The organism is Actinoplanes sp. HUAS TT8, from assembly GCF_051380535.1.
Lineage (GTDB): Bacteria > Actinomycetota > Actinomycetes > Mycobacteriales > Micromonosporaceae > Actinoplanes.
Window position 1 is genome coordinate 117,844 of record NZ_CP195646.1, and the last position, 113,735, is coordinate 231,578.

The following is a 113,735-nucleotide window of genomic DNA, read 5'->3' on the forward strand; positions in this document are numbered from 1 at the left end:
CCGACCCCCTGGAAGTCGCCCGGCTCCTGGGCTACGACGCCGTGTCCGGCAAGCCGCTGTACCTGGCGAACGAATACACCCGGCTGGCCGCTGCCGTACCGCGGGTCGGCGGGAAAACCACCCGCCTGGTCATCCCCACGGTGATCGACGCGCGCGGCGCGGTCCTGACCACCTCCACCCGACTCGACGTCGCCGAGATCACCTACCAGCACCGCTCGCAGCTCGGCCCTACCCACATCTTCGAACCACAGGGTGAAATCCCCGGTGTTCCGCGGCTGCGGTGGTCGCCGATCGAGGGCGCCGAGGACCAGATCGTCGCCATGCTGCGGGCCCAGGGCTTCGCCGACGGCTCCGGTATCGGCGCCGAATCGGTGGAGAACGGACGCTGGTTCCGCGACCAGGCCGCGACGATCGTGCGTGGCCTGCTGCACGCGGCAGCGATCGACGAGCAAGCGACCATGATCGACGTTCTGGCCTGGTCGCAGAATCCGACCAATGCGCGGCCGGAACGGATCCTGCGGCACCACGGCGTGCACTCCTGGGCTGACCGGCTCGCCCGGCACCGCGAAACGACCGGCCGGGCCCGCGACACCATCCAAAGCGTTGTCTCCGGCGCGCTCGACTGCTTCAACGACCCGCGCGTGCTGGCCGCATGCTCGCCGCCGCGCGGCCAGCAGTTCAAGCCGGTCGAATGGCTGCACGCGTCCGGCACCCTTTACCTGGTCGGCACCCGCGATGCCCAGGCTTTGATCGCGCCGTTGATGGCCGCGGTCACCGAGGACGTCCTGTACCAGGCCCGCCGGCTCGCCCTGCACGGTCCCGGCGGACGAATCGAACCAACGCTGTATTTCGTCGGCGACGAAATCAGCAACATCGCCCCGATCCCGTCGCTGCCATCGCTGATGTCCGAAGGCGGCGGCTCGGGCGTCGCCGTCGACGTCTTCACCCAGAACCGGCATCAGCTGCGCGAACGCTGGGGCGACAAAGGCGGGCAAGCCATCGCCGACAGCGCCAACGCCTGGCTGCTGATGGGCGGCTCCACCGACGCCGGCGCCCTCAAAGACGCCCAAGCCGTGGCCGGGCAGGTCCTCGACATCACCTCCGGCGCGTCCTGGGGCAGCGGCCGCGCCTCGGTCAACGAGTCCGCGCGCCGCGAGCATTTGCTGGACCTGGCGGATCTACGCACCCTGCCGGAAGGGCGGGCCATCGCCCTGGTCCGCAACCTGCCGCCGATGGAACTGACGATCCCCGCGTGGTGGGAACGCCCCGACGCCGGCGAACTCAAACAGGGCCGCGAGGCGTTTCGCCGGATGCTCTCCGAAGGACAGCGATGAGCACCTTCGACTTCAAGCTGCCCCCGGACGCGTCACCGGACATGGTCGCCATCGCTGAACTCGGCGCCAGCCTGCAACAACTCACCGACGCCGTCGACGCACTGCACCAACAGCATGTAGAGCTGCGCGACGCGGTCGCCGCCCGCGCCGCCACCAGCGGCGGGCCGCGGAAAGCATCCGCCGACATGCCGTGGCCGCTGCGCTGGCGCGACCTAGACCGCGACGCCGCCGCCCAGGTGTGGGCGTGGCTGATCGACTGGGTCGACTGGCTCGTCGACCGATACGAGATCGCCGAGGAAATCCCCGCCTGCTGGTACCGGCACGGCCCGCTCCTCGAAGAGCTGACCGCTCTCGCTGCTGGCTGGCATACCGCCTACCACGACCAGGCGCGCGGCGACGAACCGCTGATCTGGCACGAACGACTCGCTCGCGCCCGGGAACGGCTGCGCGGCTGGGACGACTTCACCCGTTGCCGCAACGGCGAACACACCGATCACAGCCTCGACCTGCGCTGGCCGCAGGACTGGATGGCCGCCGCCACCGAGGCCGCCAACGCCGACCTCGTCACCCGGGCGCAGGCCACCCCGGCTGGCCGCGCGACGCAGGAGCCGGCATGAGCAGCCAGATTGCGCCGGTCACTTCCGATTCGGACTGGGACCGCCTCAACAACAACTTGCGGCTGATCGGCAGAGACATCAGCAGTCTCCGCCAGAAGGTCGCCGGCACCGAAGAGCTCGACGCTGACACCGACGAGAAGGAGAACCCCGTGCCCGACCCCGACAAAGACCTCGACCAGACCGAAGACCTAGACCAGCAGCGCCTGGAAGAAGACGAACGCCTAGCGCGTCTAGAGCAGGAGATCGACGGCATGCCCGACGGCGACTACGACCCCGAGCCGGATCCCGACGACCCCGAGATGGGGGCCTGATGACCGCGACCACGACTACAGGCCGGGACCAGCCGCCCCGCAATCCCGCGTTGATCAGCCCGGACGATGCCGGTGGCGGCGATGACGGGTACTTCGCTGCGCTTCGCGCTCTGAGAGCCCGGGCGATGCCTGCGACAGCGGAAATGCGCGACGCGCACCTGGCCGCCTCGACCGAGCAACGAGCCGCCGCGATGGCCGGCATCCTCAACACCGTCCTCGCCAGCATGCTCGCGCCCGTGGATCTGCGATGACAGCCGGGCGTCTGCTCGCCCCAGTGCTGGCCGTGATCTCACTCGTCATTCCCGGCTGCGCCCACCAGCCGAGGACGCAACCGAAGCCACCTGCTGTTGTCACGGCGAGTGGCGGCCTGACGATCGACGACGAAGCCGAGCAGGACAACGGCGCCGATCCCGGCGCAGAGCCCAGCGCCGCACCCGCAACCGCAGCGGTCGACGCGGCCGCCCGGTACGTGCAGGTGTGGGCGCGACCTCATCTCGATCACGCCGCCTGGTACGCCCAACTGCAACCTCTGGTCGTCCCGGAATACGCGCCGCTCCTCGCCGACACCGACCCGGCCAACGTGCCCGCCACCGCCGTGACCGGTGCCCCGCGAACGGTGTCGTCGACCACCAGCACCGTGATCGTGGACGTCCCCACCGACGCCAGCGGGATCCGGGTCACGGTCGTCCACCGTGACGGCCGATGGCTGATCGCCACCGTCACCCCGGCCCCGTCCCCGGTGCCGTCATGAAAGTGATCGGCTGGGCGGCGGCGATCGCCAGCGTGCCGCTATTGCTGTGCACCGCGGGGATCCTCGTGGCCGTCAGCGACGCGACCACCGCGGTCAGCTGCTCGTCCCCGGTGGCCGCCGGGCAGGCGAGTATCCGGAACCGCGTCGGTGCGGTCGGGCAGTGGAGCTCGGCCGCGGTCGACAACGCCGCCATCATCGTGGCCGTCGGCCAGCAGAAGAAGGTCCCGGCGCGTGGCTGGGTCATCGCCGTGGCCACCGCGATGACCGAGTCCCGGCTGATCAACTCCAGCAAAGTCACCGACCACGACAGCGTCGGCCTGTTCCAGCAACGCCCCAGCCAAGGCTGGGGAACCCCGCAACAGCTGATCGACCCGGTATACACCGCCGGGAAGTTCTACGCCGCCCTTGTCAAGGTCAAAAGCTGGGAATCGTTGCCGCTCACGGTGGCCGCCCAGAAAGTGCAGCGGTCCGCCTACCCGGACCGATACGCGACATTCGAGAGCGACGCGACCTCAGTGGTCCAGCAGATCGCGTCCGGGAACGGCGTCGTCCTACCTTCGGAGCTTGCCCCGTGTGTGAGTGACTGCCCGCCGACGATGAGCAGCGGCACGCAGGACGTCGGGCAGCGCGAAATCGGCGGTGCCGCGGCCGACTGCTCCAGCACCGTGCTCGGCGCGGCCGAGCCGGCACCCCGCAACCCCGACGGCTCCTGGCCGACGGAGAGCTGCACGATCCGCCCCGACCCGACCACGCACGCCGGCTGCGTCACCCCGCGCCTGCATCACCTCGTCCAGCAAGCCACGATCGCGGGATTCCCGAAGCCGGGCTGCTACCGGTCCAGCAACCACGGCGAACACCCTAAAGGTCGCGCCTGCGACTGGATGATGACCGGCGGCGGCGAAGCCACCGGCGCGCAAAAAGCCCGCGGTGACGCGATGGCGGCGTGGGCGGTTTCCAACGCCGATCGCCTCGGGCTGATGTACGTGATCTGGTTCCGCCGGATCTGGACCCCCGCCAAAGGCTGGCACGCCTACAACAACCCGTGGGGCGGTGACGATCCCAGCGGCTGGCACACCAACCACGTCCACATCTCAGTGCTCTGAGAGGACGGATCTCGCTACTCATGACTACCCGAGACACCCAGAGCATCCCCGACGTTGCCGTGGACGCTGGCCTCAAGCGGGCTACCTGCTCAACCCGCAGGCAGCTCGAGGGGTGGCGTGATCGCGAAGTGTCGATCGATGGCCTCTACGAGAGCACCGCCACGTTCCTCCAACCCGACACCTCGCGCCCACGCGTCAATCGCTGCGAGAAATCCCACCAGATCTCCGTGCACGCTCCTGAGCAGGTCAATCAGAGCAGGGCGTTGCACGAGAACACTTGTCTCCGCCCACCGGCCACGGGTTCGGCCCAGGCCGCCGTCCTGCCACACACGCAACCCATCGTCGGCAAACTCAACCTCGGGCGCCGGGTCGTGACCGAGCCACGGCGACTCACCGTCGACGACCCGCACCCAGTCCCGCCAGTCCTCCAAACCCGCGCAGCACCCCGGTACTACGGCCATCCCTGTCACCGTGTCGGCAAGGCGGAGACCACCAGGCGCTATGAGGCACTCCTCAGCGAGGACGGCATTCACCACCTCGTTACGTCCACCCGGCGGAGCAACATCGCGCGGGCGAACCAGCATCGCCACGAACAGCCCGACCTCCAGATCCGTGCAATCGGCCGCGAGCTCCAGCCACGACCCCGCAGCCATCGGCGCGACGGGCCACGGTGGTCGCGATTCGGCGTCGAAGGTCGGGACTTCCACGACGGCCCGCAACTTGATCACCACAACATTCAAGCTGAGCCACCCGAGAACCACCTCAGGTTTTCGGTGTCAGCAGCGGACATTCATCGGGACCACACCTGCGCTACGAGGTGCATCTTAATGTCAGCTGCGGCAAAACCCGCTGCCAACTGCGGTCCTACAACGCGACCAGCCCCATCGACTTCATGAAAAAAGTTGGCGCACCGCTAGGAGAAAGCGAATGAGCTGCATGAAAAAGCCGCCGTCGCTGTGGGCCATTCTACTCCACACGGCACCCGTCACCCGGGGCTGCCGCTCTGGCGAATTGACTGGGACGGGGCGGGAATCGGGGCCGCCCGGAGCGCGGGGGTCCACGATGCGGCTGAGTGCCGCGATGTCCGACCGGCCCGCACGCTACAGCCGCGTTCTCTCCGGTGAGACAGCTGTCGCGTCACAGCCCCAGCCGGATTTTGTCCCTGCGGGCAGACGCGTCGTCGGACGCCGGCACCGCCGAAGCCGACGCACTCGCCGATAGGACGAATCGTCGGCGAAGCACCCGGGCGGTGTTCGCCTGCCCCGCGCACGGCGGCCGCGGGTAAGCCGACCGCCCTGCGCATACCACCGCACCGACCAACTGCTGCAGACCACATCCATCCAGGACGGAGCTCGACGTGACCACCGATCACGACACCGGCCAGAGCCCGGCAATTGCCGTAGCCGAGGTGGCCACGCTGCGTGGCATCACGGCGATGTGCCGGGCCAGCAACCTGATCAGGCGAGAGCTGGAACGTCTCGTCCTCAGCGAGGCCGAGCTGACCTGGAGCAGCTACGACGTCCTGCACCTGGCGGTTAGCCGCCGCCCCATCGACACCCGAACCGTCGCCGAAGTCTCCTGCCTGACCAAAGGCGCCGTTTCGATCTGCGCCAACGGCCTGGAGAACCGCGGCCTGATCCGCCGCGGACGCCACGTAGAGGACCGCCGCAGGGTCCTGCTGCACCCGACCGCGGAGGGACTGCGCCTTATCGAGGAGGTGCGGCCGCAGCTCAGCACCGCAGCACACCGCCTCCTCCAGCATCCACCCGCCGGGATGAACCCCGACGCCGTCGCCTTGATCCTGCACCTCACCCGGGCCGGAGAAAGCGCCGCGTAGTGGCATCAGCGGCATCCGAGACCACGCTCGCCGAAAGGACCCTTGTGCATTCTCGCCACTTCCGACCCGCTGTACCGCCCTCGAGGCGTCGAGCGGCGATATCTCTGGCCATGCTGACCACGGTGTGTCTGATGCAAGCAGCTTGCCGATCCGAACCCTCCGCCGGCCCCGCCACTCCACTCAACGACAAGGCTACGAGCACGAGCGACGCCCCGATACCGGCAGAGCGCGGATCATATTCCGTCTTTCGGTCCGTGGCTGATCCGTGCGCGCTGTGGGACTACGACCGCATCACGGCGATGCTCGGACCCGACGGAGGATCATTCGCACCGCCGCGGACCCACACCGGAGAGCATGGCACCTGGCTGCTCTGCGAACGTGAGTACGGCGTCCCCGGCGGGGACCTGACGGCCTTCGTCGTGCGCCTCGACCTTGCCGAACCTGACACGATCAGAGCGCAGTTCGACGCGCTGCGACGCGCCCGCGACCGGTCGGCGCCCGCCGTCACCGTCGACGGACTCGGCGCCGGAGCCTACGTGCGCACCGATCGGCAGCTGGGCCAGCAACTGTCCGTCTATGGCGGCAACCTGAACATCGAGATCACCGTCACGCCGATCACAGGCCAGGCACTGCCAGCAGCACAAGTCCGGCCGATCATGATCCAGACGGCGCGGGAGGTGATGGGCGAGCTGCTGATGCCGCGCTGAACGGCGCCGCCGCCGAATTCCTGGCGGCGCGGACCCGGTACTGCTGCATCTTTATGCGCCGCTGGTCCCGGCGGCGATCAGCGGATCGTTATTGCGAATCGGACCAGCCGGAGGACTGGCGCCGCAGGTTCACCGTCGCGTGTGGTGCGCTGGCGCACCACAGTTTCACCCCGTAGCACGAGGTCGATGGTCGGCAGCAACCTCGGCGACTGGTGCTTCCGGATAGGCCGAACACCGGATCCAATAGAGCGGAAGTGATGTCGTCGTGGGTGGGGCCGGCGAACCATTCGAGTTCGATCTGGCCGGGGTTGAACCACAGATCGATACCGGCGACCGGCGGAGCCGTGCGGAAGATTTGATGCCTGCGCAGCAGAGCGGATCCGAGGCGGACGATCCCGGATGGGTGGCGGCCGGTGGCGGCAAGGCGGCGGGAGCTGCCGGTGCCGTACCGGGGGCCGTACGTGATTTCTTGCGAGTGCAGCGTGTCCTGATGGGTTTGCCAGACAGGCGGGCTGGTGTCACCGGCGTCATCGCGGGCCACCGCGAGTGCCTGCTGCCACTGCCGTTCGCGGATGCCGGGCAGACGTACGACTCCGGGTAGACCGAGCCGGGTCAGTTCGACCCCGGCGCCGCTGTGGCTGACACGGAGCCCGAGCACCCCTGTGGGTTGGCCGGTGGTGTCGGGGCTGAGTCGTGGCATGAGATTCGCGGCGACGTCGGGTAGGGCGAGAGGGTGAACGCCGAGTTCGATGGCGTCGGTATGGGGTGTCAGCCAGCTGAGGTTGAAGGGGCCGTCTCCGTGGCGCCAGCCGTGCCCGAGGGTCATGTGGTGGCGACCGAGGCGCAGCAGGACCTCGAACTCAAGGTCGGCCTGATGCGGTGAGGCGTCAGGCAGCGGCCCTGCCCACGGCTGCATGAGCAGGTGCTTGGCGGCGCGGGCGAATCGTTCTCCCGTGTAGTGCTGGCGTTGCCGGGCAAGGGTGTGTAGATGGCCGCGGGGCATGTGGCATGACGTCCTTTCGTTGTCGCTGCCCGGTCAGCGAGAAAGCCGTCATGAGCGTGTCGTGCTGATGCGTCACGGTGCGGTCGAGTCAGGCGTGCGGCCCTTCTGGCCGGCATCAGGCCGCTTCCGGGTGGAGCTGCGCCGGCGTGGCGCTCGATGTCGCCGTCGTGATCATGCCGCAGACCGGTGCACCGTGCCCGTGATTGACGGCGTGGTGGTGTGCAGATCATCCGGGAGTGTGACGATCAGGCCGGGGCGCGGAAGCGTGGGGATGATCCACCTATTCGATGGCCAATTCGGTGTCGGCTGCCGGGGCGGACGCTTCCGGTTCGGTGTCGGGCATGCTCGGTGTCTGAGCTGGCCGCGATTCCGGAGACTGCGCGGCGGCATCGACGGTGTCCGCGACGGCAGTGATGACGCGGTTGAGGTTACGGATGCTGCGCAGCATCTGCTGCTGGGTGTGGTGGGTGGCGGCTGCTTCGATCTGGCGGAGCAGGCTGGCGAGGGGGTGGATGGGCGCGGTGTGCTGGCTCGCTGGGCCGCGATTTTGCGGGTAGGATTGTGGTAGCAACAAGGATGCTTGAGCACCCTGGCTCAGGTGTTCGGGGCCGCGCTCGCCACTTGTAGGTTGTGGTGGAGCGGCCCTGTTGTGTGTCACGGTCAGTTCTCGGCCGGTGTGTGCATCGATGATGGTGGCGGTGTCGATGATCCGGGACCACCATTGCGGGTCGTCGTGGGCGACGGCGCGTTGCAGGGCCCAGGCGGCGGCGTCGGCCATCCACAGCCCGGGTTGTTGCCGGTCGTCACGGTGCAGCATCCGCATGCGAGAACTGATTTGTCGGCTGCGGACCAGTCTCTTGTACGTGTCGATGTCCGGGGTGTCGGCGATAGTGACTTTGCGTCCTTCGCGCTGGGTCTGGGCTTGTTCGTCGGGGCCGGCGCGGGTGTCGGCGATGACGTCGTGGACTTTCTGTTCGTCGAGTTGGTGCAGCATCCGCACGAGCGCCTGTTGCCGTGATTGCTCGCGGTTGCGGGGGCCGATCGGTTGGGCGACGTAGAAGGTCCAGCCGGCGTGCTGGGAGATGGTGTCGAGCATGGCGGTGATCCGCGGGTGAAGGCCGCGCCGGTACAGGTCGGTGGCGTGGAAGCTGTTGTTGCCGGTGGCGTCGCGGGCCGCGGTGATGGTGTCGGGTAGGTCGGCGCCGTCGATGACGACGCCGGCGAAGAGGTAGACGCCGGTGCGGTTGCGGCGTTCGATGATGGTTTCGTCGACGAACGCGAGGCGGTAGTCAGCCATCAGCGCGTCCCCACAGGGTCGCGGGTTGCCGGGTTCGCGGTGTGCCAGTCAGCCATGGTCGAGGTCCAGGTCCGGTGTCTCGGTCTGCGGCAGGTCTGGGTCGGTGGTGTCTACGACGCGGCGCTGCCCGGCGGCGGCTTGGTCGGCGAGCTGGTCTCGGACGGGTGTGGCGTGCCGGTTGGGTCGGGTGGCGTCGACGGCGTGGACGCGGTCGGCGGTCTGCCGGGCGGCGTCGGCGAGGCGCCGGGTGCTGGTGGCCAGGTTGCTGGTGCGGCGCGTCGATTCCGCGGCGGCGGCCAGGCCGGCGTAGCGGATCGGCAGGGCCTGCTGGTACCAGGTGTTCCAGTCGCGGTGGCGTTCCTCAAGGACGGCGACGTCATCGGCGGCCGAATTGACGCGGACCCGGGCGTGGTCGAGACGATCGCGCAGTTCGTCGACCAGGACATGAGCGCGCAGGGAGGCGACCGCTGCGGCGTGCTGTTCGGCGGCGGCGCGGGTCCTTGCTGCCGTCGGTCGCCGCCAGCTCGGAGCCTGTGCTGGTTGCGGGGCGGTGATGGCGGTGGCGTGGTGCTCGGCGGCGGCGAGGGCGATGCGGCTGTCGCGCAGGTGCTGTTCGGCAGCGACGAGGTGGGTGTGGGCGTTGCGGAGCTCACCGCTGACGTACGGCGGTGCGGCGCGGTCGGCGGCGCGTTGCGCTTGCATGAGCGTCCGCAGCTGGGTGTCGGATGCGGCGGTGATCTTCCCGGTGAGGGTGGCGACGCCGAGGACGAGTTGGGCCCTGTGCCAGGCTCCCCACCGCCCGGGATCACGGTCGGAGGGTTCCGGACCGATCGGGTCGTCCCCGCTGATGGCGTAACGGTCGCGGTAGCCGATGACGACGGCGGCGCCGGACAGCCAGTGTCGGCGCCCGGCCTCGTCTTTTGGCAGCGGGCCGAGAGCCCGGCTCCAGGCGGGCTGGTGCTGGGCGGCGTGGTCGGCGAGGGCTTCGATGCGGCGGTCGCATATGGCGGCGACGTCGGCGAGGGCGGCGCCGAGGTCGCCGTCGAGGTCGGGTAGCCGGTCGGTGTAGGTGCCGGCTTGGTGGCCGCTGATGGCTACAGTCGGGTCGGGTTGGATGTCGCGGTAGATGTTGTCGATGCGCCAGGTGAGCACGGCGGCGGTGTCGTGGGCGCTGTGCAGTTCGCGTTCGGAGGCGACCGCGGCGAGGACCTGTTCGGGGTCGTAGCCGGCGGCGGCAAGCCCCTGTAGCCGGGCGGCGAGGGCGGGCATGGCCGGGTCGATGGCCAGGTTCGCGGCGATCGTGTCGCCCGCCACGCGGCGGATGACCGCGATGTAGCGGGGTGTGGCGGCGCGGGCGGTGAGGTCGTCGTAGATCGCACCCCAGCGGCTGAGGGCGTCGACGTCGGCCCAGAGGGTTTGTTCGGTTTCGGTGGCGGAGCGGTCGGTGGTGTCGGTGCGCAGGATGTCGGCGAGCACGGTGATCCCGGCGGTGGGCGGCTGCGGGGGGTGGCTTTCGGGTGGTTCTTCGCTGGTGATGACGGCGATCTGGTTGAGTAGCCGGCCGCGGGTGGCCATGACGTAGAGCCGGGCCCGGTTGGTGGCGGCGTCGACCAGGGCGCGGCCGACGTCGACGGTGCGGCCCTGGGCGGAGTCGACGGTGGCGGCGTAGGCGAGTTGGACGTGCTCGGCGACGTAGGCGGCGGGTAACACGAGGGCGGCCTGGGTGGTGGTGTGCCGGACCTGAAGGGAGCCGTCCTCGCGAACGGTGAGAATCTGCCATTGGTCGCGGTTGGCGACGAACCGGTCGTCGGCGATGAGGTCACGGTTGTTGCGCCGGGTGACGATCAGATCGCCGGTACTGGCGCGGGTGCCGTTGGCGAGCGTGACGGCGCGGCCGTCCTGCACCAGGCCGGCACTGATCAGGATGCGCCGGGCCTGCGCGGCGAGATCGGCAGCCTCGGCCTCGGTCTCGACCATGATCAGGCCGGACCGGCCCTGGATGATATCGGCGGCCCACCCGTCGAGGACCTGCCGAGTGAGGTGCTGGCGGTCGCCGCCGAGGATCCGGCCGCGCCGGTCATATTCGGCGAGCACGGTGGTGTCCGCCTCACGCAGCCGCAGCGACGCCGGACCTTCCCACGATTCGGCGAAGCGCCGGACCTCGGTCAGAGTGGTGGTGTTGCCGAGAGAAGCGAGGTAGCGGAACATGCCGCCCGGGCCAATTGCCGAGATCTGCTCGGGGTCACCGACCAGGATCAGTTTCCCGCCGACCGCGTCGAGCAGCTGGGTGAGTCGCACCAGGTCGAGGGTGGAGGCCTGGGACGCCTCATCGACGATGACCCACTGGCCTGGTGCGAAGGTCCAATCCGCGGGTGTCGTGCCGTCGGGTGGGGTGTGCTGGGCGTGTAGCCACATGGCGATGTTCTCGGTCCGGATGCTGGGCGAGCCGCCTTCGCGGGTGGCTTCGGCAAGCACGTAGGCGGCGTTCTGCGACACGGTCAGGCCGAGCACCGGGATGTTCGCTCGATGGGCTGCGATGCCGACGGCCCGCTGCAGGTAGGTCTTTCCGGTGCCGGCTGGGCCGACGATGCCGGTGACGCGCCGGTCGTCGCCGACGGCGAACAGCAGTGCTTCTCGCTTCTCCGGGCTCAGGTCGAGTTCGCCGGCGACGTCGTCGAGCAGCGCGCGGGCGGCTGGAGTGGCGCCGCGACAGGTGGCGTAGGCGATGAGTTCCTTTTCGGCGGCCAGGACCGGTTGAGTGGACAGTTGCAGGTCGCGGTGGCGGCTGTAGATGCTCTGCCGGTCGCTGCCGCGCACGAGCGTGTCGCCCCACTGCATCAGCGCGGGCGGCGTCAATACGCGAAGCCCGGCGACGTGGGTGCGCACGGCCTGGGCGGCGAGGCGCTGGACGTGCTGCCAGTCGGCGGTGCGCGCGGCGCCGGCAGGCACATGAAGGACACGGCCGATGGCCAGCTCGAGATGGTCGAGGGTGAACACTGCCCGTTCAGCGCTGACCTCGTAGATGGCCCTCTCGATGGCCAGATGAGGAACACGCCGGGCCGCGGCATCGACAACAAGCTGGTGCTGAGCGTCGTCACGGATACCGAGGCGAACAGCGGCCTGATGCAGGGTGTCGAGGTCCAGGCGGCGTCCGGCCGGGTTGCGTTCGGCCTGGCGCAAGACCTGAATCGCAGCCTGATCGATGTGGTCGCTCACCGTGCCGGCGACGATCTGCCGGACCGCGATAGCAGTGTGCAGACCGGCGGTCCGGTCCTCGCGATGCCAGCGAGCCACGGCGTCACGGGTCGATTCGGGGCCCTCCTTGAGCTGGCGGGTGCGCAAGGTGGCGTCCTGAGCGCGGCGCCGCCACCGGCCCGCCCGCAACCGTTCCCGGCCGGCTGCCGGGTTGGTAAGCCGCTCGTCCATCTCGGTTTCGATCGCGGCGCGACGCTTGGAGTAGTGCGCCAGCATGCGCGGGGTGAACCCGATGATCTCGCGGATCGGGGAGCCTTCGCGGGCCGCGAACCGCACGCCCAGCCGGCGGCCGAGTTCGGTTTCGACAGCACGTTCGTAGGCGATACGAGCGGCGATGCTGGCCTGGTAGAAGGCCCGGCTGTCCAGCGACAGCCAGTCCTCGCGGCCGTTGCGGGTGACGCGGACCTTCGAGCTGACGATGATGTGCGAGTGCAGTTGCGGGTCTTTCTCCCGCGACATGCGGTGGTCCCAGACGCTCGCGGCTAGGCCGTCGGTGTCGACCTGCACCAGGCCGTTGGTGCCGAGCCGGGTGAACGCGCCGTGAGCGCGCAGGTGTTCCAGGGTGGCGCGGACCCCTTCATGATGGGCGGCCATCACCTGCTGCTTGACGGTGTCGTCGCCGAACGCCCACAGCAGACTCACGCTTTTCACGGGCGAAACGGTGACGTCGAAACCGGCGACAGGTCGCCGTTCCGGGGCGGTCCAAATGTTGAGCCACACACGGGCGATCTGCTCGTAGGTGGCGTCCGGCAGGAGCTTGGCCCACGCTTTTTCGACGGCGGCTTGGCGGGCGGTGTCGTCCATCGGCTGGTATTGCCGCCACAGCCTGCCGAGTTGTTCGCCGGTGACGGGGTTCTTTCCCTCGGCGAGCAGTCGCTGTAGCTGCTGTTCGGTGACGTCGCCGTGGACGCCAAACAATGCGTTGCTTTGCCCCGCCCACCAGCCGGGTGCTTCGCCGTGGGCCGCAGGGTCGGCGTGGTAGGCGACGACAGAGTGGGGCTGAGCTGGACGGAAGTCGTGCCGGCCGGTGGCTACCTGCCGGGTCAGGTAGGTGATCCCGGCCCCGGGTGCGATGCGGGTAACCGTCAGCATGCGGCCAAGAGTAGGGCGCTGCCCGGCCCTTTTCGACATTTGAATGCCAGGGGGTGTGCTAAAGCGTAGAAGTAGTAGAGGGGTGAGCTCTCGTTTGTGCAGCATGCACATGGTAAGGCGATTGTTAAACGAGCGAGAAATTATTTAGGGCGACTCTTAAACCAATCTAGGTAATGGCAGGAAGGCCGACTATGAAGGTACTTTGAGCAACATGGCTAGCAAGGGAAGTAATGAGGCAGTGCAGGCGCTCCGGCGGCAGCAGAAGGCGGAAGAAACCGCGCTGCTGGCCGTGCTCGGCGCGAGCGGCACGGTGGAACAGGCGCGTCAGCGTCGGACGGCGGAGCTCGCGGCGCTCGACACGGCGGTCAGTGATGCTGAGGCGGGCGAGGACGTGGCGCTGGCCGTGCTGGGCGCGCTGATGCCTGCCGATCGCGCGGGCCGGTTGGCGGGCGTTACTCCGACGCGGATGCAGCAAGCGGTGCGCCGCGCTGCGCCCGACACCGTGACCGGAAGGCTGGAGACGCTGACCGGCGGGACGGTGGCGGCGCGGCGGCGCGGCCGTCCACCCGGGACGGGCACGCCTCGTCAGGCCCGGCGCGGCGGGGGCCGACAGAATGCCGGTTCAGCGACCGATGACGAGCATCACGATCAGCGGGACGACGGCGACAGCCGCCAGGGTGACGCCGAGGATCGCGAGCGTTCCGCCGCATCCGACGACGGAGCGGCCTAGGCGGTCGTTGTTGATGAGCGGCATGGTGCGGGTACCTCCGGTCGGGGTCGGGTCGGCTCCTGCCATTCTGTGGGCGGAGCGTTGATCGTGGCCGATGGGCGCGCTACGGTTAGAGTCTGCCTTCCTCGGCGCTCGCGCCGTTGTCTGGCTGGTGTTGGGCCGACGGACTTGGTCGTGCATCTCCTTCGGGGGATGTTCCCCCTTGTGGGGCCGTCGGCCCTTTCTTATGCGCATTGCTCGGCCGGTCGGGCGGGTGGGATGGGGCGGCCGTGAGCGGTGGGTGCGGCAGCCCGTGGCGGCGTGCTCGATGCGCGCCGACGCGGCCGCCTACCGGGCGCGGCCGGTAAACCGCCGGTACCCGGAGCGCGCTGGGCGCGCTCCGGGGCGGTGAGAATTAGAACGGCGGCTCGAAGTTGTCCCAGTCGATCGGCTCGGGCGCGTAGCCGCTCATGATTCGGACGGCGGCCGGAAGCTCGCACGCGCCTTCGCGCGCGGCGTCGGCGTTAAGCGTGTCGAAGAGATCAGCGGGGACGGTGGCGTACTCGCTGACCATGTCGATGACGGTTTTCGCGTCGGTGACCTCATGGAAGTCGCATCCGAGGTCGTGGTCCGGGGCGTCGTCCTCGCGGTCGTTGGTGGCGAGCCAGACCTGGGCGAAGAACGTGCCGAAGATGGGCAGCCAACCGACGGCGACACAGGATACGGTCTCGTTCACGGGCTTGAGTTCGTGACGGCTCACGTTAAGCCTTCCCTGTTGAGTTGTTCTGTCTGGTGTTCGCCGGGCTTGGTCTTCCCGGCTGCCTTAATCGTACATCATTAAACGACATAGATCTATATGTCGGCGTTTGTTGGTAAATGAATTTAAGGCTTTTCCGCGCGCCCGATGCAACGCATTGCGTTAGCGTTACGCCTGCTCAAGTGCGCGCGGAGGCGGCTGGCCGCTTTTTTGGCCGTGGGGGGCGAGCTTGCTCGCCAGGTTGGGAGCGGCTGGAGCCAAATTCACTGCGGGGGTTTCGATTAAAAGATCATGCGGGTTGTGCATGATGTTTTATGAGCCCGCAGTGGATTTGGTGGAGGCCGTGAGCGACCTACACTCGTAGCGCCAGCCGACGGCCGGAAAAGGGGCTTTGACAGCGCGGCCGTAGGCCGCTCCTTTCTACCGGCCGGCCACGGCCGGCCGGGTTGAGCCCGCGCCGGCCCGCCAGTCCTGCGACAAACAAAGTGCGGAGGACCCGGAGGTCCTCCGCACCCGCGGGTGCTACTGCCGGTTGTAGTCGCGGACGACCAGGAACTCGCGGTAGTCGTCGGCGCTGGTGGTGTTGTAGAACTCCTTCTCACCGACCAGAACGAACTTGCGGGCGGGGCGGGGACGGTTGAGGCCGGTGCTGCGGCGCGTGCGGCGGTCGTTGGCGTCGAGGTGGTCGAACATGGCGCTGCCTCCCTGGCGGTGAACCGGTGCGGCTGCCGCCGGTGTTTGCCGGGCAGCCGCGCTGACGGGCCCAGGTGGGACCGGCGCGGCCTGCCGGTGGTCAAGCCAGCACCTCGGGTCAAAAGATCTGTGGCCGGTGCAGCGAAGCAATCCGGCCAAGATGTTTTGCCGGTTTGACCGCCGCCGGACGGGTCGGTCATCCATGAGGACTGGCATGTGCGTCTGCCTGGCATCGGCGGCCAGTCCGCATCCGTCACCGCCAGGGGCGCCATGGTCGGCCCTCGACGCACGACCGCCGCGGTTACGCGTCGTGGCGCCGGCCGGGTCAACCGTCCCCGCCGCGCCCTACCTCACTGCCGGAGGATCTCGCGCCGGGCGGCACTGCTGCCCGGCGCGAGATGTTCGTGCACTACTCCCGGTGTCCGGTCCTGGAGTGGACTGCCGCTGCTTGTGGTCCACCGGGCGGCTGCCCGAGTTCAGCGGTTCCGGTGGCTCTCGTGACGGGCACCGGTCCACGTGTGGTGGCACGTGGACCGGACACATCCCGGTTACGCGCCGAGGCCGTGCTGGCGGGCGAGTGCCGGACCGAGTTCCACTGCGGCGACAGCGGCGGGCAGGTGACGGTGCTGCCAGCCATGCAGGGCAGTGGACAGGTCGGCGCCGTACTTACGGTGCTGGGTGAGCGCGGCAGCCAGTCCGGCGGCTTGTTCGATGCCGTTGTTCGCGCCGCGGGCGGTGTGCGGACGTACCGGGGCGAGCGCGTCACCGATGAGCACGGCGTGCCCGTCGCCGACGGGCCAGGCCATGCGGGTCGGCGGGTCGATGTCCATGACCGCCGCGCCCATCCGGGTGCCGGTGGCGTGGACAAGGGCGGCCTGCTCCTCGGGCAGGAAGCGCTGGGCGCTGTCGTCGACGGCGGCACGGGCGGTGCCGGTGACGTGCTGCGGCAGGGCGAAGACCCTGCGGGTCGGTGCGGCGCCGAAGAAGTCGGTGTACTGGGCGGCGGTGGCACCGAGGTAGAAGGTCCAGTCGGTGCCACCCGGGATCGGCGCCACGTTGAACTGCATCCCGCTGCGGTCGGGTTCGAAGCGCAGGAAGTCGGCCAGGCCCGACATGATGGTGTCGGTCTGGCCGCGGTGCGCGACGTACCCGGCGTAGTGCAGTTGCCGGTCCGGGTCGAGCAGCCGGCGCCCGGTGGAGGCGCGGCCGTCGGCGAAGACCACCAGGTCGGCGGTCGCGGTGTCGCCGTCGGCGAAGTGCAGCAGCGGCCGGCCGTACGCGGTGTCCAGGCCGGTGAGCCGTTTGCCGGTGTGCAGGACTCCGGAGGGCAGGCGGCGGGTCAGCGCCGGGTGCAGCAGCGACCAGGTGGTGTTGCGGCCGGCGTAGAGGCGACGGTGCTCGGCGCCGGGCCGCCGCTGGTGGACGGCGAACTCCACCACGGCCTCGGAGCTGTAGTGCACGAATTCGTCCTGAGGGATACCGAGCTGGTCAAGGACGTCCAGTGCCGAGTGCTCCAGGCCGATCAGACCGCCGCCCAACGGGGCGCTGGCGGGCACTGCCTCGTAGAGGGCGACGTTGGTGAACCCGGCGTGCAACAGCAGCAGTGCGGTGGTGGGGCCGGTCAAGGATCCGCCGACGACGGCGATCCGCATGCTCGGATGCGGGTGGCCGGTGGGGTGGGTGTTCATAGGCGTGGCCTCCGTGGTGCGAGCCCGGGGCGGCTCGCGCCGGTTGCACCGGCGCTGCCGCGTTGACGAGGCCACGGAGGGATCGGCCCGGCGGGTGGCGGGCAAGCCAGACTCTTGCGGTCAAAAGATCTTGGAAGCGCGGCGCTGCTGCCGTTCGCTGATCACTGGTGCTGCGCTTCCAAGATGTTTTGCCGGGTTTGCCGGTCGCGGCCAGGTCGGTCATCACTGAGGACCGGCGAACGCGGCGGCCCGCAGTGCCGACCGCCGCGTTCGCCATCCGGCTATGCATGCCGAGAGGCCCGGCGCACCCAACTCACCGGCTGAGCAGTCCTATGCGACGTGCGCCTCCGGGGTGGAACGGCCAGGCCCGCTGAGGGAGAGTTCCGCTGAGCAGGGATCCACCAGTCCTGCCTCGGCAGTGCGGCCGGGTGTTTGACCGTCAGCCAGTCCCGGCGGTCCGGCAGCCCACGCACGACCTGCTCTAGCTGATTCGCGGTGTCCGGCAGTCGGCTCCAAGCCGGGATGTCGCCGGTGACGGCCCGATCGGCGTCCCGGATCACCTGGTCGCCGGCCGACACCGGCGACAGGATCAGGCTGCTGTGTCGTCGAGCTGCCTGCCGTAGACGATCGCGTCGGCGGCCGGGAAACGACGCCGAACCTACTGGCGCAGCCTCGCTGGTGACACCAGCTGCCATCGGGCTTCGCGACCGCATACTGAGCGGTGATCACGATGGCGGCGGGGAGGCGTCGCTGGCGCTCACGGTCAGAAGCGTGTGCCCCTCGCGGCGCTGTGGCCGTTCGTAATCGCCGGGGCTCGCCGGGGAGAAGGCGTCCGGGTAGGCGCGCAGCAGCAGGTCGACCACCTGGCCGATGACCTCCGGGGCGTAGTCCAGTTCGGGGCTGCCGAACAGCGCGTCCGCATCGGGGTGGCGGCCGTAGTTGTCGGCGTCGAACCACAGCAGCTCGTTGACAGGGCCGCGGACGGCGTACAACCACAACGTGTCGGTGACGTCCTCGACCACGACCCGGGTTGCGGTCGGGTGCATGGTGCGAAGTAGCCGGAAGGCATCGGTGATGGGCTCGTTCATAGGTGGTCAGCTCCTTGAGGCTGGGTCAGACGTCCAATGGGGTAGGGCAGACGCGACAGGTCGAGCGGTGTGCATCGCCGGGTAACCCGGGCACCGTTGCCGACGACGCAGCGCTGCCCGAGGGCACCCGGCCACGGTCAGGAAGCCGGATGCTCGGGGAGGTGCTGGCGGGGTATGACGAGCTGGCGCAGCAGGGTCGCGGTGAAGCTGCGGTAGCCGTTGTCGATGCCGAGCGCCAGGTCGTTCGCCTGGGCTTGCACGTGCGGGTCGTCGAGCATCGCGAGGATGCGGGCGACGGGAAGTCCCGAGATGACGACCAAGCCGTGGTTGATGGGCAGCCGGCCCGCTGGTAGCCGGATGCCGGTCAGGCGCCGGGCGATGCGCGGGACGAGCACGGCGTCGTGGTTGAGCGGCAGCTTCCCGGTGAATGTCTCGGGTGGTAGCCAGCGCACCGGCCGCCGGCCCCTATTGGGCATGCGGTGCAGGGTTGCGTCGAGGTGCGCCAGGATGGCCGGCGGTGGCGCGGTGGTATCGGTTGCCAGTGCCCACTTGCGTGGAGGGCGCAGTGTGCCTGCGTTGATGTCGGCAGGTTCCGCGACCGGTACGAGGTGTTCGGCGGGCAGGCCACTGTTGGGACCGACGATGAAGATGCCGTCGGGTCCGAGCCAGGGAGCGAGGCGGATCTGCGCGATGTCGCGCAGCGGGACACCGTCGACGGCGGGTGAAGGGGCGAGCCGGAACGGTTCGGCGCCGAGCGGGCGCCCGGACCTGGTGGGGGTGAGGATGAGGCTGACCGGGTGGACCCGGGCCACGGTGCCCTTGCGGCGTGCCTTGGGCCGGTAGAACGTGGAGGCGGCGTCCAGGCGGCGGACGCCGGCGACGCAGTACCGGGTGCCGAGCCGGCGGCGCAGTTCGCTGGAGCCGGAGTTGAGCAGCCATCGGTCCGCGGTGATCAGGCCGATGTGTCCGTCGCGGGTGACCACGTCGGCGGAGCGGTCGAGGTAGGCGTACAGCAGGTCAGCGCGGGCGTGCGCCGCGACGACGGCTTCGTAGTCGATCCGGTACCCGGCGGGCAGGTTCGCCAGGCGCCAGTATGGAGGATTCGCGGCGATAACGTCCCAGATCCCGACGGGGACCGGTGACAGCAGAAAGTCGTGGTCCTCGACGATCTCGTTCGCGGCACGCCGTGCTGCCGGCGAGCCCCAGCCACGCTCGCGCAGGTGAGCGGATACGGCTCTGCGCGCGTCGGCCACTGCTTCGCGGTAGAACTCGTATCCGTGCACGCGCCGGGCGGCTTCCTCGACGTCGTCGACGTCGAGGTCCAGGCGGCGCAGCGCCGCCACGAGAAAGCCGCCGTTGCCGGCGCCGGGGTCGAGTAGCCGGCGGCCTTGTTCGGGCCAGCCGAGTTGGTCGAGCAGCGCTTCGATTTCCGGGACGGCGGTGTAAATACCCGTCGCCTGATGGATCGCGGCGATGTCGATCTGCCGCTGGTCCAGCACATCCAGAGAGAGCTGCTCGGTGGTTGCGCCAGGTCGCATGTGTCGCCTTTCGAAGTCTTTGCAGCGCAAGCCGACGGCCGGAGGAGGCCCTTTCAACACCTGATGAGGGTTGGTGTCGTGTTCAGCTCTCGGCTCGGATGGCCGCGGCGGCGTCGGGGAGTGGAATGGGGGCTCACGTGGGCTGCTGGGCGCGGCGGCGAACAGGGTGATTTGCTCGGCGGCGGGATAGCGGCCGCAACGTCACGCGGGAGCCGTCGCACCAGCGGAGTGGACCAGCGTGGACGCAGAGCGGCGGCGCGCTTCGGCGAAGACGAGGCATCAGCGCGGGCGAACCGGAGCCTGCCCAGCGGGAGCTACCGGTGCGGATCCGGAACGCTTCGATCCGGGCTATGGACCCTGAGCCGCTGTGCCGAGGTGCTGGTCGCGGCCAGGATGGGGGCTGGAGCCGACAGCGAGCCGCGAGCCATCTAGTTAAAATGCTGCCCGGCCGATGTGCATCGGCCGGGCAGCATGTGGTGGCTACCGCAGCAGGGTGGCGGTGGCCTGGTCGGCGGTTTCGGCCTCGACGGTGAAGCCCGCGACGGTTTCGTACTGCAGGGCGGACGCCACGCTGTACTGGTCGACTCGGCGTCCGCGCAGCTGCTCGTCGGTGACGGTGACCGTGACCGTGTACGTGATGACCGGCAGCTCGACCACGTCCAGCTGGTAGGTGTCGACGAGCTCGCGATACAGGCGCATCGGCTCGTCCCAGTCGTAGCCGAGCTCGACGGCCTTGCGGATGGCCATCTTCAGACGGGTCTTCGTCACGAACGGGTCGGTGCCGTCGACGGCGGTGAACCGCTCGTCGGCGGTATCGGCGTTCGTCTCGGCGACGCCGTTGCTGTCACGGGCCAGTCGCTTGAACGACAGCCCCTCGTTGAGGACCTGCAAGGTAACGGACTCGGCGGTGCCGCACCAGCTGTTGTCGATGGCGTGCTGGCGAATCCTGGCGAGGACGTCGGAGAGGTAGACCGATCCCTCCGGAGCGGCGGCCGGCCGCTCGGCGGCGGGGTCCTGACTGTCCGCGGTGGCGCTGGTGATCTCGTCGGTGACGTTGTCCGTCATGGTGTGTGCCTCCGTCAGGCTGTCTCTGATGCGACAGCCCCTGCCGGGATCGAGTGATCCCGGCGCTGGGGTGCCGCGCTGACGGGGCCAGTCAGAGCCCGCCCATGCGCCTGGGGGTGCAAGCAGCCGTTCAGCGGAAGATCTTGGCGGTCGAGCGCAGCGCTGACCTGGTTGCCAAGATGTTCTGCTGGGGGCTTAGCGCCCTCGGCGCGGGTGGGCTGACCTCGGGTCCCTCAGCGAGCGGCTCCAGACGTCGCGGTGCTACTCGCCGGAGCGTGTGCGGCGGGACGAAAGGCACGTGGGCACCCTGCATGACGGCGCTTCCCGGAAAGCAGGAAGCACGCCCGCACCAGGCACAACGACTACTGCTGATGTAATCAGGCAGCACAGATGCCAGGGGTGCCCGCCGCCGTGCTGCTGCTGGCCGATGGCGCCGGGCTGCAGCGGATAGTTGCCAGCTACCGGCTGAGAACGTGAAAACGCTGGAACATTCCGGCGGTCGCGCCCGGCGCGCTGTCGACGTCCATGGCCCACCCACCCCATCGAGACTGAGGCTCAGCTCGATGCGAAACGTCCGTCGGCGACCTGGCAGACAACTCTCCCCGAATGCGTCTGCCACTCGAACAGAGCGCGTGAACCGATGTCATGCAGCTTTGCTCGCCAGAGTTGCCCGGCGGCGGAGCTCGCGCAGCGGTAGCGGATAGCTGACACCCTGACGCTGTTCCTTGAGGATCGCGACGTCACCGAGCTGGGCGCGCAGCTTCTCCTCCTCGGCTTCAGCAGCCGCGAATCGTTCGGGTGCTACCGTGAGCAGGTGCCGCCATTGGCGCTGACCTGCACGAACACACACGCCGAAGCAATTGTTATGGGCAAATCCCTGCTCATACAGGCGCGGCGGCCGTAGACCTTCGGCGCGGGCCCAGTCGAGCATGTCCTGCTTGTTCAGGTACGGCGGTTCGCACATCGGGAACCGCACTGACCACGGCGCCCACCCTCTTTCGATGGCCGGCGTGCGTCGCTGCTCGCTCCAGTCGATACCGACGTACAGCATCGTGGTCGCCGGGTCGGTGTTCGCGGTGAGCCACGCGCGACAGGGCCGCTGCTTCAGCAGCGCCGAGCATGGGGCGATGCGAGAATTTCCGACGAATCGCTGGTCGGCGAAGACCTGCCACGGGGTGCGGCCGTCAGCGACCACGATCGGCTCGACACCGAGCAGCGATCCAGCGTCGGCAACAAACCGCCACAGGTCAGGATCTTCAGCTTTGGTGTCGGCTGCGAGGAGAACAAGGTCATCGGTGCCGTGTTCAGCGGCGACGCGCATCGCTGCGGCCCAGCTACCGATGCCGCCGGAGAACTGCACGACGTGTTTCATCGGCGCGGAGTTCTGGGATGGCGGTCCCGGGCCAGGTTCCTGGTCTCGGTCGTGGGGCCGACGGGTCGCATCGAACCTCGACGTGGTGCTGTAGCCGGCGGTCATGGCGTTGCCCCGGTACGCAGTGCCGCGGCACGGTGCAGGACGTCGCGGTCGGGGACGTTCCAGCCGTCGCCGGAGACGATTCGCTGATGCCCGGCGAGGTCGGTCAGCGTGTACCAGCCGGTTTCCCCGCGTCGTTGCCGTCGCGGGTCGACGGGGCCGTGTTCGGCGAGGTAGGCCGGAACACGGTCGACGGCGAGCTGGTGGAGATGGTTCACCCACCGTGCGGCGGGGCTGTCTTTCCAGCCGGGGTGCTCGCACGACTGGTACCGCAACGACGCTGCGGCGGCCTCGACGACGTCGGGGTCGAGGCGGCCGGGGTAGGGCCGGTACTGGTAGGTGTCGACGTCGCGGTCGCGGAAGCCGTGCGGGGCGGGCCGGCCGCCGTCACGGTCGTGCGGATAGCGGTAGGTGACGCTGGCGAGGTTCTCCTTCCACAGCATCCGGCCGGTCCCATCGGCTTGGTCGGCGGTGATGACGTCCCAGTCGATGGCGGCGGTGAGGAGAAGGTCGAGGTGGTCGCGGTCGACGATCCAGGCGCTCACGTTCGGTTGTCCTTTCTGACAGGTGAGGGTGTGCTGAGGCGAGACGCTGGTGGGACACCCCTGGTCGGGGTGTCCCACCAGCGAGGGGCTCAGTGCAGGCCGAGCATCGGCAGCGCCGGGGCGTGCTCGATGACAGCGAGGGCGACGACGTGCAGGCCGATCAGACCGGAGACGTGGGTGAGGCTTTTCGCGATGTCGTGGGTCAGGTGCTCGCGGATCTTGCGCAGGATGCTCTTGGGTTCGGTGTTGTCGTTCTCGGACATGGGCGTCACCTTTCGATCGATGGATGCGATAGCCGGCGGTGCGAGAAGCGGAGTGAACGGATCGGGCTGGTCGTCGAGTGCGTATCCGGGCCAGCGGGCCGCGTCGAGGCTCATCCCGCTGTAGGCGCTGACGTCGTCGTCGCTCCAGTACCAGGAGCAGGTGTGCAGGTTGTGGCCGGCGCTGGGATCGGCGCCGCAGTCACTGCACGGCCGGGCCGACGTCGGGGTGTGGCATTCGGCGGTGTGCTCGAAATACCAGCCGGTGCAGCAGCCCGGAGGCTCCCGGAAATGAACTGGTGAGGTGGCATGCGCCACAGGCGTTCCTTCGCTCGCGTAGGGAAGGGATGGCCCGGTCCCGGGGTGTGACCGGGACCGGGCCATGCACGGCCCGCGTCAGCGGGAGCGATAAACGGTTTCGAGATTGCCGACGACGTCGGGCCATGCGTCGGAGGCGATCTGCTCGCCTTCGGGGCTGGTGACGAGGTGCCCGTTGCGCTGACCGGCTGCGGAGCTGTTGCCGATGTCGCCGATGTTGACGCTGAGCTCGCGGGCGTACATCTTCAGCCCGAGGACGCCGTTGTTGTCGTAGGGCATCAGAGTGTTGCCGATGACCGTGACCTTGGTTCGCAGGCGCAGCTTGCGGGCCTGCTGGGCGAGGTCGCCCCAGCAGAGGATGTCGATGACAATGCGGCCTGACGTGCGCTTCTTGGTGCCGTCCATCCACTCGCGGTAGTGAGTGATTTCGAACTGGGTGTACTCGCGGCCGTCACTGGTGACGCCGGTCTCGGGACGGCGGGTGATGATGCCTTCGTAGACGATCTGCGCGAACATGGGCGGCTCCTGCCAAGACGAGGTGTGCGAGAGACCGGGCCCGGGGCCGGCGATCGGCCCCGGGCCCGTGCGGGTTAGAAGGAGGGCTCCAGCTCTCGCTCGGCCGGCTCGTCGAGATCCGCGGACCACGGCGTGTTGGCGCCGTCGGCCTCGTCCTCGACGACCTGGATGTCCTCGAACCGGCCGCTGAGGCCCACGGTGGAAGCGGTCACCTGCAGCAGGGCTCCGGGCTCGCCGTTGTCCTTGCGGGTGAATGCCCACGGCTCCAACTCGTCGCGGGCGACGACGAAGACGGTGTTGCCCGTCTTCCATTTGGCGGCGCGCTCGGCGAGCTTGCCCCAGACGGTGACGGTGATCCCCATGGGCGGCGCGTCTTCCCACACACCGTCCTTCTGGATGCGGCGGCCATGTACGACGCGCAGGTGGCAGACGCTGCTTCCGGACTTAGTGACTTGGAGTTCGGGGTCGTAGGCGAGGTTGCCCTCGAACGCGAAGCTGAAATACAAGGCGGTTCCCCTTCAGCGGTGCGATGCGGCCGAGCCCCCGGTTCTCGGATCGGGTGATCCGGGAGCGCCGGGGTGCCGCGCTGACGGGGCCGGTCAAAGCGCGCCCAGTGCCTGGGGGTGTCAAGCCCCCGCCCTGCGGGAGATCTTGGCGGTCGAGCGCAGCGCTGACCGGGTTGCCAAGATGTTCTGCTGGGGGTTTGACGCCCTCGGCGCGGGTGTGCTGACCTGCGGGCCACCTCAGCAGCGGACACCTCCGGACGCCTGCCGGATCGCATGTCGCAGAACGGGCTGAGTCCGTAAACGCACGCTGCAGGTGAGCCCCGGGGTGCCGTCGTAGTAGCCACCGAGGACTCCGCCACGAACCGGTGCTCAAGGTTCGGAGTCCTCACCGCGGGATGTCAAAGACCTGCGACGCCGGCAAACAGCTAAGCGCGTAGGCAAATGTTCTGCACGTAACGGTCTCAACTGAGACTCGCCCGGCAGGATGGACATAGCGACAGAAAAACCTCGTCGTGGGTTCGGATCAAGTTTCCACACCAGACCGAAACCCCCGACGAGGTCACGTTCAGTATGCGCCCCGCGCACGTCTACGCCCGCATGTCCGAGCCGCAACACACCGAACTGATTAGCGCCCTGCACGGCCCCTGGCGCACCGCCACCTGCATGGTCATCGTCGTGCTGTCGGCTGCCGGCTGGTCCGCCCCCGAGATCGCCGACCTCCTGCACTACGACCCGGCCACCGTCCGCCGCTGGATCGCTCGCCACCACGCCGAAGATCTGGCCGGACTCCCCGACCGGCCCCGCAGCGGCCGACCCTGCAAAGGCAGCCCCCGCCTCGGCGACCGCATCCACCGACTCCTCATGATCCCCCGAGCCTGGACCACCGCCAGCCTCTGGCGAACCCTGGGCCGACCGGCGATCAGCCTGTCCACCCTGCGCCGCCGCATCCGCGAACAAGCCCGCTGGTCACGACCCCGCCTGATCGCCAAAAGCGACCCGAACCAGGACCAGACCTGCACCGACATCCGTCAGCGCATCGCCGCCCTGCCCGCCGGATCCGTCGTGCTCGCCGAAGACGAAACCCACCTCGACCTGCTACCCCGCATCCGATCCTGCTGGATGCCCACCGGGATCCGACACCGGATCATGACCCCGGGCACCAACCTGCGCCGCACCCTGCACGGCGCGATCAACCTGGCCACCGGCGCCTTCCACCACCACGTCAGCGTCAAGAACGTCTCCGTGGTCTTCTGCTACTTCCTGCAACAACTACTCGACGCCCACCCCGACGCCCCCGTCATCGCCGTGATCTGCGACAACGGCACCACCCACCACAGCAAAATCACCCAACGCTGGCTGGCCGAACACCCACGCCTGCAAGTCATCGAAGGAGCCAAATACAGCCCGCAGGACAACCCCGTCGAACGGATCTGGGCCACCCTGAAACGCACCATCGCCAACACCGCGCCCGCGACCATGGCCGACCGGGTCCGTCAAGCCCACGCGTTCTTCCAGCACCGCACCGACGCCGACAACCTCACCACCGCCGCACCCTGGACCTCACCCTGGCTCCCCGACGGTTACGGACAACACTTCTCAACAGGCGCTTAGCAGTGGTGACGCCGTGCCGGGAGTTGCCGTCAGGGTGACCGAGCCCGGCGGGGTAGCCGAAGGCGGCCAAGCTCTGGAGCGGCCATCGGCATCCGGCCGTCCGAAGGTGGTGGAGCAGCGTCTCGCACGCGGCACGACGGTGATCAGGACCGGGTCAGAACAGCGGCAGCTGCTCGTAGCCGCCCGCCGACATCGTTCGGGTACGTCTTCTGATGCGTGATGCCGCGCGCCGTAGGTGCGGGTCGCGGCGCAACAGATTGTCGACATGGATGCGGTGGCTGGGCCCGACGTGCGGGTAGCGGACGCCGTTGGTGTCGGGCTGGCGCGGAGCGCGACGTACGTCGGCGTACGGCCAGCGCAGGGCGGTGATCGAGCATCGTGGCTGCTGGTAGCAGATCGGCTGTGCAAGCAGAGTCCGCGCTGTGGGCCAGACGTGCATGCCCACCTGGAGGTCACCCGGAGCGATCTTGGGGGTCATGGCGGGAGCCGTTCGCCCCGGTGGGCCTGGGCGGTCGGGAGCAACTTGGCCAGCGGGTAGGCGGTCAGCGGCTGGCGAAGCGGCATGCGACGGGGCGGCCGTGGTGCAGACCCCGGCACGTGATGTCGCCGAGCTGCCGGGCCGGGTCGGCGGCTTTACTTCGCAGCATGGTTTCCAGCTCGTCGATCCGTGCGCCGTGCAGCTGCTCGTAGGCGCTCTGGTCGCCGGTCAGTTCGGCGGTGGACGGGTGGTCGCCGAAGGCGGTCCGCCACATTCGGAAGTACAAGCCGGCGCCCGCGCCGTGTATCGGCGTTCGCAGACTGACCTGCGACAACAGCAGGCATATCTCGGCGGCGGTCGCCAGGCGCAGGTCCGCACCGACGGCAACCCGTTCCAGCAGCTCACGAGCATGAGCACGGTAGACGAACTCGGTGCCCATGCCTGATCCGATACCGCGAGGCGCTAGGAGCCGGAACGTGTGGAACAGCACGTCAGTGTGGCCGGGGTGGCGGCGGCAGGCGGCGGCGATTTCGTCTTCGGCCCAGTCGACAGGCGCCAGCAGCGAGCCGACTTGCGCCTAAAGCGCGGCGACGAGAACGGCCGGATCAGTCGCAGAGACACGGTGATCGGAGGAGCCAATGGCGGCCATGTGTTACTCCAATGTGGACAGTGAGGGCCGTTTGGTCGCTCCGAGGCGACCAAGCCAGCGACGGCCCTGCAGGATGAGGTGTTGGAGGGGCGACAGGGGCTGCAGCCGTCACTGGCCGGCGTCGTTTCAGCGCCGCCGCGCGCCTTGCTGTGCAGGTGTTCGCCGGGCTCAGATACGGCCAGGAGCAAACATCTGATGGGCCGGGTACACGGCGGCCAGGACCGGCGGCCCGGTCGACGGCAGCACGGTCGCTGCGGACACGTGCGCAGTGGTGTCCCCGGCTGTTACCGGCGTGGACGTGCGCGTCCGGCGCGCCATCCGGAATCGATGGTGCGGCGCGCTTCGACGAGGCTCAGCCCGGTTTGCAGCGCCGCCGCGGTGAGTTCGCGTCGGGTCGCGGCTTCGTCGACCCGGCCTGTCGCGGCGAGTTGTCCCATCCGGAAGGCCGCCAGGTGCAGGGTGTTGTTGCGTTCGCCGCCGGCGATGCGCGTGCCGCCGGAGTACACCGGCGCCGGTGCCTGCCGGATGCGCTGGAGTTCGCCGTCGAGGGCGGCTCGCACGTACCGGTCGAACCGGGTGATCGTCTCGGCGGTGACAGCGACCGGTGCGGCTGGTGCGGCCACGAGAGTGCGCAGCGGTGCCGGGCAGTCGGGCAGCGCCAGGCCGTTCCAGCGTTGCTGGAACGTGTAGGTGGTGCCGCCGGCGTGCACTGATGGTGGGGCGACGGCCATGCCGCCGGTGCCGCGCCAGTCGACGCCGGGCATCAGTCCGACCCGGTTCGGCAGGCCGGTGGAGGCGTACCACAGGTGCCAGCCGTTGCCGGTGCGGATCAGCGGCGCGGCTGGTTTGATGACGCCGAGGGTGTCGAGGACGGCGGCGAGTCCGGCGCTGGTGTCCATGTCGCAGACGTCGAGGGCGGTGCCGGTGGCGAGGCCGACGTTGGCGTCGGGCCACTGCTGCCACCAGCCGCGGATCAGGTCCGGGTTGCGGGAGGCGTCGTGCAGGCCGTGCCGCAGCCGCGGATGCTTACCGGCGGATTCGCAGGTGCCGGAGCGCTGGCAGCTGCAGGTGCCGTCAGCCGTCGGGGTGTGCAGGGGGAGCACGGGAATCCCGGCTTTGGCGTACCACAAGGCCGCTCGCCGCAGGTTCGGATCGGCGGGCTGCGTTCGGGGACGGCTGTGTGCGGGCGCGGTATTGCGGGCGGTCATCGGGGATCACCGGCCCGGGGTCGCTGGATGCATGGCGACGGTGACCGGTCTGGTGTGTGCCTGGCGGTGCGGTAGTGGGCGGGATGCGGAGGCGATGTGTTGATCATGGTTTAGGTGCCTTGCGTCGGGCTCGTGCGAAGTTTTCGGCGCGCTGCAGCGCCATCAGCCGGGCGACGACCTGGTGGGCGTAGTCCATGCCGATGTCACCGGTGATGGCGTCGAAGTCGTGGCCGAGGATCGGGGCGCTGATGCGGCGCATGTGCTGGTAGCCGGGGAGTGTTTCGACGGTGTTGATAAGGATGTGGTTGTCGGAGCGGCGGCGGCCGTACGTGTAGATCCGGGCGTCGATGTCGACCGCGACGACCAGGCGCAGCTCGTCGGTACGCGCGTCGGGGTGCCTGTTGGCCGACCGGGTCTCGGTGGGCTGCTTCATGTACGACTCGCACAGAAACACCCAGGCGATCTGAGGCTGGCGAGGGTCGAGCCCGGCGGTCCTGCGCCATTGCCGCCACCAGCCGGGCCGTGCCGCGGCCTGGCTGCCGAGTGCATACAGAACGGCGGTCGGGCGTCCTTGCCCGGGATGCTCCCAGAACGCGCCAGGCAGGTCGAGTTCCTTGAGCACGAACAGCTGGCTGGTGTGGATCGGGTCCACCGGGGCGTGTGGGGTGGCGCCGATGACAGCGAGCACCGGCTTGTTCTCCCAGCCGTAGGTGTCGTGGTCGGCTTCCCAGGCGGCAAGGGTTCGCAGCAGGGCGTCGGCTTGGGCAGCATCAAGCAGGGTGCGTTCGCCGTGGAGTTCGGTCAGTTCTTGCAAGGCACGGTCGTCGAGACGGTTCTGTTCGTCGGCGTGCAGCGTCCAACCGAGACACCCGCCGTCGCCGCAATGGGGGCAGGGCCCGAATGGCGGGTGGGTGTGTAGGCAGGTTCCGCAGAGGTACGGCAGAGCGGTGACGGGTGTGGTCATGAGTTCTCCTTGGTAGTCGCGGGTGGCGAAGGGCTGCGCGCTGACAGCGGTGCGCAACGTCTTGAGGTGCGGTAGCTGCCGGATCGCGGTGGATTCCGGAGGAGGTCCGGTTACAGGCCGAGGAGTTGTTCGACGGTGGCGCCGGCCGTGGTGTCGCTCAGCGGCATGCCGTTCGCCTGCTCGCCGAACAGCCGGTGGACGAGGTCGCGGGCGGGGCGCCAGTCTTTGTGCCATGACCCGTCGCCGCCGATGGCGAAGGTCGTGGGCATGAGCAGGTGGCAGCGCAGCAGTGTGGCGGTGACGGCCAGGTCGTAGGGCCGCTGGCGGGTGTCGCAGTGGTACCAGTGCCGCCGCCAGGGGCCGGGCGGCGGGAGCTGGAAGCTGTCGCCGCCGGCCGTGCCGGGGCCGTTGAACGCGATGCCGGTGTCGGCCGCGGTCAGCGCGGGGCCGGTGCCGTCGGGCCCGGCCAGCGCGACGCTGTTCGAGATCGCCTGCACGATCCGGGTGATGTCGTGGATGATGCCCGGCCATGCCGCGGCCCAGACGGGGCTGTCCGGCCGGTATCGCCAGCAGTGAGTGTGCTCCACGGTCAATCTGCTCCAGAGGAGAAGTCGGTGAATGCGGTCGGGGTGGGGCGTGATCGCCCGTGGCAGGGAAACAACGGGCGATCACGCCCCGGGGGCAGCCCTGGTCCCTGGGGAATAGAAGGACCGGGCTGGCGGGGGAAGGTCAGTGCGGCGCGGCCGGGCTCGGCGGTTCGGCGCCGATAGCGCGCAGCGCGTCCACGGCGTGGCGCAGGTCGGTCTGTACGCTGCCGAGCGCGGTGCCGGCTTGCTGGAGACGGCCGGTCAGCTGGTCGCGGTGATTGGCCGGGTTGGTGCCGTCGAGGATGGTGATGAACCGCCGTGCAGGCGCGCGTCGATCGTTGTCGCCCAGAAGCCGACCACGGCACGGATGCGGCCGGTGAACAGGATGAGGTTCTGCACGACAGCGATCGCGTGCCCGACGGTCAGGGACGGCGGCAGGGCGCCGACGGCGACGTGCAGGACATCGCCGAGATCGGCGGCGGGTAGATCATGTGGTTCGTCGGGGTACGCGGTGACGCTGCGGGGACGCACGCAGACAAGGTCGTCGAAGTCTTCCAACAGCAGTGACAGTCGTAGCCGGTCGCCGCGATGACGGCAGCGCCAGCAGTCGCACGGTCCGGCCAGAACGTGGGTGCCGTGCCGGGAGGTGATGCTGCCCCGATAGTGCACCGGTTCCATCTCGGTCACCACGAGCAGCGCCTCGGCGGCCAGCCGTGTGACCTGGTCGGCGAGCCGAGCGGTGTGCTGGGCGGCCTGGTCGCAGGCGTCCCGGACGTCGCGCCAACACTGGTCGGCACGGGAACCGTCGGTCGAGGTCTGCAGCGGGCAGATGCCGTCCGTGATCGCGGCGATGGCTGCCCCAACCGATGCGATGGCGGTGGCCGTAGCGTGGATGCCCGCGCTGCGGCCCGCCGCGGTGACGCCGAGCTCGAGATGGCGGTCGGCCCGTAGCCGGTTGAGCAGGTCGATGACGGTGGCGGTGTTCAGCCCGCGCACGAGGTTCCTCCCGTAGATCCTGGGGCGAATGGTCGAGGCCGGCCAGCGAGTCACGGTGAGGTGCGCGCCCTGACGGGATCGGAGAACGGTTTGTCAGGGCGCGCATCGTCACCGGGGTCAGCGGGGCGAGATGTCGAAGGTGCTGGCGTCCGGGGCGCTGGCAGTAACGCCGTCGAACTCGTGGAGAGCGGCTACAGCGGCCGCGAAGATCGGGACGGCCTCACCGCGTGCGTGTCGCTCGTTGGTGGCGCCGAGCTCGACCCGCAGCTCAAGGCCCGCCCGCAGGATGGCTGATCGTCGACCGATCGCGATGACGTCGAGATCTTGCGGGTAGATCTGGTAGACGTGAACGCCGGCAAGCTGGCGTAGCTGCCCCTCAGCCAGCCGCAGTGTTGCGGTCGCCGCCTCGCGAGCGGCGGCCGCACCACGGGCATCGACGGTGAGGTCCACGGTGAGCGTGGTGTCGACCAGGAACGGCCGACCGCGGTGGATGATGTCCACGGTCAGCTGCTGGTTGAGCGCGTCGATGACGTCCTCGAATTCGTCACCCCAGCCGCGGATGCCAGCCTCGGAGCGCAGCCGCTCACCGACGCGGGCGATGTCCGCCTGGTGCAGCCGCAGGCGTTCGTCGGCCAGCTGCTGCAGCTGATCCGCCTCGGCTGTCGCCGCAGCCAACTGGGTATGCAGGCGAGCAAGTTCGTCGTGGGTGGGAGCAGCGGCTCGCCGCCGTAAGAGCTTGATCATGGAGAGGCTCACCTTTCGGGGCTTCACGCGGTGATGGAATGGGGGTCGGCCGGCCGTCACCGCGCGCCCGGGCGGCGGTGCGGTGACGCCTGGGCCGCACAGGTGCTCGGGGCGGTTTTCGGCGCGAGCCAGCGGTCCGCGCCGATGACGGGAAACGCGGGATAGCACGCAGCGTTCGGCGTGGGACGACGAACGGGGTAGGCCCTGCTTGTTGGTGCAGGGTCTACCCCGTGGGCCAGCGCCAGTGGTCAGGCGGCGGCCGCGTACGGCGAGCTGTCCTCCTCTTCGGTGTCGATGACGGTCGGCCGCAGGGGCACGGGATCGGATCCCTCGTTCTGCGGGTCGTCGTCGACACCGTCCGGTGAGGTCGTCTCGACGTCGACGTCGACGTCGACGTCGCTGTCGGTCGGGTCCGCGTCCTGCTCGTCGGAGGTCGCGGCGTCCTGGTCGCTCTCGTCGTCGCTCTCGTCGACGTCCTCGGCTGTGGTGGCCGGCCGCAGGTAGTCATAGAGCTGCTGTTCGGCCTCGGACATCGGGTAGCCGTCGGCGGTGAGCTGGTCCAACCAGGCGACGGCGGGTTCCTTGCTGACCCAGGTCAGGTTCCGGACCAGCGCGTCACCGAGATTGCTCTCCTGCTTGCAGGCGAACTTCGCGATCAGGCTGCGGCGCAGCCGGTCCTCACCCGCGACGGCGATCTCGTCGGTGGTGAGGCCACCGAGTGCGCGGTACAGCTCCTCGAGGTCACCGCCGCGGTACATGCTGTGGCCGTTGTTGGCCGCCCGCAGCGTCGCGGTGGCCAGCTTGCGGCAGGTCTTGGCGGTGCCGTAGGTGCGCTGCACGAACTCGTGCCGCACCTGCTCTGCCGCCCGCAGCCCGTCGAGCATCTCCTCGCGCTGGCGATCCTTCTCCTGCTGCTCGGCGATCTCCTGCGCGCCCATGCCCTCGTGCTCGTCAGCTTCCTGGTGGTAGCCGTACTTGGCCGGGTCCTCGCAGTACACGACGGTGCGGGCCGCACCGCCGATCTTCTCTACGAACGCGTGGAACCCCGGCAGCGTCTTGATCAAATCGACGTCGAGAGCCTGACCGTCGGCGCCGACGAGCCGGTCGGCGGCGATCGCCGTGCTGTCGTAGCCGAACCCCCGCGGCTTCGGGGTGACATCGACGCCGTCGATGAGCAGCTGGGCCTTGGCCAGGTCCCGGCTTCGGCCGTACGTGCGCTTGTCGCGCAGCGCGCTGAGGGTGTGCTTGAAGTCGTACTCGCCCTTGCCGATCTTGTCGAGCAGCCGCTGCTGGTCCTCCGGGGAGTCCTCGAATTCCTCCAGGCCCTGCGCCATGTCGAGCGTCAGCGCGTCCGCGTTGAGGGCACGCTGCGCCCGGGCGGGCAGGGCCAGGGCCTTGACCGCGGTGCTCACCTTCTCCACCGCAATGTTGCGGGCCTGGGCGATGGTCTCCACGTCCCAGTCGAGGCTCAGCAGCATCTGGTAGGCGCCGGCTTCCTCGATGGCCTCGAGGTCCTTGCGATGGGTGTTGGCTTCCAGGATGGTGAGGATCTCGAACGCGGCGCCGGCGTCCGCGACGATGATGGCCGGCACTCCAGCCTGCTCGGCTTCGATCGCCGCGTAGTGGCGGCGCTTGCCGCCGAGAACCTCGAAGACCTCGGTGACCGGCTCGCCGGCCTCGCCACCGTCGACCTCCGTGGTCTCCTCGGCGGGCAGTTCGTCGACCGGCACCGGGCGAGCGACGACGACCAGCGGATCCCGGACACCGAACATACGGATCGAGGCGACCAGGTCCCCGAGGTCGCCGAGGTCCTTACGGGGGTGCAGCGGGCTGTCCCGCAGGTACTCCGGCTTCAGGTAGCCGGCACGAAACGGCGGCAGCTGCACGTCCTCACCGGTGTTGAGCCAGATCGGGCCGGAGACGATTTCCCCGACCACAACCGGCGAGCCCGGCTCGAGGCCGACCGCCGCCTGCAGCGTGCCCTCCGGGACCGTGCCGGCGCCGGGCTGCTCAGCAACCTCGGTGGAGCTCTCCGTAGTGATAGCGACAGTAGTCACGATGGATCTGTCCTCCCAGAAAGAGAAAAGAAAATGGCCAGGGGCGTCCGCCACGGGCTTTGGTGGCCCTGGGCGGTGCTGGCACGATCCGCTCGGGCCGGCCGATCGGCGCAGACCCGCAAGACCCGCCGGGCAGCAACAACGCAGCCCAGCGGGTTCGGTGAACGGTGGGTCTTGCAGGGCCAGACGCGGTCGGCCAGGATCAAGTGCCAGCACAACCCGGGGGCCACCGCCCACGGCGGCGCCCCCAACAATCATGAAGAAATAACAAGAAAAACCCGCAATAACCGCGTCTTAAAAAGGCGCGGCAAAGTCGAAAAAATCGACGAAATGCGCCGTAATCGCGGACTGTTGAAACACGGTAGGCGACCAGGTCAGGACATTGCCTAACGGAAACTAGCGTTGATATTTTCCGCGGCGTCGTCAGCTGCCGCGCCGATCAGTACGCGCGTATCGGTGCCTGGTCGCGTGGTCCGGCGATGCGATGCTCCGGTAGGGCGAGCCGGGCCGGGAGCGTCGGTGATCAGCCATCAGCCGGGCAGCGAGCATCGGTGCCAGCTCGGCGATCGGCCACCGCACCTGCCAGCCGTCGTGGACCGGCCCGACGCCGGTAGCGGCGACTACTTCCCACAGCAGCGCGGTAACCCGGTGCGGCGGGGTGCGGTCCCACACCTGCCGGCAGGCGGGCCGCAGCTGCGAGTGCACGTCGATGCTGGCCAGACCGGTCCAGGACTCGGCGATGTCTTCGGTCCGCAGAGCCTGGTGATCGTCGTTGTCGAGGATCGCCTGCGGACCGGGCAGCGCGCTCAGGGCGTCGATGGCGGCGGCGGGCAGATCGGCGACGAACGCGCCGAGCTCGGTCACATCGCGGGCGACGGTATCGGTCCACACATCGGGGAACCGGCGGTGCAGACTGCGGAAGTTGCTGCGCTGCACCACGTGGGCCAGGCCCGGCGACGCGTCGCCGCAGGCGACCCGGCCGCAGTTGACGTACACAGCCTGCTCAGGGTGCCGGCGCCAGTCAGTAACCGTCAGGGGCGTCACGTAGCCGGCCTGGCGACGGGGCGGATCGGCGAAGCCCAGGCGGTATCCCGCGGCCCGGAGCCGTTCGATGACGGGGGCAGCGGTGTCGTCGAACAGCCGTATGAGCCGCTGCTTGTTACGGGGCAGCCAGATTACCGGCAGCGCCCTGCCGGCTGTCTCTGCAGAAGCCGGCGACATCCCGGTTCCCGCGATGATTACCGCGGCGGACGGTGCCGGGTGCTGGCCGATGGCAGTGAGCTGGTCGGTGCCGATGAGCGTGAGCGCTGCTGTGCTCCTTCCTGCAGCGGGATCGTGCTGCTGGCGCACGCTCAGGTGCAGGCCGGCGACGGTCGCCAATCGAGCGACCGTCGCGGTCAGCCTCGCGTCGCCGGTGATCAGGAGTGCACCGGTCACGGGTGGCTCCCCGTCGGCGGCGCGTCCAGCTGTTTAGCGAGGGGCCAGCGCAGCCGGTGGGCGGGCAGGTGCGCGTCCACCAGGTACCCGACGATGCGGGTGAAACCGTCACCGGGGGCGATCGCGCGAGCCCGGTCGAGAGCGGCCACAGCTAGGGCGTCCTGACCGCGTCGCCATGCCGACCAGGCGGCCAGACTGGCCGGTGCGGCCACATGCTGCTGCGGGGCCCGGCGGGTGACGTCGAGCCACAGCGCGTGTTGCCAGTGGCGTCCGCGGGTGTAGTGCCAGGCGGTCACCAGCTGCTCCCGGTCGTGCAGGGCCAGACACATCCGAGCAACCTGGTCGGCGGTGAGCCGCTCACCGTTGCGGGCGGCTCTCATCAGCGACTCCACGTCTGCCGGCGGTGCAGCCTCGTCGATGGTGTCGAGCGCGGCCTGTATTTCGGCTTGACCGATGTCGTCCGGGGCGACCAGCGCGTGCACTTCCTCCCCGGAGGGCAACGCCACCCGGCCGGTCAAAGCCAGCTCGGCGGCGATCCGGGTGCTGCGCGGATCGACGGGCACGCCGCCAGCGGCCGCACAGTCGCAATCGGGGGTCAGGCAGGTCAGTACGCCGTCGTCGTAGAGGAACCGGCCGAAGACCGGCGTGAAAAATTCGAGCACTTCGCTGACGGCGGTGATCTTCGGCCGGTGGATGGCGGGCCCGTAGCCGATGAGTACGGTGCCGCGAGCCTTCTCCGGGATGCGCAGGGTCAGGTGCGTGAGCAGCGTGCCGGTCGGTTCGCTCAGCGGCAGGCTGATCACCTGCGGCAACGGCTGATCGGGCCGGTTGATAACCGCGATCAGCGCATCGGTGGGATGGTAGCCGAGCATATGCGGCACCAGGCCGACCAACTGATCGGCGTCGCCCTTGCGCGGCAGGAAAGCGGATTCGAGCATGGTTGTGGAGCTCCTTCTAGAAAACGTTGGCAATCACGCCGGGCGGTGATCAGCGTCGGCAGGGACAGCGATAAGGGCGGGCGGATGACAGCGCGGCGCGTCGCGGCAGAACGCGATGCCCGGCTGTTGGCCTGGTTGGGGCGATTCGGTCCGGGCAGCAGCACCGGCGATCACGGCGACGACGATCAGCGCGCGCGGGTCCGGCAGCAGCATTGGGTCGGAGACGATCTCGACCGCGCGCTGCCGTCCACGTGGCCGGGCAGCCGAGAGTCCGCGGCGTGCTCGGGTCGGTCACGACCGGTTCCGCGGCAGGTCCGCGGCAGTGGCCATGAGGGCGAGGTAGAGGCTGGTGGCGGTGGAGCAGACGGCGGTCAGCACGAACGCGGCAACGTCATCGGCGTCGTGGAACAGTGCGGCGGTCAGCCGGTCGGAGGCCACGGTAATGACATGTCCGACGGTGACCAGGACGAGGAATCCGCCGTCGCGACGTTCCCCTGACACGGTCGGCTCGATGCGGATGCCGGTGATCGGGGCGTCGAAGGTGAGGATCTGCTGCCGGACGCAGGCGTGAATGAACCCGGCCACAGCGGCACCGAAACCGGAATCCCGCGAATCGAGCGCCTGGACGGCTGCCGTCAGCAGGTCGTCGCCGTCCGGAGCAGCGGCGTTCGGCAGAAACGCGGCGAGCGCCCTGTCGTGAGCCTGCACGACTGACCGAACATCTCGGCGGCGGCTGCGCCACGAGGACAGCAAGCGGAAAGCGAAAAGCATCAACGCCTCCAGAAACAGAGGAAGGGCGCCCACCCGAAGGTGAGCGCCCTGTTTTGGAGAAAGAAGAGGAGGATCCTGGGCCGGCTGCCGTGTGGTCAGCTTGCGCGTTTGATCGAGATCGCCTCCCGGCCGCCGCCGGCGTCCTGCACCCAGACCGTGAGGTCGACCGGCAGGCTCGGTGTGTCGACGACGAGGTCGAACGCGATGTTCGCGGCGTGCGCCACGGATGCGGCCCACACCGTGAACGGCCCGTACCGGCATGCGCTGAGCGCACCGCTGCCACTGTGCAGGTCGACGGAGACGGTAAACGGCTTGATGAAAGCGGGTCTGCCGGCACCGACGGTGTTGATCACGTCACCGGCATCGGCGACCCATTCCGCGGAACCTTCACGGAGCAGCTGGTGACAGCCGCCTGACTGGACATCGGTGACCGGCCCGGGCACCGCGCACACCCGATAACCGGCGCGAGCCGCCCGCCGGGCCGTCAGCACGAGGTGACTGCCCAGCACGGCCTGCACGACGACCGTGCCTGAGGCGAGCTGGCACAGCAGTTGGTCAGCGAACATCCTGCGGTACGGCGTCGGGACCGATCCTGGCGGGAATGGGCTGATCACCGCCCCGCGGGCTACGGCACGCGTCACAGCGTCGGCTACCGCCGACCCGAACGGCTGGTCGAGGCCCTGGTCAGTGACCACGACCGTCCTGGCGTCGGGCTCCGACAGCGCCGTGGCCAGCACGCGCCGGTCGATGCCGGGCGCTGTGCTCGTGACGATCGTCCGCGCCGCATCGATGAGATCGAGCGTGAATTCGTCGGCTAAATGCAGGCCGTAGCCGCTACCGGCGCGGGCACCGATGATCGCCACCGATGGATCGAGAATACCGGTGAGGTCCGGACTGCCTTTGACCCATAGGCACGGAAGGTCGTCGCAGCCGGTGCCGGCCGGCCAGCCGGGATCGCCGGGAACAACGAGCGTGGCTGCCGGCACAGCGCGCTCGCGCAGCGATCGGCCCAAGGCGCGTAGCTCGTCGAGGGCCTGCTCGGGGTCCAGCGGCAGCCCGTCAGCGAGTTTCGGGAATACCCAGGAGCCGACCAGCAGCCCTTGTGCCTGGACGGCACCGGCCAGATGGGCGGGCAGGGCACGCCCGGCGTAGTACGACAGGCCGGCTCGGATACTGCGGTCGTCGTCGGTGTTCATACGGCCTCCGCTTACTGCTAGCGGTGGGCCCGGCGGGCCGGTGAGGCGGGCGCCGCCGGGAGGGACGGCACGGAAAAGGCCCACCCGGTGCGCCGACGGCGTCAAGCCCCGGCCCTCGTTCACCCCGAACGGCGACGACATCGCACTTTGCAGCGAGGCCGGGTTGCGGCGGCCGGTGGCTGGACGACGGCGGTGCCCGGGCGGGACAGTGCCCTGTCCTTTTCCGGCAAGCGCGCTACCTGCCCGGGCGCACCACTGGCGGCTGACCGCGAGGACCACCGCGAGTGCGGGTCATCAGGATCCCATCCGTCACTGCCGGGGTCCGCCAAGACAGCTGCAATGGAGAAGCTGATGGGCCGGTCAGATCAACGCGGCGTCAATCTTCGTGACCGCCCGGCGGGCCACGTCTTCGGTCAGCCCGGTATCGATCGTCGCTCCGGCCTGCTGCACGATGACGACGAGCACACCGCCGCGCCGCACGACCGTCGTGTCGAAATTCATGGTCTTACCGAAAACGGTGGCCGTCGCGCGGAAGGCGAACGTCTCATCGGCGAGCTGAGGAAACGACAGCGCCAAGAAGTACATGTCGAACGGCACGCCATCATCTGTCTGGTCACTGAGTTTCTTGCACGCTGTTACCGCAGCGGAGAACTCGGCGCACAGGTCTTTCGCGTCGGCCTCAGGCATCGGGAGCAGCGCCTCGCTGAGGTCGGCTCCGTCGGGAGCGGTGAAGTCCGAGTCGACGGTGTCGGCCTGGCTCACTTTCGGCATCACGGCGTCGTAGGCGGGGCACTGAGCGTATTGCCCGGTCGTGTCCTTCTTCGGTGAGTCGGTGCCGGGCTTGACGGTCCAGCCGGTCGGCAGGTCGGCCGCGGTCAGCAGCGCACCTCTGGCCTGCTCGACGGTCAGCGTGCGCAGCGGGACCTGCCCGGCCGCAGCGACAGTATCCGCGTCATCGGTGGTGCGGGCACGTTCATCACCGGCATCACACCCGGTCAGAACGGTCACGAGCAGCGCCGCTGCGGCCACCCAGCGTCCTGCGCGCATCATTTCCTCCCCGTAGGAAATCGCCCGATGACATCGGCGATCATCGTAGCGTTTGGTGTGAATACCTTGTGGGCGGTCGCTGCGGATCGCGATGGCTAGTCAGCTTCGCTGCGTCGGTTCGGAACGGAAGGCTGTGGGTTAGCGGGAACCGTCAGTAGTCGAGCGCCCGGTGACGGCAGATGGCGGGCGCAGGAAGTCACGGACCTCGGTCAACGCGAAGCCGAGCAGGTTGCGGCCCGGCCAGCCGGCAGGATCAGCAAGCCGCGGATCCGTCACGCTCAGGCCGGCGCCCCACGCCTGGTCGTGTGGCGCCGCCTCGACCAGCACCGCCGGACCGGTGCCGATCAGCCACCGGCCCGCGGCCAGGTTCTGCCGGAACTTGTACCAGCTGCCGGCAGCGACGATGCGGTAACAGCCTGCTGCCATCGGGTTTCGTCGAACCCACGGACTCGCCGCCCGAGCCGTTTGCAGCGTCCCGCGTCCGATTCCGCGAGAATCTGGCGCAGGGCGTCGGTATCGCCGAACAGGCGGGCCTTCTGCGCCATCATCCATGCCTCCGCGTGCGGGTACCGGACTCCAGCGATGGTGAACGGCAGCGGCGCCCACTGCGAGGCCATCCACGGCCCCGCAGCACCGTCGGCGGGCATCCGGTGGCCGTAGAACGGCAACAGTGGAACCGGATCGCCGGCCGCGGCCCGCTCGATCAGCTGGCGTAGCGACTCGTCCGGTCCCACCAATCTCTGTGTGATCTGCGAACTCATTTTGATCCTCCTTCCGTCGAGCCTCGGGAGCACCCGGAATCTTTCCGGGCGGCGCCGCTGCAGAGGCGGCGCCGGAAACCGGAGTACCGGGTTGTGGGCCGTTGTCACCAGTCCCACGACGGCAGCGCGTCGACGCGGTCGGCGTCGCTGTCGAGCAGGATGTAGGAGGCGCCGAAACGGCTCGCGTAGTCCCACAGCCGCCAGACCTCCTCCGGCACGGTGGCAGGATGATCGGCGCGGTGTTCGGCGAGCACGCTGGGGACGTACGGCAGCCAGCCGTACCCGGTGTCGTGGGCGGTGACACCGCGGTAGGTATCCAAGTAGTCGCAGATGCGCTCGGGTAAGTGATGCGTGGACAGATCGAGCACGCACAGGATCCGCGGACCTGCGGTCTTGGTGGTCAGCTGGGTCCGGGCGCGGTTGAGTCAGCCGTGCAGCGCCGCTTCGGTGCCGGCGACCAGAATGCCGTCCTCACCGTTGTGGGCGATGATCGACAACATGCCGTCGGGCTCGGGCTCGTCGACGTCTTTCGCCATCTCGGACGTCTCAGCGCTGTTCAGGACCAGGATGTCGTGAGGTGCTTCGACGCGTTCCAACCTGACCGACATGACTGTGTGCTCCTTCAGAAGTAAGGCAAAGAGCGGTGACGACCGCCGCCAGGCCACGCTTTGGCGGAGCGCGGCGCGGCGACGGCCGGTGTGTTCCTGGAATCAGCTGTTGTGGCCGCTGTTGTCGGTGGCACTGGTGCCGGACGGCTGGGGGCTGTCGAGCCCGAGTCGGCAGCGCTTCAGAGCGATCAGGCCCTGGGCGGGGCATGCCAGCTGTCGTCGTTCATCGGCGCACGCTCTGGCCTTCGGCCAGCGTGCGCCGAGTCGGGATCATCTTGCTGAGATCGAAGGTGCACGGCGCATCGGGCATGTCGGCTCGTATGAGGTCAGTTAGCGATGGCCGACACGTCGGCGCGAAGGCGCGGGAATCATCGGTGAGAGCGGAACGGCGGCCGGTACCCGGGCTCACACAAACACGGGCCGAGGTCCTGCTGTCAGCCGAGGAGACGTTCGACCGGGAAGTTCTCCGGCAGCGGCCAGGGCAGCTGTTCCGGTTTGAGCGGTGTGGTCAGGATAGTAGCGATCAGCACGGACAAGGTGTTGTCCGGCGCTGCGGTCGCGGCCTTGGTCAGCGCTGTCCAGGCCAGCAGGGACTCGCGGCGGCGCCAGGCGTTCCAGGCAAGCAGGTTCGCCGGCGTCGTCGCGTAGGCGTCCGGGATCCGGCGGACGAGATCGCGCCACAGGTCGTGCTGCCACTGCTGATCCGTGGTCGCCCGCCACGCGGCGGTCCGGCCGTCGGCCGTCGAGAGCGCTACCGCGAGGTATGCTGCCTGCTCGTCGGTGAGCCGGTCACCGGCTCGCGCGATCGCCATACTGGCGTGAACGGTTTCGACGGGATCCGGCAGCGGCTCCGGCAGGCACGCCAGCGCCGCGGCGGTGCGCTGCTGCGCATCCGGGTCGACGGCGACCAGGTCGTGCACCGCCTGCTGCGACGGCAACGCCACGCGGCCACGTACCGTCATCCGCGCGGGGATCACGCTGCTGTCGGGGTCCAGGACGGTGCCTTGCTCGGGCGTGCACGGGCAGCCGGTGGTGAGGCAGTAGTAACGGCCGTCGCAGACCAGCAGGCAATGGCCGACCTGAATCGCGGTGTGCAGCCCGTCCGCGATTTCAGCAAGCTGGTCGCGGTCTGACAACGGCCCGTAGCCGACGACGTACGCTGTAGCAGCGCCGACGGTCGAAGCCATCGTGATGCTCTGGCCGACGATGACGGACACCGGTGCGGTCCGGTCAAACGCCAGGGCATCAGTGAGCCGGCCATGCGCATTGAGGAACACCACGAGCACGCACTGGTCGGGGTGAAAGCCCGCCACGTACGGCAGGGCGGCGAGCAGATCGGCCGGGCCACGGGCGACAGCCGACGCTGATTCGAACATGTGATCACTCCTGGGCATCGCAGACGGGTTGCGGCCCTGATCCGCGAACTGCCGCGGGGTGTACCGCGATCGGGAGAGGCCGCCGATCGCGGGACACCGGTCCGGGACGGGCGCGGGCCGCACTGACCCCGGGCGCGGACCGGCCCTGACGGCCCAGGGCCGGCCAGGGCCAAGCCCCGCGCGGCCACCCGGCAACAGCGCCTTCCGGCGGTAACTTCGGCGTGGCCGCCCCAGGGGCGCCGGATCTTGCCGGCCCGGGACGGGGCCGGTATAAGCGCTGGCGGGCAGTGACGGCCACCGCCCACCGGCCCGGCCACGACATCCGCCACAACCAAGCGACCACTGACCGGGGATTTTCAGCCCGCCGAATTAACCGGCAGCATCTGCCTGCAGAGAGAGCTGCACCCCGGGGGGAGGGGTGCCCACTACGCTCGCTTCCCGCCACGCGCCGCCCCGCAAAATACACCCCGCGAGATGTCCGCGGCGGCCAACCCGGTCTGGTGCCCATCGGCTTCAGATATCGCCGGGCGGGTGTATGGGGTCAAGAAGCGGTAGCCGGGGCCTTCATCGCAACGCCCGTTTCACGTGCACCGCGGTTCGCGGCATATTTCCCACGTTGACCATGTGTTCGGCCATGAACTGGGCGTCGTCCTCGGCGTACGGACCAACTCGACCTGCCGTCGACGATGCAGGCGGGAATGACCTCGCGAAGTTTCCCCGAGGCGGCGAGGCGTTGCCGATACGGGTGCCACCAGTTGGCGCCTCGCTGGCTCGCCTCGACGACACCCTCATTGACCTCGACGACATGATTCATCGACAGCCCCTTACGGTCTCCGGCCCGGGTAACTCACCCGGGCACAACGTCATGAGCTGTTAGATCTCGGAGTCGGGCCGGTTGATTTCCTCGAGGATGTCGTCCACCGAGGTGACCGGCCGGGCCGCCGGGTAGCGGCGCAGCATGTCGTGGCCGCCCTGCGACAGCACGGAGGTGACCGGACCGGGAACGATCATCGCCGGGCGTTTCAGTTCGAGCGCGCGGCCCAGCATTTGGATGGTGCCGCTGCGCGGTGCGGCCTCCACCACAACCGTGCCCGCGGTCACTGCGGCGACGATTCTGTTCCGGAGCAGAAAACGGTGCCGCAGCGGCTCGAAACCGGTCGGCCATTCACTGACCAGCAGGCCACGCTCAGCGATCCGGTCGAACAGCGCGAGGTTGGCAGCGGGGTAGGGCCGGTCCAGCCCACAGGCGAGCACCGCAACGGTGCGACTGCCATCGGCGCCCATCGCGCCTCGGTGAGCAGCTGCATCGATGCCGTACGCACCGCCCGAGGTGACCGTCCAGCCGCGCTCGGCCAAACCGGACGCGAAACTGCTGCTGACATGAACGCCGTAACTGCTCGCGGCACGAGCTCCGACGATCGCCACCGATCTGGTGCAAGCATCACCGAGCGACCCGGCACCGCGCACCCACAGACACAGCGGTGGCATGGTGTCGCGGACCCTGGCGGCGGATGCCGGTGCTCTGGCGGTTGCCAGGTCGTCGATCGGGGCGGGCCACTCCGTATCCGACGGTGTGACCAGCCTTATGCCCGAGCGGTCAGCGTGCCGCAGCGCGATATCGGCGGCTCGGCGGACGTCGACCATGCGGGTGCGGGCGGCGACAGCGGCCCGCAGGTCGGTGTCGGCGAGGTCGCCGGCGAGCAGCTGGTCCAGGGCATTGGCTGCACCGGTCTGCTCCACCATCGACCAGACGCTGCTGGTGCCGGGGTCTGCGAGCCAGGTCAGCGCGACCCGGGCGACCCGGTCCGCTGCGTCTGAGGACTGGCTTGTCTGCGATTTACAGCGCGGAGTCATGTGAACCTCCTGGGGTGAGCAGAGGCGGATGAAGTGGATGAAGGTATCGACGCTGCGGCCGGGCTTGAGGTGCGCTTCGGTGTGAGTTCGCGGCTGCCGCGTTCCGGGCGCTTCGACGGCCGCTGGCGGCAGTGTTGTCCTGCGTCGTCGGCCTCGTGCTGCCAGCCACGGAAGGTGCGTGGGCCCTGCAGCTTGAGGAAGTGCGGGATGTGGTTGGCGGGGATGCCAACCGGGGCGGGGCCGTCGATGGCGAGCAGATCGGAGGCCGACTGGTCGTGATAGCCGGCCGCGACCAGTGCCTCGACGGTCGGGAAGACATCGACGACCCGATCCCGGTGCTCGTCGAGCAGGCCGTCCTGGGCGCCGCCGAAGCTGTATGCCCAGCGGAAGTTGGGCGGCGGGCACGGCTCGACGAGCCTCTTGAAGCGGCGGACTTCCTTGGTGTAGGAGTAGAACCGGCAGCCGGGGTGAGCGGCCATGATCGACAGCCAGGAATGTAAGTAGGCGTCGCTGAAGAAATCGCCGGCGTCGTGGATCCGCACGATGATGCTGCGGCGCTTACGGCCGATCTCGGCGATCATCTGAGCGGTGAAACCGGGCAGATCGTCGAGCACGTACGCGAGGTTGCGTTCGTGCCGTTCGCGGACGGTGCGGAACCGGTATGTGCCGGCCCGGGCGTAGCAGACCTTCGCACAGATGCCGGCACTGGGACAGGCGTTGTAGGTACGTCCGTCGGCCATCCGGCCTGCCCAAGCGGGCAGGCACCAGTTGAAGATGCCGTCACGGCGCAGATTGCGGTTCTGGGTCAGGAGCCGATCCGGGCGCACAGCGAGGCGCTGCGCAGCGGACAAGCCGGAATCCATAGCAGTGAACCTCCTTCGCAGGTGATCGGTGGCAGCGGAGGTGACGGCGATGAGGCGACGTCGCCTGCACTGCCCTGGGCGGCCGTCAGCGCTCGGTGTTGTCGCGGGCCCTACGGCGATCGGCCGGGGTCCGCGGGTAGCCCATCCCCGCCTCGAACACGATCGGTCTCCCGACGTGTTTGCTCTGGTAGAGCGCGATGTCGGCGTTCGTCAACGCGCCGTTCCACGGGTAGCCCTCCGGCACAGATGCCAGCCCGGCACTGCCGGAGACCGTCAGCGGGCCGGTCGGCAGGTCAGCGATCGTGAGGGCTCCGGTTGCCGCGGTGGCGACCGCTAAAGCTGTCGCGCGGGTCGTCGTGGGCAGGATGACGGCGAATTCGTCACCGCCGAGCCGCCCGGCCCACCCGCCGTGCTGGGACGCCAGGTCGGCCAGGCGGTGCCCGAGCGCGGACAGGATTTGATCGCCGACGGGATGCCCATGCCGGTCGTTGGCCAGCTTGAAGGCGTCGAGATCTATCACGATCACATAGCGCCGCAGGCTGGCCGCGCGGACGAAGGCGTCCTCGAGGCCGGAACGATTCAGCAGGCCGGACAGCGGATCATGCAGAACGAGCCGGGTTAGCCTGTCGACCTCAGCTTGTTGACGCCGGATCACCGGCGTCGCGGTGAGCCGGCCGACGACAGCGCCGATCACCAGAGCGGCGAACAGGGGCACAGCAACGGAAAACCAGTGCATAGGAAGCGCCTCCACACAGAGACACCCGGATCCCGCAGCCAGGCTGCGACCACGGGATCCGGAGAAGGCGGTAAGAGCAGATGCCGGGCGATCACGCGCCGGCTAACGGATCGATGGTGTTAGGCGGCTGCGGCCTTCGCCGCCAGGTGCAGCGCCTGGGTGGCGGTGGTCTCCATCCGGTAGGCGACGTCCGCGTCAGCGACGCTGCGTCCGAACGACGTGACCGCCTGCATGACCCCACCAGCGCTCAGATCGGCGCCGACGATGAAGTGCGACAGAATCTCCCGCTGCTGTTCCTCGGTGTACTTGAGCTCCTTGCTCACGATCTTGATCGTCTCGTCCGGCCGGGCGACCACGATCCCGGCAGCCTGCTCCAGATCGCGGACTGCCCGGGTGACGAAGTCGACGTCCAGGTACGCGCGGACGGCATCCTTGGTCTGCTCGGTGATCAGTTCGAGAAGTTTCCGCAGCGTCTCCGGAGACGGGTCGATGATCCCGTCATCGTGGGTGATCTTGGCGCCTTTGTGGGTGCGGCTGAGCAGGGCCTTGTCGATGGTCTGGCCGTTTTTGCAGACCTTGACCCGGATGAACGGGGCGAGACTGTACTTACCGAATCCCGTCTCGGAGTTGGTGAGGATGAAACCGCCGTTGATGACCGGCAGGTCACTGCCGCGTCGGCCGTCGAACGGTGAGCGATAGTTACGCAGCAACTCTGGCGCCAGGACCTCGATCTCCGGTGAGATGAACCGGACATACATCCGCCGGTCGGTGAGGTCGCACGAGTCCACCGTGACGGATACGCCGGTGTCACGAATACCGTCCAGGACGGCAAGCAGCACGTCCAGGTTGTCCAACCGCAGGAACCGGTCGGACAGGAACGCCCGCGCGACACCGCCGTCACTGCCGCCGGCAGTGTGCCGCAGGCACCGCACGAGGAACCGCCGGTGGTCACGCTCCATCCAGGTGTTGACGTTGTAATCGAGCGCTGGCACGTTGTCCTGCGCCATCCGCCGCAGATACGGCAGCGGGATGTTGAGCTTCTCGCCGACTCCGGCGAGCGCGATGTCGCTGAGCGTGTAGGCGCCTGCCGTCAGGGTGACGCCGGTGCTGCTGATGTCCGGCTCGGTTCCCTTGAGAAGCAGCATCCCGTCCTGGCAGCTCAGGGCGCCGCTGCCGGCGATCACATCGATCGCCCGGGTGTTCTGGTCGTTCAAGATCCCCATCAGATCGGGCAGTCCGATGTGACGGTTCGGTGCGACGGTGAGAACCGACTGAGTCATGAGGTACGTCCTCCACGAGCGCGGAGCCACCACCGTGGCGGCTGACGGGACGCGCTCGTCCGAGCCGGGTCCGAGGTGGCCCGGCGGGGCGAGCGCGTGCTGGCCCCGGTGCCCATGGCCGATCCGGCTGGACGGACGGCAAGGCGGGGCGAGGAGATCTCTGGCCGAAGGCCAAGATGTTTTCGCCCCGCCTTGCGGCCGGCGCCGGGTCGAGCCACCGTGCCCGGCCAGCACCGCCGCCAGCCGGGCCACCTCGACCTGCTCGGCGATGTGCGCCCACCCCGGGCAGGCCTGAAGCGGCAGGCTCAGACGAACACCGCAACAACCTCAGCGATGACTTCATCGGGTCATATCCAGCTGAGCGTCATTGACCCGACGCTTCGTCTAAGCGTCATATGCCGTTCGTGTTGTGAGGGGGGCGGCAAGGTGACCCCCTACCTCGGCTTTCTGTCACGTCATTCAGTTTCGGTGTTCTCGGTCGAGACAACCAGCGGCAACCAGCGGCAACTGGAGACAACTATCTTTTCGTTCTTGCTCGCTGCAATGTTGAGCGCAGGAACCGGGCGATCTACTCATCGCCGGTCTTAGCGCTGCGATTGCTGTCGTGTTGACACGGTTTTCCGCACGGTAACTTCGCTGCCGGTTCCCTTTCTTCGATAGTGAAGGGAAACATCGTGAGACGAAGTCGAACGTTGTGGCTCTCGGCTACCCGGGCAGGGGCATTAGTGGCGCTACTGAGCGCGGCTTTAGTGGCGGCGGTGGTCCTGGCATTTGGGAATTCCGCGTATGCCAGCGTGTCGGAATACCACGGCATGCAGGTGAGCAAGGTCAGAGGATGCGCCACCAACTTCCGCATCGGCTCGACGGCACGACTCAAGACCCCCACCGGCGCCGACTACGGGTGGGTCGAATGGCGAGCGAGCCGGACCAGCCACTGCGCAGGCTACCAATGGGTTCGCATGCATCTCACGCGTGACATCGGATACGTCAAGGGCGAATCACGTAAGCGCATGCTCGTGTTCTACGAGAACCGCGCCAAGGGGCCGACGGTATACGGCATCTGGAAGCCGAACAAGACTTCGAGCGGTGCGCGGTATCTGAAAAAGGGCGTCTACAACACCGAAATCCTTTACGCGCCCAACGCGAAAGGCTGTTCCTACTTTAACGTATACGTCTCAGCGGCAAATGCGGGAAGCCCCTACAGTGCTCTCGAGATCGCCGGGCAGGGCACTACGTCAAGACCGACGTTCTGCGCATAGCCCGCCGCCGCGAGGCTCACCTGAAATTCGCTTTTCTTCGGGCGTTGCCGTCCTCTGAGTGCCGGATGAATTCGGCCCTTCTCGCCCGGCGCATCACATTGATGTCCCCCTGCATCGCACTTGCGAACGTTAGGCTCGCCGCCCCATTCGCGGCGACGGGAATGCCTGGCGAACGCCCTTCGCAGATCGGAGCGGAAATGAAACTCATGAAGAAGACAACGATCGCCGCGATGGCCGCCTCTGCCGCGGCCGCCACGGCGATTGTCGGCGGTGTCGTCTCGCCGGCGTTCGCCGGTAATACCTCGTGTACCGCTCCGTACTGGTACGCGTGGCACCGGACCTGCACCACGGGAACCATCGGCCCGAACAGCCAGCACAAGATCTGGATCTCAGTCTCGGCTTGCAAGGGCAGCCCCTGGCGCGTCTGGGACACCGGGACCGGCGTGACGATCGCCTCGGGCACCGGAAGTCTCAGCAGCAAGGCGATCGGCGGGCTCTACGGCACCTACCAGGCCAAGCTGACCGAAGCCTGCTGGCGCGACAGCATCGCCCTGGCCAGCTGAGCCCAGACGACGCGAGCCTGCATGCCTAAGCAGGCCGGCCGCTGCCCGCCAGCCCGCGGCCGGCCTGCCTTTCGCGCTACCCGACGAGACAACCACCAGCGCCCGATGGCCAGCCGCCACCACCAAACACAACCTCAAACGCCTCACGGAGAAACGCGTGCGAATCCTTCTGCTGGTCACCGCTTTCAACGGGTTGAGCCAGCGCGTCTGGTGCGCCCTGCAAACCCTCGGACATGACGTCGGTGTACACATCGCCGGCGACGGCGCCGACATCATCGCCGGAGTCCGCAGTGTGAACCCGGACCTGATCCTGTGCCCGTACCTGACTAAGCGGATCCCGGCAGAGGTGTGGCAGCACTGGCCGACAATCGTCATTCATCCCGGACCAGTCGGTGATCGCGGCCCGTCGTCGCTGGACTGGGCCATCAGCGACGGCGTCGCCCGCTGGGGTGTCACCGCCCTGCAGGCCGTCGAAGAAATGGACGCCGGCCCGGTCTGGGCGACGCGCACGTTCACCATGCCGGCTGCCAGCCCGCGCAAATCGGCCCTGTACGCCGGACCGGTCGCTGACGCGGCCCTGGCGTGTGTTCTGGAGGTCGTCGCCAAGGCCGCCGACCGCTCGTTTACCCCGACCCCGGCAGACCGGATGCCGGTCGATGTGCCAGGTGCCCGGGCCCGGCCGGCGATGCGGCAGACGGATCGGGTGATCGACTGGGCGGGGCCGAGCGAGCAGATCGTGCGGCGCATTCGCGCCGCTGACGGCAGTCCGGGCGTGCTGACCGAGGTGGCCGGGCTGCCGGTGTACGCCTACGACGCTCATCCCGGCACGGTTCGCGGGCGCCGGCCGGGCGAAGTGCTGCTGCGCCGTGAAGGCGCTGTGCTGGTCGCAGCGGGCGACGGCAGTGTCTGGCTCGGGCACCTGCGACCAGCTGTCAGTGAGGGTGGCCGGCCGGCGATCAAGTTGCCGGCGGTCACCGCCTTGGGATCGTTGGTGCACGGTGTTGCGCACGCGGCGAGCCGATCAGGACGTGGGCCTCAGACGGCGTCCGGGTACGGGCAGATCCGGTATCGGCGTGCTGGCGCGCTTGCGCCGGGGTGTGCCCGGCCCGGACCAGGCGGATAATCATGAGAGCGGTGTCGAGCCATGCGGCGCCGCGGCACGGCATCGCCCAATCGACGACAGCGATCGACTCGCCGTCGATCAGGAAGTAGACCGGCTCGACCAGCAACGACCGGCCGACGGAATAGCAGGAGCGCCCCGGCCCCCATCCGCTTGCGGGGCAGTGTGGCCGTGTAATCCTCCGAGGTCACCTATCCAGGCTAAACGGCAGCGTGCCAGCGGCCCATATCCTCGCCCGCTCACGATCGGGGGAACTCGTGCAGCTGCCGAATCCCGTCTCAGCCCGGTCAGCCGCCGTCGTCCACCAGTTTGATGGCTGGGCACGTTGGTTCTCGCGCGCCGGGTGCGTTGGACTGCAGGATGGTCCGGTGGATGCTGACGGCTGGCCCGCGCTGCCCGCGCCCGTTCAGGGGCGGCTCGCCGAGGCTGTCGCTGGTGTCCCGGGTCTGACGGCCGACAGGGATCCGGTACTGCGGCTGACCGACAAGGCCGTCACCGTCGTCGGTGGCTACCACGGTCGGGCTGCGGTGATCAAGGTTCTGCTCGCAGGCGATGGGTATTGGCGGGACCGGTTCGAGCACGAGACGCTGCTCTATCGGGCGTTCGCAGAGCGACGCCCGGCGTTCACGGTGCCGAATTTGTACTTCACCGGGCCGGGTGTACTGGTGGTGCAGCGGCTACCCGGTCGCGCTGCTCACACCGACCGGTATCCGCCGCCGCTGCCAGCTCCGGTGGTGCAGGCGATGCTGACCCGCCTGCTTACCCTCGGCAACTGGCAACCCCCGGGACCACCGGCCATCCCGGGATTCAACATAGCGGAGCATTTGACGCGGGCAACCGCGTCCGGAGGGCTTACGCTCGATGATGCCGCACTGATTCGGCGCATTTTGCGGGAGCAGCCGGTGTGCTTCGCCCACGGGGATCCGCTCGCCAGCAACTTCTTGGCCGACCCGGACGATACGGCCGGAGCCTGGATCGACTTCGAACACGCCGGACCACATCCGCCCGGTGCGGATCTGGCGCTGCTCGGCGTGCTGCTCGGCCGGCACGACCAGGGAGCGGCCGTGCGATGCCGGGAGATAGCGCGGGCAGCGGGATGGGCCGGCATTTACACCGCCATGCGGATGCTGTGGCTGGCTCGGGAACGGCGGCTTTACCGCGACGTGTTCGGCGCTGACCAGCACCGCGCACTGATCGGCTGGCTCGACGAGCAAGCTGCCCTCACCGGTACCCAGCTACGCCAGCTTCGCGCGCTGCCAGCCGTTGGGGACGTTTCCGCGGGGTGAGCGGCAGCGCGTGGTGGATCCCTCGGGCGGCGCAGCGGTTTAGCCGGATGCCGCGGCACGCGCGGTGTGCCGCATGAGCAGCATGGTGGTGACCGGGCCGACTCCACCGGGGACCGGCGTCACCAGACCGGCGTGCCCGGCTGCGTACGGGCCGACGTCGCCGGTGAGGCCGCCATCCGGGGTGGGATTGGTGCCGACGTCGATGACCACGGCACCGGGTTTGATGTGCTGCTGCCCGATCAGGTGGGCGTGGCCGACGGCGGCGACCAAAACGTCCGCCTCGGCGCACACATCGGCGAGCCGGCCGGTTCGTGAGTGGCAGACGGTGACGGTGGCGTGCTGGTCGAGCAGCAGCAGCGCCGCCGGTTTGCCGACGACGGTGGACCGGCCGACCACGACCGCGCGGGCGCCGACGAGCGGGACCTGTTCGTGGTGCAGGATTTCCAGGACGGCGGCGGCCGTCGCGGGCGGGTAGGTGGGCAGTCCGGCGGCAAGTCTGCCCAAGCTGACCGAGTTGGAGCCGTCGACGTCTTTGCCCGCATCGATGTGCGCGCTGACGTCGTCGAGCCGGACGCCGGGAGGCAGCGGTGTCTGGCAGATGATGCCGTGCACGCCCGGATCGGCGGACAACGCGTCCAACCGCTCGATGATCGTCTCCCGGGAGGGGTTCTCGAGCTGGTCGACCTGGCAGCGGATCCCGACCTTGCCGGCGACCCTTTCGATGGAGCGCACGTACCACGCGGACGCCTCGTCAGCGGTGGGCAGGAGCACGGCCAGCGTCGGCGTGACCCCGGCGGCCGTCAGACCGGTGACCGCAGCGGTGACGTCCTGGGCGATGGCGGCGGCAATCGCCCGCCCGTCGATCAGTCTCATCCGCGCACCCTGTCGCGAACCGCGCCCACGATGCTCGCCGCGATCGTGGCCGCCTCGGCGTGCCGGTCGAGTTCCGCCCGTAGCGCGTCGCGCCGACTGGCGTCCTTCATCGCGGCCAGGTTGACCTCGACGTTGATCGTCGCGGCGTCAAGCGCGGCGCGGGCCGACGCCGCAGCAGCAGCGACGTCCGACAACACGTTGACGTTGGCGCCGTCCAGGATCCGCTCGGCGTGACCGATGATCGCGGCGGCCACCGCTGCGGTCCGCAGCGGCACCTGCGCGGCGCCGACGAGAGCGTGCTGGATCGCCGCGGAGCGCGCCTGCCGCTGCGCGTCGGTGTCCTTGGGCAGCCGGTATGCGTCCGACACCGCGCCGAACGCGTCCGCGTCATCGGCGGCCAGTTGCAGCGCCTGGGCCCGCAGCCCGGTCACCTCGACCAGCGTGTCGCGCATCAACTGGTCGTGCTCGGCGTAGCGAGGCTTGCCGATGGTCAGGTTGCACACCATCGCCACCAGCGCCGCGCCGGTCGCCGCGCTCAAGGCTGCTGCGGCCCCACCGCCCGGGGCGGGAGCCTCGGAGGCGAGATCCTCCAGCCACGCGCCCAAGGTCTGGTTCACCACGGCATTACGCCCTCTCCTGACTGATCGGAGTTCTCCAGGGAAACTAACGCCGGTTGACCGTCGGCGGCGCGCATATCGGTCGGTAACGGCCATGCTGCGACGGTCAATCGCTCGAACGAGCGCCAGGCCACGACGCGAGGGGCGGCGAGCCTGCTCGCGAGTAGGTCGGCGCCGAAGCTCCGCCGGTGAACGGGTCACGTGTCGATCATGGCCAGCAGGTCCTCGATCAGGGGTTGAAGGGCGTCTGCGCGGGCCCGTTGCCATGCACGGTGGGTGGGCATGCCGGGATGGGCGGGCAGTGTCGAGTTCCGGCGCCACATGCCGGCCTGGGCGATGACGAATCGTGAGGCCTCGACCGGCTGATCGGTCAGCAGGTCCAGGGCTTGCTGCCGGGCGATGCCGGGGCCCTCGGCATGGCCCGCGGCCACGACATCGGCGGCCAGCAGCGCACGGTCAAGCCAGGGCGCGCCCGCCGCGCCGGATCCCCAGTCCACGAGGACAGCGACACCGGCCGCGGGGTCGACGATGGCGTTGTCGCCGCGGATGTCCTGATGCGTCAGGAACCGGCCGCTGGTCCAGGTCCGCCATCCGATCGTCGCCGCGGTAAGCCGGTCGAGGTGCCGGGCCTCCCAGCCGGTCAGGTCGCCCGGCTCGGCCGCCAGGTTCACCCAGCCGTCGAGGTCGGGCAGGCGGGCAAGCACCGGCGGCAGGCTTTCGGGGGCCGTCACCCTAGCTGTGGCCGCGCATGCTCTCGCCACGGCAGCAACCGCAGCGGTCGTCCACGGCGGGCCGGCGACCGCTCCCCGCACGTGGTCGGTGACGAGCGCAATCCAGTCGCCGATCTCGATAACAGCCCGCAGCCGAGCGGCGGGAACGGTGGCGGGCACGACGGCCAGCACGGCGGCTTCCTGCTGATAAAGCTCGTGAGAGCGTGCGTTGACGTGCGCGCTCATCGCCTTGACGAAGACCGTGTCACCGTTGCCCAGCGACAACGTGGCGGCAGGACCGGGTGTCATCCCACCGTGAACATCGGTGAAGCCGATGATCGGGCTACCCACGCGCGCTTCAACGGCTCGGGCCAACGGTGCCGGCGCCGTCTGCCAGGACGGCCGGGTCGTGAACACAGGCGTCATCGTCACGGCTCCAGCCCTCGACTGCCGCCGGCACCGACGCCTCGGCTTCGCCGGTGGGCGGCAATGGCTCTCTCGGCCCACCGGGAAACCAGCGGCCTTTCGGGAAGCCCGGAATGATCGAATGGCGTCCAGCGGGCTTCCGCCACTTCCCGATTCGTCCGGAGCGCGGCCGACGAGGCAGTGCCCCTGAAGATCGTCACATGGTCTCGTTTCCCTTCGAGGTTCGTCATGAGCTGATCAAGGACCTCGACCGTGCCGGTGAATTCGATTCCCAGCTCTTCCCTGCACTCCCGCCGGACAGCGTCCTCGGCCGATTCCCTACGGGGGCGGTAGCCGCCACCCGGCAGCCCCCAGCGCTCCTGATCGGCATAGGAATGCCTCATCATCAAGCACACCCCGAGGTCGGTGGGGTGCAGGATCAACGCCTTGACGCCGAAGGTACGAGGCTTGACCACCTTCCAGTACGTTTGCAAAACCTTACTGATGACGAAGACGGCTGAATGTTGAATGATCTTCAAGGGCTGCCCGCCAGTATTGATTTCTTGTGGAATGGATCTCGCATCGGCAGCACTGCGAATCACGCGAAGGGCATGCCGATCAAATTTTTATCGCTGCCGATATTCACTGTAGAAAATGGCGTTCAGTCCGGCCATGGAAGGACGGTCAGTTCGGGCCATTGCTGCTGCCACCGTGCCGATTTGGTGATGTAGGCCTGCCGGCGCCCTGGGCCGGGATTGGGCCGCAAGACCAGGTTGAACACGTCGGCGAGGCCGTGCGGGGCGTACACGCGCCATTGGCCGGCGCGCTCCGGGCGGATGCCGACCGCGCAGGTGGTCGCGGCGAAGGAGTCGATGGCCGCCTCGGTCGAGTCGTAGGGGGCGCACGGTTCGCCGAACTTGGCCTCGTACCAGAGGTGGACCCGAGCTTCGTTGCGGATCTCCACCTCGACAGGCAGGTCCTCGAAGAGGGTGGCCGCTGTCTGGATCATCTGGTCTTCGGCTTCCCACGACGGGTCACGGTCGTCGAAGTAGAAGATGTCGAAATCCTTGATCCCGGCGTCCGCCGGCCGGCCGGTCACAACGTTCCACACGGTTTGGAACACTGCGCCGCCGGTCAGGTACCAGCCCGGCAGCCCCATGCCGGCGATCCGGTCCAGCACCATCAGTAGCCGCTCGTTGCATGACAGCGCCGAGCGCAGGGCGACAGCCTGCTCGTCGAGCGGCAAGCGGCCACTGCTGATCATGTTTCTCCTTGTCGTTGAGAACCGCACCGTTGACGGCAGGCTTCCTGCCGGCGCGCGCCGGCAGGCGGTCGCCGGTGTCAGCCGGCCGTGTTCCGAAGAAGTTCGTAACGCTCCTGCTGGAAGCCGTACTGCTCGAAGGTGCCGGCGAATACGGCACCCGCTTGTTGCAGCACCCGCCGCGACGCCTCGTTCGCGTGCTGTGTGGTGGCGATCAGCAAGTCCTCGTCGGTGTTCCGGAAGAACCAATCGCGGACTAGACGGGCGGTCTCCGTTAACGGTGGAGTCGGATATTGGTTCTGACGGAGTAGCGCGGCGATCGGTCGACTCACAGCTCGCACTGCGCGTCTTCATGTGGCAGCCCGAAGAGGTCCGTGAGCCCTGTTATGGCATCGAGTTCGGCCTGGGCGAGGTTGGCTGTAGCCCGGGCTCGCGGCACTGGCGGTGCCAGGTGCGCGCCTTCCTGAGACGGAACCACGCCACAACCGTAGCGGCCGGATTGCGGCGGTAATACATCGGCTTGCCGTGCACCGGAGATGTTTGTGCAGCTTCGTTGGGTGCAGTGCAGGCTACAACCGCGAAGGGGCGGGGGAGACGGCGCATCGACGTAGCAGCCGGTGCAACTTCGCCGCCTGGAGGCCCGGCATGTTCGCCTTCGCGAGGGGCGCCTCTTCGGACGATCGGTCAGAACCGTTACCGGCGAAGCCGACGTAACCGGCATTCTGCCCGCACTTATCGACGGGCATGGTTTTTTGGCGGAGTCAAGAGCCTGTTGCTGTGAGTGGCCTGAGCGTAGCGTTCCGTCTCGTTTCGGGTCTTCCTAGAGAGGTGCTCGTCGATGGGTTACGCACGGGGTCGGTCGCGAGTCACGACAAAACCATCGGACGGTTCGCCGAGAGCGGAGGCGGCGGTCTCGATACTTCCTCGAACGCCGGTGCCGATGCGCTCCCGCTTGCGCCTGGGATTGGTGCTGGTCATCTCGGTGGTAATCGTGGTGGCGCAGGCGGGCGTCGCCCCGCCAGCAACAGCAGCACCGGCGCCAGCTGCTACTCCGGCTGAGACGGCGGCTCGTGACGATCTGGGTGCGGCTCGTATCACGGCCCGCAGCACCGGCAAGCGAGTAGAGGTGCTGCGCGAACGCACCGACGTGACCCAGGTTTTTGCCAACCCCAACGGTTCGTTGACCATGACCTCCTCGGCGCGTCCGACGCGCGTCCGACGCACTGACGGCACCTGGGCAGCGATAGACACGACCCTGACGGCGGTCGGCGCTGGCATCAAGCCGACCGCCACGACGGTGGACCTGACGTTCTCCGCCGGTGGCACCGGCGCGCTCGTGAGCATTGAGCACGACGGTACGAAGCTGGAAGTCCAGCCACCGACGATGTTCGGCGCGATGCCCAAGCCGGTTCTCGACGGTGACACAGCCACCTACCGGGAGGTCCTGCCTGGCGTCGATTTGCGGCTGACCGCTGACGGCCAGGGCTACTCCGAGGTTCTCGTGGTCAAGGACGCCAAGGCGGCGGCCGACAAACGGCTGGCGACAATCACCTTCCCGTCGTCCGTAGCTGGTGGTGAGCTCAAGGCCGACGCCCACGGCAACCTGCGAGTCGTAGGCCGAGACTCCAGTCGGCCGGTGTTTGTCGGCGCTGCACCGAGCATGTGGGACTCATCCACGACTCGCTCCGGCGCAGTCGGCGTACGGCGCCGGGCAGGGCTGGGCACCAAGGTCACGCCGCAGACGGTCAGCGTTACACCGAACCAGGCGCTGCTGAAGGATCCCCGCGCGGTCTATCCGCTGTACATCGACCCTGGGGTCACGGTGACCACCGGAGTGTGGTCACTGCTTGAGTCCGCGGACCCCAATACGGCGTACTACAACACCTCGGCGTCGGCAACGATCGGCACTTATAACTCCGGCGCGGCCAAATTCCGCTCCTTGTTCGGCATGGCTTCCAACCCGCTGAACGGCACTCATATTTTGTCGGCGTCGTTCCGCATCCATGAGATCGAAGCATGGGACTGCGACTCGATGCCGTTCGAGCTGTGGTCCACCTCAGCGATCTCCTCGGCAACGACCTGGAACAACCCGCCGACCTGGAATTCGCTGCTGGGGACACAGTCCTCGGGCGCCGGTGGTGATGCCTGCCCGGCCGCTGACGTCTCGTTCCCGGTGACTTCCACCGTCCAGGCCGCCGCGGACGCCAGCGCCTCGAACACGTGGCTGGGAGTCCGGGTGAACTCGGCACACGAGTCCGACAGCGAGTATTACAAGCAGTTCGACAACAACCCGGTGCTGGACGTCACGTACAACACCAAGCCAGCGACCCCGTCCGGGCCGACCCTGTCGAACTGCTACATCAACTGCAGCGCTCCCTGGAAGGTCTCTTCCGACAAGCCGCAGTTCTCGGTCATCGTCACCGACGGTGACACCGGCCAGCGGGTGCAGGCCGAGTTCCAGGTGCGTCAAGGCACCACCGTGATCGCCGACGCGCTGTCAAACTCAGGCACCAGCGGCGCCTGGGTGTATTGGACGCCGTCGACCGCGCTGACCAATGGCCAGTCGTACACAGTGCGAGTCCGCAGCTACGACGGGGTCGACTACTCCTCCTGGTCCGCGGACACGACATTCAGCGTAGACACCACCGCGCCGGCCGCCGCGACGGTGACCAGCACCTCGTACCCGTCCGGCGCATGGTCGCTGGGCGCAGACCAGGCTGGCTCGTTCACCTTCGGCTCCAACACCGACTTCGCCGGCTTCGTCTACGGGCTGGACGAGAACCCGCCGACCACCGCGGTCCAGGCCAGCGCCGGCGCGGCCACCATCTCTCTGACGCCTGAGGTCGACGGGCCGCACACACTGTACGTACGGCCCCGGGACGCCGCCGGTAACTTCGGCCCGGTGACCTCGTACGCCTTCAATGTCGGGCAGGCCGCACTCACCCTGCCGGCCAAAGGCCAACTGGTCATCAGCAGCACGGGGGTCCAGGCCGTAGCACCGGCCACGGCCACCGGATACACCCTGCAATGGCGGCGCGCGGACACCGATGCCTGGACCAGCGTGCCGACCAGCGATGTCACTCTCGCGGTAGGCGGCGGTGCGGTGACCTGGCCGCAGTCACGCGTGTCGGGCGCCTTCCCCAAACTGACGTGGAACGTGGCCAAGACGTTCAACGACGCGGAGGCCGGCACCACAGCGATCGACGGCCCGGTGCAAGCGCGCGTACTGACCTCCGGATCTGGCTCTACCTCATCACCGCTGCGCTTCACCTTGGACCAAAGCGCTGAGCAAGCAGGGACCGCAGACGTCGGCCCCGGATCAGTCAACCTGGTCACCGGCGACCTCGCGGTCTCCTCCACCGACGTGACCGTCAGCTCCTACGGTTCAGACCTGAGCATCGGGCGGACCTTCCACACCCGGTCCGCGGCGACCGCCGACCCGTCCGGCATGTTCGGCACCGGATGGATCAGCACCGTCGGTGTGCAGCAAGAGCAGCCCGACTACACCGGCCTGACAGTCACCGGCTCCGTGGTGCAGGTCGGCACCGAAGACGGATCCACGATCGGGTTCACCGCCACCAGTAGCGGCTTCAGCCCCGAACTCGGGTACGAAGACCTGACCCTGACGCACCCCAACACCGCCACCTACCAACTCGCGGGCCTGGACGGCACCGTGACCACCTTCACCGTTCCCAGCGGCTCGACGCTGTTCAAGCCCACCGCGATCGACACCCCCGGGTCCGCGCAGACCACCACGACATCGTGGGAGACGGTGACCATCGGATCTGCCTCGGTGACACGGCCGACCCGCATCCTCGCCCCGGTGCCGGCCGGAGTCAGCTGCGGAACCGGTACGAGCGGCCTGGTCAAAGGCTGCCGGGCGCTGACCTTCACGTACGCGACCGCAACCACAGCAACCTCCACCACACCCGGCGACTACACCGGACGGGTCTCCCAGATCAGCTTCGTCGGCTGGGATCCCGACCTCGCCACCCCGGCCATGCGGACGGTCCCGGTCACGAAGTACGCCTACGACAGCGCAGGGCGGCTGGTCTCGCAATGGGATCCGCGGCTGGACCACGACGGTGGCCAGCACCTAGCCGTCACTTACAGCTACGACAGCAACAGCATCCTGAGCACCATCACCCCGGTCGCGCAGCAGTCGTGGCAGCTGAGCTACACCACAATCCCCGGCGACACCGGCACGGGACGGCTCAAGCAGGTCAGCCGCTCCGCCCTGGCTGCCGGAACGGCGACCACCACCGTCGTCTACCAGGTTCCCACCGCCGGCAGCGGTGCCCCCTACGACCTGTCAGCCACCCAGACCAGCCGATGGGGCCAGGCCGACCCGCCGGTGCAGGCCACCGCGGTGTTCGGACCCGACCAAGTACCGGACGGCTCGCAAAGCGCCGGCACCATGCCGTCGTCCTGGACCCGAGCCCAGCTCACCTACATGGACACCTCAGGGCAGGTAGTCAACACCGTCGAGCCAGGCGGCGCCACCACGGCCAACTGGTACGACGCGACCGGCAACGTCGTGCGGTCGCTGACCGCCAGCAACCGCGACCGAGCTCTGAACGCCAGCACTGCCGACACGACCGCCGACGAAGCGGCACTGGCCGCGCGACTCTCCACCACCAACCGGTACGAGGCGTCCGGTCGCCGGCTGAAAGAGTCCTTCGGACCCGAGCACGACACCGCCGTCCCGAACGTTTCAGGCGGCTGGACCGAGCAACGCGCACGCACCCACACCACACTCACCTACGACGGAGGGGCCCCTACAGGTGGGCCCTACGACCTGGCCACCACCAGGATCACCGGAGCGCGACTGACCGACGGCTCCGACGTGGACACCCGCACCACCACCATCGGCTACGACTGGACGCTGCGGGTTCCGACCTCCGTGACCACCGACCCGGCTGGGGTCAACCTGACAACCCGGATGACGTACGACAGCACGACCGGCCTACCTACCTCAACGACCGCTCCTGCGGGCGGCACTACCACCAATACACCCCGTACCACCCAGGCGATCTACTATTCGACCGCCGCCAACAGCACCTACACCACGTGCGGTATTCACCCCGAATGGGCGAACCTTCCCTGTCTACTGCGTGCCGGGGGCAACCCCTCGGCGGGAGCACCGATTCCAGACAAGTTCATCACCTATGACCTGTACAACCAGCGCGAGGTGATTACCGAGAAGACACCATCAGGAACGCTCCTGCGCACCACCACGAACACCTTCGACAGCGCGGGACGCCTCCTGACCGAAGCGACAACGGCCAGCACCGGAACCGCACTACCGACGAAGAAAAACGTCTACGACGCGACAACTGGTGAGCTGACTCAGACGCAGTCGCTGTCCGGGGCAACAGTCACCGCCCAAGTGAGCCGCTCGTACGACACCCTCGGCCGCATCTACCAGTACGTCGACGCGGACAACAACACCACCGCCACCACCTACGATCTTCTGTCGCGGACCGCCACCGTCAACGACGGCAAGGCAACCCAGACCCTCAGCTACGACAACCGCGGCCAACTGGCGCAAATAGTCGACACCCAAGCAGGTACCTTCACCGCCGGATACAACGCCGACGGCAAACTGGTCACCAAAGGCCTGCCGGACACCCTTACCGTCACCACCGGCTACGACGAGACCGGGATGGCAACAACACGCTCGACCAGCGCACCCGGCTGCACACCAGCCACGAACTGCATCGACGTCGACGAGCAGGTCAGCATCACGGCACACGGACAGTGGGCCACTCACTCGACGGACTTCTCCGGCCAGCAGTACACCTACGACAAGACAGGCCGGCTCACCCGGGCGCAGGACTACATCGAGCCGATCTTCGGCTACTCCGGCTGCACCACCCGCGTCTACGGTTTCGACGACGCCAGCAACCGCACGAGCTACCAGCGCTACGCCCCCGCGCCCGGAGGCGGGTGCCAGACCAGCACCGCATCGGTGTCGCGAACCCTCACTTACGACACCGCAGACCGAGCCGCCACCAGCGGCTACGCCTACGACGCGCTGGGACGCACTACCACGGTTCCTTCCGCCGAGACGGAGAATCAGGCCGGCAATCTCACCGTCTCGTACCACGTCAACGATCTGGTCCGCAGTCTCACCCAAGCCGGGGCGACGACCACCTACACCATCGACGTGCTCCCCGACCGGGTCCGGTCCTGGACCGATGGGACCACGACCAGCACCGACCATTACAGTGACGACAACGACTCCCCGTCCTGGACCGCTACCGGCAGCACCTATACCCGTTACATCACCGGCCCCGACGACCTGCTGGCCATGACCTACGACTCCGGCAGTGGCGAACTTGCGACCCGGCTGGGCGACCTGCACGGCAACGTCATCGGCATCATCACCGGCGACACCGCACCCGAGATCCAATCAACGTACGAAACCGACGAGTACGGCGTCCCCTACGACTCTGACGACATCGGCGACGTCCGCTACGGCTATCTCGGCCAACACCAGCGTGCCACCGACAACCCGGCCGGCATCTCCCTCATGGGAGTACGTCTCTACAACGCTGCAACCGGTCGATTCCTCACCACCGACCCTGTCCAAGGCGGCAGCGCCAACCCGTACGACTACTGCTATGCCGACCCGATTAACTGCCGCGACCTCGACGGCCGAATGGCCGTAGTCGCCCTCGTCGGCATGGCGGCGCTCGGAGTCAGCTTCTCGGAAGTTGTCCTTGTAATCGGTATGGCCGTCCTCGTGGGACTGGTCGCATGGGCTGTCTGGCACGGCACCCGGGCTGCAGTCGACCGATTGCGGGTAATGTGGACCAAGCATGCCAAAAAGAGGCAAGGCCAACGGCACATATCTAACGATGAGATTCAAGATGCCATTCGCTCAGGCCGGAAGGTGGCAGGCAAAACGAAAGGTACGACAAAACACATCGGCAAGAAATTCTGGGTCGTCACGGACAACAAATCCGGCAGGATCATATCGGTAGGCCGTAATTAAGGGTGGAATGCTGGAAATGGACTTAGAGCTGACGTACGACGAGGAGGCTAATGCCGCCTACCTCGAACTAGCGCCAAAAGATGACCAACCGCGGCTACGCCAAGTGTGGGCAAGCACCGAGGGCCTGAACTTCGACCTCGTCCTCGACATCGGCGCCGATGGACGACTTATGGGAATCGAAGTAATCGGCGCTCGAGACGCTCTAAGTAAAGAAATTCTTGACGCGGCATCCGCCGCGTCCTGACCAAGTCTCAACGGGAGGGGCTGGCTTTGTCGGCCCCTCCCGTTGGCCTCGTCAGAACCCCTTATCGCGCCGGAGCGAAGAAAAGTGAAAGGTGCGTTGGAATCGGATGAAGTGGCGTCCGATGGCGGCGCGTCGGCAACTTCCTGGCAAAATCTGGTCGGGATGCTGATAGCGATCGGCGTTTGGCTGCTCGTTTACGCTGCCATCAGTGGAGACTGGTGTTCCGCATTACAAACGATGCTTGGTTGTTCGATCGCAACTACTGGTGGGCGGCCCTCAACCGTTTACGGAAGAAACTCCGCTGGCGGCGCGAATCCCTGGGTCGGCGGAATCAATAACCTCTTTGGGCCTCGGGTGCTCCCTACGGTTAGGTACTGAACCGCCGGTCCGGGGCCCAAACCAAGGCTTAGCCGCCAGCGGACGATTGGCCGCTGATGGTTCCCAGGGTTGACGCGCCTGATTCTCGAGTCGCCTCGCCGGGTGACTATTGGTCAAACCGGCAGATAGCCTTCCGCCGGCGTTGGGCTCATATACCTCGATGGCGAGCCGTATCTGGTTCTAGCCGGTGCGCTCTATTGATAAAATAGGGCCCGGGCGACTGCCGACGTCGGCGGCGTAGGTCATCCAGTCGCCGGCAGAGAGCCTCTGCCAGTAGACGGTGACGTCGATGCTGAGACCGACCTTGCGGGCCAGAATCGCCGCGGGAACCTCGGCCGCCAGCGCGAACAACGCCGTGTTACGTCCGACCTGCGGGCGCACACCGATCTTGCGCAGCCGTTTACGCATGCCGCAGTCGCCGATGGGGTGGCCCGGGCGGCTGCCGGGAAACAGCCAGGGTGAGGCGCCGGGAGCGCCCAGCACCGACCGGCCCCTCCGGGTGGCCAGCAGTTCGCGCATCATCTCGTCCAGCGGCGCCGGCAGCAGGATCGGTGACGGCCCCAGGTGCAGCAGCACCGTGCCAGCGGTGTCGCTGACCTGGTCCGCGCGCAGCCGAATAATCCTGGCCACCCGCTGGGCGTAGAGCAGGACGAGCAGACCGGCCATCCGGTCCGCAGGTGCCAGGCTGGCGTCGTGCAGCAGGCGGCGGGCGACCGCCCACCGGTACTCCTCGTCGAACGGACCGCTCGGGCCTCGCGGCGCTGGCGCAGCGAGGACCACGCCCGACGCGTGCCGGTGCGCCACGGCCCAGCGCAGGAAACCCGCCGTCTCCCGGCGTTGAACCCCAGGATGAAGGGCGTAGGCGTCGACGTCGTGCTGGTCGCAGGTTGCCATCGTCCGGTTCCGCTCGGCCAGCCAATCCAGGAACGCCACCGCAGCGGCGAGGTGTTTGCGGATGTTAAGGTACTGCTGCTGGGCGATGGCCTCGTCCGGCTTGATCCGTTGACGCAGGCGTCGCAGCATCCGCCAATGCGCATAGCCGTGCACGATCCGCCGCTCGATCATGTCGCTACGAGCACTGGTCAACTCGCGAGCCCACCGTTCCAGAGCGAACAGCCGCTCGTCCCGGAACGGCAGCGTGCCGGTCGCTACCAGGACACTGCGGATGTGCGCGAGTGTGGCGCCGGGTGGCATCTCGTCGAGGGCGCGGTGCTCCATGGGCGCTACCGAGTCACGCAGCCGGGTCAGGACCGCGCGGACCCGTGGTTTGCGAACCCAGGCCAGCGCTTGATCCGGGCGTTCGACGCCGACCAGCGCGGTGCGCAGGCTGACCAGCTCCGCGGGAAACGGCGTGCCGGCAGGGGTGAGCAAATCCTCCAGGTGCAGGTCGAGTTGGCAGCGTTGGCAGGCGCTGCTGTTGGTTTGCCACCCGGTGCCGCAGCGGCCGCACGACTTCCAGAAGTCCGGATCGGGGTTCAGGCAGCGGGCGCAGATGGGCTTGTCGAGCGTGCCGGCGCGTACCACCGCTACGGTGCGGCACCGACTGCACCGGGCCCACCGCTGCCGGCATGCTTTGCACCAGGCCAGACCTGTGATCTGCGAGAGATTGACCTCTTTGTGCTGGCCGCACAGCGAACAACTGCCGTACTGGCCAGGCCGGCAGGTGCCGCACACCGGCTGGCCGTCCTCGCCCCGTGACTTGACTTCCCGCCGTTTGCCGCACCCCGAGCAGCGTTCACGCACGATCGGGTCACGCCGCAGGCAGCTGACACAGACCAGCAGGCCGGCGTCGTCGCGCCAGGTCAACGCTCGGTGTTCACCGCAGCGGCTGCACGGTTGCGCGTTGGCCTGCTTATAGCAAGGTTGGCAGGCCCGGGTGCCGTTCAACGACTGCGTCAGCGGCCGCTGCTGGCCGCAGCCGGGGCACTGGGGCATCGTCACGGTGGTCGCGCCCGCCGCGATGAGCCGTTCGGCGAATTGCAGCACCAGGGGTTCCGGCGCGTCGGCGCCCTCGCCGGTCAGCAGGCCGGGCCGTTGCGTGATAATGCGGGCCATTCGCCGCCGAAGCACACCGCGGACCGCGACCTCGGTCAGGATCGTCGTCACCGTCGCGGTGCTCAGCGTCGGCTCCAGCTTAATGATCAGGTCCACCAGCGCAGACTCGTCGATGCCGTCATCGGGACACTTCTGACACAGCGGCCGGCCGTGACGATCCCGCTTGCTCACCACCCGGGTCCGGCCGCAGCTGAGGCAGACTTCCCTCGGCCGCGAGCAAGGCCCACACAGCCAGAAACCGCCGCGCTTGCTGAACAGGGTCCGTAACTCTTTCTTGCACCCGCAGCAATGTGGAGCCGACACCTCGCCCGCTCCGGCCTTGCGCAGCGCGGCCAGCAGCAGGCCAACCGACCACACCGACGGTGACGCTCCCGTGGTCAGCACGGCCGGGTTGCGCCGTAGTTCCTGCGCGACGCGACCGCGGGTGATCGGCCCACGAACAGTGCGGATCACCACCTGCCGCACCTGCTCGTCACCCAGACTCCGCTCGACGGCGCAGACCATGGTCACGATGTCGTCCAGCGCATCACCGCGCGGCTCGCCTGCCGCACTGGTCACGACGGAGTGATCCGGGCCCGTTTGGGCCGCAGCGTGCCCAGGCCAGGCTCGGCCTCATCCTGCCCGACCGCAGCTTTGCGTGGCGCCGTCCGGCCGGTGGCCGCGGCGACCGGCTCGATCAGGTCGTCCATCCGGCACCCGAGAATGTCGAGCAGGGCCATGAGAATCTTGAGGCTCAGCCGTTCCGGGCGCTCCACCACCAGGCGGTAGACCTGGCTGGAAGACAGCGTGATGCCGCGCTCGGCCAGCAGCGGGATCAGGTCGCTGGTGGAGAACATGCCCTGATCGGCCATCACCTTACGCAGATGCCACCGGTAGTCGAGCTTCGCGGTCATCGAATCAGTCCCTTCTGCGCCAGGTCACCTGAAGGCCGGGGACAACGCCCGCTGCAGCGCCGTGTCCATGAAGTCGTCGCTGACGTGCGTATAGATCGCCGTTGAGCTGTCCTTCTCGTGACCGACCTGCTGCTGAATGAAGCGCCGGTCCACCCCATCCTCGGTCAGGTGTGTCACGTAAGAGTGCCGCAACGAGTGCGGGACCAACGCCGTGGGCAGCCCGAGAGCGTCCCGGTACTCGGCGAACCGCTCGTTGATCTGCGCCGAACGCAGCCGGCCGCCGCGCTCGGTCACCCACAGCGCGGGATGATCCGGAAAACCGAACCTCGGTCGGACGTTCTCCACGTAGTCCGCGACCGCCTCCACTGCCCAGTCCATCACCGCCAGTACGTTGCGCCGTCGCGGCGGCTGCCCCCGCTTGGCCTTGCCGAAGCGCACCAGCAAGGTCCCGTACCGGCCGAACCGGGCCGCCTTCGGGTTGCGGCCGAAGTCGAGCAGGTCCAGCTTGGCCGCCTCGGTCCGGCGCAGACCCCAGCCGTAGATCACTTTGAAGATCGTGGCGTCCCGGTACGCAGCGAGCGCTCCCTTACGGCCCGAGCGCAAAGTGCGCTCGACCTGCTCGTCCGCGTAGTCGAGGAAGCGCTGCAGCTCATCGCGGCTGAACGGCCGAGCCTCCGGTCGGCCCTCGTAGTCCTGCAGATGAGGGATGGTGTTCCACTCGTGGCAGATCGCCATCGGAAACGTGCCGAATGCCTCCTCGCAGGCCGGCGCCCAGCCATACCGGGGATCCACCAGGAACTCGGTGAACAGCCGAACTGCGCACTGATAACCGCGAACCGTCGAGGCCGCCAAGTGCTGCTCGCTGGTCAGCGAGGTGGACCACTCGTCCATATGTCCCGGCGACCAGCGCCACGGGTAGTCCGCCGCAAACCGCTGGAAGTGCCGGATGATTCGCAGTCGATCATCGATCGTTGCCTGGCTAAGGTTTCTCGCCAGTTGCTGCGATCGCCAGCCACTGAGCATGGCTTCGAGCATGGCGTCCTCGGGATGTAGCTGCCGCACGCCCGTCACCAACTCCAAGCGAGCCGTTCCGCTCAAGTTAGACCTCGAACCCACCATTGCACCTCCCGACAGATGCAGGAATCATGCATTAAATGGGATGCATAGGAAAGCTGTGCAGGTCAGAGGTCGGGCGGTAGGTTGGCCATCAGGCCGGAACGACACCTTTCGCCGCCCTGGCAGGGCACCGCAGCTCCCATCTGATGCAATACCGGAGGGTTCGCGTATCCCTTGTGCCAGAAACAGCAGCGCAACTGGTAGCTGATCTCCCAGGGGCCGCGTTTGCGTGCCAGGGAGCCACTGCCGGCCACTTCGCTGGTCGCGCGGTCGACGATGACGAACTCACCCCAGACGGGTGTGCTCACCTTGCGGGCGGCGACCGCCGCCGCGGTTGCCTGATCGACCGGACCGCCGATATAACGACGCACCCGCGTGTCGGTGGCCATCTCGATGAGTTCCGGCTCGTCGCCTCGGGCGGGCGGGCGCAGCCGTACCCGATCGCCTTCGAGGTGCGGCTGCAACCATCCCGTCATGGCCGGCTCCCGGGTGTCCACCGCGGGCTGAATGTGATCATCGTGCGCTCGCGGCGTGGACGGCAGCGGCTTTTTCCGCGCAACGAGCGCACCGGGTGGGACACGGCGTCAGAGCTGCGGCCTGGGCGAGGCCACTGGTGTGCAGGATGCTCGTCACGACCTCGTCAAAGCCCGCATGTTCGGGGATCACGACCTCGTTCGGCACACCGAGCAGGTCCCGGTCGGTGTACCAGCCGGCCATCGTTTCCGGTGCTACCGGGATCGGCTCGGCCCGGCCCAGATGTCTGCGCACCGTCTCGTCGAACGACACGTCCAGATAGAAACACGCAGTCGGCCCGGCATGCTCCCGCAGCAAGGCACGCAGCGGATCACCGTACTGGCCGGTGTGCAGGATGCCTTCCAGGATGACGTGGTATCCGCCGTCGAGGGCAGCGCGGGCCATCGCGGTGATGAAGCCCGGCGCTACCCGATCGGCGCCGCCTCCGCCGTGTTCACGCAGAATCACCCGACGCAGATGATCTTGCTCGATCAGGGCTACACCGCGCTGCCCGTACCGGCGGCGCACCTCCCGCGCAGTGGTGGTCTTGCCGCTCCCGCTGTTACCGCGCAGCAGCAACAACAGGGGCCCGGCCGGGGCGTGCTGGCCGCCGGTCATCGCTGGCTGCCCGGTGCCGGCCACGTGATCGCGGTGGTGGTGTGCCGGCGGGGCACGGCAAGTTGCAGGTGCTCGGCGGCAGGCAGGGCTGTGCCGGCGGGGTGCACGGTGATGCTCGGGGCCGCTCCGTGCCGGAAGTCGCGGTCCCAGGTGGTGACGAGCTCGATCAAGTCGGCGGCGAGCTTGGCGGCGGCCGGTCCGAACCCGTGGGCGCCGAACTGCCAGTCGTTCTCGGCGACCTTGCGCATGGCCAGGTACGCGAAGCTGTCGTCGGCGAGCAGGGTGGGGCAGGTGAATCGGTCTTGCGGGTCCATCAAACCCTCCGTGGCCTTACGGTCCACGGTGAGCGCGCCGAAGGGCCGGGGCTGGCTGGCCAGCCACAGGTGCAGGCTCTCGAACGAGGTGCCCTCGTCCATGGTGATCGTGACCGGCGCCCACACTTCCACCCTGGGCCGGTCCAGGGCTGCGGTGAGCGCGTCGGTGTTCACCTCGATCGGGTCGTCGAGCAGCAGGACGATGTCGTTGCCGCGGAGCGGCACCCGGCGGGCGAGCTGGCGGCGCTCGCCTTGCATCGGCACGAACCCGCACTGCAACGCCGCGGTCGCGACGAGGTGATCTTCCTGGCGGCGCAGGGTGAGGCAGCGGGTCAAGGTCCGCAACCGCAGCGGTATGACCAGGATCCCGTCTGGCGTGAGGTGCTGTGTCCAGGACGGCGCCACGTCGCCCGCTTCGACGGTGACCAGGATCGCGTCGTACGGGGCGCCGGGCGGGTGGCCCAGGTCGCCGTCGCCCTGCACGACGTCCACCTGCGGATAGCCGGCGTGGTCGAGGTAGGCGCGGGCACGGGCGGTGATGTCGGCGTCGATGTCGACGGTGGCGACGTGCCCGGCGGGGCCGACGAGTTCGGCGATCAGCGAGGCGTTGTATCCGCCGGAGCCGACCTCGAGGACCCGGGCGCCGGCCCGCAACTGGGCCTGCTCCAGCATGTAGGCCTGCAGCCACGGCGCCGACACCGAACTCATCGTCTTGCCGTCCGGGCCGCGTTTGGTGGCTACGATCTCGTCCGCGTACGCGTCCGTGACGGGGACGGTGTCCGGGACGAACAGGTGCCGGGGTGCCCGTTCGAAGGCTGCTCTCACCGCCGGGGTACGGATCCACTCCTTGCGGACCAGCCGGGCGGCGAGCTCGGCGCGCAGCGCCTGCGCGGTGGTGTCGTCGCCAGTGACCGTCATGGGTGCACATGTCCTTTCACGATGAGGTGCCGGTGCAGCGGCTGGTACGGCTCCTGCCGCGGGCGAGTCTGGGCGTAAGCCAGTGGATGTCTACGGGGTGCCGGCCTTCAGCGCGTGGGGCGGCAGCGCCGGGACGGGCCAGTGGTCAGGTGCTCGCCAGTCCGACCAGTTCTGAGCCAGTGGGCCGCTGCGGGCTTCGACGAAGGCGACGGCCCGTTCTCGCGCTTGCTCTACGCGCTGGTGGTCGGCGTCGGTGATCACGCCCAGGTCCCGTGCCTGGTCATATTCGTGCTGGTCTTTCCACTGCCAGGCCAGGGTGTGGGGGTCAGCGATGAGGTCGAGCAGCAGGTCGAACGTGTCGATGCCGTGCGGGGTGCGCCGTACGGGCCGCTCGAAGTTGATTTTCCAGTGGTCGGCGCCTCCGGTGATCGGCAGGTAGCGCTGGAGGCTGAAGTCGGGGTCGAGGCCGACCCAGGTCAGGACAGCGGTGTCTTGCCAGATCCATTCGCCGAGTTGCCAGCGCCGGCTGGCCAGGTCGGGGATGCCTTGCAGGCGGGTGGCTTCGTCGCGGGTGTGCAGCCATTCGATCCAGGTGGTCGGCGCGAGGGTGGTGGCGCCGGGCCAGCATGCCAGGGTGAGGCGGGTTCCGTCGTCGTGCAGGACGCGGTGCGCGCCGGCCGTCCAGATGCGGTCGTCGAGCACGTCGCGGCGTACCACTGTTGTTCCGGCCGTAAGAATCGGTGAGGTCATCGTTCGGGATCTCCCTCGGATCGTGCTCCGGCGTAGGGTCGGCGGGTCTGCTGGCTCGGGCAACTCATCGGCGGGACCGCCTGGTGGTTGGCTCGCGGCGTGCATGCCTTCCTCGGCGGCACCGATCGCAAGCCGACGAGGTCTTGCCGTGTCACGCCGGCGCAGACCGGGCGCTACGGGGCTGCGGGACAGCGGCGCGGGCTGCTGGCACCACCCCGGGCAGCGAGACGCGAAGGTCCCAGCCAGGGCAGTCGGGGCCGGTGTTGGGCACCAGCCTGGCCGTCAGGTCCGCAGCGCCGGGCCGGCCGGCGCGCTGCCAGCGGTCCAGCCATGCGTGCAGGACGGTCAGCGATGCCGAGCGGGGAGCATCGGCGAGGATCGTCCCGTCGACCAGGATCATGGCCGCGGAGGTGGGGCTGGTGTGCCCGATCGCGCGGCCCCGGCCGGGCAGATGCACCATGGACAGGCCCGGATCGTCGAGGGTGCCGGTGAACGGATCGAACCGGTCCCAGTCCCAGTCGATCCCCGGCGGGCACGGCTCGGTGTGACCGGCCGTCAGGATCCGGTCCAGGGTGTCGCGGGCGCCGCGGCCGGTGCCGTCCCGGTGGCGCCAGCCGACGCCGATCCAGCACCGCTCGTCGCCGGGGAAGCTGGCATCGACCCAGCGGTGCGGCATGTGCACGTCGTCGTACGCCTGCGCCCGGCTCTGCACATACCCGGCGGAGAACATGGCCTGCACGCGCGGCATGCCATTGGTGACGGCGATGGTGGCGATGACCGTGATCGACGGCAGCTCGACCAGCGGCAGGCAGGCCACGATCCGGCCCGACTCGGCAACCTGGTCCGGCCAGGCTCGGGGTAGCCGAGCAAAGGTGCACCAGCTCACCAAGCGCTGGTATGGAGCCTGCGGCGGGTAGCCGTCGAGGCCATCGGCGACGTGGCAGTCGACGCCGTCGATCCCGCGTTCCTGGTGGATGTCGCTGGCGCGGGCGATCAAGTCGGGGTTCACGTCGATGCTGGTCACGTGCCCGGCCGGCCCGCACAGCTGGGCGAGTAGTGCGCCGCTGTAGCCGGAGCCGGTGCCGATTTCCAGCACCCGGTCGCCGGCCCGCACGTCCAGGGAGGTCAGCTCGCGGCGAATCCCCTCGGACAGGGAGCGGTGCAGCGTTTCGCCGTTTTTCCGGACTACCGGTTCGCCTTTTCGGGCCCGAAGCAAGTTCACTGAGAGTCACTCCGTTCGTCGCAGTCGGGTGTCAGGCCCGGGGGTATTTCGTCCAACGAGTAGCTCTTCAACGTGGTGCGATTGTGGCCGATCGGCTGGAGACGTCGATGGCCTAAGTCCGGCCGTGCTGTCGAGCCTGCGCATGCAGGGCGGCGGGCATACCCCAGGTCTCCTCGGTCGGCGGCCGGTTCGGCCGCCCGCGGCTTAGCGCATAGCGGACACTCTCGTCACGAAATGTCCTGCCGCTGGGTTCCGGTGACGGCAGCTGGTCCGTTACAGCGGCCTGCATTGCGAAGGGCGTTCCGGCGGCGTGGATCATCGCGGGCCGGAACGCCCTTCGGTGTCGACAACGGCGCACGCACCGTCTGAGGCTGGCGGGTCACGGCCACGCAACACTCCTGCCCTTCGCGTCATAATTCTGTAGTTGCCAAGACTTTGCAATAGGGAATACTGGGCAGCATGGCGATCTACACGCTTCCCGACATGCCCTACGACTACGGCGCGCTCGAGCCGGCCATGTCCGGCCAGATCCTGGAGCTGCACCACTCCAAGCACCACGCCGCATACGTCAAGGGCAGCAACGACACCCTCGACCAGCTCGCCGAGGCCCGCGACAAGGGCGACTACACGGCGCTGGTCGGTCTGGAGAAAACCCTGGCGTTCAACCTCTCCGGGCACGTGCTGCACTCGATCTTCTGGAACAACCTGCGGCCCGGCAGCAGCGCCGACCGGCCCGAAGGGGAGCTCGACGCCGCGATCGCTGAGCACTTCGGCTCATTCGAGGCGTTCTCGGCCCAACTGTCCACCGCCACCAAGGGTGTGCAGGGCTCCGGCTGGGGTGTCCTGGCGTGGGAGCCGCTGTCGCAGCGGCTGATCGTCGAGCAGATCTACGACCACCACGGCAACGTCGGGCAGGGCTCCACGCCGATCCTGGTCTTCGACGCCTGGGAGCACGCGTACTACCTGCAGTACAAGAACGTGCGCCCGGACTACGTCGACCGCCTGTGGAACCTGGTCAACTGGGCGGATGTGACCAAGCGGTTCGACGCGGCCCGCGCCGCCGGCAACCCGATCATCGTCGCGCCGTGACCGGCACCGGCCCGGAGCACGACGACAGCACGAGGGCCAGCACCCCCGAGCCGGCGGGTCCCGGGCCGGTCTTCCTCGGCGCTCAGCAGGCCGCCGGCGTCATCGCCGCCAAACACCGCGGGGACTTCGCCGGCGCCGAACAGCTCCTGGAAGCGATGGGTGACCCGCGCGCCCAAACCCGTGGCTTTTGCCTGCTCGCCGAACTGGCCCTCGCCCTGGTCCGTGCGCAGACCGGCCAGCCGATGGACGAGCTGATCCAAGAGTTGACCCTGCTGATGGCCGACTCTGCGACCAGCGGGCCACCCACCTGAAACGGCGGCGACGCCCACTTCACCTGATCACCGGGGGTGCGGTAGCGGCTGGTGTCTGCGCTAAACCGTTAGGCACCCCAGGTGCGCTGGCTGACCAAGGGGCCGGCGGGCTCATGGGCGGTTGCGGCTTCTTGGTCGAACCTTGCCCTGCCCCTTACCTTTTCCTGGCCCGCTCCTGGACGGTGACTGCCTAACGTCTTCGATGTCCCCAGTTACGGACGTCGACCTGGTTCGGCGGTTATGGAAGAGGCCCCTGTCGTGAAGCTGAAGCTGATCATTCCCGCTGCTCTGCTCGTCGTCGCTGGTCTGTCGGCGTGCTCGCCCGCGTCGGAGACGGCGACGACGCCGGCCGGTAACCAGCAGGCCGCCGGTGCGCAGACTCAGACGGGTGCGGAGGATAACGACAACGATGGCGGCACGGAGACCAAGGAGGAGCCGCTGACCGGTGAGCTGAAGGAGAAGGCCGAGGCGGCGGCCTTGGCGAAATTCCCGGGCACGGTGAAGAAGAGCGAGCACGACGCGGAGAAGCCGGGCCTGTACGCGGTGGAGATCGAGAAGAAGGGCGGCGGTGAGGTCGAGGTGTACCTGGACACCGAGTTCAACGTGGTCGGCACCAAGAATGAGTCCGGCGACAAGGACTGAGCCTGGCTGAACTGCGGCGGTGGCCGTGTTCGTATCCCCGGATACGGCCGCGCGGCGGCGTGAGCGCACGTGATCAGCGAGATGAGGGCGGACACGGTGGTGGGCGCAGGACAGGCCGGGCGAGCGGTGCCGATGCGGGTACTGCTCGTCGAGGACGATTACCGGATCGCGGGTCCGCTGGCCGAGGGTCTGGGCCGTTACGGCTTCACCGTGGAGCATGTCGGTTCCGGCGCCGCCGCGTTGACCGCTGGCCCGGCCGATCTGGTGCTGCTGGACCTGGGCTTGCCTGACATCGACGGCATCGACGTATGCCGGGCGCTGCGGACGGTTTCACCGGTTCCGGTGATCATGTTGACTGCCCGGGATGCGGAGAGCGACCGTGTCGTCGGGTTGGAACTGGGTGCGGACGACTACCTCGCGAAACCGTTCAGCTTGCGGGAGTTGATTGCCCGGATCAGGGCGGTGCTGCGCCGTGCCCATGCCGAGCCGGTGCCGTTCGCCGGTGTGGTGGTCCCGGTCGCGGTGGTTGCGGAAAGCCGTGCGCCTGAGCGGACGGCCGCGCCGGCCGGTGTGCAGTCGCTGGGCCCGCTGGTGCTGGACCGGCGGACCCGGCAGGTGCAGGTCGCCGGCCGGCAGGTGGCGTTCGCGCCGAAGGAGTTCGATCTGTTGGCACTGCTGGCCGAGGACCCGGGTGCGGTGTATTCGCGGCAGCAGATCCTGGACAGAGTCTGGGATCCGCACTACTTCGGGCCGACCAAGACCTTGGATGTGCACGTGGCCGCGGTGCGTCGCAAGCTCGGTGATCCGGCGGCGATCGAGACGATCCGCCGGGTCGGGTTCCGGTTGACCTGGACCGGCGAGCAGGTGCCGGCATGACCCGGCGGTTGCTGATCTCGTACTTGTCGCTGGTGCTGCTGGTTCTGGTGGCTCTGGAGATTCCGCTGGGCGTGGTCTACACCCGCGGTACCGGCGAGCGGTTGCTGGCCGGGATGGAACGCGACGCGGTGGTGCTGGCCGAGCGCAGCGAGGAGGCCATCGAGGAAGGCGAGCGGGATCGGGTGCCGGGACTGCTTGCCGCCTACACCGGCAGCATGGGCGGCCGGGTCGTGGTGATCGACCATGATGGTGACCTGGTCGCGGACACCGCGCCCGGCCGGTCGACGCGCCCGGCGGATCCCGTCGCCCTTACCCGGGCGTTGGACTCGCAGCGCAGCTCGGGCTATCTGGCTGCCGCCGATGCGTGGGTGGTCACGGTCCCGGCCGCGTCCGGGACGACGATCCGAGGCGCGGTACAGCTGAGCTTCCCGGCCGCAGCCGCGACTGCGCAGAACGCGCAGGTGTGGTGGGTGCTGACCGGTGCCGGGGTTGCGGTGCTGCTGGTGGCCGCAGCCGTCGCGGCGGGGCTGGCGCGCTGGATGAGCCGACCGTTGCGCGATCTGGAGCAAGCGACCGCGAGGCTGGCCGACGGGGTGGCTCCGGATGCTGCGCGGTTGGATCAGGGACCACCGGAGCTCCGGCGGCTGGCAGCGACGTTCACCACGACCGCGGACCGGTTGCAGCGGCTGATCGCCGGGCAGCGGGCGTTCGCCGCGGACGCTTCACATCAGTTGAAGACGCCGCTGACCGCGCTGCGGCTGCGGCTGGAGAACCTCGAACCAGCCCTGGATCCGCAGGCGTATCCGAGTCTGGACGAGGCGGTCGCCGAAACTGACCGGCTCGCCCGCATGGTGCAGGGCCTACTGGCCCTGGCCCGCCTCGACGATGCCGCGATCGCGCCGGTGGCCGTCGACGCCGACTCAGTGATCGCCGACCGGGCCGCCGGGTGGGCGGCATTCGCCCAGGAACAGCAAGTGACGCTGACCGTGACCGGAGCACCGGCCGGTGAAGTTCTGGCGGTACCGGGCGCGCTGGAACAGATCCTGGACAACCTGCTCGCGAACGCGCTGCGCGTCGCCCCGGCCGGCAGCACGCTGACGATCACCACCCAGCAGGACAGCAGAACCGTCACCACGATCCATGTCATCGATGAAGGACCGGGGATGAGCGAGCACGACCGGCGCCGGGCCTTCGACCGGTTCTGGCGATCGCCGCAGGCCCGCGACGACGGATCCGGGCTCGGCCTGGCCATCGTCGAACGACTCGTGCACGCCGGCGGCGGCCACATCCACCTCGATCAAGCGCCTACCGGCGGTATCGACGCCGTCATCCAGCTGAGCCGGGCACCACAACGGCCGGCACCCCTGCTGCGGCGCCCACGTACTCAAGTCCTGCAAACCTTGGGCTGACACCCGCATCACGAAGGAGACGGATGGGACAATTCCGGATGTAGTCGTGTCGTCCCCTCCGACGCGAGTGACCTGCTCGCGCGAAGGGACATCCGTATGCCGCTGTGGCCGAACACAGGGACGCCGACCGAAGACGCCCGGCTCACGTCGATGATCCGGATCAACGCACTGATCCTGATCGCCTCACTGTCGCTGGTGATGTGCGCACCCCGGTTCGGCAACCTCGAACGCGACCAGTACGTCAGCTACGCCCTCGGCTACACCGCATCGCTGGCCACCGCCGCCGGAACCTGGCTGCGCCTGCGCCGTCACCATCAACTGCTCCTGCTGGCGGCCCTGGCCGTGGCCATGATCGCAGCGATCTGGATGGCCGTCGACGTGGTGCTCGTCACGTCTGTCGCCATGTAACCCCCTCGGCCTTTCGCCATTGGTTCCTCGATCCCCGTGCCGGGGCATCAGGCGCCGACTTCTCTGATCCCGACTCCGACACGAGGTGCACCATGTTCAGAGGACCGTCATCTGACTCGCCGGACGAAGCCGCCAGCTGGTCCCGGGAGGATCTGCACGGCGCGTCCCCGCGGTTCGATGCGCGGGTGGCGTTCGGATACGACGCGGACGCGGAAGGTAGCTACTACCCCGATCCGGAGGACTACCCGCCGACGGTCGCCGGTAGCTCGGCGCCGCCGCCGGCGTTCACCGACGAGCCCGCCGAATCGTCATCACTCCGATCCGGCCGGGGCCTTGTCAGCGAGTCGCGGCCTTCGGGATCCGGTGCGGCCTGGCGAACGCCAAGCGGCCGGGCTGCACGAGTGGCGGTCACGGTGGCCGCAGCAGTCCTGGGACTGGCCGCCGCAGCCGCCGGCGTCGCCCAGCTCAGCGCCGCGCCACCCCAGTCGACGGCGCCGGCCACATCCGAGACCGCCACGACTGCACCGCCCGATACCGGGCAGAACACCGACCCGGAGGTGACCACGCAGGACCCGATCGAGGCGACGGCCGAGGTTCCAGAGACACCGGCGAGCACGGCCGCCCGGCCATCGCCGCAGCAGAACGATCGCGGGGAAACCCAGAATGACGACCGCGGCGAGGAGCGGGACGAGGATTGACCGCGTGTGATGCCGCCTGATGGGCTCGCTGCCCGACGTACAAAGGTCTTGCAACAGTTGCGGGCTATCGTGCCGATCATGCATGGCGTGCCGGACTCTGCCGGATGAGCTGGCAGACCGGCCTCACCGGCTTCCTCGCCGGGCTGCTGATCTCCGTCATCACGTCGCCGGTCGGGGTTTCGGGCGCGGTGTTCCTGCTGCCGGTGCAGCTGAGTGTGCTACACGTGCCCAACCCGGCTGTCACTGCGACCAACCTGCTGTTCAACGTCGTCTCCGGGCCCGGCGCCCTGGCCCGCTACCGGCACAACGGTCAGCTCACCGGTGCCCTTACGCGGCTGCTGATCGCCGGAACGGTCCCGGGCGTCATCCTCGGCGCGATCATCCGGGTGTTCGCCATCCCCGGACCGCAGATCTTCCGGCTCGTGGCCGCCGCGGTCCTGCTCCCGCTCGGCCTCTGGCTCTGCACCCGCACCCTGCGCGCCGATGCCTGCGACCGGCCGCCGCTGTCACGCCGGGTCATCCTCGGACTCAGCCCGATCACCGGCACCGTCGGCGGCATCTACGGCATCGGCGGCGGATCCATCCTCGGTCCGATCCTCGCCGGTCGCGGCATCCCGAGGACCCGGATCGCGCCCGCCGCCCTGGCCTCAACCCTGCTCACCTCGATCGTCGGTGCCGCCACCTACGGCATTCTCGCCCTGACCAGCAGCGGCGACATCGCCCCGCACTGGATCCTCGGCCTGCTCTGCGGCGCTGGTGGCCTGATCGGCGGTTACCTCGGTGCCCGGCTCCAGCCCTACCTGCCCGAGAAGGCGCTGCAGCTGCTGCTCGGGGTTCTGGCCACGATTCTGGCGATCCTCTACCTGATCCAAGGCTCCCGCGGCCGGTAACCAGCCACGCACCCATCGAGGCAGACCTGGCTTCGGTCGCGGCGTTCGGCGACCGGATGTCGATGACCTCCGGGACCGCCTCACCTCGACGAAAATCCCACGGTCACACGTTCACGGCCCATCAGGACGGTTGAGCATGGCCTGCGTTCGGACTGGCGGTTGCCGACGCTCGTGAGAGCGCGAGCGCCGGCCATACGGGATGCGGCCGACGAACACCGTCAGGACCGACCCTTGCATCCGGTACCTAGGTACGGGCTTACCGTCGTCACATGACCGCCACTGATCCGGTGTGGGTGCCCGAGACGTGCACGCTGCCCACCGCCGAACAGCCGTTACGGCTTGCCGAGTTCGACAACCTGTTCACCACCTCCCTGCGCGACATCACCACGACCAGCCCGACACAGGCGCGACTTGAGCTGGCCGGTCCGGCCGGACTGACCCAGCGGGTGCGGGACCTGACCGCGCGCGAGAGTAGCTGCTGCTCCTTCTTCGTTTTCACCGTCACGGCACAACCTGCCGCCGATGGCGAGACGGTGACCCTGGAGATCCAGGTGCCGCCGCAGCACACCGGCGTACTCGCCGCCCTCGTGCAACGGACCGCCACCGCCAAGGCCATCGAAGCCGATGACCCGGCTTGAGCGGCGGCAGGGCGGCATGACGGTGCCGCACCGTGATGGCCTGCGTACCGGTGAGGTCGCCGAACAAGCCGGCGTCAACATCCAGACGCTGCGTTACTACGAACGCCGCGGCCTGCTCGCCGAACCAATCCGCTCGACCGGCGGACACCGGCTCTACCCGGCCGACACCGTCGCCCTGCTCACCGTGATCAAAGCCGCGCAGCGGCTCGGGTTCACCCTCGACGAGGTCGCCGACCTGCTCGACGCCGGCCGCCGCCGGCACCCCAGCGCAGATCTGCAGCAACGCGCCATCGACAAGATCGCCGAGATCGAGGCGAAAATCGCCGACCTGACCGCCATCCGGGCCACCCTCACCGAAGTCGTCGACGCCCGCTGCGACAGCCTCACCAACTGCACCTGTGATGACTGCCCTATCCCGTTCCTGACCATCGGCACCGACCGCCCCGACGGAGACCCCGCATGAACCAGCCCCACCGGACGGCCACCACCAGGCCGATCCACCAGCACCCGGCGCCGGCCGTCGACAACGCACCACCAACCCGCAGCAAGATCACCGGAGCTCTCGCCGCCCTGGCCTGCGCCGCCTGCTGCGCGCTCCCACTACTGATCACCGCCGGCGTGCTCACCGGCGCCGGCGCGGCGCTGCTCGAACAGACCCTGCTCGCCCTCGCCGCAATCCTGGTGGCCGTCGCGCTGGGCACGTGGTGGCTGCACCGGCGGCGCAGCACCCAGCGGGCTTCCGCGGCCGGACCCGCGAGCGGGTGCGGCAGCGCCAGCTGCGGCTGCTGAGCCACCAATCACCCCACTGTCTGCCACCCGGCCCGCAACCGCAGGCCGCTGTACCGGCTCACCACCCGAGCGATCTTCCGATCCACCCTGCTGTTCGCCCTGGCCGCCGACGCCCGAGATCGGCGGCGCCTGGCTTATCGGGCAGGGCATACGCGAGGACAAGGACCTGCCCGGGATGGGCGCCGGCATCGCCGCCCTCGGCGCGTACGGCTTCGCCGCGAGCCTTCAGCCAGACTCGAACCGCGTCAGGCAAGGCCGGCGCGCTGCCCGTCCGCGAACTGCTGCACCTGCCGTGCAGCGTCCGCGGTGGCCTGGCGCACCGTGGTCACGATGGCCGCAGCCAGGTCATCGAAGTGCACCTCTGGGCCGGGCGGCGGGCGAAGGCGCAGGTCGACGAGACGCCCGGCCGAGTCCACCGTGGCCACCACAGCACCGTCCGGCGATGCCGCGCTCACCCGCATAGTCGCGAGGTCACGTTCGAACTGGTCGGCCAAATCCTGGTACTGCTCGTACCCGCCGTACACATCCTGCAAGCTGCTGCGCAGCTCTGCTGAAGCCGCGGCACTCGGCTGCTCGGACACCACAGATACCTACCCTCCTCGGCAGGGGAACTCGCCGACGGTACCCATGATCTACAACGGCGTGCACATCGGCGATGCCGCTGGGTAACGGATGGCTGCGGAAATGCCGCTTCGGTCGATCCGGCATTCCACCGACCGGCCGACCACCGGCAAGTTCAGCGGTTCAGGCCGGTGAGCCGGCTGAGCGCGGCGAAGCCATCGTCGGTGCCCGGCCAGTGTTTACGGACAGCGTCGAGGCCGGCACGGCGGACAGTGGAACGCAACACCGCAGTGATGATGATCGCGTCGTCGGCGTAGCCGAGGATCGGAATGAAGTCGGGGATGAGGTCGAACGGGATTGCCAGGTAGGCCAGCAGCAGGCCGAGGCGGATCCGCACACCGCGTGGCAGGGCCGGGTCGCCGGCCAGGCGGCGCAGCAGCCGCAGCAGATCCGGCAGCAGCCGCAGGGCTTCTTTGAGCTGTGCCTTGTCCGGCTTGGCGACCAGCAGCGCGATGAGCAGAGCGAGCCAGATCAGCAGCAGCGCGACACCGATGCTGATCAACAGTTGCCACCACCAGGCCATGGAACTCAATCCTCTCAGCGGGCAGGAACGTCATTGGAGATCGGCGCAATCTCGCGCGCCTCGGCGTTGAGTGCGGCGGCCTCGAAGGCGGCCAGAGCCTCGGCGCATTCCGCGACCGCCGCCTCGGCGGCGGCACGCCCGGGTGCCCCGAAGTAGTCCCGGTCGCTTATCTTCGCGAGCCAGCTACGGAAACGCTCCAGGTCGGCCTCGGACTCCTCGACCTCGGCGTAGGTCGCACGGCCGCGCGCCGTCTCCGTGGCGATCTCCTGCAGCATCGCGGGCGTCCGCTCGAGAACCTCGGCGTATTCGCTGTCCCGCGCGGCGTTGAACTGCTCGACCAGGGCCGCCTGCTCGGCTGGGTCGGCGATCTCGATCCGCAAGACCTGCCCGGTGCCGCCGTCAGTGTGAACACGGGCGAGCAGCCGCCGGACCTGCCGCTCGACCGGATCCCGGGCAGGTAACAGGCAGACGGACTGCTGCAGGTAGAGCGCACCGAGGGAGCGCAGCTTGCGCCACACCGCCACGCGCAGGCTGTCCGGGCCGCCGGCGCTGGAAATGCTGACCAGCAGCAGCGGCACTCTCCCCACCGTCGAGGTCATGCTACGAACGTAACATTTGGATGCTTCGTACGTATCAAGCCGCGCGGTTTCATGGTCAGGCGGGCAGCGTCGGCCGCTCGCGGATGACGGGCATACCCAGGCCGACCGGTCCTTGACCAGCGGGGCGGCGGTCGAGGGTGTCGAGCTTGGCCCAGGCGGCGTCCAGGCTGACGGTGAGACCCTGGATCTCGCCGAGCCAGCCCTGCGTCCGCGCCTCGTCGATGCGGTCTCGCAGGTTGGTGATGATCGCCGCCAGCCGGGGCCGTTGCGCGGCGTCGACGCGCAGCATCGGGCACCGCACGCAGGCGTGTTCGTGCTGGCAGGGGGTGCCGTAGGGGCGCCCGCACGTGCCGAGTTCGAGTTTGCGTAGCTGGAAGTGCTGCTGGAAGTCCTGCCATTCGGCGTCGGTGGGCTCGCGGTATTCGGCGCTGGAGCGTGTCGCCCGACGCTCGGCCAGAAACGAGCGGTAGGTGCGGATGAGATCGTCCTGGAAGACGGCCATATACGCCTGCGTGGTTTCGATGCTTTCGTGCCCGAGTAGCCGGGCGGCGATGTGGACAGGCAGGCCGCCGGCGACGGCTTCGGTGGCGAAGATCCGGCGGAAGTCGTGCGGGGTGAAGCGCAGCGGCTCGCCGGCCTGGTTGCTGAGCCCGGACAGGGCTAGGACTTCGTTGAGGGCTCGCTGCACGTGGGTGGTGCTCAGGACTTCGCGGCGCCAGCCGATGACGTGCTGGAACAGGTGGGGCAACAGCGGGCTGGTCGTGCGTTCGTGCGGGTCGTAGCGGGCGACCAGCGGGATCCGGCCGGTCTGCGGGTCGCGGAGCCGTTTGATGATCGCCGCCAGCACGCTGGCGAGCTCGGGGCTAACCAGTAGCAGGCGCTCCCTGTTGGACTTGGACGGGACGATCTGTAGCAGCGGAACGATCTCGCCGGTGTCGGGAAGCTGGTAGGAGACCAGCGCCAGCTGGGTGAGCTCCAGCAGTTCCTCGATGCGGATCCCGGTGTGTCGCAGGGTCTCGATGACCGCCCAGCCCCAGAACGCCGAGGTTTCGGCCAGGGTCACGTTGACCTGGACGTTGGTCGTCAGGTCCGTGACCCAGACGTGGTCGGGGCCGCGCTGGCGTTCCCGCAAGGTGGCGGACTTCGGGGCGGTGCGCAGGAACGTGGCACCGTCGTGGTCGAACGTGGCGCCCAGCTCAGTGCCGGATGCCGCAGCCAGCAACATCTGCTGACGAGCACGGTGGCGTTCGGCGGCCGCGACCAGCGCCGGCAACGCCGGCAGGCGGTCCCGGACGCGTTGATGCATCTCCGCGGTGACCTGTTTGCGGACCTTGTCGCAGCTTTCGACGTCGCTGCGGCGCACCGGGCAGGCAACCGCGAACGGCGCCCACGACGGGTCTTCCGCAGCCCATTCCTGGATGTCGAGGTAGAACGCTCGCACCCGCAGGAACAACGTGCCGAGGCTGCGGCGCCGCCGGCCGGCGGGCGCCGGCCCTTTGACGGTCGCGGCCCGCTCCTTCCAGGCGACCGCGATCTCCGTGGGCAGGTTCAGCGAATCGATGCCGGGATGGTGCTTCTCCAGATCAACCCAGAAGTTACGGACTAGGCTGCCGACCAACCCGGTGAACGTGCTGTAGTCGAGCGCGGCCCGGCGCTCGTCGCAGTAGCGGACCAGGACATCGCGGATCGGCCGGCACTTCACTCCGAAAGCGTCGACCAGCTCCGCGGTCGGCCGCTGGCCGGCGCGCAGCGCGGCACGCATCGTGGTCTTACCGGGTAACACGTCGACGGCCGTCAGCAGTTCCCAGGCGGCGTGCAGACCGGGCATGTGCCGACCCATGACCGGGACGCTCCACGCTCTGGCCTGGAAGAAGTCCTCAGCATCCAGCTGCTCGAGGTCCTTGCCGGTGTGCAAAACCAGCTTGGCCAGCGCGACCAGCGGCTGATACTGCCGGCGACCGGTCATGCCGAGCTTGATCGCCACGGCCGCCACCTGCTCGAACAGCTGCGGGCTGACCGTCAGCCGGACGTCGTCGAACAGCGCGTTCGCCCGATAGCTGAGCAGGAAGTCGTAGCTGGGACGCAGCACGCGCGCGGTCAGCAGGCTCCGCATGCCCAGCCTGAGCTGATCAACCTTGTAGGCGTCCGCGCCGGGCGCAATCCGCGATGGCCACGACCTGTCGTGAACCCCGGCGGCGAGCCAGCGGTCCTGCCAGCCCTCGCCCGGCATCGTGTCCAGCCATTGCAGAATCCAGCCGGCCCCGCGCAGCCGGGCATTACGAGCCGCGCACAAGGCCGGCCAGGTCGGCAGTTCGCCGAGCACGTCCAGGACGCTGTCGATATCGGCGCGGTCGGTAAGCGGGAGTGGGTGCGGCCGCTGCACGCAGGGCTGATTGGCGAAACTCGACGAGTGCCGCCGCGAGGACTCGACGAACAAACTGGTGCTCACCGGCCGCCTCCGGCACCGAACAACACCGCCATGTCGGCAGCGTCGTACACAGCCACCGGTGGACCCGGCGGCGGCTGCACCGCGCGCTCCTCACGGTCGGCGTGGTGCTGGCGGACGCGAGCGATGACCGTCGCATCATCATCTTCGAGATAGATCTGCGTGGTCGTCAAGTGAGCGTGCCCGAGTAGAACCTGGATGTCGCGCAGCGACAGATTCGCATCCCGGGTCATCCGCAGAGCGCAGGTGTGCCGCAGGTCGTGCATCGACCAGTTCGCGCCCAACAGCGCATTCGCCCGGCGCAGGACGGCCCGCAGCGCGTCGTAGGTGAGCGTGATACGCCGAAGTCGGGCATCCTCCTGACGCCGTCGGCGCAAGGTCCACCACAGTGCCTCGCCCGGCGCCAGCCGAGCAAGCCCCGCCAGATAGAGCCGAAGCCACACGAACGCCTCCGGACTGGCCGGCAACCACTGCTCGGCGTCGGTGCCCTTACGCCGGACCCGGATCAGCTGCCCGCCCCAGTCCAGGTCGCAGGCACGCAGGCCGAGCAACTCGCTCGCCCGCGCCGCCGTGCTGATCGCCAGCACCAGCAACGCCCGGTCACGAGGCGAGCCCAACGCCGTGAACAGGTCGTTCCACGCCGCGTCCGGCATCGCCCGGGGACGGCGCCTCGGCACCCGAGGGTTGTAACGCAACCGACCCTCCGGCCGGAACGGCTGCAACGGGTTGTGATGCGCGTTCGGCCGGCGACCGCCGCCGCGCCGCGCGAGCGGCACCGGATTGATCAAGGGCCCGCAACCCTGCTCGATCCAGAAGTCGTAGAACGTACGCAGGACCGCGTTGTTGTGCCGAACCGTCCGCGGCTTGTATTCATCGTCCAGGTACTGCTTTCGCGTCACCGCGTTAACCGTGCCCGCGAGCTTCAGCGACGCGGTCCGGCGACCTGCCACCGGCTTGACCGCCTGTCTCAACCAGAGCACGAAGTCGCGGTTCTCCACCGCGGTCGCCTGACTCCAGCCGACCTCAACCGCCCGCAGAAACCGCCACCACCGCAACAGCGCGAAAGCGTAACTACGGACCGATCCAGGCCGGTTGCCGCACGCGGCGAAGTCTCGCAGGAACGTCTGCACCGGCGTGACCGCAACGCCGGCGTCATCCAGCATCGCGAACGGCACCATGCCATCGACCGGGACCACTCGGCCCCACGACGGCAACACGATCGCGGCGACGTCGCGCTCTCGCTGCTCCAGGTCTTGCACGACCACCAGCCCGTCTCCCGAGATGGAACTCCTCGTGAGAACTGTCACGCCCACCCTGGACAACTACTCTGCGTATACCGAAACGTTCACCCTGTCCCGGCGCGGCGTAGTCCGGTCAACAAGGTGCCGGGCGTGATGGGTGTAGGTGAGTTCGGGTACGGAAGTGAACGCGTCGTCGATCGTGGTCACGGCACTCCTTGCGGCGGGCGGCAGGGGTCAGATGCTGGTGCGGTCGGTACTGCGGGTGGCGATCCGGTGCTCGGCGCAGACGCGGCCCTCGCCGGCCATGCGCCGCCACAACCGGGCCTTGTTCAGCGTGATCGCGTCACGCGCCACGGCGATGCGCAGCCGGCCCGGCCCGCTCAGCAGCACGCCGCCCGGCGCGAACCGGAGTCGTCCGGTCGAGGAGCGCGGATGAAGGCGATTCGGGGCCGTGGCCGGGCCCAGGATTTGGCCCGGCATCACTGCCAGCCACTGAGCTGCAGACGGGTGCCGGCTCGCCACGCGTCGATCGCCGCGACCGTGTACGGGTAGGTGTTCTCCGGGATCTCGTCCAGCCCGAACCAGCGGACCTCGCCGCATTTGTGCGGCTCCCCATTGATCGGCACGCCGTGCCGGACAGGGTCATATGCGGCGGCGAAAATCAGCCCGATCCGGGCGTGCCAAGCGCTGCGGTGATGCACGACGCCGACGAACTGCGGCTCGTCGCCCTCGAAGCGCACGCCGATCTCCTCGGCCGCTTCCCGACGGATCCCGGTGATCGCATCCTCGCCGTGCTCCAGCTTGCCGCTGGGACAATTCCACTGATTATCGGCGTATCCGGTGTTCTGCCGCAGCGCGAGCAGGATGCGGTCGCCGTGGGCGAGCAGGAGGAAGACGTCGACCGGGTGCAGCGGTGGCGGCTCGCTCGACGGCTCGGGGCGGTGCGGATCGCTCAACGTTGTCTCCTTCGACCGATCAGACCAGAACGTTTCGGACGTGGGCCGGACCCGCTGGTGCGGGCAGATCGGCCAGCCGGCTCAGTTGGCCCGGCCGCGGCCAGCGCAGGCCAGTGGCGAGCAGCTGTTCGATAAGGGGCGCGGGCGGGAGAAATAGTGCCTCGAACCAACCGATCGGTCACCAGGCCGCATGCGGTCGGGCGCAGCAGCGCGGTGCTGATTCCGACCGGATCAGCCGGGAATCCGGCGGGCGTGGGTGTCCTACAGTCGATCATCACGCGCGTCACGGCGTTGAGGACCGGATCGCGGGCGTACCCGGGTAGGGCGGTCACCGGCGACCGCCGATGTGATGGACCTGCACGTCGAGGTACAGGTTGGTCTGCTCGCGACTGGTCAGGTGGATCACCGGCGCACCGTGGAAGTGCTGGGCGATGCAGGCCCGGACTTTCGGCAGGTGGGTACGCCGGAACCGCCAGGCCACGTAGAACAGAAACGACCCGTTGATGCGGTCGAGCACGCCGTCGGGGTGCCGGCCACCGCGGTAGCGCCATCGCCGTTGCGCGATGCCCCAAAGGCAGACCAGCGGGTGCGGGTCAACGATGATCACCGTGTCGGCCCGGGCGAGCCGGATCGGCAGCGATGCCAGCGACGTCCCGTCGATAATCCACGTTTCGGCGGCGGCGGCCGTGCGCTGGCTGTCGGCAAAGACGTCGTCGGCGACCGTGGTCCCGTCGTCGGCGTAACGCAGGTCGTCCAGGTGCGTGACCGGGATGCCGAGCAGCTCGCCGAGCCGGTTGGCCAGCACGGTCTTCCCGCTACCCCCATTCCCGACGACCGCGATCCGGTTCACGCAAGGCCCTCCCTGCAGTCGGCGTTGTCGGCGGCACCGGGTCCCATCAGCCGCTCGACGGTGTCGCCGCGCCGGATCGGGTCCGCGAACCGGCCGCGTCGCATCGGATCGGTCATGCCGGTGTCTCCGATCGTGGGGCATCCGCTGTGCCGGTGCTCGCGGCTCGGCGGGTGCGGGGCCAGGCTTGCCAAGGCAGGATGACGATGGTGGCCAGCAGCACGGCGGCCAGCAGCAGCAGTGCCGTCCGGGCGCCGAGCAGCGCGGCGGCGAGCCCACCGGCGGCGATCATGGCGGGTTGGGCGATCTTGCCGCTGACGGCCCAGGCGGCGGCGACCCGGGCGAGGTAGCCGTCGGCGGTGGCGTGCATCCGGTAGGTCGCGAAGGCGGGATTGAACACTCCGGCGGCGAACAGCAGGGCGGTGTCCGCGCTGACGATCATGGCAAGACCGGCTGGTGTTCCGGGGGCGAGCGGGATGATGCCCATCCACAGGCAGCGGGCCGCGCCGGCGACCAGCAGGACGCGCATCAGCCCGGTCCGGGCGATGATCCGCGGGGCCACCAGCGAGCCGAGCACCCCGGCCGCGCAGGGCAGCCCGAGGGCCAGGCCGTACTCGGCGGGCCTGAAGCCGAGGCCGCGCAGCATCAGTACCGCGATGAGCGGGGTGGAGGCGACGATGCAGCCGCCGAAGATCAGGGCGTGCGCGAACAGGCGCCGCAGGACAGGATGGGCCGCGATATGCCGCCAGCCCGCGGTCATCTCCCATACCGAGTGCCGGCCCTGGCGCGGGGCGGCGGGGCGGGGTTCGGGCTGCCGGATCCGGGCCAGGAACACGGCGGAGGCCGCGAAACTTGCCGCGTCGACCAGCACCGTGGCCAGCGCGCCGAACCGCGACACGAGCAGGCCGCCTACCGGTGGGCCGGCGGTGCTGGCCGTCCACGTGGTCGTCTCCCACCGGCTGTTGATCGCCGTAAGCCGGGCGGCCGGCACCAGGTGCTTGAGGAACGCGGTGCTGGCCGCCGACGACCCGATCGTCCCGACCGTCTGCGCGGCGGCGACCGCACACAGCTGACCGAAGGTCAGCTTGTCCAGCCACGCCGCGACCGGCACGCTGAGCAGGGCCACGCAGCGCAACACGTCCGCGCTGATCATGGCAGGCCGTTTGCGGTGGAACTCCAGCCACGGCCCGAGCGGCATGATCGTCACCGCGCCGGCGACGCCAGCCACCGCGGCCAGCAGCGACACCTGCCAGTCGGAGGCGTCCAAGGTCAGGATCGCGACCAGCGGCAGGGCACCGGCGCCGACCCCGCTGCCGGCCTGCGACACCGCGTACGCCGCCCACGCCTGCCGCACCTCCCGCTGGGCACCGCCGCTGGCGGGCGGCAGGTGCGGGTCGACGCCGATGCCGGCCGCGCGGTCAGCAGCCACCGTGCTGGCCTCCTGTCGCCGGGCCGGGTGATGCGTCGCCGACGAGGCCCAGCGCGACGTGCTGTGCGTAGTGGTCGGCGATCCCGGCCCGCACGTCGTCGATGACGTTGTAGTGCACGGCGATCCCGAGCGCGGTCCGCAGCACGTCCTCGACCTCTTTGACGAGTTTCGCCCGGTCGAACGGTCCGTGCTTGGCGACTTTGACGCCCGTTCCCTCCGCGTGGTTGACCTGCTGGGCGAGTTCGCCGGCCTCTTCCAGCAGCCGCGTCACCCGCTCGAACGGGCCGTTGTGGTCCGGGAACCGGCGCGTCAGCGCGTGCACCGTCGCCACCAGCTGCGTGAAGGTGTCGGCTGCGGCACCCGCACCCGACGGTTCGTCCCGGTCCTGATGCGGCACATCGGTCGCCGGGCGGGTCATGTCGTGGCCGACCCGGTCAGGCGCGGCTGCTGCGTCGGCGAGCTCACCATGGTCGGAGGCGGCCGGTACCTCGTCCGGAGCGTTGTCGTCGGGACTCACGACGTGACCCCGGAGCTGAGGTATCCCGCCGCCTGCAGGGTGAAGAGCTCCTGGTACCGGCCGCCGGCAGTGACGAGCTGCTGGTGTGTGCCTTCCTCGATGAGCCGGCCGTGATGCAGGACGAAGATCCGATCGGCATGCATCACGTTGGCGAGCCGATGGGTGATCAGGATGGTGGTCCGCCGGCCCTGGCGCCCGCGGATCGCCTGGAACAAGGTGTCTTCGGCGCGGGGGTCCAACGCCGAGGACGGCTCGTCCATGATCAGCAGGTCGGCGTCGCGCAGGAAGCCTCTGCTGGCGGTGATCCGCTGCCACTGTCCACCGGAGAGGTCCTGGCCGTCGGCGAACGTGCGGTCGAGCAGCGTGTCGTAGCCGTGCGGCAGATCCTGGATCATGTCGTGGGCCGCCGCCAGCTGGGCGGCTTGCTCGATCCGGGTCTGATCCGGTGCCGTATCGATGTCGCCGAGGGCGATGTTGGTGGCCGCGGTGAACGGAAATTTGTGATGTTCCTGCAGGACCACCGCGGTCCGGGCGCTGAGCGCGGCGCTGTCCCAGCCGGCCAGCTCCCGGCCGTTCCACAAGATGTCGCCGGAGCTGGGGTCACGCAGCCCGGCGATCAGGGCCGCCAGCGTTGACTTGCCCGACCCGTTTTCGCCCACCAGGGCGACGGTCTGCCCCGCCTTGATCGTCAGCGTGACGTCATCGACGGCCGGGGTGTCCCGCTCCGGGTAGTGATGGCTGACGCCGCGCACGGTCAGCTCCTGCAGCGGGCCGGGCTGTGGCGGCGCCGGGTCTGGTTGCTGCGGCAGGTAGTCACCGGCACGTCTGAGGAAGGCGACGTACTCGTTGAAGTGCTGGCCTTCGGTGAAGACCCGATCGGTCTGGAAGGTCACCTGGGTCAAGGCCCGCTGGGCGGCCTGGACGGCCACGACGCACGTCGCGGCGGCAGCTAGCGGGATCCGGCCATCGAGCAGTAACACGCCGAGCAGGACGTAGACCCCGGCGGATGCCAGGCCGCTGATCACCGCGCCGAGACTGGTCGTGGTGGTCATCCGGCGCGCCAGCGCCATCTCCACCGCGGTCTGTGCGCCCATCACCTTGTCGTACAGGCCCAGAACGAAGTTACGCAGACCGTACGACCGTAACTCCGACGCGGAGACCCGCTCGGCCATCAACCTTTGCAGCACCCACATCCGGCGCCGGCGGCCCGAGCTCTCCAGGTAGGTCTGGAACTTCACGTGGCCCGCCCGCAGGGCGGCGTACCCGTTTGGGGCGGTAGCCACGATGAGGGCCACCAGCAGCAGCGGGTGGATGACGACGACCGCGACGGTGACCGCGCACAGGCTGACCACACCGGCCAGCAGGTTCATCACGCCCTGGACCAGGTCGATCACCGAGTCGGAGCCGCGGGAGGCGCGTTCCATGCTGTCGGCGAAGCTGTCCTGATCGAAGGCGTCCAACCGGACCGCGGTTGTGCTTTCGAACAGCCGCCGCTCCGCCCGCTGGTTCACCTTCGGGGTCAGCCCGTTCATCGCATAGCCGGTCGCGATGCCCAGACCGCCACGGACAGCGGTGGCCGCAGCCAGCAACGCCAGGGCCGGCAGCGCCTCGCGCACCCGGTCCGGGGTCGGGCCGGCAGCGAACAGCGCCACCAGCACCCGCTGTGTCGCCAGCAGCCCGAACGTCGCCATCGCCCCCGCGGTCAGCGTCGCCACCGCGACAACTGCCGTGAGCAGCCGGTCGGCGGACCAGCTGACGCGCAGCGCCTCGACCACCAGCCGGGGCATGCCCGTGAACACCCCGAACAGGCCGGCGTCGACCCGGGCGCGCATGCCCTGCTCCCACCACATCGGCCGCAACTCCGGTAACACCGACTCGGGCATGGCTCTGTCTGGCTGTTGCGGAACGGACCTGCCCTGGCCGGTCTCATGGAAGGTTGCGCTCACTCGATCAGTCCTCCTCGTGGCTGGTCAGACATGGTCGGGATGCAACTCAGAGCCGAGGTGACGGCCGGATCGTCATGGCATATCGGTACCGGAGTGAGCGCGGTCCGGGCTGTCGGGCACGCGACGGAGTCAGCCGAACCGGGCCCCGTTTTCGCACATATGGTCGAATGCCGCGTGTCGCAGCGGGCCCGTCAGATCCGCCGGCGCCACGGTGGCGGTTACCGGCCAGACACATCGACAGCCTCGACGATGCGGTCGTCTGGCGCCTGCACCGGGGCGCATCCTTTGCTGCCGAGTATGTCGTCGTGCCGGCGGCGGATCGCGGCGGTCACCTGGTCGACGATGCCGAGGTCAAGGGCGATACTAACGGCGGCCCGCAGGACGTCGGACAGCTCCGCGGCAAGCTCGCCGGCATCGAACGCACCGTGCTTCTCGCGCTTGAGACCGGTGCCGGCCCAGATGTTGATCTGCCTGGCGACTTCACCGGTCTCCTCGGTCAGCTTCGCCAACCTGACGAACGCTCCCGTATCGGCGGGATAGCGCGCAGCCAGCTCGTGGGCGGTGGCCACCAGCAGGTCGAACGGCTCGTCAGCCGTGCTGTCGCCGGTCTGGATCGTGGCCGTCATGCGCTTCCTTCCGGCACGAGGGGGCGTCAGTTCGCGGAGACTTGGTGGTCGGCGGAGCAGTTGGTCCGAAGGTGCTCCGCCGAGGCCGTACCGGGGATGACGAGCATCGCCGGGGAACGGGCCAGCAGCGTGCGCAGCGTCTCGACCGGCCCGGGTGCCGCCGTTGGATCGTTGGCGGTCGGCAGGGTGATGCCGGCGTCGAACGGCTTGTAGGCGACGTAGGCCAGACCGTTGGTCTCGCAGTAGCCGAGGACCGGATCGGTGCTGGTCACGGTGTGCTGGTTCTGGACGGCGGCGATGTCCGTGATCGCGCGGGCTTGTTCGAGCTGGTCGACGGTGACTTTCGACAGGCCGATGTGCCGAATCTTGCCGGCGCTCTGCAGGTCGACGAGCACGCCGAGCTGGTCGGCGAGCGGCACCTGCGGGTCGATGCGGTGCAGGTAGTACAGGTCGAGGGTGTCGATGCGCAGGCGGCGCAGGCTCAGTTCGGCGCACTGGGTCAGGTACTCCGGTCGGCCGCAGGGACGCCAGATGTTCGGTCCGGGCCGTAGCAGGCCGCCTTTGGTCGCGATGAGCAGGTCGTCGGGGTAGGGGTGCAACGCTTCGCGGATCAAGGTTTCGACGGTGTGCGGGCCATAGGCGTCCGCCGTGTCGAGATGGTTGATGCCGTGGTCGTGAACGGCGGCGCGCAGCAGGCGGCGGGCGGCGTCGGGGTCGGCGGGCAGGTCCCAGTGACCGGGGCCGGTGAGTTGCATGGTGCCGTAGCCGAGGCGCCGGACCGGCAGGTCACCGCCGATGGCGAAGGTTCGGGTGTCGGTGCTGCTGGTCATCGAGGTGCTTCTCCTATGGCCCCGGTGACGATGCGGAGGCCGTCAGTCGAACAGGGTGGGTTGCGGATCTTCGGCTGCGACAGTGGTCGTCGACTGCGGTGCTGCGAGGGGAATCGCGGCGACTGCGGCGAGTTGGCGCAATGTGGGTTCGGTGGCGAAGTGCTGGCGGATCAGGGCGGGAAGCAGCAGTGCCGCGCCGGTGGTGTCCCACAGCGCTCGGTGGGGCCGGCTGCCGTGTGCGGCGGCGGTGACGGCAGCGGTCAGTTGCAGGTGGGTCAGTAAGTCGGTGAGGCCGACTTTGCCGGGTATGGTGGCGGCTTTCGCGAGGCGCATCGTGTCGATGAGGCCGGCGATGGTCAGGTCGGGCAGGTGCCGGTGCAGCAGGCGCCAGTCGACGCCGATGTTGTGGCCGACCAGCCACGCGCCGCGCAGGCGGGCGAGCAGGGCGGGGCGGATGTCGTCGAGGGTGGGCTGGCCGTGCAGGGCGGCGCCGGCCAGCCCGGGTGAGATCCACGGCCGGGCGGGGATCACCCGGCCTGGATCGATGCCGGTGGTGTAGGCGGTGGCGATGTCCGGGTGCCCGTTGAGGAGCCGGACCGCGGCTATCTCGAGGATCTGCTCGTGGTCGCGTTCCTGGGCGCCGGTGCCTTCCAGATCGAGGGCGACCAGGTTCGCGGCGTGCCAGGGCACAGGTTCGGTGGTCACCGCGTTCACCGTACCGGCGCTCAGTCGTCCTCGGTGCGAGCCGCGAGCGCGAAGTTCTGCCTCACCCGTTCGAAGTCCGCGGCCTGGGCGGGGTCGAGGTCGTGGCCGGTCAACGACCTGCCGTGCGCGCCCAGCACGTGCGGCGTCTCGATGTCCCAGAACTGGTAGCCGAAGCGGTGTTGCAGGGCGTAGCGGCGCTGTTCTCCCAGGCCGGTGGTCCAGACGTGGCCGTCGTCGAACTCCCAAGGTGTGTCGAAGCCGAAGTGGTCGAGGGCGGCGCGCATCTGGTCGTCGGTGGGCTGCTGCAGGGCGTCGGCGCAGCGACGCTGCTGCTCCAGGGGGCAGATGTCGCACAGTTCGCGAACGCCCCAGTGGCCGTTGTAGTCGAACGTGGCGTGGGCGTAGGCGACGCCGCAGGACGTTTTCCGGAACAGCGGGGTGGTGCTGCCGGAAGCGCGCCAGGCCGCGACGACCCGGGCATCGAGATCGGCGGCCATTGTCTTGCGGCGGTGGTATTCGTCCTCGCTATACGGGACGGTGACGCCCAGGCTTTCGAGGTAGGTGGCGTTCTCCTGCTTGTGGTACAGGCCGGTGAACACCATCGCGTCGACGTCACGGCCGACCTCCAGGACGTGCGCCATGGTCTCCGGGCTGTCGTTCCAGCCCGGGGTGATCGGCCGCCAGTACAGGATGACGCCGGTCCGCTTGCGGTGCTCGGCTGCGGTGCGGATGGAGGTGACGGTCATGTTGCTCTTGGAGATCGGCTCGATCCGGTCGTCGGTGATGCCCGAGTAGGTGAACAGCAGCGTGACCCGCAGGTGCTGGAGGCTTTCCAGGAACGCCATGTCGTCGGCGGTGACCTTGAACCGGGTGATGACCAGCATGTGGTTGGTGAAGCCACGTTGGTCGAGGGCGGCCAGCACCTGGAACAGGTGCGGTTTGACGCCGGGCAGGAACGGGTCGGTGGCCTTGTTGAAGATCTGCAGCGGCGTGACGTGCGGCGTGAACATCGGGTGGCCGATCAGCAGGTCGATGGCCTGGTCGGTGGGCACGAGCAGCTGGGGGATCTTCATGTCGAAGTTGCCCCAGAAGTGCCGGACGCAATAACCGCAGTTGAGGGCGCAGCCGACGATGTGGTTGAGCGATAGGCCGCTCTTGCGGTTGCCGATGATCTGCGCGATGTACGGGTCGAGGCCGGCCTGCTCGGCCTCGGGCATCAGGCGCAGCTGTTTCGGGCCGGGGGAGATCGTCAGCAGGGTCGGACCGGTCATCGGGGGTCTCCATTCACGTGGGCGGAGATCGGGGCGCGCAGCAGATGGGTGTTGCCGGGCCCGTACCAGGTAGCGAAATCGGCGGCTGCAGCCGCGCTGGTGTCCGAGCTGTGGATGACGTTGTCGATCAGCCGGCCCTCCGCCGTAGCTTGGGCGAGGCTGTCGGCGGCGAATCGGCCGCGGATCGTGTCCGGTCCGGCGGCGGCGGGGTCGGTGGGGCCGAGCAGGGCCCGCAGCCGGGGCGCGGCGTCGGGGCCGTAGCCGAGCGCGACCGCCGCCTGCCGGCCGAGATAGATGCGGCGCAGTTCCGCGGGCACGTCGCGGCCGAGTTCGGCCGAGCGCGGCAGCATGTCGGCGTAGTGCGTGAAGATCTGCTCTTCGGTGGGGAACACCGTCGTGACGTGCAGGACGGTGAGGTGTTCGGCGATCATGGCCAGCACGGGGCTGAGCAGGTTCCGGTGCAGGCAGTCGGGTTTGAGCAGTATGACGGTCCAGAGGGTCCAGTCGACCGTCGGGGCGTCGGTCATGCCGGCTGCGTTGTCAGGTCGGGGCCGGCGAGCCGGTCGGGCCAGCGGGCGGCGAGTAGCCACCGGTGCGCAGGCGTCAGGGCGGCGGCGATGTCGTCGGTGACCCGGTGCCCGGCCTTGATCTGCTGGTATGCCTGGAAGATCAGCAGCACCTGCTGCCAGTAGTCGGGCAACGCCAGTTCGGCAGCCGCCTCGGCAGTCAATTCGCTGCCACCGGTGCGTAGGGCGCTCTCCCAGTCGAGTATTACCTCGAGGTCGCTGTCGCTGAGACCGGGCATTGGCGGGGCCGGGAACTGAGGGGCGGGCCGGCTGTCGGCTTCGGCGAGGATGGCGGTCACCTTGTCGCGGTCGAGGACGTTGATGTGCATCGAGCCGACGTGGTGGGTGTAGGTGCCGAGTTCGACGCCGAGGCGCCGGGCGGCGATCTCCTGGATCATCGTGAACGCGAACGTGTCGCCGAGCAGGCCGATGACCGCGTCGTTGCCGCGCATGTATCCGGTGGCGTGCAGACGGCCGCCGCGGAGCATGAACTGCAGCGCGAGGGTGCAAGCGACGTCCGGGTTGTCGACGCCGATCGGCTCGTGCGGGCGCATGATGACCATCGCCGCGCGTTTGCTGTCCGGGTCCTGTCGCAGCGCCTTCAGGCACCGGTCGAACTGAGACAGCCCGTCGTCGCCGCCCGGACCGAAGAGGCGGGGGCCGTACGCGGTGCCGGTCAGGGTGGTGCCGTCAGTGGACAGCTTCGCCAGTCGGGGCGCGTAGTAGCTGATCATGGACACGTCGGCGCGGCCGGAGACGTACCACAGCAGCTCGGCGTAGTTGAACGCGATGTTGGATTTGCGTGCGGTCAGCCAGGGGGTGCGCTGGGTCGGATCGGTGAGTCGGAAGCTGATGTTGGGTACTTCGAGGCCGTCCTTGCCGCGACCGGAGGTCTCGTACTCGGGGTCGGTGAGGATGCGGCGCAGCACCGCGGTGTAGGCGTCGGTGAACGTGTCGAACTCGGCCGGGGTGAGCATCAGCGACTCCTGACAGGGGCGGGCCGGGTCGTACCGGCGAGGTCGTGCAGGGCAGCGAGCAGCACGGCGGCTTGTCGTGAGACCCGGTACGGCTCCAGCAGGTCCAGACAGGCGCGGATCACGTCGGCGTGTTCGTCAGTGCCGGCGATGTCTTCGATCCAGCGGATCCGGTCGACAAGTTCTGCGGCGTCACGCACGTGCAAGATCTTCGGTGTGAGCCGCTCGGCGCCGACCGTGTCGGCCGGAGTCATCGGCAGGCACCCCTGGGTGACGGACTCGAACAGACGCGTCCCGAAGGCGCCTACGGTGCGGTAACGCTCAGGCTTCAACAGCACCGTCGCGAGCGCTTGGGCGTGCAGTCCCGCGACGTCAGCGAATCTGATCCGGCCGGTGAACTGCACGTGCGGCCATGCGCTCGTGTTCGTCCATTTGCCGGCGACCCGGTGATTCATCTGTGCGGCGGCGGGCGCGAACCAGCGGTCGAACGCCTCATCACGGCCGTACTGGTTGCCGACGTACACCAATGGCAGCGGGCGAGGAAGCCGGGCGAGGTCACTCGGGTCGGCGGTGTCGAGCCTCCTGTCCGGGACAGGAGACGTTACGGTGATCGCGCCCGTGCTGGGATGCAGCGCGGGGTCAGCGACGCGTACGTTCGCATGGCCTCGCAGCGGATCATCGGCGGGCAGCCACAGATCGTGATCCCACACGACAGTCGGCAACCCGAGGTCATGGGTGTAGTGGTCGAGCAGCTGCTGCTGGCGATGCAGATCGCAGGTGTGCCCCGGCGTCCCGCAAGCGGTGGTGTTGCGGCCGGGGAGCGGCCATCGCCACTCGAAAACGATGGCGTCGAGGCTCGGCAGCCCGGCATCGAACCGGTAGGTGCCGGTGAGATCGGTGCCGGCCTCGATCAAGTCACGATTGGCCTGCACCAGCACGACCTCGTGACCGGCTGCCTGTAATGCATCCACAAACGCGCGGCGGAAGCTACGTGCTCCATCCGGCGTGTCGAGCACCCCATCGGTGAGGAAACCCCAGCAGCTATATCCGATACGCAGGGGCGGACCGAGTGCTTCCGCGAGGGCAGGTGGCATGTTTCCTCCTGACTGTCGGGGTTCCCGGGGCCGGTTGAGACGGGTAGCAACAGGCCGGCCGGCGAACCCTCGCGGATGCCTTCGTCACCCTGTGGCCAGTGGCCGTTCGTACCCGGTCATCGACTGCCATTGTGTTGTTCCACCATCCGGCTTGCCGCTGTGGAGGGGAACGCCATCCAAGCGGGAATTTAGACGGGAACCTGGCGGGAATTTAGCCGACAAAAGTGGTGTCTGCCTGGGTAAAAGCGGCCATCGGGAGAATGGCAAGGTTGGTGGGTATCTATGCGGCAGCGGTTGGTGTGCGGCTGTCTGTCAAGCCCCGGGTTTGATGGAGAGTTAGTTAGCTGGTTTTCAGGGGTGCGGTGGCCGGGCGGGTCATCGCGTGTGATGCCTCGTGTTCAGCGGGTGGGACGTGCCCGATCTCGCCGTGCAGGCGCCGGTTGTTGTACCAGTCGATGTACTCGACGGTGGCCATCTCGAGGTCGTCGAGTCCTCGCCACGGGCCCTTGTTACGCACGAGTTCGGCCTTGAACAGGGAGTTGAACGCCTCGGCCATCGCGTTGTCATACGAATCGCCCTTCGACCCGACAGAGGCCACGGCGCCGGCATCGGCGAGCCGCTGGCTGTAACGGATTGCTCGATATTGGACCCCGCGGTCGGAATGGTGAATCAGTTTGCTCAGGTCAGCGCCCTGACTTTCGCGGCGCCAGACGGCCATTTTCAAGGCGTCGAGGGCGAGGTCGGTGTAGAGCGAGGTGGATACCTGCCAGCCGACGATCAGCCGGGAGTACACGTCGAGCACGAACGCGACGTAGACCCAGCCGATGCTGGTGCGTACGTAGGTCAGGTCAGCAACCCACAGCTGGTTCGGATGTTTCGCGGTGAAGTTACGTTTGACCAGGTCATGTGGCCGGTCGGTCTCGGCCGCGGGCCGGGTTGTGCGCGGTGACTTGTCGCGCAGCAGCCCGCGCAGCCCCGCGGCGCGCATGAGCCTTTCGACGGTGCAGCGGGCCACCGGCTCGCCCGTGCGGTGCAGCTCGTGCCAGATCTTGCGGGCGCCGTAGACGCCGTAGTTCTCCTGATGGACCTGTGTGATCCTCGCGGTCAGTTCGATGTCGCGGACCGTCCGGGCGCTGGCCGGGCGGGTCTTGGCGGCGTAGTAGGTTGACGGTGCGATCTGTGCCGGCGTGTCTTGGAGGGCCTGCAGGACCGGCTGGACACCGTGTTCCTCGTATTGCGAGTCGACGAAAGCGACCCTCACCGCGACGGACGGTCCAGCTCCGCCGCGAAGAAAGACGCCGCGGACTTCAAGATCTGATTCGCCCGGCGCAACTCACGATTCTCGCGTTCCAGAGCGGCGAGGCGCTCCGCGTCGCTGCTCGTCGTGCCCGGCCGATCACCGGCATCGACCTCAGCCTTCTTCACCCACGTCCGCAACGCTTCGGGATGAATCCCGAGCTGATCGGCGATCCGCCGGATCGCCCCGACCGCTGACGCCGGATCACGGCGGGCCTCGACCGCCAGCCGGGTCGCGCGCTCACGCAGCTCATCGGGGTACTTCTTCGGTGCCGCCATAACGAGATTCTCTCCCAGGTTTGGATGTCTCCATCAAACCCGGGGCGGAACAGTCAGCTCGCATCCCACCGATTACCTCGACGGTTTGGGATCGTCGGCCAGTGGCGCTTCGGGTGTCTGGCGCCTGGCGCATGTGAGAATGCTCCATAGGGCTTGGAGCTGAAGGTTGCACGGCGACGCACCCAGACCGTGGCAGGCGTTCGGGTGTGGAGGGCGCGGGCGATGCTGACGCAGCTGGCTCTCAGGCTGCGTTGAGCTGGCGCAGGTGCGCATCGAAGGACGTCACGAGGCTGGTCAGAATCGCCTTGCCCTTTGCCGCTGTTCCGGCTGAGGGGCGTCCGATTACGCCGCTACTCGTGTAGCCGGCCATACCTTCGATCAACAGGTGAGGTCGTGCGTTCGACCGGTGATCGGCAGACTTGAAGCCGTCACGCAGTGCGTCGGGCGCGACCGCTAGCAGGATGGAGACTTCGAGTTCGCCGGCGTGCATGTCCTCATGGTCATCCGTCTCGAGATCGGCGTCCTGACGCGCCTTCCGCCAGTCGTCTCGGCTCGGGAACAGCGTCATGGACCTGGGCGTAGCCGCGTTGGCGGACTGGACCACGTTGCTGAGGAAGTAGTTGCCGCCGTGGCCGCTGATGATCGCTAGTTTGTCGATGCCCTGAGCGGTGAGGCTGTCCACCACGTCGTCGATGACCGCGCTGACGGTGCGGTGGCTCAGGCTGATGGTCCCTGGCCAGGCCGCATGTTCGTGCGAGCAGGACATGGTGATCGGGGGCAGGACGAGCACGTTGTATGCAGTCGTGAGTTCTCCGGCTATGGCTGATGCGACGATCGTGTCGGTGGCCAGCGGAAGGTAACGGCCGTGCTGCTCGAAACTACCGACGGGCAGAATGGCGATCTTGGGCTGGCGGTCTCGGATGTCTGCCGTTGTCGCAAGGGTGATCAAGTCCATGATTCCGATACTGACAGTTGAGTGGCAACGGCTGCGCTGTGCTGCTGGAGGAATTTGGCCACGAGGTCAAGACCACGATGCGGCCTCAGCTGCACAGCGACGGGGAGCAGGGCTTGCACGACGCGGGCTGAGTCTGCCGCCCGCGACACCGCCAGCGCCTGCAGCCCTGCCTCAGCGCTCTTCTCCGGATGGCGTGGTGCGTGGGTTTCGGCGAGGTAGGCGTGCCAGATCCCGAGATCGACCGATCCGGCAGGCTGTTCGTCCGCGAGCACATCCGTCAGCAGCGCCGCTGCCTCCTGGTGGTTTCCCAGCAGATAGTGGCAGCGGGCCCGGATCCCATCGATGTACCGCACGTCGCAGTGCCGGGAGATGTGATCCTGAGGAGACGTTGAAGCGGTCTTCACATTGTGGTGGGCGACGTCCAAAGCTTCCAGCCCTGACTCGCTGCCGGCTAGAGCCAGTCCCTCGGCCAGCCTTGTCAGGCACAGTGCTTGGGTCCGGGTCGGCAGGGGGCCGTATCGCAGCGCTCTGCGCGACAACGCCACGGCGGAGGTGGGGTCGCCTGCATCGAGCGCTTGCTGGCTCTGCCGCATGAGTACGTACGCCTCCACCACAGCGTCGCCGGCGGCCTCCGCACGATGGCGTGCTCGGCGCAGCCAATCGTCGCCGGGAACGCCGTTGTTTGCGCATATCCAGCTCATGAACTCGGACCAGCGCGCATCTGCAACGGCGAGTCGTCCGGCCAGCTCGGAATCCTGCTGACGGAGCGCTTCCAGGCTCTGCATCTGCTTAGCCGCCAACGGCCGGACTGCGTTCCATCCCAGGGTTTCGGCCAGAGACGCGAGGTTGTCCAGCAGGACGAGCCATGGACCACTGACCGGTCCGCCGACAGCGAAGGCCACAAGCGGATCGGCGCCTTCGCCGGCATCGTTGAACGGTCCGGCGGCCAACGCATCTGCCGGCAGGGTGAACTGCTCAACGCGCCGTGTGGCAGTGCCAGAGTCGGCGAACATGGCACGGGAATTGACGAAGCCCAGCTCATCGTCGGTTGCGGCACCAAGAACCCTCCGAAGTGCCGCGCGCCGTTCGGAGCCCGGCCAGGAAACCACGCCTCTCTCGATCTTGCCGATGTCGTTGTCGTTCATGGAGTGCAGACGTGGCAGATGCTGGTTCGCCGCGTCGGCGACTGCTTGCCGCGTGAGTTGAAGGCGTGTGCGCGCCACGCGGAACCGTTCATTGCGCTGATGCTCGGTTCGCGCCACCGCCACTCCTTCCCGGGCCGGATGGCGTCGGTCACAGTCGGGAAATGGTCCCAAAGACCATGCGAAGCGCACAACCCACTGAACGGAACGGCCGGAGGCGAAGCACGATGCGGCTGCCGACACCTTGGAGATTGCATGAGGCGACGGCAGGGCGATCAGACAACGGTCGGCCGGTCGTTGCGGTCAACCTCCTCGGAGTTCTGCACGAAGGTCTGCTGGGAGACCGGCTCGAGAATCGCGGTCTCGTGGAATTGCCGGAGCGTGGTCGATCCGCAGCTAATCATCGTCGATCGGATCTTGGCGAGGGTGACCTTGACGTTGTCGGCAAGGGCGCCAGAGTAGTTGACGTATCCGTCGACGCCCTCTTCAAAGACCATGTCGCCTTGCCCGTACCGGGCAGCGTTGCGCGCGCGGGAACTGCCTTCGCCCCAATACTCCTTGAGGACCTGGCCGCCGGCGCCGCGGACCTTCGGCGCCGGGCTCTCGTCGAACCGGGCGAAGTATCGCCCGAGCATGAGGAAGTCCGCCCCGAATGCCAGTGCGACTGCCATGTGCGAATCGTGGATGATGCCACCGTCGGAGCAGACCGGCACGTACATGCCGGTCTGCTCCGCAAAGGCATCACGGGCGGGAATGACCTCGGCCAGGGCGGTCGCCTGGCCGCGGCCGATGCCCTTCTGGTCTCGGGTGATGCAGATCGATCCGCCGCCGATGCCGACCTTGACGAAGTCGGCCCCGGCCCCGGCGAGGTAGTTGAAGCCGCGGGCATCGACCACGTTGCCGGCTCCGATGCGCACGGTGTCGCCGTACCGTTCGCGGACGAATTCGATGACGCGGTGCTGCCAGACGGAGAAGCCGTCGGAGGAGTCCAGGCAGAGCACGTCGGCGCCGGCGTCGACCAGTGCTGGGATGCGGTCCTTGTAGTCGCGGGTGTTGACGCCGGCGCCTACGCGGAACCGTTTGTCGGCGTCGACCGACTCGTTGCGGAACTGCTCGTGCAGTTCGTAGTCGCGGCGTTGCACCAGGGCCGTCAGTTGGCCGGTGGTGTCGAGAATGGGCAGTACATCCTGGCGGGAGTCCCAGAGCAGGGAGTTGGCCTGCTCCAGCGACGTGCCTTGAGGTGCGGTGACGAGGTCGGCGACCGGCAGGATCCGCGACTCGACGCTGTCGCTGGGCTGATGACGGTGGAAGTTGTAGTCGCGGCTGGTCAGGAGGCCTAGAAAGTGCCCTGATGGTGTCCCGTCGTCGGTGACGACCACAACGTCCAGGCGGTTTTCCTTCATCAGCAGGTCAGCCTCGTGCAGCGTGGCCGACGGTTTGATGTTGACGTCGTTGTGCCGGAAGCCGGCCTTGTGCTTCTTGACGGTCGCCACCATCGCGGCCTGCTCGCCGATTGGCTGGTTTTGGTGAAGGAAGGACAGGCCGCCTACCTGAGCGAGCGCGATGGCTAGCCGTGGTGAGGACACAGCACCCATGATCGCGCTGACCATCGGCGTCGCGACGCGGATCGACGTCTGTTCCCCAACCAGATACCGGACCAGGGGCGCGGACAGATCGACCCGCTCGGGTGTGCAGGTTTCGTCGGTGAGATTCGGTAGAAGCAGATACTCACCGAAGGTGCGGGAGGTCTCGGACAGGATCCGCACTGCTGCACTCCTTGACAGTCGATATGCTGATGTTTGCGCTGGTTAACCCGTAAGCGAGTGACACTAACAGCCATAGCTGATCGGGAAGAACCGCACATATCACTCGGACGAATGATGGTGTTCAGTGGAACGCGACGCACCGCCCGATAGCCCGGACGGACAACCCTTGTGAAGGGATCGCCGGCGGCTGATCGCGCGAGCTGCCTGCGGCTCGCCCCTATCGGATCCGCATCCTTCCTGATGCACTCGCGCGATCCCCTCATCCGGCGCCTTTGAGAAGCTCTGCAGGTCCGGATACGAACTAGTGACGTCATTCCGGTATGTGGTGGCTTGCCCTATCATGTCGCCATGCGTGTTCTCGTTGTCGGTTCCGGTGGGCGTGAACATGCCCTCGCTACAGCCCTCGCCGCCGACCCGTCGGTCACCGCAGTGGGCTCTGCCCCGGGAAATCCTGGGATGGGCCGCCTCGGTGAGCTGTTCCCGGTGAGTCCTACCGACGCCGACGCGGTGGCCGACGCGGCGACTGCATTTCGTGCCGATCTGGTCCTAGTCGGCCCTGAAGCTGCGCTGGTCGCTGGTGTCACCGACGCCGTCCAGGCCGCGGGCATCGCCTGTTTCGGGCCGACCCGCGCCGCCGCGGAGTTGGAAGGCTCCAAGACGTTCTCCAAGAACGTGATGGCCGCCGCTGGTGTCCCGACCGCCCGGTCTCACTCGTGCACCACCCAGGAGCAGGTGACTGCGGCGCTCGATGAGTTCGGCGCCCCGTACGTGGTGAAAAACGATTCGCTGGCCGCCGGTAAGGGTGTGGTGGTCACCGATGACCGGTCGGTGGCGCTGGAGCACGCCGCCGGCTGCGGCCGGGTGGTCGTCGAGGAGTTCCTCGACGGTCCGGAGATCTCGCTATTCGTGGTCACCGACGGCACCACCGCGGTCCCGCTGCGCCTCGCGCAGGACTACAAGCGTGTCGGCACGGGCGATACCGGTCCGAACACCGGTGGGATGGGCGCGTACGCGCCGATCACTTGGGTCGGTGACGATCTGGTGTCCGGCGTCCTGCAAACCGTCGTGCACCCGGTGCTGAAGGAGATGGCCGGTCGTGGGGCCCCGTTCGCAGGGCTGCTGTACGTCGGCTTGTGCCTGACCAGGCAGGGACCGCGGGTCATCGAGTTCAACGTGAGGTTCGGCGATCCGGAGGCGCAGGTTCTGCTGCCGTTGCTGCGGACCAGCCCAGCCGCACTGTTCCACCGCGCTGCCACCGGCACCCTGGACCAACTGGAACCGCTGAGTTGGCACGACAAGGCCGCGGTCACGGTGGTGGTCGCGTCGAAGGGCTACCCGGAGCAGCCGAGTGCCGGCGATCCGATCACCGGCGTGGACGGGCCCGGCTACCTGCATGCCGGAACCCGCCTCACCGACGATGGGCGGCTGGTGACCACCGGAGGCCGGGCGATCTGCTGCACCGCCCTCGGTGACACCTTGAACGAAGCCCGGACTGCCGCGTACGAGCTCGCGAGCCGCGTCACCCTCGACGGCGCGGTCATGCGCACGGACATCGGCCTGCCGTCACCGTTGACCGGGCAACGATAGTCCGCTGGCCGTCTGGCAGATCACCAGATCGTCGTAGCCGAGCCCGGTGGCGTCGAACGCCGCGGCGATGTCGTGGCCGGGCCCGAGGCCGATGTTGGTGTTGATCTCCAAGGCGGTGACGCCGTCCGGGCCGACGATGAAGTCGGTACGCGACAGCCCGCGGGCGCCGACGGCCCGGTGCACCCGTGCTGCATAGGTTCGGACCTCGGCGTCGACGGAGGGCTCCAGCTCGGCGGGAGCCCTCCTCGGGTGTTGCTTCCAGTCGGCGTCCATTACCAGGTCACCGTCGAGGAGGTACTCCAGCGGGGCGACGGTGAGGATCTGCCCCAGCAGGGTGACCGCGCCGACGGTGATGATCCGGCCGCGCCGGTACGGCTCCACTAGCACTCGACGGCCGCTGTCGTGCACGATCCGGGCGGCGTCGGCGACGGATCCGGCCCAGTGCAGGCCTTCACTGGCGTTGCCGTCGTCGGGCTTGACGACGAAAGCGGTAGCACCGGTCCGGGCGGCCAGGTGCGCCACCTGCCCTGCGGCGGGCGTGTCGCCGTCAAGCAGCAGGTAGTCAAGGGTGGGCACCTGTTCGCGCCGCATCAGCTCTTTGACCAGGCTTTTTCGTTGCGACAGTATGTCCACGGCCGGCGGGTGCCCGGCACGGCGGGCACCGATCGTGTCGAGGACGGCCGGGACCAAACCGGTGCGGTTGAGAGGACCGTGGGTGAACTTGACGACCACCGCCGCGGCGCCGAGTGCCTCGACCGCGGCCGGCCGGTACAGCTCGTGCACGTCCTCGAATCGGATCTCACCAACGGTCACGCCGCAGGCCGGCAGGGTCTGGGCGAATCCGGCCAGCTCAGCCGCCTCAATCGGCGTTGGCTGTTCTCGGGCGAGCAGGCATACGGTGCTGCTGGCCAGCAGGTGCCTGGCCGCGGCGATGGTGTGCGTCGTGATCGGCGCCGGGTCACATGCTGCGGGCGGGGATGTCACGGATCACCTCCCGGGCCGGGATGCCGAACGAGACGAGCGCGCCGGCGCCGTTGGCGCGGCTCGTGACCCGGATGTCTCCGGCAGGGGTTCGTAGCCGGAGGCCGTGCTGCGCGACGCCGGGGCCAGGCCAGGGCGACTGCGGTATCTGGGTGGCGGTGAGGAACGTGGTGGCGGCGGTCAGGGGCAGGCCGGGGTGCCAGCGACCGAGATAGACAGTGCGGGCTGCCAAGACGTCCGGGCCGTCGGGGGCGACGACGGCCAGCTTCGGCAGGTCTGCGGCGATCGGCAGGCCCAGGTGCTGTTGTACCTGGGTGACGGCGGTCGCGAACGGGCGTAACAGGCCCGGGTCGGCGGGCCCGTCGAGGCGCAGCAGGGCGTCGGCGCTCAGGCCAACCTCCTCAGCGTCGAGCAGCACGTACGGGTTGTTGACGCGCAGCGCGAGAATGCCGGGGCTGCCCGGTGTCGGCAGCTGTACCGCGGCGGGCTGGACCGGTCGCGGGGGTTGCACGGTGACGTCGACGGTGCGCTCCCCGGACGGTGTCGCGGTCAAGGTCAGGCCGGTGTCGACGTTGACCAGCGTCATAGTCGTGTCCGGGTGCGCGACGGCGGGGTAGGCGGCGATCATCGAATTGACGCAGTCGCGGCCGGCTCGCGCGGTACCGAACATTCCCTCGGCAGGCCCGATGATCTGCAGGAATCGGCAGATGAACTCGCCAGGCTCCGTGAGGGCGACGAACAACGCCTTGCTGAACGCGATCTGCTGTCGCAGACCCGGATACCAGCGGTGCAGCAGCTGTTCGCAGTCTGCGGCCGTCGGCAGGTCGGGAACGGTGAACACGGCCGTGGGGCCGGGAGCTCCAACGGTGGTGTTGACGCTGACGGTCGCGCCGACGACGCGGCGGGTGCGGTGCGGGGCCGTCATCGGGCGAAGCCCAGCTGGGTCAGGACGTGGGTGGTGGCCGCGCCGAAGGCGTGGCACCAGCGCGGATGAACCGTCGGGTGCGAGCCGACGTTCGCGCCGTTCATCTCGACCGGCACAGCTACGCCATCGACCTGGCGGATGATGAAGTCGACGCTGCCGTACGCGAACCGCCCCGAGCCGTCGGGGTGAGCGGTGTGCTGGAGCGCGGTGGCCCAGATCGCGGTGGCGTGCCTACACAACCGGACAAGGTCGTCGGGGGTCAGGCCGAGCACGGCAAGGATGCGCGGGTCGGTGGCAGGGAAGAATCTCGGGCCAGGGATCGCCGTTGGTGCCGGCGCGGCGTTGAGGTTGGTCATCGCGGTGGCGGCGGTGACCGGTCCGGCGTCGTCGAGCGGTAACTGCGCGCGGCGGACCATGCCGGGCAGGCCGCGTAGTCCGTCGGAGGCCGGGTCGTAGCAGACGAAGATCCGCAGGTCGGTGACGCAGCCGTCGATGCGGGCAGGGTCGGTGAACGGGGTGACGATCAGCGGGAACGCTTCGGGGCTGCCGTATTTTCGGGCCAGCGCGGCGGAGATCTGCGCGACCACGCGGCCGGCGGTGTCAGTGCCGCCGCGCGCGGTGAGTTCGTCGCGGTCGACGAAGGTGACGCCGGTTCCTTGGGACGCGCTGAACGGGCGGATGACGGCGGCGCGGCTGTCGCCGAGGACCTGTGCGAGCGCATCGGTGAGTTCCTCGGTCGTGGTCACGACGATGGTGTCGAGCGCGGCGACGCCGGGCTGTTGCCGGCAGTAGGTGGTGAAGTGGTGGGCTTGCTGGCCTTTGTGGGCGGCGATGAGGCTGCCGTTGACCAGATGGGTGGCCAGGGGCCAGCTGGGCTGGTGCGGGTCGAGGTCGAGGATGCCGTGGCGCCACAGGTAGCCGGGGGCGAGTTCGCTGATGATGGCGTCGACCCGCCGGCCACGCATCTGCAGGTGGTTGCCGGCGACGGTGAGTTCGGCAACGGCGTCTTCGAACGGCAGGAACAACACCACCTTGGTGCCGTCGAGGAGCCGGGCGCTGTCGGGGTGGGCGAGGCCGAGCGGGGTCACGACGTAGTAGTCGGGGTTGGCGCGGACGAAGTGGTCGGCGCAGGTGGCCCGGTCGACGCAGTCGGCGGTGCCGGCCGGATACGGCCAGAGGATCGTCGCCGCATGTGTGGAGGCGGTGACTGCCGGAGCTGTGGTGGTCGGGGCGAGTGACTGTTCCCAGCAGCGCCGGGTCAGGCCGGGGTCTTGTAGTTGTCCGACGAGTTCTTCCGAGGGTGTGGTTCCGGTCGGCTGCGCGGCCCGGAACAGGGTTTCACGCACGGGTCCTGCCTTCCTGGTGCCGGGTTACGCGTCGGTGACGCGGATGTCGTGACGGAAGGCGCCGTGCCAGGTGCCGTCCGCGCTGATGTACGCGGGTGTCTTGGAGGCGCCGGACACCTTCCAGGTGGTGCCGAGGCTGGCGACCCCGCCGAGAATTCGCGGAGTCACCCCGCGGTTGCGGTGCAGGTGCAGGTAGACGCCGAACTTGGCGTGCAGGTCGAGGGGGGTCAGCTCGTCCGGCCGGGACATCACGGTGGCCGGGACCTGCCATTGGTGGCCGAGGTATGGCTGGATCACCCAGGGCTCGTTGTGGGTGATGGCCCGGTCGAGGACGGTCTTGAGGGTGGCGGTGGCCTGCTCGGGGCTGCCGTCGAGCCGGAAGACGCCCTGCCCGCCGTGGTTGTGGTACTGGTCGATCGATCCGCATTTGAGCACGATGAGGCTGCGGACTGGTTCGGGCAGGTTCACCACGTCGTCCCACGAGTCGGCGTGGGCTGCGGCGTCGCGGTCGTCGTGGCGCAGGAACGGCGAGAGCCGGGCCAGGTCCGGCTGTCCGGGGTCGAGCAGGATGGTGGGGATCAGCGTCTTGCGGATGTCGTCGGGGAAGTAGTGCTCGTAGCCGGGGGTGAACGGCAGGGCCAGGGGCACCTTCTGGTTGAACAGGTAGCTCGGTGGCGTGTCGAGCACGATGGTGCCGGCGGTGGCGGCGGTGACGAGCGCGTCGATGAGGTTGGTCGGCATGACCTCGGTGAGCCGGTCGAGGAACAGGTGGTTCAGCGGCTCGCTCCGGTCGCCGGCGTCGACGAGGATGCGGTCGCCGTCGACGCGGAGGATCTTGGTGATGTCGTCGAAGTCGGACCAGGTCAGGGTGGTGCCGAGGGCGGCGACTTCGGTGTTGAGGAACTGTTCGGCGTCGCCCCAGCCGCGGCGGCCGGTGTTGACGCTGCATCCGGCGCCGGTGAACACGCCTGCCCAGCTGGCGACCAGGTCGCCGAACGGGCGGTGGCCGTCCTCGATCGGGAACACGGTGCGGTAGGACCGGTCGATCGCGGCGAGCCATCCTTCGCCGGCGCCTTTCCACTGCACTTCGGTGACGAAGTGGTCGCTGCCGAGGTCGACGCAGTCGAGGCGCGCGATCCGCGGCCGGTCCCGGCGGGCCGCGGACTCGCGTTGCAGGCGCCGCATGTCGTCGTCCAGGCACCACTCCAGGGCGCGGATCAGGTCGTGGTCGCTGCCGTGGGTGTTCAGCAGCTCGAGGTAGAGGTCGAGCAGGCCTTCGTACCAGCCGTCGATGGCGCGGGCGTCGCCGTAGAGCCGGGTGCGGGCGGCGGCGGGGATCAGGGTGGAGGTCGGGGACAGCAGTCCGGCGAAGGGTGCTCCGTCGTAGCGCAGGTGGTTGCGGCCGAACTCTGCGATCAGGTCGCGGTTGCGGTGCGGCGGGCGGGCGATGATCTCAACGGCGGTGGATGTAGTCATGTCGGGTCAGCGCGCCACCGACCCGCGCGTGGCGGTGGGATGGCGTGCTGTGCCTCCTTCCGTCATGGGATGGGCAGCGGTTCAGGGGCGGGTGGACAGGGCGGCGGTCAGTCGGCGCAGCCCTGTGGTCAGGTCGTGGTCGGGTACGGCCGTGGACACGCGGATGCGGCCGGGTGCGGCGAAGGCGGCGCCGTCGACGACGGCTACCCGGTGGTGCTCGCGCAGCCAGCTGGCGACGTCGGTGTCGGCGAGCCAGCCGTGCAGATCGGGGAAGAGGAAGAACCCGGCGTCCGGGACGGGGCAGGAAACGCCGGGGATCCGGTCGAGCTGGGCGGCGGCGGCCCGGGTGCGGGCGGCGAGGTCAGCCAGTGCCTGCTGGCGTGGCCCGGGCGGCTGGCGCAGGACGGCGACGGCGGCCTGCTGGGCACGGGTGCCGACGCCGCCGATCAGGTGCGACGCCGTGGCGGTCAGCTGATGCAGGTCTGCCGTGATGGCCCACCCGATGCGCAGTCCGGCGGCGGCATGGCTTTTGGTGAGCCCGTCGACGATGACGCAGTGCTGCGGCAGCGGGCCAGCCGTATCCAGCGGTGACGGGGCCGGGTGGGCGGTGACGCCGCGGTACACCTGGTCGAACAGCACGGTGATGTGATGCTGCTGCGCCCAGGCGAGCACGGCGGTGATGGTGGCCGCGTCGACGACCGTCCCGTCCGGGTTGCGGGGGCTGTTGATTACGACGAGGGCGGTCGCCGCGGTGCGAGCCTCGTCGAGGGCATCGACGTGCGGATAGGGACCGTAGCTGACCGGCCGGGCGCCGGCCATGGCGGTCAGCGCCGGGTAGCTGCCCCACCGCGGGGTCGGCAGCAACACGTCGCGGCCGGACGCCCGCAGCAGGGTGAGAAACACTGCGGCGCGGGCGCCCGGCGTGACCAGTACCTGCTCGGCAGTGACCGCAGCCGGCTCTGTGGCGGCGGCGATCAGTTCCCGCAGTTCGCGGCTCCCGGCCGTCGGCGGGTACGGCTGGTCGTCGGGACCGAGCAGCGGGCTCGACACCTCCGGGTGCGGGAACGGCATCCGGACGTCACCGCCGGCGAGGTCGATGGTGCCATCCGGCAGGTCTTGCCGGACGGTGCGGGACATCGCGATGTCGGTCATCGCAGCCCCGCCTGGACTCGGCCGACGGTGACGGGCCGACCGTCGATCACGTCGCGGGCGATCTGCGCTACGCGGCGGCGGCTGCTGAGCTCGGCCTCGGCGGACAGGAACGCCCGGTGGCTGGTGACCAGCACGGCGGGGTGCTCGAGGACCGGCTTCCAGCGCGGATCGGTATGCGGGTTCTCCGGGGAGAACACGTCGAGTGCGGCGCCGCCGAGCCGGCCGTCGGTGAGAGCGCCCGCGAGGGCGTCCGGGTCGACCAGGCGGCCGCGGGCGGCGTTGACCAGGTAAGCGCCGGCACGCATGTGCCCGAACGCTGCCGTGTTGAGCATGCCATCGGTGCTTGCATCCAAGGGGCAGTGCAGGGTCACCAGGTCGGATTCGGCGAGCAGCTCGTGCAGGGTCGCCACGGCGCGGGCGCCGTAGCCAGCGGGCAGGTCGTCTCCGATGTACGGGTCGAACACCAGTGTCTGCCCGTAGAAGGCGCCGAGATGCCGGGCGACGGCCCGGCCGATGCGGCCGAACCCGACGATGCCGAGGGTGTGCTCGGACAACCGGCGCGGGATCCCACCGGCGTAGATGTCGAAGGTGCCCGCGGTCAGGCCTTGGTGTTGCGGGATCAGCCGCCGCTCCAGGGCGAGGGCGAGCGCGGCGGTGTGCGCGGACACCTCGCCGACGCAGTAGTCCGGGATGTTGTAGGCCGGGATTCGGCGCTCGGCCAGCAGCGCGGAGTTCAGGTTGTCGACTCCGACGCCTTGCCGGATGACTGCCTTCACGCCGGGGCCGGCCGCGTCGAGTAGCTCCCGGGTGACCTGGCAGCGGTAGACGACCAGGACCTGGACACCGTCTGCGGCGGCGTGCAGTGCAGAGCCGTCGTGCAGGTAGCGATGGCCGTCGTGCGGCCCGAATCGCAGGTCGACGCTGGTCAGGATCTGCTGTTCGATGCCAGCTCGTGCCGGGTCCGGGCGGCCTTCGGTGAGCAGCCAGGCGGGATCGGTGTACAGCACCGCAGGTGGGGTCATCGGTCGCTCCGTTGAGATTGGTGCCGGTCGTGGCCGGTCAGCCGGGCCCGGAACCGGGTGGCGATCGCGTCGACGGTGATGCCTTCGGACGCCCGCTGTCCGCCGGCGGCACCGCCGGGCACCCCGCGAACGGTGAGCAGGACGGGGCCGGGCGCGGACAGCGCGTGCATGACCGCGTCGCGCAGGCCGGGTTCGTCGTCGACGGTGAGGGTGGTGCGGTAGCCGCACGCCGCCGCCACGGCGGCGAAGTCGACGGTGGCGGGGACCGGCTGCCCACCGGTGGATTCGTAGCCGCCGTTGTTGAACACGATGTGCACCAGGTTCGGCGGCGCGCTGCCACCGACGGCGGCGAACGTGCCGAGGTGCATCAGTGCGGCGCCGTCGCCGTCGAGGGCGACGACCCGCTGTGCCGGGTTCTGCAGGGCGACGCCGAGCGCAACGGCGGCCACGTGTCCCATCGAGCCCTGCATGTAGAAGTTGCCGGGCCGGTCGCCGGCCTGGAACAGGGCCCGGGACAGATATCCGGTCGTGGACAGGACCGGCTCGTCGCTGCGCAGGTGCTCCAGCACGCTGCTGATCAGGGTGGTGCTGGTGATCCCGGCAGGTGGGGCGTCTGCTGCTGGGGCCGCCTCGATGGCGCCTTTGCCGACGAGCAGCACGACGGGGCTGCCCTGCGCTAGGCGCTCGGCGGCTCGGCCGACCACGTCGGTCACCTGCGGCCCGCCGGCGGTGAGTTCGGCGAACGGCACGTCGATGGTGCGCAACCAGCTCGGGACGACCTGGCCCATGATCCGGTGCTGGGGTTCCCCGGTCGTCGCCGCCGGCCAGCCGCGCATGCTCATGGCGATCAGCACCGGGATCCGGTACGGCAGCAGCAGCGATGTCAACGGGTTGATCAGGTTGCCGAACCCGGAGTTCTGGATGAGCACGGCGCTGCCGGTGCCGGCCAACTGCGCGCCGGCGGCCGCCGCCAGCGCGCCGCCTTCGTTCGCGGCCGGGACATAGGTCAGGTCGGGGTGGGCGTCGATGAGCTGCAACGGGGCGCTGAAGTAGGAGCACGGGACGCCGGACACGAACCGCACACCGACACCGGCCAGCGCGTCCAGGAACGCCGGGGCGCTGGTCATGGCGCTGTCCGGTAGGCGCTGGGCATGCCTTGCAGGTCGAACACCGCCTGCATCGGCGCGAGTCGCTCCTCCAGCGCGCTGGCGGTCCCGGCCTGGCTGAGCACGCGCAGCATGTCCTGCACGCTGCTGACGGTCGCCCGCAGGCCCTGATTGGCGTAAATGACGACCCGGTACCCGGCGGCGAGCAGCTCGGCTTCGGTGACCTGCGGGTAGGTCGTCGGGATGGCGATCAAGGGCAGGTCCCTGTCCCAGGCGGCGGCGAACTTGAGCACCTGGTCGGGGTGCACGCTCTTGCTGTGCACGAGGATCGCGTCGGCGCCGGCCTCGGCGTACTGGTGCGCGCGGTCCAGCGCCTCGGCCAGATCACGGCCAGCGATGAACGCCTCGGTGCGGGCGATCAGCAGGAACGCCGGATCGTCCTGGGCCTGCTTACCGGCGCGGATCTTGGCGGCGAACTCGGCGGCGGGAAGCAGGTCCTGCCCGCCGTCGGCGAAGCTGTTCAGCTTCGGGAACCGCTTGTCCTCGATGCACATCGCAGCGATTCCCCGGGCCTCGTACCGGGCGACCGCGTAGGCGACGTTGCGGGCGTCACCGAAGCCGGTATCGCAGTCGGCGATGACCGGCAGTGGAGACGCTTGGGCCATCGATTCGGCGATGTCCAGGAACTGCGTCATCGTCAGCAGGCTCGCATCCGGCACGCCGTGGCTGGCCGACGCGGCGAGGCTTGACGCCCACATGGCCTCGAAGCCGGTCTGGTGGGCGAGCTTGGCGGTCAGCGCGTCGTGCCCGCCGACCGCCCGCACGATCGTCGGCCCTGTCAGCAGCTGCCGCAGCTGGGTGGAGCGGTGCGCCAGTCGGTTCACGTCATTTCCCTTCATTGCTGTACCAGAGCTGCGTGTCGCGGACGTAGCGGTCCTGCCCGCCGCTGGCCATGTGCCCGAGCGCGAACCGGACGTCGGCGCGTACGGCGCCGCCGATGCGCAGGATGAGGAGCCGGCCGTTGCCGGTGAACGCGACCGGCACCTGTGGTTTGAGGTAGACCGAGTCGCCCACCTGCAGCTCGACTTGGTGCCGGCCGCCGCTGTCCCAGCTCATCCGGGTGCCGTCGGCTTCGAGCACGTACACGTATTGGTGCTGATACGTGCGTGTCCAGGCCGCATCGTTCGGCTCCGGCAGCAGGGGCCGCACGTCGACGGCGGTGGTGTGCGGGTGCAGCGGGTCACCGGCCAGCTCGGTGACCTCGTACGCGGCCGCGTCGTCGCCGCCGGTGCGCCACCGGCGGGCGTCGGCGGCGAACTGCACGCTGATGCCCTGGGTGGTGGCGCTGGTGACCGGCATCAGTTCGCGCACGTTGACGCGCAGCCCGGCGGCCAGCTGCGCCAGTTCCGTCGGTGGCGGACTGACCTTGCCGAAAAGCAGCGCCTCGACACGACGCGGATCGAGGCCGGCGCGGTCGGCGAGCTCGGCCGGGCTGAGCAGCTTCGCGTGCAGCAACGAGGTCAGCTGCTGGGCAAGAAGGTGCCCATCCGGGTGGTAGGCGAGGTCGTGAGCGGCCTGCTCCCCCAGCACGGCCAGTTCGCGTTGCGGGTCGCCGGTCAGGTCCCCGCCGTAGGTCAGCGCCAGGATGTAGGCGGGCTCGTCAGCATCGCGGCTGGTGAACGAGTGCGGCGCGTACGGCAATCCGAACACCGAGTCACCGGTGCGCATCGGGATGCACCGGCGGGTGCCGTCCCAGCTGTAGTAGTAGTTGACCGGGCCGACCACGTAGGTGAGCTGATAGAGCAGGTGGCCACGGTTCCACTGCACGGCCGGGTTGCCCGGCTCGTTGTCCGCGACGGTGCACAGCATCCGGATCCACTCGGGCCGGAACGAGCCGAGCCGGGACATGACGGTGTCGCGGTACTCGTAGTACGGCCGGCCGGCCCGGTCGAGGATACGGGAGCTGGCCGCGGACTCGGCCGCACGAAAGATACGCACGTCGCGGTCGGTGTCGTCCTGCAACGGCAGCAGGTCACGCAGGTTGACCGGCCATGCCGTCGCTGCGGCCACCAGGACCGGCCACGTGATCGGTTCGGTGCCGTTGATCAGCCGGGCAAACGTGCCTGGCGGCAGGCCGAGGTCGGTGTCGGCGTACTCGTCGGGGCGCTTCAGGTCGTTCGCCGTCGAGCGCAGCAGCGCTGCCAGGCGCATCTGGACCGCGTGATCGCCCAGCATGTCGGCGTCGGGCATCGACGTCACCGCCTTCCGGTGCGTGAGGAATGGGGGAGGAGTCGTGTGCCGGGTAGCACCCGGCGCCGTGCCGGTCATCGGGCGCCCTGCGCGGGAAAGAAGCCAGGGATGGTGGCGACCGCACTGTGATCGAGGCATCGCTGGTAGATCCATTGGCCGAGGGCGAAGTCGAGCACTCCCAGGCCGAACGGTGAGAAGACGGCCGGCCGGCCGTCACGGCGCAGCCGGCCGTCGAGCAGGTCGGCGACGGTGCCGCTGACGAAGTCGCGGTTGCCGAGCATCTGCTCGGTCAGGTGCAGCGAGGTGCGCTCCCGGACGGCGTGCTCCACGTCGTCGGTGATGTTCTGGCTCACCGCGATGAGGTTCGGGCCGAGGTCACGCAGCGACAGGTGCAGCACGATCGGGCTGTTGGCCAGCAGAGCCGGATCGAGCAGGTACGGGGTGTTCGCGGTCGTGGCCAGCAGGATCAAGTCGCACTCGTCGAACAGGTCCGCGACGTCCCCGGTGACCCGGACCGCGGCGGCGCCCTTCTCGAGCAGATCCCGCTTGAATGCGCCAGCCCGGTCTCGCGAGACGTCCTTGAGGGTGTAGCCACCGATCTCCCAGCCGAGCTCGCGCAGGAACGCACAGACGTGTGAGGCGATCAGGCCGGTGCCGACAACGCCCACCCGGGACGCTTTGCGCCTGCCGGCGAGATGCTCCGCGGCGAGCACCGCCGACGCGGCCGTCCGGGCTGCAGAGATCACCGACCCCTCCAGGACCGCGAACGGG

Annotated in this window: 109 protein-coding genes and 2 pseudogenes (2 of these 111 only partly in view); 28 read left to right on the top strand and 83 right to left on the bottom strand. The window is 68.6% G+C overall.

Annotation, left to right across the window (positions count from 1 at the left end):
- The 6 genes in view from ACSHV8_RS00455 to ACSHV8_RS00480 are tightly spaced (each overlapping or abutting the next) and all read left to right on the top strand, a layout consistent with a single transcriptional unit that may run on beyond the window.
- On the top strand, positions 1-1,334 hold the 3' portion of the coding sequence (locus tag ACSHV8_RS00455; RefSeq protein WP_436528246.1) for a type IV secretory system conjugative DNA transfer family protein. Its footprint begins 472 nt before the window's first position; only the last 1,334 of its 1,806 coding nucleotides appear in the window; the start codon falls outside the window, past its left edge; its stop codon occupies positions 1,332-1,334.
- The gene (locus ACSHV8_RS00460) at positions 1,331-1,951 is read left to right on the top strand and encodes a hypothetical protein (protein WP_436528248.1); all 621 of its coding nucleotides are present in this window, start codon (positions 1,331-1,333) and stop codon (positions 1,949-1,951) included. Before ACSHV8_RS00455 ends, ACSHV8_RS00460 begins: the two co-directional genes overlap by 4 nt.
- Complete coding sequence (locus tag ACSHV8_RS00465; RefSeq protein ID WP_436528250.1) at positions 1,948-2,262, top strand: hypothetical protein; 315 nt, start codon at positions 1,948-1,950, stop codon at positions 2,260-2,262. Before ACSHV8_RS00460 ends, ACSHV8_RS00465 begins: the two co-directional genes overlap by 4 nt.
- The gene (locus ACSHV8_RS00470; protein WP_436528252.1) at positions 2,262-2,513 is read left to right on the top strand and encodes a hypothetical protein; all 252 of its coding nucleotides are present in this window, start codon (positions 2,262-2,264) and stop codon (positions 2,511-2,513) included. Before ACSHV8_RS00465 ends, ACSHV8_RS00470 begins: the two co-directional genes overlap by 1 nt.
- The gene (locus ACSHV8_RS00475) at positions 2,510-3,013 is read left to right on the top strand and encodes a hypothetical protein (protein ID WP_436528254.1); all 504 of its coding nucleotides are present in this window, start codon (positions 2,510-2,512) and stop codon (positions 3,011-3,013) included. Before ACSHV8_RS00470 ends, ACSHV8_RS00475 begins: the two co-directional genes overlap by 4 nt.
- On the top strand, positions 3,010-4,116 hold the full coding sequence (locus ACSHV8_RS00480; protein WP_436528256.1) for a hypothetical protein: 1,107 nt from the start codon (positions 3,010-3,012) through the stop codon (positions 4,114-4,116). The genes ACSHV8_RS00475 and ACSHV8_RS00480 overlap by 4 nt, the downstream gene beginning before the upstream one ends.
- An 89-nt stretch (positions 4,117-4,205) precedes the next feature.
- On the opposite strand, the gene ACSHV8_RS00485 is transcribed toward ACSHV8_RS00480, so the two are convergent.
- A complete protein-coding gene (locus ACSHV8_RS00485; RefSeq protein ID WP_436528258.1) occupies positions 4,206-4,844 on the bottom strand; it encodes a hypothetical protein in 639 nt (212 codons plus the stop codon).
- 629 nt (positions 4,845-5,473) lie between these two features.
- On the opposite strand from ACSHV8_RS00485, the gene ACSHV8_RS00490 reads away from it, so the two are divergent.
- Entirely contained in the window at positions 5,474-5,953 is a 480-nt protein-coding gene (locus tag ACSHV8_RS00490) for a MarR family winged helix-turn-helix transcriptional regulator (RefSeq protein ID WP_436528260.1), read from the top strand.
- A gap of 254 nt (positions 5,954-6,207) precedes the next feature.
- A complete protein-coding gene (locus ACSHV8_RS00495) occupies positions 6,208-6,660 on the top strand; it encodes a hypothetical protein (protein WP_436528262.1) in 453 nt (150 codons plus the stop codon).
- Positions 6,661-6,748: 88 nt separating this feature from the next.
- On the opposite strand, the gene ACSHV8_RS00500 is transcribed toward ACSHV8_RS00495, so the two are convergent.
- From ACSHV8_RS00500 to mobF, 3 genes are all read right to left on the bottom strand, one after another.
- Entirely contained in the window at positions 6,749-7,663 is a 915-nt protein-coding gene (locus tag ACSHV8_RS00500; RefSeq protein WP_436528264.1) for a hypothetical protein, read from the bottom strand.
- 280 nt (positions 7,664-7,943) lie between these two features.
- On the bottom strand, positions 7,944-8,960 hold the full coding sequence (locus ACSHV8_RS00505) for a hypothetical protein (RefSeq protein ID WP_436528266.1): 1,017 nt from the start codon (positions 8,958-8,960) through the stop codon (positions 7,944-7,946).
- 48 nt (positions 8,961-9,008) lie between these two features.
- Positions 9,009-13,412, bottom strand: a complete 4,404-nt coding sequence (gene mobF / locus ACSHV8_RS00510) for a MobF family relaxase (RefSeq protein WP_436528268.1) — start codon at positions 13,410-13,412, stop codon at positions 9,009-9,011.
- A gap of 106 nt (positions 13,413-13,518) precedes the next feature.
- On the opposite strand from mobF, the gene ACSHV8_RS00515 reads away from it, so the two are divergent.
- Positions 13,519-14,037, top strand: coding sequence for a hypothetical protein (locus ACSHV8_RS00515; RefSeq protein WP_436528270.1), 519 nt, complete (start codon positions 13,519-13,521; stop codon positions 14,035-14,037).
- Between the two features lie 394 nt (positions 14,038-14,431).
- Here ACSHV8_RS00515 and ACSHV8_RS00520 read toward each other — a convergent pair whose 3' ends face one another.
- The 11 genes from ACSHV8_RS00520 to ACSHV8_RS00570 form a co-directional block, all read right to left on the bottom strand.
- Positions 14,432-14,752: a hypothetical protein gene (locus ACSHV8_RS00520; protein WP_436528272.1), complete on the bottom strand. Its 321-nt coding sequence runs from the start codon at positions 14,750-14,752 to the stop codon at positions 14,432-14,434.
- A gap of 543 nt (positions 14,753-15,295) precedes the next feature.
- Entirely contained in the window at positions 15,296-15,466 is a 171-nt protein-coding gene (locus ACSHV8_RS00525; protein WP_436528274.1) for a hypothetical protein, read from the bottom strand.
- Positions 15,467-16,014: 548 nt separating this feature from the next.
- A complete protein-coding gene (locus tag ACSHV8_RS00530) occupies positions 16,015-17,154 on the bottom strand; it encodes an FAD-dependent monooxygenase (protein WP_436528276.1) in 1,140 nt (379 codons plus the stop codon).
- A 725-nt stretch (positions 17,155-17,879) separates the two neighbouring features.
- On the bottom strand, positions 17,880-18,242 hold the full coding sequence (locus tag ACSHV8_RS00535; RefSeq protein ID WP_436528278.1) for a hypothetical protein: 363 nt from the start codon (positions 18,240-18,242) through the stop codon (positions 17,880-17,882).
- Positions 18,243-18,379: 137 nt separating this feature from the next.
- On the bottom strand, positions 18,380-19,741 hold the full coding sequence (locus tag ACSHV8_RS00540) for an Eco57I restriction-modification methylase domain-containing protein (protein WP_436528279.1): 1,362 nt from the start codon (positions 19,739-19,741) through the stop codon (positions 18,380-18,382).
- Between the two features lie 519 nt (positions 19,742-20,260).
- Positions 20,261-20,845, bottom strand: coding sequence for a hypothetical protein (locus ACSHV8_RS00545; protein WP_436528281.1), 585 nt, complete (start codon positions 20,843-20,845; stop codon positions 20,261-20,263).
- Between the two features lie 643 nt (positions 20,846-21,488).
- A complete protein-coding gene (locus ACSHV8_RS00550) occupies positions 21,489-22,217 on the bottom strand; it encodes a hypothetical protein (protein ID WP_436528283.1) in 729 nt (242 codons plus the stop codon).
- Positions 22,218-22,318: 101 nt separating this feature from the next.
- Positions 22,319-22,864 carry a hypothetical protein gene (locus tag ACSHV8_RS00555; protein ID WP_436528284.1) on the bottom strand — a complete coding sequence of 182 codons (546 nt, stop codon included), beginning with the start codon at positions 22,862-22,864 and terminating at the stop codon, positions 22,319-22,321.
- Positions 22,865-22,953: 89 nt separating this feature from the next.
- Complete coding sequence (locus tag ACSHV8_RS00560) at positions 22,954-23,442, bottom strand: hypothetical protein (RefSeq protein WP_436528285.1); 489 nt, start codon at positions 23,440-23,442, stop codon at positions 22,954-22,956.
- A 78-nt stretch (positions 23,443-23,520) separates the two neighbouring features.
- Positions 23,521-23,958 (bottom strand): hypothetical protein, encoded by a 438-nt coding sequence (locus tag ACSHV8_RS00565; protein WP_436528287.1) that lies wholly within the window; start codon positions 23,956-23,958, stop codon positions 23,521-23,523.
- 74 nt (positions 23,959-24,032) lie between these two features.
- On the bottom strand, positions 24,033-24,464 hold the full coding sequence (locus tag ACSHV8_RS00570) for a single-stranded DNA-binding protein (protein ID WP_436528288.1): 432 nt from the start codon (positions 24,462-24,464) through the stop codon (positions 24,033-24,035).
- A gap of 570 nt (positions 24,465-25,034) precedes the next feature.
- Here ACSHV8_RS00570 and ACSHV8_RS00575 point away from each other — a divergent pair.
- Positions 25,035-26,075: an IS630 family transposase gene (locus tag ACSHV8_RS00575; RefSeq protein WP_436528289.1), complete on the top strand. Its 1,041-nt coding sequence runs from the start codon at positions 25,035-25,037 to the stop codon at positions 26,073-26,075.
- Between the two features lie 154 nt (positions 26,076-26,229).
- Here ACSHV8_RS00575 and ACSHV8_RS00580 read toward each other — a convergent pair whose 3' ends face one another.
- The 22 genes and pseudogenes from ACSHV8_RS00580 to ACSHV8_RS00685 form a co-directional block, all read right to left on the bottom strand.
- The gene (locus ACSHV8_RS00580; RefSeq protein WP_436528291.1) at positions 26,230-26,553 is read right to left on the bottom strand and encodes a hypothetical protein; all 324 of its coding nucleotides are present in this window, start codon (positions 26,551-26,553) and stop codon (positions 26,230-26,232) included.
- Between the two features lie 64 nt (positions 26,554-26,617).
- The gene (locus ACSHV8_RS00585) at positions 26,618-26,992 is read right to left on the bottom strand and encodes a hypothetical protein (protein ID WP_436528293.1); all 375 of its coding nucleotides are present in this window, start codon (positions 26,990-26,992) and stop codon (positions 26,618-26,620) included.
- Positions 26,993-27,486: 494 nt separating this feature from the next.
- Entirely contained in the window at positions 27,487-28,410 is a 924-nt protein-coding gene (locus ACSHV8_RS00590; RefSeq protein WP_436528295.1) for a bifunctional DNA primase/polymerase, read from the bottom strand.
- A gap of 103 nt (positions 28,411-28,513) precedes the next feature.
- The gene (locus ACSHV8_RS00595) at positions 28,514-29,374 is read right to left on the bottom strand and encodes a hypothetical protein (protein WP_436528296.1); all 861 of its coding nucleotides are present in this window, start codon (positions 29,372-29,374) and stop codon (positions 28,514-28,516) included.
- 110 nt (positions 29,375-29,484) lie between these two features.
- Positions 29,485-29,961: a hypothetical protein gene (locus tag ACSHV8_RS00600; protein WP_436528297.1), complete on the bottom strand. Its 477-nt coding sequence runs from the start codon at positions 29,959-29,961 to the stop codon at positions 29,485-29,487.
- Positions 29,962-30,222: 261 nt separating this feature from the next.
- A complete protein-coding gene (locus ACSHV8_RS00605; protein WP_436528298.1) occupies positions 30,223-30,957 on the bottom strand; it encodes a hypothetical protein in 735 nt (244 codons plus the stop codon).
- A gap of 117 nt (positions 30,958-31,074) precedes the next feature.
- Complete coding sequence (locus ACSHV8_RS00610) at positions 31,075-31,713, bottom strand: hypothetical protein (protein ID WP_436528300.1); 639 nt, start codon at positions 31,711-31,713, stop codon at positions 31,075-31,077.
- 236 nt (positions 31,714-31,949) lie between these two features.
- The gene (locus ACSHV8_RS00615; RefSeq protein WP_436528302.1) at positions 31,950-33,758 is read right to left on the bottom strand and encodes a ParB/RepB/Spo0J family partition protein; all 1,809 of its coding nucleotides are present in this window, start codon (positions 33,756-33,758) and stop codon (positions 31,950-31,952) included.
- Between the two features lie 423 nt (positions 33,759-34,181).
- Entirely contained in the window at positions 34,182-35,138 is a 957-nt protein-coding gene (locus tag ACSHV8_RS00620; RefSeq protein ID WP_436528304.1) for a hypothetical protein, read from the bottom strand.
- 53 nt (positions 35,139-35,191) lie between these two features.
- Positions 35,192-36,133, bottom strand: a complete 942-nt coding sequence (locus ACSHV8_RS00625; protein ID WP_436528306.1) for a DUF4192 domain-containing protein — start codon at positions 36,131-36,133, stop codon at positions 35,192-35,194.
- 33 nt (positions 36,134-36,166) lie between these two features.
- A complete protein-coding gene (locus ACSHV8_RS00630) occupies positions 36,167-36,346 on the bottom strand; it encodes a hypothetical protein (protein WP_436528308.1) in 180 nt (59 codons plus the stop codon).
- Positions 36,347-36,424: 78 nt separating this feature from the next.
- A complete protein-coding gene (locus tag ACSHV8_RS00635) occupies positions 36,425-36,937 on the bottom strand; it encodes a hypothetical protein (protein ID WP_436528310.1) in 513 nt (170 codons plus the stop codon).
- Between the two features lie 62 nt (positions 36,938-36,999).
- Complete coding sequence (locus ACSHV8_RS00640) at positions 37,000-38,100, bottom strand: DNA-processing protein DprA (protein WP_436528312.1); 1,101 nt, start codon at positions 38,098-38,100, stop codon at positions 37,000-37,002.
- 360 nt (positions 38,101-38,460) lie between these two features.
- Positions 38,461-39,147 carry a hypothetical protein gene (locus tag ACSHV8_RS00645; protein ID WP_436528313.1) on the bottom strand — a complete coding sequence of 229 codons (687 nt, stop codon included), beginning with the start codon at positions 39,145-39,147 and terminating at the stop codon, positions 38,461-38,463.
- A gap of 138 nt (positions 39,148-39,285) precedes the next feature.
- Positions 39,286-39,908, bottom strand: a pseudogene (locus ACSHV8_RS00650) (NADAR family protein).
- A gap of 104 nt (positions 39,909-40,012) precedes the next feature.
- The gene (locus ACSHV8_RS00655; protein WP_436528315.1) at positions 40,013-40,276 is read right to left on the bottom strand and encodes a hypothetical protein; all 264 of its coding nucleotides are present in this window, start codon (positions 40,274-40,276) and stop codon (positions 40,013-40,015) included.
- Between the two features lie 57 nt (positions 40,277-40,333).
- Complete coding sequence (locus ACSHV8_RS00660; RefSeq protein WP_436528317.1) at positions 40,334-40,516, bottom strand: hypothetical protein; 183 nt, start codon at positions 40,514-40,516, stop codon at positions 40,334-40,336.
- Positions 40,517-40,950: 434 nt separating this feature from the next.
- Positions 40,951-41,892 (bottom strand): DUF4192 domain-containing protein, encoded by a 942-nt coding sequence (locus ACSHV8_RS00665; protein ID WP_436528319.1) that lies wholly within the window; start codon positions 41,890-41,892, stop codon positions 40,951-40,953.
- An 873-nt stretch (positions 41,893-42,765) separates the two neighbouring features.
- Positions 42,766-43,635, bottom strand: coding sequence for a DNA-processing protein DprA (locus ACSHV8_RS00670; RefSeq protein WP_436528321.1), 870 nt, complete (start codon positions 43,633-43,635; stop codon positions 42,766-42,768).
- Between the two features lie 107 nt (positions 43,636-43,742).
- A complete protein-coding gene (locus ACSHV8_RS00675) occupies positions 43,743-44,609 on the bottom strand; it encodes a GP88 family protein (RefSeq protein ID WP_436528322.1) in 867 nt (288 codons plus the stop codon).
- An 85-nt stretch (positions 44,610-44,694) separates the two neighbouring features.
- Positions 44,695-45,345 (bottom strand): GGDEF domain-containing protein, encoded by a 651-nt coding sequence (locus ACSHV8_RS00680; protein ID WP_436528324.1) that lies wholly within the window; start codon positions 45,343-45,345, stop codon positions 44,695-44,697.
- 119 nt (positions 45,346-45,464) lie between these two features.
- Positions 45,465-46,625 carry a DUF932 domain-containing protein gene (locus ACSHV8_RS00685; protein WP_436528326.1) on the bottom strand — a complete coding sequence of 387 codons (1,161 nt, stop codon included), beginning with the start codon at positions 46,623-46,625 and terminating at the stop codon, positions 45,465-45,467.
- 725 nt (positions 46,626-47,350) lie between these two features.
- Here ACSHV8_RS00685 and ACSHV8_RS00690 point away from each other — a divergent pair.
- The 4 genes from ACSHV8_RS00690 to ACSHV8_RS00705 all read left to right on the top strand — a co-directional run bounded on the left by ACSHV8_RS00690 (position 47,351) and on the right by ACSHV8_RS00705 (position 50,853).
- Positions 47,351-47,884, top strand: coding sequence for a hypothetical protein (locus ACSHV8_RS00690; RefSeq protein ID WP_436528328.1), 534 nt, complete (start codon positions 47,351-47,353; stop codon positions 47,882-47,884).
- A 206-nt stretch (positions 47,885-48,090) separates the two neighbouring features.
- Positions 48,091-48,447: a hypothetical protein gene (locus ACSHV8_RS00695; protein WP_436528330.1), complete on the top strand. Its 357-nt coding sequence runs from the start codon at positions 48,091-48,093 to the stop codon at positions 48,445-48,447.
- Positions 48,448-48,604: 157 nt separating this feature from the next.
- Positions 48,605-49,570 carry a formyltransferase family protein gene (locus ACSHV8_RS00700; RefSeq protein ID WP_436528332.1) on the top strand — a complete coding sequence of 322 codons (966 nt, stop codon included), beginning with the start codon at positions 48,605-48,607 and terminating at the stop codon, positions 49,568-49,570.
- 365 nt (positions 49,571-49,935) lie between these two features.
- Positions 49,936-50,853, top strand: a complete 918-nt coding sequence (locus ACSHV8_RS00705; protein WP_436528334.1) for a phosphotransferase — start codon at positions 49,936-49,938, stop codon at positions 50,851-50,853.
- A 39-nt stretch (positions 50,854-50,892) separates the two neighbouring features.
- Here the strand turns inward: ACSHV8_RS00705 and ACSHV8_RS00710 are convergent, their stop codons facing one another.
- The 6 genes from ACSHV8_RS00710 to ACSHV8_RS00735 all read right to left on the bottom strand — a co-directional run bounded on the left by ACSHV8_RS00710 (position 50,893) and on the right by ACSHV8_RS00735 (position 55,060).
- Entirely contained in the window at positions 50,893-51,726 is an 834-nt protein-coding gene (locus ACSHV8_RS00710) for a bifunctional 5,10-methylenetetrahydrofolate dehydrogenase/5,10-methenyltetrahydrofolate cyclohydrolase (RefSeq protein ID WP_436528336.1), read from the bottom strand.
- Positions 51,723-52,343, bottom strand: coding sequence for a cyclodeaminase/cyclohydrolase family protein (locus ACSHV8_RS00715; RefSeq protein ID WP_436528338.1), 621 nt, complete (start codon positions 52,341-52,343; stop codon positions 51,723-51,725). The genes ACSHV8_RS00710 and ACSHV8_RS00715 overlap by 4 nt, the downstream gene beginning before the upstream one ends.
- 197 nt (positions 52,344-52,540) lie before the next feature.
- Positions 52,541-53,479 carry a phosphotransferase gene (locus ACSHV8_RS00720; protein ID WP_436528340.1) on the bottom strand — a complete coding sequence of 313 codons (939 nt, stop codon included), beginning with the start codon at positions 53,477-53,479 and terminating at the stop codon, positions 52,541-52,543.
- Between the two features lie 2 nt (positions 53,480-53,481).
- Entirely contained in the window at positions 53,482-54,060 is a 579-nt protein-coding gene (locus ACSHV8_RS00725; RefSeq protein WP_436528342.1) for an NUDIX domain-containing protein, read from the bottom strand.
- Between the two features lie 59 nt (positions 54,061-54,119).
- Positions 54,120-54,722, bottom strand: coding sequence for a nucleotidyltransferase family protein (locus tag ACSHV8_RS00730; RefSeq protein WP_436528344.1), 603 nt, complete (start codon positions 54,720-54,722; stop codon positions 54,120-54,122).
- Between the two features lie 77 nt (positions 54,723-54,799).
- A complete protein-coding gene (locus ACSHV8_RS00735) occupies positions 54,800-55,060 on the bottom strand; it encodes a GNAT family N-acetyltransferase (RefSeq protein WP_436528346.1) in 261 nt (86 codons plus the stop codon).
- 599 nt (positions 55,061-55,659) lie between these two features.
- Between ACSHV8_RS00735 and ACSHV8_RS00740 the strand changes: the two genes are divergently transcribed.
- Together ACSHV8_RS00740 and ACSHV8_RS00745 are read left to right on the top strand one after the other, a co-directional pair.
- Positions 55,660-61,719: an RHS repeat-associated core domain-containing protein gene (locus ACSHV8_RS00740; RefSeq protein WP_436536647.1), complete on the top strand. Its 6,060-nt coding sequence runs from the start codon at positions 55,660-55,662 to the stop codon at positions 61,717-61,719.
- A gap of 16 nt (positions 61,720-61,735) precedes the next feature.
- Positions 61,736-61,963: a DUF2283 domain-containing protein gene (locus ACSHV8_RS00745; protein ID WP_436528348.1), complete on the top strand. Its 228-nt coding sequence runs from the start codon at positions 61,736-61,738 to the stop codon at positions 61,961-61,963.
- A 558-nt stretch (positions 61,964-62,521) separates the two neighbouring features.
- Here the strand turns inward: ACSHV8_RS00745 and ACSHV8_RS00750 are convergent.
- The 8 genes from ACSHV8_RS00750 to ACSHV8_RS00785 form a co-directional block, all read right to left on the bottom strand.
- Positions 62,522-64,954, bottom strand: a complete 2,433-nt coding sequence (locus ACSHV8_RS00750; RefSeq protein ID WP_436528350.1) for a hypothetical protein — start codon at positions 64,952-64,954, stop codon at positions 62,522-62,524.
- Entirely contained in the window at positions 64,951-65,289 is a 339-nt protein-coding gene (locus tag ACSHV8_RS00755; RefSeq protein WP_436528352.1) for a helix-turn-helix domain-containing protein, read from the bottom strand. Before ACSHV8_RS00755 ends, ACSHV8_RS00750 begins: the two co-directional genes overlap by 4 nt.
- A gap of 24 nt (positions 65,290-65,313) precedes the next feature.
- Complete coding sequence (locus tag ACSHV8_RS00760; RefSeq protein WP_436536649.1) at positions 65,314-66,360, bottom strand: tyrosine-type recombinase/integrase; 1,047 nt, start codon at positions 66,358-66,360, stop codon at positions 65,314-65,316.
- A 110-nt stretch (positions 66,361-66,470) separates the two neighbouring features.
- Positions 66,471-66,881, bottom strand: a complete 411-nt coding sequence (locus ACSHV8_RS00765; RefSeq protein ID WP_436528354.1) for a GNAT family N-acetyltransferase — start codon at positions 66,879-66,881, stop codon at positions 66,471-66,473.
- 37 nt (positions 66,882-66,918) lie between these two features.
- Positions 66,919-67,536 (bottom strand): AAA family ATPase, encoded by a 618-nt coding sequence (locus tag ACSHV8_RS00770; protein ID WP_436528356.1) that lies wholly within the window; start codon positions 67,534-67,536, stop codon positions 66,919-66,921.
- A complete protein-coding gene (gene fxlM / locus ACSHV8_RS00775; RefSeq protein WP_436528358.1) occupies positions 67,533-68,768 on the bottom strand; it encodes a methyltransferase, FxLD system in 1,236 nt (411 codons plus the stop codon). Before fxlM ends, ACSHV8_RS00770 begins: the two co-directional genes overlap by 4 nt.
- Positions 68,769-68,858: 90 nt before the next feature.
- A complete protein-coding gene (locus ACSHV8_RS00780) occupies positions 68,859-69,470 on the bottom strand; it encodes a hypothetical protein (protein ID WP_436528360.1) in 612 nt (203 codons plus the stop codon).
- A 199-nt stretch (positions 69,471-69,669) separates the two neighbouring features.
- Complete coding sequence (locus tag ACSHV8_RS00785) at positions 69,670-70,740, bottom strand: protein-L-isoaspartate O-methyltransferase family protein (protein WP_436528362.1); 1,071 nt, start codon at positions 70,738-70,740, stop codon at positions 69,670-69,672.
- A 459-nt stretch (positions 70,741-71,199) separates the two neighbouring features.
- On the opposite strand from ACSHV8_RS00785, the gene ACSHV8_RS00790 reads away from it, so the two are divergent.
- The 11 genes from ACSHV8_RS00790 to ACSHV8_RS00840 all read left to right on the top strand — a co-directional run bounded on the left by ACSHV8_RS00790 (position 71,200) and on the right by ACSHV8_RS00840 (position 78,490).
- Positions 71,200-71,829: a superoxide dismutase gene (locus ACSHV8_RS00790; protein WP_436528364.1), complete on the top strand. Its 630-nt coding sequence runs from the start codon at positions 71,200-71,202 to the stop codon at positions 71,827-71,829.
- On the top strand, positions 71,826-72,140 hold the full coding sequence (locus ACSHV8_RS00795) for a superoxide dismutase (RefSeq protein WP_436528366.1): 315 nt from the start codon (positions 71,826-71,828) through the stop codon (positions 72,138-72,140). Before ACSHV8_RS00790 ends, ACSHV8_RS00795 begins: the two co-directional genes overlap by 4 nt.
- Positions 72,141-72,398: 258 nt before the next feature.
- The gene (locus ACSHV8_RS00800; RefSeq protein ID WP_436528368.1) at positions 72,399-72,782 is read left to right on the top strand and encodes a hypothetical protein; all 384 of its coding nucleotides are present in this window, start codon (positions 72,399-72,401) and stop codon (positions 72,780-72,782) included.
- 69 nt (positions 72,783-72,851) lie between these two features.
- Positions 72,852-73,658 (top strand): response regulator transcription factor, encoded by an 807-nt coding sequence (locus tag ACSHV8_RS00805; RefSeq protein WP_436528370.1) that lies wholly within the window; start codon positions 72,852-72,854, stop codon positions 73,656-73,658.
- Positions 73,655-75,067, top strand: a complete 1,413-nt coding sequence (locus ACSHV8_RS00810; protein WP_436528372.1) for a sensor histidine kinase — start codon at positions 73,655-73,657, stop codon at positions 75,065-75,067. Before ACSHV8_RS00805 ends, ACSHV8_RS00810 begins: the two co-directional genes overlap by 4 nt.
- Before the next feature lie 96 nt (positions 75,068-75,163).
- Entirely contained in the window at positions 75,164-75,475 is a 312-nt protein-coding gene (locus tag ACSHV8_RS00815; protein WP_436528373.1) for a hypothetical protein, read from the top strand.
- 401 nt (positions 75,476-75,876) lie between these two features.
- Positions 75,877-76,173, top strand: coding sequence for a hypothetical protein (locus ACSHV8_RS00820; protein WP_436528375.1), 297 nt, complete (start codon positions 75,877-75,879; stop codon positions 76,171-76,173).
- Positions 76,174-76,277: 104 nt separating this feature from the next.
- On the top strand, positions 76,278-77,063 hold the full coding sequence (locus ACSHV8_RS00825; protein ID WP_436528376.1) for a sulfite exporter TauE/SafE family protein: 786 nt from the start codon (positions 76,278-76,280) through the stop codon (positions 77,061-77,063).
- Positions 77,064-77,332: 269 nt separating this feature from the next.
- Positions 77,333-77,701, top strand: a complete 369-nt coding sequence (locus tag ACSHV8_RS00830; protein ID WP_436528378.1) for a hypothetical protein — start codon at positions 77,333-77,335, stop codon at positions 77,699-77,701.
- Entirely contained in the window at positions 77,688-78,164 is a 477-nt protein-coding gene (locus ACSHV8_RS00835) for a MerR family transcriptional regulator (RefSeq protein WP_436528380.1), read from the top strand. The genes ACSHV8_RS00830 and ACSHV8_RS00835 overlap by 14 nt, the downstream gene beginning before the upstream one ends.
- Positions 78,161-78,490 (top strand): hypothetical protein, encoded by a 330-nt coding sequence (locus ACSHV8_RS00840; protein WP_436528382.1) that lies wholly within the window; start codon positions 78,161-78,163, stop codon positions 78,488-78,490. The genes ACSHV8_RS00835 and ACSHV8_RS00840 overlap by 4 nt, the downstream gene beginning before the upstream one ends.
- A 245-nt stretch (positions 78,491-78,735) precedes the next feature.
- On the opposite strand, the gene ACSHV8_RS00845 is transcribed toward ACSHV8_RS00840, so the two are convergent.
- The 22 genes and pseudogenes from ACSHV8_RS00845 to ACSHV8_RS00950 form a co-directional block, all read right to left on the bottom strand.
- Positions 78,736-79,071, bottom strand: a complete 336-nt coding sequence (locus ACSHV8_RS00845) for a YbaB/EbfC family nucleoid-associated protein (RefSeq protein ID WP_436528384.1) — start codon at positions 79,069-79,071, stop codon at positions 78,736-78,738.
- Positions 79,072-79,226: 155 nt separating this feature from the next.
- On the bottom strand, positions 79,227-79,634 hold the full coding sequence (locus tag ACSHV8_RS00850; protein WP_436528385.1) for a YkvA family protein: 408 nt from the start codon (positions 79,632-79,634) through the stop codon (positions 79,227-79,229).
- A 14-nt stretch (positions 79,635-79,648) separates the two neighbouring features.
- Positions 79,649-80,233, bottom strand: a complete 585-nt coding sequence (locus ACSHV8_RS00855) for a Chromate resistance protein ChrB (RefSeq protein ID WP_436528387.1) — start codon at positions 80,231-80,233, stop codon at positions 79,649-79,651.
- Positions 80,234-80,288: 55 nt separating this feature from the next.
- A complete protein-coding gene (locus ACSHV8_RS00860; RefSeq protein WP_436528389.1) occupies positions 80,289-82,682 on the bottom strand; it encodes a tyrosine-type recombinase/integrase in 2,394 nt (797 codons plus the stop codon).
- Entirely contained in the window at positions 82,679-83,944 is a 1,266-nt protein-coding gene (locus tag ACSHV8_RS00865) for a tyrosine-type recombinase/integrase (protein WP_436528390.1), read from the bottom strand. The genes ACSHV8_RS00860 and ACSHV8_RS00865 overlap by 4 nt, the downstream gene beginning before the upstream one ends.
- Positions 83,945-84,154: 210 nt before the next feature.
- Positions 84,155-84,400, bottom strand: a complete 246-nt coding sequence (locus tag ACSHV8_RS00870; protein ID WP_436528391.1) for a hypothetical protein — start codon at positions 84,398-84,400, stop codon at positions 84,155-84,157.
- The gene (locus ACSHV8_RS00875) at positions 84,400-84,876 is read right to left on the bottom strand and encodes an NUDIX domain-containing protein (RefSeq protein WP_436528392.1); all 477 of its coding nucleotides are present in this window, start codon (positions 84,874-84,876) and stop codon (positions 84,400-84,402) included. The genes ACSHV8_RS00870 and ACSHV8_RS00875 overlap by 1 nt, the downstream gene beginning before the upstream one ends.
- A 328-nt stretch (positions 84,877-85,204) precedes the next feature.
- Positions 85,205-85,726, bottom strand: coding sequence for a topology modulation protein (locus ACSHV8_RS00880; RefSeq protein ID WP_436528393.1), 522 nt, complete (start codon positions 85,724-85,726; stop codon positions 85,205-85,207).
- A 112-nt stretch (positions 85,727-85,838) separates the two neighbouring features.
- The gene (locus tag ACSHV8_RS00885) at positions 85,839-87,152 is read right to left on the bottom strand and encodes an MFS transporter (RefSeq protein WP_436528395.1); all 1,314 of its coding nucleotides are present in this window, start codon (positions 87,150-87,152) and stop codon (positions 85,839-85,841) included.
- A complete protein-coding gene (locus ACSHV8_RS00890; RefSeq protein ID WP_436528397.1) occupies positions 87,142-87,669 on the bottom strand; it encodes a hypothetical protein in 528 nt (175 codons plus the stop codon). The genes ACSHV8_RS00885 and ACSHV8_RS00890 overlap by 11 nt, the downstream gene beginning before the upstream one ends.
- Positions 87,666-89,552, bottom strand: a complete 1,887-nt coding sequence (locus ACSHV8_RS00895; protein ID WP_436528399.1) for an ABC transporter ATP-binding protein — start codon at positions 89,550-89,552, stop codon at positions 87,666-87,668. The genes ACSHV8_RS00890 and ACSHV8_RS00895 overlap by 4 nt, the downstream gene beginning before the upstream one ends.
- Before the next feature lie 281 nt (positions 89,553-89,833).
- Positions 89,834-90,241 carry a hypothetical protein gene (locus tag ACSHV8_RS00900; protein WP_436528401.1) on the bottom strand — a complete coding sequence of 136 codons (408 nt, stop codon included), beginning with the start codon at positions 90,239-90,241 and terminating at the stop codon, positions 89,834-89,836.
- A gap of 26 nt (positions 90,242-90,267) precedes the next feature.
- Positions 90,268-91,071, bottom strand: a complete 804-nt coding sequence (locus ACSHV8_RS00905) for an aldo/keto reductase (RefSeq protein WP_436528402.1) — start codon at positions 91,069-91,071, stop codon at positions 90,268-90,270.
- Between the two features lie 42 nt (positions 91,072-91,113).
- The gene (locus tag ACSHV8_RS00910; RefSeq protein WP_436528404.1) at positions 91,114-91,776 is read right to left on the bottom strand and encodes a 3'-5' exonuclease; all 663 of its coding nucleotides are present in this window, start codon (positions 91,774-91,776) and stop codon (positions 91,114-91,116) included.
- Positions 91,777-91,796: 20 nt separating this feature from the next.
- Positions 91,797-93,047, bottom strand: coding sequence for a hypothetical protein (locus ACSHV8_RS00915; RefSeq protein ID WP_436528406.1), 1,251 nt, complete (start codon positions 93,045-93,047; stop codon positions 91,797-91,799).
- Complete coding sequence (locus tag ACSHV8_RS00920) at positions 93,044-93,574, bottom strand: nucleoside-diphosphate kinase (RefSeq protein WP_436528408.1); 531 nt, start codon at positions 93,572-93,574, stop codon at positions 93,044-93,046. The genes ACSHV8_RS00915 and ACSHV8_RS00920 overlap by 4 nt, the downstream gene beginning before the upstream one ends.
- The gene (locus ACSHV8_RS00925) at positions 93,571-94,590 is read right to left on the bottom strand and encodes a thymidylate synthase (protein WP_436528409.1); all 1,020 of its coding nucleotides are present in this window, start codon (positions 94,588-94,590) and stop codon (positions 93,571-93,573) included. Before ACSHV8_RS00925 ends, ACSHV8_RS00920 begins: the two co-directional genes overlap by 4 nt.
- The gene (locus ACSHV8_RS00930; protein ID WP_436528411.1) at positions 94,590-95,681 is read right to left on the bottom strand and encodes a hypothetical protein; all 1,092 of its coding nucleotides are present in this window, start codon (positions 95,679-95,681) and stop codon (positions 94,590-94,592) included. Before ACSHV8_RS00930 ends, ACSHV8_RS00925 begins: the two co-directional genes overlap by 1 nt.
- Positions 95,682-96,021: 340 nt before the next feature.
- Positions 96,022-97,256, bottom strand: a pseudogene (locus tag ACSHV8_RS00935) (IS3 family transposase).
- Between the two features lie 241 nt (positions 97,257-97,497).
- Entirely contained in the window at positions 97,498-98,211 is a 714-nt protein-coding gene (locus tag ACSHV8_RS00940; protein WP_436528413.1) for a creatininase family protein, read from the bottom strand.
- Positions 98,202-99,473 (bottom strand): hypothetical protein, encoded by a 1,272-nt coding sequence (locus ACSHV8_RS00945; protein ID WP_436528414.1) that lies wholly within the window; start codon positions 99,471-99,473, stop codon positions 98,202-98,204. Before ACSHV8_RS00945 ends, ACSHV8_RS00940 begins: the two co-directional genes overlap by 10 nt.
- 155 nt (positions 99,474-99,628) lie before the next feature.
- Positions 99,629-101,119, bottom strand: coding sequence for an IMP dehydrogenase (locus ACSHV8_RS00950; RefSeq protein ID WP_436528416.1), 1,491 nt, complete (start codon positions 101,117-101,119; stop codon positions 99,629-99,631).
- Positions 101,120-101,467: 348 nt separating this feature from the next.
- Here ACSHV8_RS00950 and purD point away from each other — a divergent pair, with 348 nt between their 5' ends.
- Positions 101,468-102,706, top strand: coding sequence for a phosphoribosylamine--glycine ligase (purD, locus tag ACSHV8_RS00955; RefSeq protein ID WP_436528417.1), 1,239 nt, complete (start codon positions 101,468-101,470; stop codon positions 102,704-102,706).
- Here the strand turns inward: purD and ACSHV8_RS00960 are convergent.
- The 10 genes from ACSHV8_RS00960 to sbnB all read right to left on the bottom strand — a co-directional run.
- Positions 102,683-103,690 carry a hypothetical protein gene (locus ACSHV8_RS00960; RefSeq protein WP_436528419.1) on the bottom strand — a complete coding sequence of 336 codons (1,008 nt, stop codon included), beginning with the start codon at positions 103,688-103,690 and terminating at the stop codon, positions 102,683-102,685. The genes purD and ACSHV8_RS00960 overlap by 24 nt on opposite strands.
- The gene (locus ACSHV8_RS00965) at positions 103,665-104,612 is read right to left on the bottom strand and encodes a hypothetical protein (protein WP_436528421.1); all 948 of its coding nucleotides are present in this window, start codon (positions 104,610-104,612) and stop codon (positions 103,665-103,667) included. The genes ACSHV8_RS00960 and ACSHV8_RS00965 overlap by 26 nt, the downstream gene beginning before the upstream one ends.
- On the bottom strand, positions 104,609-105,958 hold the full coding sequence (locus tag ACSHV8_RS00970) for a hypothetical protein (RefSeq protein WP_436528423.1): 1,350 nt from the start codon (positions 105,956-105,958) through the stop codon (positions 104,609-104,611). Before ACSHV8_RS00970 ends, ACSHV8_RS00965 begins: the two co-directional genes overlap by 4 nt.
- Positions 105,959-105,982: 24 nt before the next feature.
- Positions 105,983-107,434 carry a hypothetical protein gene (locus ACSHV8_RS00975; protein ID WP_436528425.1) on the bottom strand — a complete coding sequence of 484 codons (1,452 nt, stop codon included), beginning with the start codon at positions 107,432-107,434 and terminating at the stop codon, positions 105,983-105,985.
- Between the two features lie 81 nt (positions 107,435-107,515).
- On the bottom strand, positions 107,516-108,586 hold the full coding sequence (locus ACSHV8_RS00980) for a pyridoxal phosphate-dependent aminotransferase (protein WP_436528427.1): 1,071 nt from the start codon (positions 108,584-108,586) through the stop codon (positions 107,516-107,518).
- Positions 108,583-109,608 (bottom strand): C-terminal binding protein, encoded by a 1,026-nt coding sequence (locus ACSHV8_RS00985; protein ID WP_436528429.1) that lies wholly within the window; start codon positions 109,606-109,608, stop codon positions 108,583-108,585. Before ACSHV8_RS00985 ends, ACSHV8_RS00980 begins: the two co-directional genes overlap by 4 nt.
- Complete coding sequence (aepY, locus tag ACSHV8_RS00990) at positions 109,605-110,735, bottom strand: phosphonopyruvate decarboxylase (RefSeq protein ID WP_436528431.1); 1,131 nt, start codon at positions 110,733-110,735, stop codon at positions 109,605-109,607. Before aepY ends, ACSHV8_RS00985 begins: the two co-directional genes overlap by 4 nt.
- On the bottom strand, positions 110,732-111,598 hold the full coding sequence (locus ACSHV8_RS00995; RefSeq protein ID WP_436528433.1) for an isocitrate lyase/phosphoenolpyruvate mutase family protein: 867 nt from the start codon (positions 111,596-111,598) through the stop codon (positions 110,732-110,734). Before ACSHV8_RS00995 ends, aepY begins: the two co-directional genes overlap by 4 nt.
- A 1-nt stretch (position 111,599) precedes the next feature.
- Positions 111,600-112,964, bottom strand: a complete 1,365-nt coding sequence (locus ACSHV8_RS01000; protein WP_436528435.1) for an XRE family transcriptional regulator — start codon at positions 112,962-112,964, stop codon at positions 111,600-111,602.
- 74 nt (positions 112,965-113,038) lie between these two features.
- Positions 113,039-113,735: the 3' portion of a 2,3-diaminopropionate biosynthesis protein SbnB gene (gene sbnB, locus ACSHV8_RS01005; RefSeq protein WP_436528437.1), read on the bottom strand. 323 nt of this gene lie beyond the right edge of the window; only the last 697 of its 1,020 coding nucleotides appear in the window; its start codon lies off the right edge, out of view; its stop codon occupies positions 113,039-113,041.

Excerpts from the sequence above, each read along its gene's own strand:
- ACSHV8_RS00460 (WP_436528248.1), top strand. The coding sequence starts at position 1,331 with ATGAGCACCTTCGACTTCAAGCTGCCCCCGGACGCGTCACCGGACATG.
- ACSHV8_RS00465 (WP_436528250.1), top strand. The coding sequence starts at position 1,948 with ATGAGCAGCCAGATTGCGCCGGTCACTTCCGATTCGGACTGGGACCGC.
- ACSHV8_RS00470 (WP_436528252.1), top strand. The coding sequence starts at position 2,262 with ATGACCGCGACCACGACTACAGGCCGGGACCAGCCGCCCCGCAATCCC.
- ACSHV8_RS00475 (WP_436528254.1), top strand. The coding sequence starts at position 2,510 with ATGACAGCCGGGCGTCTGCTCGCCCCAGTGCTGGCCGTGATCTCACTC.
- ACSHV8_RS00480 (WP_436528256.1), top strand. The coding sequence starts at position 3,010 with ATGAAAGTGATCGGCTGGGCGGCGGCGATCGCCAGCGTGCCGCTATTG.
- ACSHV8_RS00500 (WP_436528264.1), bottom strand. The coding sequence starts at position 7,663 with ATGCCCCGCGGCCATCTACACACCCTTGCCCGGCAACGCCAGCACTAC.
- ACSHV8_RS00505 (WP_436528266.1), bottom strand. The coding sequence starts at position 8,960 with ATGGCTGACTACCGCCTCGCGTTCGTCGACGAAACCATCATCGAACGC.
- mobF (WP_436528268.1), bottom strand. The coding sequence starts at position 13,412 with ATGCTGCACAAACGAGAGCTCACCCCTCTACTACTTCTACGCTTTAGC.
- ACSHV8_RS00515 (WP_436528270.1), top strand. The coding sequence starts at position 13,519 with ATGGCTAGCAAGGGAAGTAATGAGGCAGTGCAGGCGCTCCGGCGGCAG.
- ACSHV8_RS00525 (WP_436528274.1), bottom strand. The coding sequence starts at position 15,466 with ATGTTCGACCACCTCGACGCCAACGACCGCCGCACGCGCCGCAGCACC.
- ACSHV8_RS00530 (WP_436528276.1), bottom strand. The coding sequence starts at position 17,154 with ATGAACACCCACCCCACCGGCCACCCGCATCCGAGCATGCGGATCGCC.
- ACSHV8_RS00535 (WP_436528278.1), bottom strand. The coding sequence starts at position 18,242 with ATGAACGAGCCCATCACCGATGCCTTCCGGCTACTTCGCACCATGCAC.
- ACSHV8_RS00545 (WP_436528281.1), bottom strand. The coding sequence starts at position 20,845 with ATGACGGACAACGTCACCGACGAGATCACCAGCGCCACCGCGGACAGT.
- ACSHV8_RS00550 (WP_436528283.1), bottom strand. The coding sequence starts at position 22,217 with ATGAAACACGTCGTGCAGTTCTCCGGCGGCATCGGTAGCTGGGCCGCA.
- ACSHV8_RS00565 (WP_436528287.1), bottom strand. The coding sequence starts at position 23,958 with ATGTTCGCGCAGATCGTCTACGAAGGCATCATCACCCGCCGTCCCGAG.
- ACSHV8_RS00575 (WP_436528289.1), top strand. The coding sequence starts at position 25,035 with ATGCGCCCCGCGCACGTCTACGCCCGCATGTCCGAGCCGCAACACACC.
- ACSHV8_RS00580 (WP_436528291.1), bottom strand. The coding sequence starts at position 26,553 with ATGACCCCCAAGATCGCTCCGGGTGACCTCCAGGTGGGCATGCACGTC.
- ACSHV8_RS00585 (WP_436528293.1), bottom strand. The coding sequence starts at position 26,992 with ATGGGCACCGAGTTCGTCTACCGTGCTCATGCTCGTGAGCTGCTGGAA.
- ACSHV8_RS00590 (WP_436528295.1), bottom strand. The coding sequence starts at position 28,410 with ATGACCGCCCGCAATACCGCGCCCGCACACAGCCGTCCCCGAACGCAG.
- ACSHV8_RS00595 (WP_436528296.1), bottom strand. The coding sequence starts at position 29,374 with ATGACCACACCCGTCACCGCTCTGCCGTACCTCTGCGGAACCTGCCTA.
- ACSHV8_RS00625 (WP_436528306.1), bottom strand. The coding sequence starts at position 36,133 with ATGCTCGAATCCGCTTTCCTGCCGCGCAAGGGCGACGCCGATCAGTTG.
- ACSHV8_RS00630 (WP_436528308.1), bottom strand. The coding sequence starts at position 36,346 with ATGCTGCTGCCGGACCCGCGCGCGCTGATCGTCGTCGCCGTGATCGCC.
- ACSHV8_RS00640 (WP_436528312.1), bottom strand. The coding sequence starts at position 38,100 with ATGAACACCGACGACGACCGCAGTATCCGAGCCGGCCTGTCGTACTAC.
- ACSHV8_RS00645 (WP_436528313.1), bottom strand. The coding sequence starts at position 39,147 with ATGCGCGCAGGACGCTGGGTGGCCGCAGCGGCGCTGCTCGTGACCGTT.
- ACSHV8_RS00660 (WP_436528317.1), bottom strand. The coding sequence starts at position 40,516 with ATGTCGGTCAGGTTGGAACGCGTCGAAGCACCTCACGACATCCTGGTC.
- ACSHV8_RS00665 (WP_436528319.1), bottom strand. The coding sequence starts at position 41,892 with ATGTTCGAATCAGCGTCGGCTGTCGCCCGTGGCCCGGCCGATCTGCTC.
- ACSHV8_RS00670 (WP_436528321.1), bottom strand. The coding sequence starts at position 43,635 with ATGGTGGAGCAGACCGGTGCAGCCAATGCCCTGGACCAGCTGCTCGCC.
- ACSHV8_RS00675 (WP_436528322.1), bottom strand. The coding sequence starts at position 44,609 with ATGGATTCCGGCTTGTCCGCTGCGCAGCGCCTCGCTGTGCGCCCGGAT.
- ACSHV8_RS00680 (WP_436528324.1), bottom strand. The coding sequence starts at position 45,345 with ATGCACTGGTTTTCCGTTGCTGTGCCCCTGTTCGCCGCTCTGGTGATC.
- ACSHV8_RS00685 (WP_436528326.1), bottom strand. The coding sequence starts at position 46,625 with ATGACTCAGTCGGTTCTCACCGTCGCACCGAACCGTCACATCGGACTG.
- ACSHV8_RS00695 (WP_436528330.1), top strand. The coding sequence starts at position 48,091 with ATGAAGAAGACAACGATCGCCGCGATGGCCGCCTCTGCCGCGGCCGCC.
- ACSHV8_RS00710 (WP_436528336.1), bottom strand. The coding sequence starts at position 51,726 with ATGAGACTGATCGACGGGCGGGCGATTGCCGCCGCCATCGCCCAGGAC.
- ACSHV8_RS00720 (WP_436528340.1), bottom strand. The coding sequence starts at position 53,479 with ATGACGCCTGTGTTCACGACCCGGCCGTCCTGGCAGACGGCGCCGGCA.
- ACSHV8_RS00730 (WP_436528344.1), bottom strand. The coding sequence starts at position 54,722 with ATGATCAGCAGTGGCCGCTTGCCGCTCGACGAGCAGGCTGTCGCCCTG.
- ACSHV8_RS00740 (WP_436536647.1), top strand. The coding sequence starts at position 55,660 with ATGCGCTCCCGCTTGCGCCTGGGATTGGTGCTGGTCATCTCGGTGGTA.
- ACSHV8_RS00745 (WP_436528348.1), top strand. The coding sequence starts at position 61,736 with ATGGACTTAGAGCTGACGTACGACGAGGAGGCTAATGCCGCCTACCTC.
- ACSHV8_RS00755 (WP_436528352.1), bottom strand. The coding sequence starts at position 65,289 with ATGACCGCGAAGCTCGACTACCGGTGGCATCTGCGTAAGGTGATGGCC.
- ACSHV8_RS00765 (WP_436528354.1), bottom strand. The coding sequence starts at position 66,881 with ATGACGGGATGGTTGCAGCCGCACCTCGAAGGCGATCGGGTACGGCTG.
- ACSHV8_RS00770 (WP_436528356.1), bottom strand. The coding sequence starts at position 67,536 with ATGACCGGCGGCCAGCACGCCCCGGCCGGGCCCCTGTTGTTGCTGCTG.
- fxlM (WP_436528358.1), bottom strand. The coding sequence starts at position 68,768 with ATGACGGTCACTGGCGACGACACCACCGCGCAGGCGCTGCGCGCCGAG.
- ACSHV8_RS00790 (WP_436528364.1), top strand. The coding sequence starts at position 71,200 with ATGGCGATCTACACGCTTCCCGACATGCCCTACGACTACGGCGCGCTC.
- ACSHV8_RS00810 (WP_436528372.1), top strand. The coding sequence starts at position 73,655 with ATGACCCGGCGGTTGCTGATCTCGTACTTGTCGCTGGTGCTGCTGGTT.
- ACSHV8_RS00815 (WP_436528373.1), top strand. The coding sequence starts at position 75,164 with ATGCCGCTGTGGCCGAACACAGGGACGCCGACCGAAGACGCCCGGCTC.
- ACSHV8_RS00825 (WP_436528376.1), top strand. The coding sequence starts at position 76,278 with ATGAGCTGGCAGACCGGCCTCACCGGCTTCCTCGCCGGGCTGCTGATC.
- ACSHV8_RS00830 (WP_436528378.1), top strand. The coding sequence starts at position 77,333 with ATGACCGCCACTGATCCGGTGTGGGTGCCCGAGACGTGCACGCTGCCC.
- ACSHV8_RS00835 (WP_436528380.1), top strand. The coding sequence starts at position 77,688 with ATGACCCGGCTTGAGCGGCGGCAGGGCGGCATGACGGTGCCGCACCGT.
- ACSHV8_RS00840 (WP_436528382.1), top strand. The coding sequence starts at position 78,161 with ATGAACCAGCCCCACCGGACGGCCACCACCAGGCCGATCCACCAGCAC.
- ACSHV8_RS00850 (WP_436528385.1), bottom strand. The coding sequence starts at position 79,634 with ATGGCCTGGTGGTGGCAACTGTTGATCAGCATCGGTGTCGCGCTGCTG.
- ACSHV8_RS00855 (WP_436528387.1), bottom strand. The coding sequence starts at position 80,233 with ATGACCTCGACGGTGGGGAGAGTGCCGCTGCTGCTGGTCAGCATTTCC.
- ACSHV8_RS00870 (WP_436528391.1), bottom strand. The coding sequence starts at position 84,400 with ATGCCGGGCCAAATCCTGGGCCCGGCCACGGCCCCGAATCGCCTTCAT.
- ACSHV8_RS00895 (WP_436528399.1), bottom strand. The coding sequence starts at position 89,552 with ATGCCCGAGTCGGTGTTACCGGAGTTGCGGCCGATGTGGTGGGAGCAG.
- ACSHV8_RS00900 (WP_436528401.1), bottom strand. The coding sequence starts at position 90,241 with ATGACGGCCACGATCCAGACCGGCGACAGCACGGCTGACGAGCCGTTC.
- ACSHV8_RS00905 (WP_436528402.1), bottom strand. The coding sequence starts at position 91,071 with ATGACCAGCAGCACCGACACCCGAACCTTCGCCATCGGCGGTGACCTG.
- ACSHV8_RS00915 (WP_436528406.1), bottom strand. The coding sequence starts at position 93,047 with ATGACCGGTCCGACCCTGCTGACGATCTCCCCCGGCCCGAAACAGCTG.
- ACSHV8_RS00920 (WP_436528408.1), bottom strand. The coding sequence starts at position 93,574 with ATGACCGACGCCCCGACGGTCGACTGGACCCTCTGGACCGTCATACTG.
- ACSHV8_RS00925 (WP_436528409.1), bottom strand. The coding sequence starts at position 94,590 with ATGCTCACCCCGGCCGAGTTCGACACGTTCACCGACGCCTACACCGCG.
- ACSHV8_RS00930 (WP_436528411.1), bottom strand. The coding sequence starts at position 95,681 with ATGCCACCTGCCCTCGCGGAAGCACTCGGTCCGCCCCTGCGTATCGGA.
- ACSHV8_RS00940 (WP_436528413.1), bottom strand. The coding sequence starts at position 98,211 with ATGGACTTGATCACCCTTGCGACAACGGCAGACATCCGAGACCGCCAG.
- purD (WP_436528417.1), top strand. The coding sequence starts at position 101,468 with ATGCGTGTTCTCGTTGTCGGTTCCGGTGGGCGTGAACATGCCCTCGCT.
- ACSHV8_RS00965 (WP_436528421.1), bottom strand. The coding sequence starts at position 104,612 with ATGACGGCCCCGCACCGCACCCGCCGCGTCGTCGGCGCGACCGTCAGC.
- ACSHV8_RS00975 (WP_436528425.1), bottom strand. The coding sequence starts at position 107,434 with ATGACTACATCCACCGCCGTTGAGATCATCGCCCGCCCGCCGCACCGC.
- ACSHV8_RS00980 (WP_436528427.1), bottom strand. The coding sequence starts at position 108,586 with ATGACCGACATCGCGATGTCCCGCACCGTCCGGCAAGACCTGCCGGAT.
- ACSHV8_RS00985 (WP_436528429.1), bottom strand. The coding sequence starts at position 109,608 with ATGACCCCACCTGCGGTGCTGTACACCGATCCCGCCTGGCTGCTCACC.
- aepY (WP_436528431.1), bottom strand. The coding sequence starts at position 110,735 with ATGACCAGCGCCCCGGCGTTCCTGGACGCGCTGGCCGGTGTCGGTGTG.
- ACSHV8_RS01000 (WP_436528435.1), bottom strand. The coding sequence starts at position 112,964 with ATGCCCGACGCCGACATGCTGGGCGATCACGCGGTCCAGATGCGCCTG.